Source organism: Leeuwenhoekiella sp. H156 (assembly GCF_052218455.1).
Classification (GTDB): Bacteria; Bacteroidota; Bacteroidia; order Flavobacteriales; family Flavobacteriaceae; genus Leeuwenhoekiella; species Leeuwenhoekiella parthenopeia.
In genome coordinates this window covers 1,599,216-1,714,558 of sequence record NZ_CP197499.1, presented here as the reverse complement: position 1 = coordinate 1,714,558, position 115,343 = coordinate 1,599,216, and the positions used below count along the sequence as shown (strand labels likewise).

General features: G+C 43.4%; 111 protein-coding genes and 1 tRNA gene (2 of these 112 cut by a window edge). 54 read left to right on the top strand and 58 right to left on the bottom strand.

Going from position 1 to position 115,343, the window contains the following annotated elements:
• The 3 genes in view from mscL to ACSSS3_RS07340 are tightly spaced (at most 54 nt apart) and all read right to left on the bottom strand, a layout consistent with a single transcriptional unit that may run on beyond the window.
• A protein-coding gene (mscL, locus tag ACSSS3_RS07350; protein ID WP_228229328.1) for a large conductance mechanosensitive channel protein MscL crosses the window boundary here: on the bottom strand, nt 1-59 show its 5' portion. 361 nt of this gene lie to the left of the window's left edge; 59 of the gene's 420 nt are visible here — the first part of the coding sequence; its start codon is at nt 57-59; its stop codon lies off the left edge, out of view.
• A gap of 54 nt (nt 60-113) precedes the next feature.
• Complete coding sequence (gene alr / locus ACSSS3_RS07345; protein WP_442847028.1) at nt 114-1,229, bottom strand: alanine racemase; 1,116 nt, start codon at nt 1,227-1,229, stop codon at nt 114-116.
• Nucleotides 1,230-1,235: 6 nt separating this feature from the next.
• Entirely contained in the window at nt 1,236-1,877 is a 642-nt protein-coding gene (locus tag ACSSS3_RS07340; protein ID WP_442847027.1) for a thymidine kinase, read from the bottom strand.
• Between the two features lie 101 nt (nt 1,878-1,978).
• Here ACSSS3_RS07340 and ACSSS3_RS07335 point away from each other — a divergent pair, with 101 nt between their 5' ends.
• The 4 genes from ACSSS3_RS07335 (at nt 1,979) to recJ (ending at nt 6,888) form a co-directional block, all read left to right on the top strand.
• A complete protein-coding gene (locus ACSSS3_RS07335) occupies nt 1,979-2,836 on the top strand; it encodes a hypothetical protein (protein ID WP_442847026.1) in 858 nt (285 codons plus the stop codon).
• A gap of 5 nt (nt 2,837-2,841) precedes the next feature.
• Nucleotides 2,842-3,519, top strand: coding sequence for a 16S rRNA (cytidine(1402)-2'-O)-methyltransferase (gene rsmI / locus ACSSS3_RS07330; RefSeq protein ID WP_442847025.1), 678 nt, complete (start codon nt 2,842-2,844; stop codon nt 3,517-3,519).
• A gap of 113 nt (nt 3,520-3,632) precedes the next feature.
• Nucleotides 3,633-5,192 carry a hypothetical protein gene (locus ACSSS3_RS07325; protein ID WP_442847024.1) on the top strand — a complete coding sequence of 520 codons (1,560 nt, stop codon included), beginning with the start codon at nt 3,633-3,635 and terminating at the stop codon, nt 5,190-5,192.
• Nucleotide 5,193: 1 nt separating this feature from the next.
• Nucleotides 5,194-6,888: a single-stranded-DNA-specific exonuclease RecJ gene (gene recJ / locus ACSSS3_RS07320; protein ID WP_442847023.1), complete on the top strand. Its 1,695-nt coding sequence runs from the start codon at nt 5,194-5,196 to the stop codon at nt 6,886-6,888.
• 2 nt (nt 6,889-6,890) lie between these two features.
• Here the strand turns inward: recJ and ACSSS3_RS07315 are convergent, their stop codons facing one another.
• Both ACSSS3_RS07315 and ACSSS3_RS07310 read right to left on the bottom strand, forming a co-directional pair.
• Nucleotides 6,891-7,193 carry a type II toxin-antitoxin system RelE/ParE family toxin gene (locus ACSSS3_RS07315; RefSeq protein ID WP_442847022.1) on the bottom strand — a complete coding sequence of 101 codons (303 nt, stop codon included), beginning with the start codon at nt 7,191-7,193 and terminating at the stop codon, nt 6,891-6,893.
• A complete protein-coding gene (locus ACSSS3_RS07310) occupies nt 7,190-7,501 on the bottom strand; it encodes a hypothetical protein (RefSeq protein WP_442847021.1) in 312 nt (103 codons plus the stop codon). Before ACSSS3_RS07310 ends, ACSSS3_RS07315 begins: the two co-directional genes overlap by 4 nt.
• Before the next feature lie 135 nt (nt 7,502-7,636).
• Between ACSSS3_RS07310 and ACSSS3_RS07305 the strand changes: the two genes are divergently transcribed.
• A complete protein-coding gene (locus ACSSS3_RS07305; RefSeq protein WP_228229335.1) occupies nt 7,637-7,984 on the top strand; it encodes a hypothetical protein in 348 nt (115 codons plus the stop codon).
• Here ACSSS3_RS07305 and ACSSS3_RS07300 read toward each other — a convergent pair.
• From ACSSS3_RS07300 to ACSSS3_RS07290, 3 genes are read right to left on the bottom strand one after another with little or no spacing between them, the layout of a single operon-like run.
• On the bottom strand, nt 7,981-8,760 hold the full coding sequence (locus ACSSS3_RS07300; RefSeq protein WP_228229336.1) for a UDP-2,3-diacylglucosamine diphosphatase: 780 nt from the start codon (nt 8,758-8,760) through the stop codon (nt 7,981-7,983). The two genes, ACSSS3_RS07305 and ACSSS3_RS07300, sit on opposite strands and share 4 nt — an antisense overlap.
• 9 nt (nt 8,761-8,769) lie before the next feature.
• Nucleotides 8,770-9,234 carry a 6-pyruvoyl trahydropterin synthase family protein gene (locus tag ACSSS3_RS07295; RefSeq protein ID WP_228229351.1) on the bottom strand — a complete coding sequence of 155 codons (465 nt, stop codon included), beginning with the start codon at nt 9,232-9,234 and terminating at the stop codon, nt 8,770-8,772.
• A 2-nt stretch (nt 9,235-9,236) separates the two neighbouring features.
• Nucleotides 9,237-9,398, bottom strand: a complete 162-nt coding sequence (locus ACSSS3_RS07290; RefSeq protein WP_442847020.1) for a hypothetical protein — start codon at nt 9,396-9,398, stop codon at nt 9,237-9,239.
• Between the two features lie 204 nt (nt 9,399-9,602).
• On the opposite strand from ACSSS3_RS07290, the gene ACSSS3_RS07285 reads away from it, so the two are divergent.
• A complete protein-coding gene (locus ACSSS3_RS07285; protein WP_442847019.1) occupies nt 9,603-10,250 on the top strand; it encodes a 2OG-Fe(II) oxygenase in 648 nt (215 codons plus the stop codon).
• A gap of 47 nt (nt 10,251-10,297) precedes the next feature.
• Here the strand turns inward: ACSSS3_RS07285 and ACSSS3_RS07280 are convergent, their stop codons facing one another.
• Nucleotides 10,298-11,638, bottom strand: a complete 1,341-nt coding sequence (locus tag ACSSS3_RS07280) for an MATE family efflux transporter (protein WP_442847018.1) — start codon at nt 11,636-11,638, stop codon at nt 10,298-10,300.
• Between the two features lie 45 nt (nt 11,639-11,683).
• Nucleotides 11,684-12,187 carry a GNAT family N-acetyltransferase gene (locus ACSSS3_RS07275; protein WP_442847017.1) on the bottom strand — a complete coding sequence of 168 codons (504 nt, stop codon included), beginning with the start codon at nt 12,185-12,187 and terminating at the stop codon, nt 11,684-11,686.
• Nucleotides 12,188-12,402: 215 nt separating this feature from the next.
• Between ACSSS3_RS07275 and ACSSS3_RS07270 the strand changes: the two genes are divergently transcribed.
• Nucleotides 12,403-12,476: transfer RNA gene (locus tag ACSSS3_RS07270), tRNA-Ala, on the top strand.
• A 57-nt stretch (nt 12,477-12,533) separates the two neighbouring features.
• Here ACSSS3_RS07270 and ACSSS3_RS07265 read toward each other — a convergent pair.
• The 7 genes from ACSSS3_RS07265 to ACSSS3_RS07235 form a co-directional block, all read right to left on the bottom strand.
• The gene (locus tag ACSSS3_RS07265; RefSeq protein ID WP_442847016.1) at nt 12,534-13,199 is read right to left on the bottom strand and encodes a response regulator; all 666 of its coding nucleotides are present in this window, start codon (nt 13,197-13,199) and stop codon (nt 12,534-12,536) included.
• Nucleotide 13,200: 1 nt separating this feature from the next.
• Nucleotides 13,201-14,859: a tetratricopeptide repeat-containing sensor histidine kinase gene (locus ACSSS3_RS07260; RefSeq protein WP_442847015.1), complete on the bottom strand. Its 1,659-nt coding sequence runs from the start codon at nt 14,857-14,859 to the stop codon at nt 13,201-13,203.
• Between the two features lie 294 nt (nt 14,860-15,153).
• A complete protein-coding gene (locus ACSSS3_RS07255) occupies nt 15,154-15,552 on the bottom strand; it encodes a hypothetical protein (RefSeq protein ID WP_442847014.1) in 399 nt (132 codons plus the stop codon).
• Nucleotides 15,553-15,635: 83 nt separating this feature from the next.
• Nucleotides 15,636-18,335 carry a PD-(D/E)XK nuclease family protein gene (locus ACSSS3_RS07250; RefSeq protein WP_442847013.1) on the bottom strand — a complete coding sequence of 900 codons (2,700 nt, stop codon included), beginning with the start codon at nt 18,333-18,335 and terminating at the stop codon, nt 15,636-15,638.
• Nucleotides 18,336-18,414: 79 nt separating this feature from the next.
• Nucleotides 18,415-19,791, bottom strand: coding sequence for an OmpA family protein (locus ACSSS3_RS07245; RefSeq protein WP_442847012.1), 1,377 nt, complete (start codon nt 19,789-19,791; stop codon nt 18,415-18,417).
• A 146-nt stretch (nt 19,792-19,937) separates the two neighbouring features.
• Nucleotides 19,938-21,314 carry an OmpA family protein gene (locus tag ACSSS3_RS07240; RefSeq protein ID WP_442847011.1) on the bottom strand — a complete coding sequence of 459 codons (1,377 nt, stop codon included), beginning with the start codon at nt 21,312-21,314 and terminating at the stop codon, nt 19,938-19,940.
• A 242-nt stretch (nt 21,315-21,556) separates the two neighbouring features.
• A complete protein-coding gene (locus tag ACSSS3_RS07235; protein WP_442847010.1) occupies nt 21,557-24,697 on the bottom strand; it encodes a UvrD-helicase domain-containing protein in 3,141 nt (1,046 codons plus the stop codon).
• A 161-nt stretch (nt 24,698-24,858) separates the two neighbouring features.
• Between ACSSS3_RS07235 and ACSSS3_RS07230 the strand changes: the two genes are divergently transcribed.
• Nucleotides 24,859-25,467, top strand: coding sequence for a superoxide dismutase (locus tag ACSSS3_RS07230; protein WP_442847009.1), 609 nt, complete (start codon nt 24,859-24,861; stop codon nt 25,465-25,467).
• A 907-nt stretch (nt 25,468-26,374) separates the two neighbouring features.
• Here the strand turns inward: ACSSS3_RS07230 and ACSSS3_RS07225 are convergent.
• The 5 genes from ACSSS3_RS07225 to purN all read right to left on the bottom strand — a co-directional run bounded on the left by ACSSS3_RS07225 (nt 26,375) and on the right by purN (nt 30,800).
• Nucleotides 26,375-28,273, bottom strand: coding sequence for an amidophosphoribosyltransferase (locus ACSSS3_RS07225; protein WP_228228973.1), 1,899 nt, complete (start codon nt 28,271-28,273; stop codon nt 26,375-26,377).
• Nucleotides 28,274-28,324: 51 nt separating this feature from the next.
• Entirely contained in the window at nt 28,325-29,248 is a 924-nt protein-coding gene (locus ACSSS3_RS07220; protein ID WP_228228972.1) for a PfkB family carbohydrate kinase, read from the bottom strand.
• 160 nt (nt 29,249-29,408) lie between these two features.
• A complete protein-coding gene (locus ACSSS3_RS07215) occupies nt 29,409-30,044 on the bottom strand; it encodes a ribonuclease H1 domain-containing protein (protein ID WP_442847008.1) in 636 nt (211 codons plus the stop codon).
• Between the two features lie 40 nt (nt 30,045-30,084).
• Nucleotides 30,085-30,219, bottom strand: a complete 135-nt coding sequence (locus tag ACSSS3_RS07210; protein ID WP_442847007.1) for a hypothetical protein — start codon at nt 30,217-30,219, stop codon at nt 30,085-30,087.
• Between the two features lie 11 nt (nt 30,220-30,230).
• A complete protein-coding gene (gene purN / locus ACSSS3_RS07205; RefSeq protein ID WP_228228970.1) occupies nt 30,231-30,800 on the bottom strand; it encodes a phosphoribosylglycinamide formyltransferase in 570 nt (189 codons plus the stop codon).
• A gap of 178 nt (nt 30,801-30,978) precedes the next feature.
• Between purN and ACSSS3_RS07200 the strand changes: the two genes are divergently transcribed.
• The 5 genes from ACSSS3_RS07200 (at nt 30,979) to pyk (ending at nt 35,241) form a co-directional block, all read left to right on the top strand.
• A complete protein-coding gene (locus tag ACSSS3_RS07200; RefSeq protein WP_009778413.1) occupies nt 30,979-31,212 on the top strand; it encodes an acyl carrier protein in 234 nt (77 codons plus the stop codon).
• A gap of 19 nt (nt 31,213-31,231) precedes the next feature.
• The gene (gene fabF / locus ACSSS3_RS07195; RefSeq protein WP_442847006.1) at nt 31,232-32,485 is read left to right on the top strand and encodes a beta-ketoacyl-ACP synthase II; all 1,254 of its coding nucleotides are present in this window, start codon (nt 31,232-31,234) and stop codon (nt 32,483-32,485) included.
• A gap of 7 nt (nt 32,486-32,492) precedes the next feature.
• A complete protein-coding gene (gene rnc, locus ACSSS3_RS07190; protein ID WP_442847005.1) occupies nt 32,493-33,239 on the top strand; it encodes a ribonuclease III in 747 nt (248 codons plus the stop codon).
• Nucleotides 33,240-33,322: 83 nt separating this feature from the next.
• Nucleotides 33,323-33,805 carry an IPExxxVDY family protein gene (locus tag ACSSS3_RS07185; RefSeq protein ID WP_442847004.1) on the top strand — a complete coding sequence of 161 codons (483 nt, stop codon included), beginning with the start codon at nt 33,323-33,325 and terminating at the stop codon, nt 33,803-33,805.
• Entirely contained in the window at nt 33,805-35,241 is a 1,437-nt protein-coding gene (gene pyk, locus ACSSS3_RS07180; protein WP_442847003.1) for a pyruvate kinase, read from the top strand. Before ACSSS3_RS07185 ends, pyk begins: the two co-directional genes overlap by 1 nt.
• 57 nt (nt 35,242-35,298) lie before the next feature.
• On the opposite strand, the gene dinB is transcribed toward pyk, so the two are convergent.
• Nucleotides 35,299-36,402, bottom strand: coding sequence for a DNA polymerase IV (gene dinB, locus ACSSS3_RS07175; protein WP_442847002.1), 1,104 nt, complete (start codon nt 36,400-36,402; stop codon nt 35,299-35,301).
• A gap of 68 nt (nt 36,403-36,470) precedes the next feature.
• Between dinB and ACSSS3_RS07170 the strand changes: the two genes are divergently transcribed.
• Nucleotides 36,471-37,136 carry an NAD(P)H-binding protein gene (locus ACSSS3_RS07170; protein WP_442847001.1) on the top strand — a complete coding sequence of 222 codons (666 nt, stop codon included), beginning with the start codon at nt 36,471-36,473 and terminating at the stop codon, nt 37,134-37,136.
• Nucleotides 37,129-37,596 carry a CYTH domain-containing protein gene (locus ACSSS3_RS07165; RefSeq protein WP_442847411.1) on the top strand — a complete coding sequence of 156 codons (468 nt, stop codon included), beginning with the start codon at nt 37,129-37,131 and terminating at the stop codon, nt 37,594-37,596. Before ACSSS3_RS07170 ends, ACSSS3_RS07165 begins: the two co-directional genes overlap by 8 nt.
• Before the next feature lie 123 nt (nt 37,597-37,719).
• On the opposite strand, the gene ACSSS3_RS07160 is transcribed toward ACSSS3_RS07165, so the two are convergent.
• The 6 genes from ACSSS3_RS07160 to ACSSS3_RS07135 form a co-directional block, all read right to left on the bottom strand.
• A complete protein-coding gene (locus tag ACSSS3_RS07160) occupies nt 37,720-39,117 on the bottom strand; it encodes an efflux transporter outer membrane subunit (RefSeq protein WP_442847000.1) in 1,398 nt (465 codons plus the stop codon).
• 2 nt (nt 39,118-39,119) lie between these two features.
• Complete coding sequence (locus ACSSS3_RS07155; protein WP_228228962.1) at nt 39,120-42,260, bottom strand: efflux RND transporter permease subunit; 3,141 nt, start codon at nt 42,258-42,260, stop codon at nt 39,120-39,122.
• Between the two features lie 12 nt (nt 42,261-42,272).
• Nucleotides 42,273-43,409, bottom strand: a complete 1,137-nt coding sequence (locus ACSSS3_RS07150; RefSeq protein ID WP_228228961.1) for an efflux RND transporter periplasmic adaptor subunit — start codon at nt 43,407-43,409, stop codon at nt 42,273-42,275.
• Between the two features lie 6 nt (nt 43,410-43,415).
• On the bottom strand, nt 43,416-43,919 hold the full coding sequence (locus ACSSS3_RS07145) for a GbsR/MarR family transcriptional regulator (protein ID WP_442846999.1): 504 nt from the start codon (nt 43,917-43,919) through the stop codon (nt 43,416-43,418).
• A gap of 98 nt (nt 43,920-44,017) precedes the next feature.
• A complete protein-coding gene (pbpC, locus tag ACSSS3_RS07140) occupies nt 44,018-46,363 on the bottom strand; it encodes a penicillin-binding protein 1C (RefSeq protein ID WP_442846998.1) in 2,346 nt (781 codons plus the stop codon).
• A gap of 27 nt (nt 46,364-46,390) precedes the next feature.
• Nucleotides 46,391-51,964, bottom strand: a complete 5,574-nt coding sequence (locus ACSSS3_RS07135; RefSeq protein WP_442846997.1) for an alpha-2-macroglobulin family protein — start codon at nt 51,962-51,964, stop codon at nt 46,391-46,393.
• A 457-nt stretch (nt 51,965-52,421) separates the two neighbouring features.
• Between ACSSS3_RS07135 and ACSSS3_RS07130 the strand changes: the two genes are divergently transcribed.
• Nucleotides 52,422-52,919, top strand: coding sequence for a CAP domain-containing protein (locus ACSSS3_RS07130; protein ID WP_442846996.1), 498 nt, complete (start codon nt 52,422-52,424; stop codon nt 52,917-52,919).
• 255 nt (nt 52,920-53,174) lie between these two features.
• On the opposite strand, the gene ACSSS3_RS07125 is transcribed toward ACSSS3_RS07130, so the two are convergent.
• The 3 genes from ACSSS3_RS07125 to ACSSS3_RS07115 all read right to left on the bottom strand — a co-directional run bounded on the left by ACSSS3_RS07125 (nt 53,175) and on the right by ACSSS3_RS07115 (nt 55,125).
• Entirely contained in the window at nt 53,175-53,492 is a 318-nt protein-coding gene (locus tag ACSSS3_RS07125; protein WP_442846995.1) for an antibiotic biosynthesis monooxygenase family protein, read from the bottom strand.
• A 45-nt stretch (nt 53,493-53,537) separates the two neighbouring features.
• Nucleotides 53,538-53,810 carry a hypothetical protein gene (locus ACSSS3_RS07120; RefSeq protein ID WP_442846994.1) on the bottom strand — a complete coding sequence of 91 codons (273 nt, stop codon included), beginning with the start codon at nt 53,808-53,810 and terminating at the stop codon, nt 53,538-53,540.
• A gap of 262 nt (nt 53,811-54,072) precedes the next feature.
• Nucleotides 54,073-55,125 carry an isoaspartyl peptidase/L-asparaginase family protein gene (locus tag ACSSS3_RS07115; protein ID WP_442846993.1) on the bottom strand — a complete coding sequence of 351 codons (1,053 nt, stop codon included), beginning with the start codon at nt 55,123-55,125 and terminating at the stop codon, nt 54,073-54,075.
• A gap of 401 nt (nt 55,126-55,526) precedes the next feature.
• Between ACSSS3_RS07115 and ACSSS3_RS07110 the strand changes: the two genes are divergently transcribed.
• From ACSSS3_RS07110 to amaB, 3 genes are all read left to right on the top strand, one after another.
• Entirely contained in the window at nt 55,527-56,024 is a 498-nt protein-coding gene (locus ACSSS3_RS07110) for a CAP domain-containing protein (RefSeq protein ID WP_442846992.1), read from the top strand.
• Between the two features lie 322 nt (nt 56,025-56,346).
• The gene (locus ACSSS3_RS07105) at nt 56,347-56,883 is read left to right on the top strand and encodes a 3-hydroxyanthranilate 3,4-dioxygenase (protein WP_228228952.1); all 537 of its coding nucleotides are present in this window, start codon (nt 56,347-56,349) and stop codon (nt 56,881-56,883) included.
• A 141-nt stretch (nt 56,884-57,024) separates the two neighbouring features.
• A complete protein-coding gene (amaB, locus tag ACSSS3_RS07100) occupies nt 57,025-58,578 on the top strand; it encodes an L-piperidine-6-carboxylate dehydrogenase (protein WP_442847410.1) in 1,554 nt (517 codons plus the stop codon).
• Between the two features lie 54 nt (nt 58,579-58,632).
• Here amaB and ACSSS3_RS07095 read toward each other — a convergent pair whose 3' ends face one another.
• From ACSSS3_RS07095 to ACSSS3_RS07085, 3 genes are read right to left on the bottom strand one after another with little or no spacing between them, the layout of a single operon-like run.
• Complete coding sequence (locus ACSSS3_RS07095; protein WP_442846991.1) at nt 58,633-59,724, bottom strand: DNA helicase PriA; 1,092 nt, start codon at nt 59,722-59,724, stop codon at nt 58,633-58,635.
• An 18-nt stretch (nt 59,725-59,742) separates the two neighbouring features.
• Nucleotides 59,743-60,867, bottom strand: coding sequence for an SPFH domain-containing protein (locus tag ACSSS3_RS07090; RefSeq protein WP_442846990.1), 1,125 nt, complete (start codon nt 60,865-60,867; stop codon nt 59,743-59,745).
• A gap of 25 nt (nt 60,868-60,892) precedes the next feature.
• Nucleotides 60,893-61,342 (bottom strand): DUF2059 domain-containing protein, encoded by a 450-nt coding sequence (locus ACSSS3_RS07085; protein ID WP_442846989.1) that lies wholly within the window; start codon nt 61,340-61,342, stop codon nt 60,893-60,895.
• Nucleotides 61,343-61,646: 304 nt separating this feature from the next.
• On the opposite strand from ACSSS3_RS07085, the gene ACSSS3_RS07080 reads away from it, so the two are divergent.
• Nucleotides 61,647-62,249 carry a hypothetical protein gene (locus tag ACSSS3_RS07080; RefSeq protein WP_442846988.1) on the top strand — a complete coding sequence of 201 codons (603 nt, stop codon included), beginning with the start codon at nt 61,647-61,649 and terminating at the stop codon, nt 62,247-62,249.
• Nucleotides 62,250-62,290: 41 nt separating this feature from the next.
• Here ACSSS3_RS07080 and ACSSS3_RS07075 read toward each other — a convergent pair whose 3' ends face one another.
• The 3 genes from ACSSS3_RS07075 to ACSSS3_RS07065 are packed head-to-tail and all read right to left on the bottom strand — an operon-like array spanning nt 62,291 to nt 64,432.
• Nucleotides 62,291-63,022, bottom strand: coding sequence for a metallophosphoesterase family protein (locus ACSSS3_RS07075; protein WP_442846987.1), 732 nt, complete (start codon nt 63,020-63,022; stop codon nt 62,291-62,293).
• Nucleotides 63,022-64,158, bottom strand: a complete 1,137-nt coding sequence (locus ACSSS3_RS07070) for an ATP-binding protein (protein WP_228228945.1) — start codon at nt 64,156-64,158, stop codon at nt 63,022-63,024. The genes ACSSS3_RS07075 and ACSSS3_RS07070 overlap by 1 nt, the downstream gene beginning before the upstream one ends.
• A 37-nt stretch (nt 64,159-64,195) precedes the next feature.
• On the bottom strand, nt 64,196-64,432 hold the full coding sequence (locus ACSSS3_RS07065) for a four helix bundle protein (RefSeq protein ID WP_442846986.1): 237 nt from the start codon (nt 64,430-64,432) through the stop codon (nt 64,196-64,198).
• Between the two features lie 47 nt (nt 64,433-64,479).
• On the opposite strand from ACSSS3_RS07065, the gene tnpA reads away from it, so the two are divergent.
• Nucleotides 64,480-64,914 (top strand): IS200/IS605 family transposase, encoded by a 435-nt coding sequence (gene tnpA, locus ACSSS3_RS07060; RefSeq protein WP_442846985.1) that lies wholly within the window; start codon nt 64,480-64,482, stop codon nt 64,912-64,914.
• Between the two features lie 12 nt (nt 64,915-64,926).
• On the opposite strand, the gene ACSSS3_RS07055 is transcribed toward tnpA, so the two are convergent.
• Complete coding sequence (locus ACSSS3_RS07055; RefSeq protein WP_442846984.1) at nt 64,927-65,160, bottom strand: four helix bundle protein; 234 nt, start codon at nt 65,158-65,160, stop codon at nt 64,927-64,929.
• A gap of 33 nt (nt 65,161-65,193) precedes the next feature.
• Nucleotides 65,194-65,949, bottom strand: coding sequence for an SDR family NAD(P)-dependent oxidoreductase (locus ACSSS3_RS07050; RefSeq protein WP_442846983.1), 756 nt, complete (start codon nt 65,947-65,949; stop codon nt 65,194-65,196).
• A 149-nt stretch (nt 65,950-66,098) separates the two neighbouring features.
• Between ACSSS3_RS07050 and ACSSS3_RS07045 the strand changes: the two genes are divergently transcribed.
• The 12 genes from ACSSS3_RS07045 (at nt 66,099) to ACSSS3_RS06990 (ending at nt 79,201) form a co-directional block, all read left to right on the top strand.
• Entirely contained in the window at nt 66,099-66,938 is an 840-nt protein-coding gene (locus tag ACSSS3_RS07045) for a DUF4382 domain-containing protein (protein ID WP_442846982.1), read from the top strand.
• Between the two features lie 208 nt (nt 66,939-67,146).
• Nucleotides 67,147-68,151 carry an AAA family ATPase gene (locus tag ACSSS3_RS07040; protein WP_228228942.1) on the top strand — a complete coding sequence of 335 codons (1,005 nt, stop codon included), beginning with the start codon at nt 67,147-67,149 and terminating at the stop codon, nt 68,149-68,151.
• An 82-nt stretch (nt 68,152-68,233) separates the two neighbouring features.
• Nucleotides 68,234-69,100, top strand: coding sequence for a DUF58 domain-containing protein (locus ACSSS3_RS07035; RefSeq protein ID WP_099645494.1), 867 nt, complete (start codon nt 68,234-68,236; stop codon nt 69,098-69,100).
• 7 nt (nt 69,101-69,107) lie between these two features.
• Nucleotides 69,108-70,793, top strand: coding sequence for a hypothetical protein (locus ACSSS3_RS07030; protein ID WP_442846981.1), 1,686 nt, complete (start codon nt 69,108-69,110; stop codon nt 70,791-70,793).
• Nucleotides 70,783-71,787, top strand: coding sequence for a vWA domain-containing protein (locus tag ACSSS3_RS07025; protein WP_442846980.1), 1,005 nt, complete (start codon nt 70,783-70,785; stop codon nt 71,785-71,787). Before ACSSS3_RS07030 ends, ACSSS3_RS07025 begins: the two co-directional genes overlap by 11 nt.
• Before the next feature lie 110 nt (nt 71,788-71,897).
• A complete protein-coding gene (locus tag ACSSS3_RS07020) occupies nt 71,898-72,947 on the top strand; it encodes a vWA domain-containing protein (protein WP_442846979.1) in 1,050 nt (349 codons plus the stop codon).
• Between the two features lie 10 nt (nt 72,948-72,957).
• Nucleotides 72,958-73,803, top strand: coding sequence for a tetratricopeptide repeat protein (locus ACSSS3_RS07015; protein WP_442846978.1), 846 nt, complete (start codon nt 72,958-72,960; stop codon nt 73,801-73,803).
• 28 nt (nt 73,804-73,831) lie between these two features.
• Nucleotides 73,832-75,574, top strand: coding sequence for a BatD family protein (locus ACSSS3_RS07010; RefSeq protein ID WP_442847409.1), 1,743 nt, complete (start codon nt 73,832-73,834; stop codon nt 75,572-75,574).
• Nucleotides 75,575-75,673: 99 nt separating this feature from the next.
• Nucleotides 75,674-76,405: a tetratricopeptide repeat protein gene (locus tag ACSSS3_RS07005; protein ID WP_442846977.1), complete on the top strand. Its 732-nt coding sequence runs from the start codon at nt 75,674-75,676 to the stop codon at nt 76,403-76,405.
• A gap of 71 nt (nt 76,406-76,476) precedes the next feature.
• Nucleotides 76,477-76,767, top strand: a complete 291-nt coding sequence (locus ACSSS3_RS07000) for a hypothetical protein (RefSeq protein ID WP_442846976.1) — start codon at nt 76,477-76,479, stop codon at nt 76,765-76,767.
• A gap of 98 nt (nt 76,768-76,865) precedes the next feature.
• A complete protein-coding gene (locus tag ACSSS3_RS06995) occupies nt 76,866-77,498 on the top strand; it encodes a carbonic anhydrase (RefSeq protein WP_442846975.1) in 633 nt (210 codons plus the stop codon).
• A gap of 104 nt (nt 77,499-77,602) precedes the next feature.
• On the top strand, nt 77,603-79,201 hold the full coding sequence (locus tag ACSSS3_RS06990) for a SulP family inorganic anion transporter (protein WP_442846974.1): 1,599 nt from the start codon (nt 77,603-77,605) through the stop codon (nt 79,199-79,201).
• A 58-nt stretch (nt 79,202-79,259) separates the two neighbouring features.
• Here ACSSS3_RS06990 and ACSSS3_RS06985 read toward each other — a convergent pair whose 3' ends face one another.
• Nucleotides 79,260-79,805, bottom strand: a complete 546-nt coding sequence (locus ACSSS3_RS06985) for a CvpA family protein (protein ID WP_442846973.1) — start codon at nt 79,803-79,805, stop codon at nt 79,260-79,262.
• Between the two features lie 107 nt (nt 79,806-79,912).
• Here ACSSS3_RS06985 and ACSSS3_RS06980 point away from each other — a divergent pair, with 107 nt between their 5' ends.
• The 6 genes from ACSSS3_RS06980 (at nt 79,913) to ACSSS3_RS06955 (ending at nt 83,395) form a co-directional block, all read left to right on the top strand.
• Nucleotides 79,913-80,269, top strand: a complete 357-nt coding sequence (locus ACSSS3_RS06980) for a hypothetical protein (protein WP_228228989.1) — start codon at nt 79,913-79,915, stop codon at nt 80,267-80,269.
• Nucleotides 80,270-80,280: 11 nt separating this feature from the next.
• Nucleotides 80,281-80,979, top strand: coding sequence for a hypothetical protein (locus ACSSS3_RS06975; protein WP_228228932.1), 699 nt, complete (start codon nt 80,281-80,283; stop codon nt 80,977-80,979).
• 101 nt (nt 80,980-81,080) lie between these two features.
• A complete protein-coding gene (gene pheS, locus ACSSS3_RS06970; protein WP_442846972.1) occupies nt 81,081-82,097 on the top strand; it encodes a phenylalanine--tRNA ligase subunit alpha in 1,017 nt (338 codons plus the stop codon).
• Between the two features lie 46 nt (nt 82,098-82,143).
• Nucleotides 82,144-82,311, top strand: coding sequence for a hypothetical protein (locus ACSSS3_RS06965; RefSeq protein ID WP_189319400.1), 168 nt, complete (start codon nt 82,144-82,146; stop codon nt 82,309-82,311).
• Nucleotides 82,312-82,313: 2 nt separating this feature from the next.
• A complete protein-coding gene (locus tag ACSSS3_RS06960; protein WP_442846971.1) occupies nt 82,314-82,709 on the top strand; it encodes a hypothetical protein in 396 nt (131 codons plus the stop codon).
• Between the two features lie 206 nt (nt 82,710-82,915).
• Nucleotides 82,916-83,395 (top strand): DUF6036 family nucleotidyltransferase, encoded by a 480-nt coding sequence (locus ACSSS3_RS06955; RefSeq protein ID WP_442846970.1) that lies wholly within the window; start codon nt 82,916-82,918, stop codon nt 83,393-83,395.
• 2 nt (nt 83,396-83,397) lie between these two features.
• On the opposite strand, the gene ACSSS3_RS06950 is transcribed toward ACSSS3_RS06955, so the two are convergent.
• Nucleotides 83,398-84,387: an NAD(P)H-dependent glycerol-3-phosphate dehydrogenase gene (locus ACSSS3_RS06950; protein WP_442846969.1), complete on the bottom strand. Its 990-nt coding sequence runs from the start codon at nt 84,385-84,387 to the stop codon at nt 83,398-83,400.
• 287 nt (nt 84,388-84,674) lie between these two features.
• Here ACSSS3_RS06950 and ACSSS3_RS06945 point away from each other — a divergent pair, with 287 nt between their 5' ends.
• The 3 genes from ACSSS3_RS06945 to ACSSS3_RS06935 all read left to right on the top strand — a co-directional run bounded on the left by ACSSS3_RS06945 (nt 84,675) and on the right by ACSSS3_RS06935 (nt 87,083).
• Nucleotides 84,675-85,604 (top strand): nicotinic acid mononucleotide adenyltransferase, encoded by a 930-nt coding sequence (locus tag ACSSS3_RS06945; RefSeq protein WP_442846968.1) that lies wholly within the window; start codon nt 84,675-84,677, stop codon nt 85,602-85,604.
• 222 nt (nt 85,605-85,826) lie between these two features.
• Nucleotides 85,827-86,321: a peptidoglycan-binding protein LysM gene (lysM, locus tag ACSSS3_RS06940; RefSeq protein WP_442846967.1), complete on the top strand. Its 495-nt coding sequence runs from the start codon at nt 85,827-85,829 to the stop codon at nt 86,319-86,321.
• Nucleotides 86,322-86,486: 165 nt separating this feature from the next.
• Nucleotides 86,487-87,083 carry a hypothetical protein gene (locus tag ACSSS3_RS06935; protein ID WP_442846966.1) on the top strand — a complete coding sequence of 199 codons (597 nt, stop codon included), beginning with the start codon at nt 86,487-86,489 and terminating at the stop codon, nt 87,081-87,083.
• Here ACSSS3_RS06935 and nadD read toward each other — a convergent pair.
• The 3 genes from nadD to ACSSS3_RS06920 are packed head-to-tail and all read right to left on the bottom strand — an operon-like array spanning nt 87,080 to nt 89,105.
• A complete protein-coding gene (gene nadD / locus ACSSS3_RS06930; protein WP_228228923.1) occupies nt 87,080-87,667 on the bottom strand; it encodes a nicotinate (nicotinamide) nucleotide adenylyltransferase in 588 nt (195 codons plus the stop codon). The genes ACSSS3_RS06935 and nadD overlap by 4 nt on opposite strands.
• A gap of 2 nt (nt 87,668-87,669) precedes the next feature.
• Entirely contained in the window at nt 87,670-88,245 is a 576-nt protein-coding gene (gmk, locus tag ACSSS3_RS06925; protein WP_228228922.1) for a guanylate kinase, read from the bottom strand.
• Complete coding sequence (locus ACSSS3_RS06920) at nt 88,245-89,105, bottom strand: YicC/YloC family endoribonuclease (RefSeq protein WP_442846965.1); 861 nt, start codon at nt 89,103-89,105, stop codon at nt 88,245-88,247. The genes gmk and ACSSS3_RS06920 overlap by 1 nt, the downstream gene beginning before the upstream one ends.
• Nucleotides 89,106-89,281: 176 nt before the next feature.
• On the opposite strand from ACSSS3_RS06920, the gene ACSSS3_RS06915 reads away from it, so the two are divergent.
• Together ACSSS3_RS06915 and ACSSS3_RS06910 are read left to right on the top strand one after the other, a co-directional pair.
• On the top strand, nt 89,282-90,373 hold the full coding sequence (locus ACSSS3_RS06915) for a zinc metalloprotease (RefSeq protein WP_442846964.1): 1,092 nt from the start codon (nt 89,282-89,284) through the stop codon (nt 90,371-90,373).
• Nucleotides 90,374-90,450: 77 nt separating this feature from the next.
• On the top strand, nt 90,451-90,867 hold the full coding sequence (locus tag ACSSS3_RS06910; protein WP_442846963.1) for a hypothetical protein: 417 nt from the start codon (nt 90,451-90,453) through the stop codon (nt 90,865-90,867).
• 71 nt (nt 90,868-90,938) lie between these two features.
• Here ACSSS3_RS06910 and ACSSS3_RS06905 read toward each other — a convergent pair whose 3' ends face one another.
• The 6 genes from ACSSS3_RS06905 to ACSSS3_RS06880 all read right to left on the bottom strand — a co-directional run bounded on the left by ACSSS3_RS06905 (nt 90,939) and on the right by ACSSS3_RS06880 (nt 97,011).
• Nucleotides 90,939-91,742: a 3-keto-disaccharide hydrolase gene (locus ACSSS3_RS06905; protein WP_228228918.1), complete on the bottom strand. Its 804-nt coding sequence runs from the start codon at nt 91,740-91,742 to the stop codon at nt 90,939-90,941.
• Nucleotides 91,743-91,744: 2 nt separating this feature from the next.
• A complete protein-coding gene (locus tag ACSSS3_RS06900) occupies nt 91,745-92,485 on the bottom strand; it encodes a 3-keto-disaccharide hydrolase (RefSeq protein WP_442846962.1) in 741 nt (246 codons plus the stop codon).
• 7 nt (nt 92,486-92,492) lie between these two features.
• Nucleotides 92,493-93,548: a sugar phosphate isomerase/epimerase family protein gene (locus tag ACSSS3_RS06895; RefSeq protein ID WP_099645520.1), complete on the bottom strand. Its 1,056-nt coding sequence runs from the start codon at nt 93,546-93,548 to the stop codon at nt 92,493-92,495.
• Nucleotides 93,549-93,573: 25 nt separating this feature from the next.
• Entirely contained in the window at nt 93,574-94,728 is a 1,155-nt protein-coding gene (locus tag ACSSS3_RS06890) for a Gfo/Idh/MocA family protein (RefSeq protein WP_442846961.1), read from the bottom strand.
• Nucleotides 94,729-94,796: 68 nt separating this feature from the next.
• Complete coding sequence (locus ACSSS3_RS06885; protein ID WP_442846960.1) at nt 94,797-96,026, bottom strand: nucleoside permease; 1,230 nt, start codon at nt 96,024-96,026, stop codon at nt 94,797-94,799.
• A gap of 7 nt (nt 96,027-96,033) precedes the next feature.
• Nucleotides 96,034-97,011 carry a sugar phosphate isomerase/epimerase family protein gene (locus tag ACSSS3_RS06880; RefSeq protein WP_442846959.1) on the bottom strand — a complete coding sequence of 326 codons (978 nt, stop codon included), beginning with the start codon at nt 97,009-97,011 and terminating at the stop codon, nt 96,034-96,036.
• A gap of 191 nt (nt 97,012-97,202) precedes the next feature.
• On the opposite strand from ACSSS3_RS06880, the gene ACSSS3_RS06875 reads away from it, so the two are divergent.
• The 3 genes from ACSSS3_RS06875 to ACSSS3_RS06865 are packed head-to-tail and all read left to right on the top strand — an operon-like array spanning nt 97,203 to nt 100,458.
• Complete coding sequence (locus tag ACSSS3_RS06875) at nt 97,203-98,888, top strand: GMC oxidoreductase (RefSeq protein ID WP_442847408.1); 1,686 nt, start codon at nt 97,203-97,205, stop codon at nt 98,886-98,888.
• 2 nt (nt 98,889-98,890) lie between these two features.
• Complete coding sequence (locus ACSSS3_RS06870) at nt 98,891-99,529, top strand: gluconate 2-dehydrogenase subunit 3 family protein (RefSeq protein WP_442846958.1); 639 nt, start codon at nt 98,891-98,893, stop codon at nt 99,527-99,529.
• Nucleotides 99,529-100,458: a hydroxypyruvate isomerase family protein gene (locus ACSSS3_RS06865; protein WP_442846957.1), complete on the top strand. Its 930-nt coding sequence runs from the start codon at nt 99,529-99,531 to the stop codon at nt 100,456-100,458. Before ACSSS3_RS06870 ends, ACSSS3_RS06865 begins: the two co-directional genes overlap by 1 nt.
• A 146-nt stretch (nt 100,459-100,604) precedes the next feature.
• Here the strand turns inward: ACSSS3_RS06865 and treF are convergent, their stop codons facing one another.
• The 3 genes from treF to ACSSS3_RS06850 all read right to left on the bottom strand — a co-directional run bounded on the left by treF (nt 100,605) and on the right by ACSSS3_RS06850 (nt 103,844).
• A complete protein-coding gene (gene treF / locus ACSSS3_RS06860) occupies nt 100,605-102,218 on the bottom strand; it encodes an alpha,alpha-trehalase TreF (RefSeq protein ID WP_442846956.1) in 1,614 nt (537 codons plus the stop codon).
• A gap of 89 nt (nt 102,219-102,307) precedes the next feature.
• The gene (locus ACSSS3_RS06855) at nt 102,308-102,820 is read right to left on the bottom strand and encodes a plastocyanin/azurin family copper-binding protein (protein WP_228228910.1); all 513 of its coding nucleotides are present in this window, start codon (nt 102,818-102,820) and stop codon (nt 102,308-102,310) included.
• A 55-nt stretch (nt 102,821-102,875) separates the two neighbouring features.
• Entirely contained in the window at nt 102,876-103,844 is a 969-nt protein-coding gene (locus ACSSS3_RS06850; protein ID WP_442846955.1) for a YheT family hydrolase, read from the bottom strand.
• 151 nt (nt 103,845-103,995) lie between these two features.
• On the opposite strand from ACSSS3_RS06850, the gene ACSSS3_RS06845 reads away from it, so the two are divergent.
• A complete protein-coding gene (locus ACSSS3_RS06845; RefSeq protein ID WP_442846954.1) occupies nt 103,996-104,472 on the top strand; it encodes an acyl-CoA thioesterase in 477 nt (158 codons plus the stop codon).
• On the opposite strand, the gene ACSSS3_RS06840 is transcribed toward ACSSS3_RS06845, so the two are convergent.
• Both ACSSS3_RS06840 and ACSSS3_RS06835 read right to left on the bottom strand, forming a co-directional pair.
• Nucleotides 104,465-105,364, bottom strand: a complete 900-nt coding sequence (locus ACSSS3_RS06840) for a DMT family transporter (protein WP_442846953.1) — start codon at nt 105,362-105,364, stop codon at nt 104,465-104,467. The two genes, ACSSS3_RS06845 and ACSSS3_RS06840, sit on opposite strands and share 8 nt — an antisense overlap.
• Nucleotides 105,365-105,373: 9 nt before the next feature.
• Complete coding sequence (locus ACSSS3_RS06835) at nt 105,374-105,727, bottom strand: arsenate reductase family protein (protein WP_442846952.1); 354 nt, start codon at nt 105,725-105,727, stop codon at nt 105,374-105,376.
• 174 nt (nt 105,728-105,901) lie between these two features.
• Between ACSSS3_RS06835 and ACSSS3_RS06830 the strand changes: the two genes are divergently transcribed.
• Complete coding sequence (locus tag ACSSS3_RS06830) at nt 105,902-106,378, top strand: DinB family protein (RefSeq protein WP_442846951.1); 477 nt, start codon at nt 105,902-105,904, stop codon at nt 106,376-106,378.
• On the opposite strand, the gene ACSSS3_RS06825 is transcribed toward ACSSS3_RS06830, so the two are convergent.
• Nucleotides 106,362-107,120 (bottom strand): DUF3298 domain-containing protein, encoded by a 759-nt coding sequence (locus tag ACSSS3_RS06825; RefSeq protein WP_442846950.1) that lies wholly within the window; start codon nt 107,118-107,120, stop codon nt 106,362-106,364. The genes ACSSS3_RS06830 and ACSSS3_RS06825 overlap by 17 nt on opposite strands.
• A gap of 105 nt (nt 107,121-107,225) precedes the next feature.
• On the opposite strand from ACSSS3_RS06825, the gene ACSSS3_RS06820 reads away from it, so the two are divergent.
• Complete coding sequence (locus ACSSS3_RS06820) at nt 107,226-108,368, top strand: cystathionine gamma-synthase (protein WP_442846949.1); 1,143 nt, start codon at nt 107,226-107,228, stop codon at nt 108,366-108,368.
• Between the two features lie 10 nt (nt 108,369-108,378).
• Here the strand turns inward: ACSSS3_RS06820 and ACSSS3_RS06815 are convergent, their stop codons facing one another.
• On the bottom strand, nt 108,379-109,185 hold the full coding sequence (locus ACSSS3_RS06815; protein WP_442846948.1) for a THC0290_0291 family protein: 807 nt from the start codon (nt 109,183-109,185) through the stop codon (nt 108,379-108,381).
• Between the two features lie 210 nt (nt 109,186-109,395).
• On the opposite strand from ACSSS3_RS06815, the gene gdhA reads away from it, so the two are divergent.
• The 4 genes from gdhA to ACSSS3_RS06795 form a co-directional block, all read left to right on the top strand.
• Nucleotides 109,396-110,739 carry an NADP-specific glutamate dehydrogenase gene (gene gdhA, locus ACSSS3_RS06810; RefSeq protein ID WP_442846947.1) on the top strand — a complete coding sequence of 448 codons (1,344 nt, stop codon included), beginning with the start codon at nt 109,396-109,398 and terminating at the stop codon, nt 110,737-110,739.
• Between the two features lie 95 nt (nt 110,740-110,834).
• Nucleotides 110,835-113,102, top strand: a complete 2,268-nt coding sequence (gene porZ, locus ACSSS3_RS06805; protein ID WP_442846946.1) for a type IX secretion system anionic LPS delivery protein PorZ — start codon at nt 110,835-110,837, stop codon at nt 113,100-113,102.
• Nucleotides 113,102-113,818 (top strand): DNA repair protein RecO, encoded by a 717-nt coding sequence (recO, locus tag ACSSS3_RS06800; protein ID WP_442846945.1) that lies wholly within the window; start codon nt 113,102-113,104, stop codon nt 113,816-113,818. Before porZ ends, recO begins: the two co-directional genes overlap by 1 nt.
• A gap of 9 nt (nt 113,819-113,827) precedes the next feature.
• Nucleotides 113,828-115,343, top strand: the 5' portion of a protein-coding gene (locus ACSSS3_RS06795; RefSeq protein WP_442846944.1) for a TonB-dependent receptor. It continues 890 nt past the right edge of the window; the window shows 1,516 of its 2,406 coding nt (coding positions 1-1,516); its start codon is at nt 113,828-113,830; the stop codon falls past the right edge of the window.

Below are 115,343 nucleotides of genomic sequence, written 5' to 3'. Positions count from 1 at the left end.
GCCAATGCAACGATGTCACCTTTCATTAAAAAGGCTTTAAAATCTTTTAAAAATCCCATGATTTAGTTGGTTTAAGGTTAATGTGGTCTAATATAATTAAATTCCCAAAAAAGTTAAGATTCTTTTGCGGTATCATCAATAATTTTTCGGGCAACCCGTTGCGATACCGCAGTGATCAATTCGTACGGGATACTTTTGATACGTGCAGAAAGCGCAACAGCGGAAGCATCCTTCCCAAAAACAATCACCTCATCACCTTCCTTGCAATCAATTTTGGTCACGTTAACCATGATCATGTCCATACATACATTTCCTATAATAGGAGCTTGTTTTCCGTTGATCATCACATAGCCGCGACCTTTACCGTAAGCACGTGAAATACCGTCAGCGTGTCCCAAAGGCAGAGTCGCCGTGCGCTCTTTGCGGGCAGCGGTATGTGCACGGTTATAACCCACGGTTTCACCCACCGCGATATTATGAATTTGGGAAATGATGGTCTTTAGGGTGGCAACCGGTTTTAATTGAAGATCTTCTTCAGGGGTGTTGCCGTAACCGTACAGACCAATCCCGCTGCGCACCATATCAAATTGGGCTTCAGGATAGTTGATAATTGCCGAAGTATTGCTTTGGTGTAACCAGGGTTTGTAGCCTAAACCTTCGGTCATATGAGCTGCATTGGCTTTAAAGGCTTCAATTTGTTGCAGCGTAAAACGCTTTTCGTTTAAATCTTCGCTGGCCACCAGATGCGAAAAGAGTGATTTTACTTTTATCGCTTCGGTTTCTTTTAAATACTGAAGGATTTCAGACTCATTAACATCTTTAAAGCCCAAACGGTTTAAGCCGGTATTGAATTTAATGTGAACCGGATAATCCTTGAGGTTTTGAGCTTCAGCAAGCTCGATAAAAGCCTTCAGTACCCGGAAGCTATACATACTGGGTTCCAGGCAGTGTTCAATGATTGAAGCAAAACTTTCAATTTGGGGATGTAAAACCAGAATCGGGGTTTCTATACCGGCTTCCCGCAGCGTTATTCCTTCAGAAGCATAAGCGACGGCGAAATAATCAACACCCAGCTTGTCCAGCTTTTTTGCTATGGCGACCGACTCACTTCCGTAGGCATAAGCCTTAACAACGGCCAGCATTTTTACCCCAGGTCTTAATTTAGACCTCAGGTAGTTGTAGTTGTGTGCAAGCGCGTTAAGGTCTATTTCAAGAACGGTATGTGACATCTATTTTTATTCTTTTTTCTTAGGGGTTTTAACTTCTTCAGGGTCCTGAACATTCAGGGTTTTAAGGCGTTCGCGAAGCATCGCTTTATAATAGGCTCCGCGGCTTAGAGGTTCGTATTCCTCCGTCTCACCCAGCAAAACCAGATTATCGCTTGCTGCTTTGCGGTAGCTGAATTGCGCCAGATTTCCGGTACGGGTGCAGACCGCGTGTACTTTGGTTACGTATTCGGCTGTGGCCATCAAAGCAGGCATAGGGCCAAAAGGATTTCCTTTAAAATCCATATCAAGACCGGCAACAATGACGCGAACACCGCGGTTGGCCAGATCGTTACAGACTTTCACGATTTCATTATCAAAAAACTGAGCTTCGTCGATACCTACCACATCACAACCGTCAGCCAGAATGGGAATATTAGCCGCGGCAGGAACCGGTGTAGACCGGATCTCATTTGCGTCGTGAGAGATTACCAGTTCGTCATCATACCGCGTGTCTATAGCCGGTTTAAAGATTTCAACCTTTTGTTTGGCAAACTTGGCACGCTTTAAACGGCGGATGAGTTCTTCGGTTTTTCCTGAGAACATAGAACCGCAGATCACTTCGATCCATCCAAATTGCTCTTTATGATTTACGGTATTTTCGAGAAACATTTTGTACTTTTCAACCTCTTAAAGGGCAAAGCCGCGCTATTTTGAGGGCTGAGCAAATTTATTAAAAACGCCCGGCAATAAACAGAGCAAACTAAAAACTTATGAAGAAGAAATTAAAATCTGACCTGGAGCATCTTGCAAACCAGATTTTAAACCTTGATTCCGATAGCGATTACACGGCATTAAAATTAAAAGCTCAGAAAATTTATGAAGCTCTTGCGGTGATGGCGTATGTTGAGGCGAGCTATGAATCTTCAGAAGAACCGGAGATCGTAAAACCTGAAGAACCAAAAGCTGAGGTTGCTCCTAAACCTAATGGGTCTGTAGCAGAAACACCCGAAATTCAACCCACGCTTCAGCCAAAATCCGAAGAAAGCGATCTGGAGCGTATTGCACGTATTGCTGCACAAAATCAGGAACTCTTTGAACGCCTGCGCAAATCTGAAGAGGCGCCTGCTTCTTTTAAAACAGAATCTAAATCTGCAGAGCCCGAAGAAAAAATCAATCAGGCTTCTTTACACGAGCCGGTGATGGAAAAAATAAAAGACATCGTCGCGCAGATGCCTCCCGAAGCTGATGCTATTGAACATATGTTTCAGCAGATAACCGCACAATCGCAACCTATAAAAAACGATAAGGATGATATTGGCGAGTATGGCCGTCTGGCTGAGTTTGAGGAACAGGAAAAGCCTGCTGCAGACAAGCCCAAAACCCTAAATGACCGCGGCACACGCGGACTTTCATTTGGCTTAAACGATCGCATCGCCTTTATCAAGCATTTATTTAACGGCAGTACGGCAGATTACAATCGCGTGTTATCTCAGCTCAACACGGCAAACGCTCAGGAAGAAGCTTTTAATCTTATCGACCAGATGGTAAAACCCGATTATAACTATTGGGAAGGTAAAGAAGTCTACGAAGCCCGCTTTAAAGAGCTGGTTGCCCGCAAATTTGACTAATCATTATGGGTAAACTCTATCTCGTACCCACGCCCATTGGCAATCTGGACGATATGACCTTTAGAGCGATTAAGGTGTTGCAGGAAGCAGACCTTATTCTCGCCGAAGATACCCGTACCAGCGGTAAATTGCTCAAGCATTTTGAAATCACGACCCAGATGCATTCGCATCATATGCACAACGAGCATAAGACGGTTGAAGGCCTGGTAGATCGCATTAAAAACGGACAAACCATTGCTTTAATCAGTGATGCCGGGACTCCGGCGATCTCAGACCCCGGTTTTTTATTGACCCGGGCCTGTGTAGAAGCCGGTCTTGAGGTAGATTGCCTGCCTGGAGCTACGGCTTTTGTTCCGGCCCTGGTAAACAGCGGTTTGCCCAATGATAAGTTTGTTTTTGAAGGTTTTTTGCCGGTCAAGAAAGGCAGGCAAACACGTTTTCAAATCCTCGCAGAAGAAGACCGAACCATGATTTTTTACGAAAGCCCGCACAAGTTGTTGAAGACGCTCAATAATATGGTGGAGTTTTTTGGCGCAGAGCGAAAAGTTTCCGTTTCGCGGGAAATTTCAAAACTTCATGAGGAGACCGTACGCGGTACCGCAGCTGAGGTTTTAAAGCATTACGAAAACAAACCTCCCAAGGGTGAAATTGTCATTGTAGTCGCCGGAAAGTCTAAAGATTAATACATTTTCGATAGAAAACACTTTCTTTTTAAAGTGTTACCAGCTTTAGAAATTGCATCTTATTTGTAACTTCGGTTTATTCCTATTTTTACCCAAACCTTAATCTTTTTGGTATGCGCAAGATGTTTCTTTTTTTAGTTTTTTTAGGAGCCTCAGGGACTGTGTTTAGTCAGGGCGGCGTTTCATTTCAAAAAGTAAAAGAGTTCTACATCAACGGGGATACCCGGGTGATAGGTAATTCAATCCTGAGCGATCATCCCACACGGGTAAACAATAAACCCAAATCGCTCAACGACCGCACCGAAATGCAATACGTTGATATAGATGGCGATTCAGATACCTTCAGCTCAAGCAGTGCGAATCTGGATCTACCCGCTGATGCAAAAATTGTATATGCCGGTCTTTACTGGGCTGCGACTTATCCCGGAGCCGAAGGAAAACAGAAAGTGCGTAACGACCGAATGGTTTATGACATTAAAAAGAAGAGAGATCGTGCTTTTGATCTCGTACGACTCAAATTGCCCGGCAGTGCGGCTTATACCGAGGTGCAGGGCGAGCTGGTTTACGACGGGGTTCTCGATCCCAATACCGACCTGAAAAATGCAGCTCCCTACGTCTGCTACAGCGATATTACCGATTTACTCACCTCCAAAAAAGCAGGTTCAGGGACTTATACTCTGGCAAACGTTACGGCTCTCGAGGGCATTATGTTTGGCGGGAGTTCTGCAGGCTGGATGCTGTATCTGGTTTATGAACAGCCCGAAGCCCCGTTGCAGTATATGGCCAACTATCAGGGATTTAGATACATCAGTCTTAATGAACCCGAGGAACTTCGCTTCTCAAATTTTAGAGTGCCCGAAACCGGAGAAGTAAAGGCCTCGCTCACTCTGGCAGCTTTAGAGGGCGATCTGATGCTGGCTAAAGATGCGGTATTTGTTTACGGCGAAAAAAATAAGGAGTACGTTCCGCTTAAAACGCAGGTGCGTTATGCAAACAATTTCTTCAACAGTAGCATCACTTTTGATGACCGAAAATACCTTGCCCGCAATCCCGCAAGCAATAATACATTGGGGTTTGACTTGGCGAAGCTTCAAATACCTAATGCAAACAACAGCCTTATCGACAATGATGCGACCGGGGTAACCTTGCGGTTTAAGACCGAAGAAGACCGACTGTTTGTGTTTTTTACTGCTTTTCAAACCGAAATCAGTTCAGACTTTTACCAGCGCGTGGTGTTAGAAGGGAAGGAAGATCGGCTTCCTGCGCAAGATGAGTTAGAACCTACGCCCGAAACTCCCGAGCTAGTCGCTTACGAAAAAGACGGCACTAGTGAAGATGAAGTAGCAACAGATACCCAGCCTAAAAAAACCGAAAACCGGGACCCTGCTCTTCAGGATATGCTCAGTGCTGCTTCTATTAAGGTAGAAGGGCAACCGGAAGGCTATTATGTGGTTAATCACGTATTTTCAAACGCTAAAAATGCTTCTAAATGGGCACGTAAGATGGAAAATTTGGGCTTTGCGCCCAAGAATTTTGTAAATCAGGCAAATGGTTATCATTACATCTATATCGATTTTAGTCAGGATCCTGATGCGCTTTACGGCCGCCTTCAGGGTTATCGTAAAATGGAAGATTTAGAAAAAGCCTGGATTCTTAAAGTTAATTTAGACTAACATGCGCTGGACGCTAAAGCCTACTCCCGAAGTAGAACACATAAAAGATTTTGCCAATCAGCTTAAAGTACCCGAAAAAGTTGCCCTATTACTCCTGCAACGGGGTATAGATACCTATGAGAAGGCAAAGACCTTTTTCAGGCCTTCGCTAGATGATTTGCACGATCCCTTTCTGATGAAAGATATGGATCGTGCAGTGGCACGCGTGAATCTGGCGATGCAGCAGGGCGAAAACATTCTGGTTTACGGAGATTATGATGTAGACGGAACCACCAGTGTGGCCCTTATGAGCAGTTATTTGCTCAGTCATTATCCTCAGGTGGCTACGTATATCCCCGATCGCTATACTGAAGGTTACGGGGTTTCGTATGCAGGTATTGATTATGCCCACGATAATGACATTACGCTCATCATCGCGCTCGATTGCGGGGTGAAGGCAGTAGAAAAGGTCGCTTACGCCAAAAAGCTGGGTATCGATTTTATCATCTGTGATCACCACCGGCCGGGCCCTGAACTTCCCGACGCAGCGGCCGTGCTAGACCCTAAGCGTGAAGATTGCACTTATCCCTATGACGAACTCTGCGGCTGTGGTGTGGGCTTTAAACTCATACAGGCGCTGGAGCAGCAAAAAGGATTGCCCGTTAAAACCCTGGTGCCTTATCTGGATCTTGTTGCTACTGCGATTGGGGCAGATATTGTGCCTATTACGGGCGAAAACCGGGTGCTGGCTTTTTTTGGTCTCGATGTCATCAATACCCTGCCGCGCACCGGTATTCAGGCGCTGATTGAAAATGTAAAAAAAGAGATTCTTACCATCACCGATGTGGTGTTTATCATTGCGCCGCGTATCAATGCCGCCGGGCGCATTAAGCACGGTTTACACGCGGTAGAATTGCTTACCGAGCAAAATAAAGAACAGGCTCAACAGATGGCTGCCGCTATTGAAGCGTTTAACGCAGAGCGGAAAGATCTCGATAAAACCATCACCGAGGAAGCCCTGGAGCAAATACAGCAAAACCGGGAAGAACACCGCAAAACGACCGTTGTCTATCAGGAAAACTGGCACAAGGGCGTTATTGGCATTGTGGCTTCACGCCTTACCGAAACCTATTACCGGCCAACCCTGGTCTTTACCAAAAGCGGAGAAAAACTGGCTGCCAGTGCGCGCTCTGTAAAAGGCTTTGACGTATATGAAGCGCTTGAAGCCTGTAGCGAGCATATAGAACAATTTGGGGGACATAAGTATGCCGCGGGACTAACGCTTGGCGAACACCAGTACGACGATTTTAAGTCGAAATTTGAAGAGGTGGTAAGCAACAGCATTGATGAGCGCCTGCTTATTCCCGAAATTTCGATTGATGCCGAATTGAATCTGGAAGATATTACGCCAAAATTCTACCGTATTTTACGTCAGTTTGCACCCTTTGGACCGGGTAATATGACCCCGGTTTTTATGAGCAAAAACCTCATAGATACCGGTTACGGCAAATGCGTTGGGGCAGATGAATTGCATTTAAAATGTACCGTCACCCAGCCCGGAACAAAGGTTCAAATAGGTGCCATAGGTTTTAATTTGGGCGAAAAATGCGATTTGATCACTCACAAGAAACGCTTTAAAGCCGCCTATTCCCTTGATCTGAATGAATGGAACGGCAACGTGAGTATTCAGTTAAAACTGCGGGATATTCAGGAGTGACGTCAGGGTTTTAATTTGACCGATAGTTTTTCGGGGTTTTGAAAACTATTCCAGAAATAAGCAATTACGAGTACGTCTTTCTGCTGTCGATAAAATAAACTTGTTTGTTTTGTTATTACCACTTTGCGGTATTCAGGCTGTGATTCGTAAACCGGAAACTGAACGGGATTCTTTTCAATCTGCTTTACAATGCGATCATTAAGTTCAATAAAATGTTGAGCCTCCTTTGTAGTCCATACAAATAGTAGATAATCTAATATAGCATTGAAGGAATTTACGGCTTCCCGCGTCCAGACCGTTTTCATTGCCTGAGTTTTCGGTAAGCATCACGCATGACCGTTGTGTGATCCTGTACATTTCCGGCCTCAAAATCAGCTTCACTGCGTTGTAAAGCTGTTTTGATTTCAAGAGCCTGTGCTTCTTCGGGAGCGAGTAATTTTCCCAGTTGAATAAGCTCTGTAGTGCTGAAAGATTTGTTCCTGATCTTATTGTAAAATGTAGCTTTTGAAATACCTAAAACCTCGATTAAATAGGCTTTCTTGAATTTACTTTTGTTGATGCGCTCTTCAAGACTGTCTATAATTTTTTGATATTGATAAATTTCGTACAACATATTAAGACGTATAAGTATGGGATATTAATACTAAATATAAGCCTTTTGTATACATCATAAAATTCAAGGCCAAAAAAGCATTTTCTATTTAGATTTATTCTAAACAAGGTTTTATATTTGTGTAAAATCGGGTTTATGAAGCACATCAGCATAATTTATCGAAACGACACGGGCATTTCGTTTTACTGGAAATCGGCCTATCAGGAAGAATTAAAAGCGCAGTTGGTATTTAGGGATACAGGTTTTTATTTTACGCTAGATCAACTGAAGCGTTTTGCCTATCAGGCTCAGGATACCCGCAATCAAATAACCTGTAAAGACTGCCCTGCGCCGGCCTCGTGCAGGTCGCTGCTTTTAAAAACTCCGGCAGAAACGGTAGATCTAGCAGTAAGTCGGGAAGAATTAGAAGGGCTTCAGGATTTACTGGATCAGACCATCTTAAAGATGGAAACGCAACAGTTTATGCAAACTGCCTTAAACTAGGTATGGAATTCTTTCAGTTCAAAATTGCTTCCGTCAAATACACCGTAGGTATAATGTACAATCCAGTCTCCCAGATTAAAATAGCTTGATTGCTCGCCTACCTCAATGCGCATAGGTAAGTGGCGGTGGCCAAAAACAAAGTAATCGTAATGATTGCTTTCCAGTTTCCGCTTTGCGTAAGTAGCCAGCCATTCATTTTCCTCACCCAAAAAAGTATGATCGTCATCTCCTGAAATCAGTTTGTTTTTAACTGACAAATACTGAGCGATTCGCACCCCAATGTCCGGATGTACCCAGCGAAACAGCCACTGGAAAACCGAAGATTTAAACACCTTTTTCATGCGTTTATAGCCTTTGTCTCCGGGGCCAAGACCATCACCATGGCCAATAAACAGACGCTTATCATTGAGCTGAAAAAGCTGAGGTTTGTGAAAAGTAGGGATGTTGAGTTCGGTTTCAAAGTAGTCCTGCATCCAGAGATCGTGATTGCCTACAAAAAAATAGATGGGAATCCCGCTGTCGCGCAACTGAGCCAGCTTGCCCAAAACCCGAACAAAACCTTTGGGGACAACGGTTTTATATTCAAACCAAAAGTCAAAGAGATCGCCCAGCAAAAAGATTGCCGCGGCATCGCGCTCAATAGTGTTAAGCCAGGCAAGAAACTTAAGCTCCCTGGGCTTACTCGCTTCAGCGGTAGGCGCACCCAGGTGATTATCACTCGAGAAATAGGCTTTCTTCCCCGGTGGAATCGTAAGCTGCTCAACAGGTTGCTTCATGATTTAAATTTAGAATAAATCGGCTTCATTATCAGAAGCATACCATTCTGCAAAACTGGTATCGGTTTCCTGAAGTTTAAGCGAAAATAGCTTTATATTTTGGGGCAGGTGTTTTTGAATTTTCCGTGCAAAGTCAATGACCATCATTTCGCTGGTAGGCTGGTAATCTACCAGCAGCACATTGTGACCCCGGTCTGAAAGTTCTTTGGCCAGCTCTACGTGCGGCGTGTTTTTGTTGAAAACGGTAGCATGGTCAAAAACATCTACAATTTCGTTTTTGACAATTTTTTTGAGGTCTCCAAAGTCGATCACCATTCCAAACTTCACGTTTTCGCTTTGCGAAATAGGCGTACCTATAACCGTTACCGAAAGCTTATAACTGTGCCCATGTACATTGCGACACTTGCCGTCATAACCGTATAACGCGTGACCGGTTTCAAATGAAAATTGCTTGGTAATACGTATGTTACTCATCATTATTTGGTTTTTCGAAGTGCTTTTATACCAAAAATAAAAGCGACGATTACAAGAAGAATGACCGGTAAAATATAGAAGATATTACTGCCTATAAAGTATCCCAGCTCATAAGCCTTGCCGTGTTGTTGTTCAGAAATCAGGAGTATAGATAGGAACGTCATTTTTTAAATTTTCGGTACAGAACCACAACAATGAGAGCGATTGCAAAGATTACGTAAATGCCGGTACCGCTCAAAAATTCCAGAAATTCCATAGGTTGATTAATTAATGCAACAAAAGTATAAAAAGTATGCCCGTGAAGCCTATGAATACCTGAATAGAATATTTATGAATTTATTATTTGTTTTTTCGTTTATTTTGCCCGTATGGAAACACAGCTTTTTGAGCAACTGGATTTTATAGAAAACCCTGTCTATGAACGGGTTATTTCTGATTTGCTTGATCAAAATTACAGCATCATAGACGATTTTTTTGATGCAGACGAAATCGCAGAATTGCGCGACTCCCTCAAAACGGTTTATGAAGCCGACTGCTTTAAAAAGGCCGCGATAGGGAACAAACTCAATGAAGAAATCGATAAAAAAATACGCGGTGACTATATTTACTGGATCAATGAGGCTGAAGGGCGTGCGGTAGAACGCCGGTTTTTTGCCAAAATCAATGATCTGGTAGCCTATCTCAACCGGACCTGTTTTTTGGGGATCCTCCAGAAGGAATTTCATTATGCGGTATACCCCACCGGAACTTTTTACAAGCGCCATCTGGATACCTTTCAAAATGATGACCGCCGTAAACTGTCTATGGTCTGCTATCTCAATGACGAAACCTGGGTAGCCAGTAACGGGGGAGAACTCACCATTTATTTGCCAACTGAAACCGGAGAAGAGGCTTTAGACATCATCCCCAGACCGGGTCGTGTGGTGATTTTTGAAAGTCAGGTGCTGGAGCACGAAGTAAAGCCTGTACTGGCTTCAGAACGCCTGAGTATTACAGGTTGGCTGAAGACGCGGTAATCAGGTTACAGTTGGCAGTCCCAGTTAGCAGTAACTAATTGTACAGCTTAACTGCCTGTGACTTTGGGCCTGAAGCGTTTTCTAAAGTTGAGAATCAGGGCACCGCTGCGTATGAGCATCCAGACGGAAAAGGCGATCCATACTGCGTAAAGCTTCAGCCCGAAATAATCGCCTATAAAAATTGCAGGTACAAAACCCAGAAAGGTCGCGATCATCAGCACGTTACGCAGGTATTTCATCTCGCCCATTCCTTTATAAATTCCATCAAAAATGAAAGCCAGCGCATTAAGCGGCTGCATCAGGATCACCACAAAAAACAGAGCCGTGAAACGCACAATGACCTCGGGTTCTTTACTGAAAATAAGTCCCAGCGGTTCATAAAACAGGGCGGCAATCAGCATAAGACCTCCGGCGATGATGAGGCTGTAGGCGCTTAATTTTTTACTGAGCTGCCACAGACTGTCATAATCTTTGGCTCCCAGAAAACGACCGGCGAGAATATTTCCCGCAGCTGCATACCCATCAATAAAAAATGCCGAAAACAGCCAGATGTTGATCAAAATGGTTTGAGCGGCGATATACGAGGCGCCGTAATCTGTCGCAAAGGAGTTGGCCAAATAAAGCGCAACATTAAGCGCAATGGTGCGTACAAAAAGATTGAGTGCCATCCCCACGAGTCTCCACAATTCCGGATGAATGGGGAATTTGAGTCTCAGGCTTACATTGGTTTTGATCAGGACTAAAATTAAAGAAAGCACCGCCATAAGACCCTGAGCAAGAAGACTTGCATAGGCTGCACCTTCAAGCTGCAAAGCCGGGATATAGCCTTCTATACCGTAAACCAGCGCAAAGTCTAACACTATATTAACCGCAGCACCTATAAGGGCGACTACCATTGGCCAAAACGTGTTTTGCAATCCTCTGAAAATACCGAAAACGGCAAAGGTGAATAAGGTAAGCGGAAAGCCCCAAACCCTGATGGAATAATATTGCACACAATAATCCAGAATGAGACCTGATGCATTATAAAGCGAAAAAATACCTTCAATAAACGGAAGCGTACCGGCAAGAATCACAATACTCAAAAAAATGTTGAAGTAAATGGCCTGCGCAGGAAGTGTGCTGATTTCGTCAATTTTATCAGCACCGTAATATTGTGCGATGATCGCCTGAAGGGCACTTCGGGTCTGACCTAAGACCCAGATAAGGGCAGATAAAAACGAACCCACGATACCTACTGCGGCCAGAACTTCGGTTGCATTTACCGGAACATTACCCACCACTGCGGCATCGGTTGCAGACAGTATGGGTTCTGCAATGCCGGCGAGCAAAGCCGGTACTGCAAGGCGGTTGATGTTTTTAAACGAAAGCGGGTTTGTTTTTGACATAAGCTCAGGCTTAATGCGAAAATAGCTTTTCTAAATGTCAAAAGCCTATAAAACGATTTCGTAGCAGTAAAAGGGATATTTGCTTTGCTTCGGAAAAAAGATTTCCTCAAGCTTCTTATAACCGCGTTTTTGGTAGAAGCGGTTGTTGCGTGGGTTTTGGCTAAAGGTGTCCAGACGTACCGAAACATACCCGTTTTTACGGGCATAATCTTCAGCAAAATCCATGAGTTGCTTTGCGATGCCCTGACCCTGCACATCAGGATGCACGGCCAGCCGGTGAATGTAAATACTTTTTGCATCAGCCGGGGTTAGCCAGGTTACGGGTTTGTACACTTCGTCTTTTAGATCTGAGATCACGATAGTACCCAGGATTTTTCCGCTCTGCGTACTTACATAAAGTTCGTCGCGATCTATATCTTGCTGAAAAGCAGTTTGGGAAGGATAGTGCTCGTTCCACTGGAATATACCTGCTTTAATCATTTTTGCGACACAGGCACGTGTGAGCGCAAGTATTTCCTCAAGTTGAGTTGAATTTGCGGGTTCTATCATACTGGGCTTTATTTTTTAGACGAATAAAAAGCTTACAGGCAAAGATACTAAGGCTTTGACCGTATCGCCTAATGCTAAGGGGTCTTGTTGTGCAAAGTAAGGCAAGCATTCAGGTCTTGCGATAAGAAACGATTTAGAAGATTTTAGGCTAAAGTTTTAAAACAAAAAACAATAAGTGATTTTAGGGAACTTTAATTATATTTGCGCCACTAAACGGGGATGTAGCTCAGTTGGCTAGAGCGTTTGACTGGCAGTCAAAAGGTCGTCGGTTCGAGCCCGATCTTCTCCACTTAGTTTAAACCCGATACATAAATTGTGTCGGGTTTTTTACGTTTAGGACTTAATCTTAAATAAGACCTAAATCTTTAACCACTGCGATAAGGTGGGTGGCATTTGTAGCCTTAAAATCGGTACGTAGTTTACTCAATCGCTTTTCGATAGAGCTGATGCCGTTAGGTTTGATAGTACGTGCCTTAAAGCGCTCGCTTATTTCGCGATTAGATAATCCCTTTGCGATAGCTTCAAGCAGCAGAATATCATACTCTTCAATATCGAGATTTTCCCGGCTTCCTAAAGCGGCAGCTACCTGTGGCGAGATATAGCGTTGACCAAGATGTACTGCATTTAAAGCTTCAGCCATGTCTTCAAGACTTCTGCGGCTTTTAAAAACATACGCGTTAATTTTTTGATCATCAAATAAAAGCCTGATACGCTGCAGGCGCTCTTCCATAGAGAAAACAATGACTTTTAGGGGCTCTTCGAGCTTGCGTATGGCGGCTATAAGTTCGTCACCGCTATACAGATTTTGCTGGCGGTGATCCTGCTTAAAAGAAAGGTCTGCGATAAGCAGATCAAAGGGTTTTTCATCTTTTAAAGCCTTTATATACCGCAGGTATGCATCATCACAATATTCTGTAATCACGATCTCTTCAACTCCTGCTTCAAGAAGTTGTTGCTCAAAGCGTTGGGTGTTCCAAACCAGGTCTTCGGCGATCAAAACTTTTTTAAACATATTACACCAGTATTTGAACCTTGAGTCCCTTACCGGGCTCGGGTTCAAAGCTAATGGTTCCATTTAATGAAAAAATACGGAATTCCATATTTTGGATACCATTTCCCTTTTTTATTTCATTTCCAAGGCCATTATCCTTAAATGTAATCTGTAATTTTTTGCCTTTTTCTTCAAAGCTTATCAGAGCCAAACTGGCCTTGCTGTGTTTTTTGGTATTGGTCATCAACTCACCCAGAACCATATAGATGGCATCCTTTTTATTTTTGCTGAATTTTTCCCAGTCGATTCCATTGAGATTACGGGTAATTACGTTGAAGTTTTCAGACTTATAGGAACTGAGCCTGCTCACCAACTGATCTTTGAAGTTGTTACCATCAATAAGCGGACTGTGATTTTTTGAAATATCGCGGGTTTCCAGATAAATTTTGTCCAGTTTTGCTAAAATATGGTCGGGTATGTTTTCGAGATTCTGCAGTTCAGAAATTACCTGAAAGGTGTCGTTTGCCAGACCGTCGTGCACTTTTTTTGAAATACTTGCCTCTGTTTTACGAATTGCATCAAGTTGTTTTTGCTTCTGTTTGAAATGAGAAAGGACACTAAAGCCCAAAATTACAACGACCCCGAGCACCAGTGTGAGCACATAAATGGTTTTTAACCGTTTTTCGCGATCACGCTCCAACAGGGCCAGTTGGGTTTGCCTTTGTTCTCTGGCCACATCATATTTTAGAGCTGCATACTTGTTTTGCCTTGTAAGTGCAGACTCTTTAAGGCTATCACTTAGGTATTTAAAACGCTCTATGTACTCAAGCGTATCCAGGTCTGCTATGAGACCTAAAGCTTCCAGTTCGTAAGCAGGATCTGGAATATACTTAGAGAGGGAATAGGCCTTTCTGGCATAATCAATAGCCGTAAGCGTATCGGGAACCTGTTTGTAGTAGCTACTGAGGTTTCTGTAATTAGAAAATATACCCAGGGTATCGTGGAGCTGCAGTCTTATGGCTAAAGATTGTTTAAGATGCATCAGGCTTTCTTCTTCTTGAGCCAGCAACTCGGTATAGCCCAGATTGTCTAATAAATCGCCCGCCAACCTGGTATACCGGGGTGTATTTGCACGATTCAGCGCATAGTTAAGCGTATCTATTGCGGTCTCGTAGTTTTTTTCGGCACGCAAAACTGCACTCATATTGATTAGCACATAAAGACTGTCTGAGGTGGTTTTGGCCAATTGGAGACTTCTGCCGTAGTAGGTTTTACTTTTTTCGTAATTCTCAAGGTTTGCATACAAAAGGCCCAACAGATTATAAATACGTGTTTTAATCACCTGAGTGTCGGCATCATTTTCTAGATCAAGAAGTTTTAAGGCTTCTACCGAAAGACTTTCGCTGGAATTGTAGTCGCCAATTTTATATTCGGTGTTAGCGAGGACCTCAAGATTTAGTGCGGCCGCTACGGGTTTAGATTCCGAAAGATTTTTCTCATAATTCCTTTCAAAAAAATGGATAGCCCTATTAAAATCGTTCCCACCCTGAAGATCCATCAGCAGATCACTATAATAAGCCGAACTATCAACGGTCTTTGCTTCGGGCTGCTGCGCATAAGAGCCGATAAAAAGCAGGGGACTAAGAAAAGCTAATAGAGATGAAAAAAACACGCACTTCATTCCTCTAAAATAGCTTTTATTTTAGTTCAAAAATTATTGAACCTTAGCCTTTAGCGGTGTTGAAGGTAGATGTGGAATGGGAATTTCCATTCCGTAACAGGTCTTTGGAGCAGCTGTTTCGTCGTTTGATTTTTACGGATTTCAGTAGAAAGTGCTGAAAATGAGCAAGAGGCAAAGTGCCGGAGTTTTTTCTTACGAGCACGGCCCTAAACAATGGAGTTTAAAAATCATTCTAAATAAAAAACCCCCTTAGGTTAAAAAAAGGGGTTTTTCCTTTGATTTTTAAGACTTAATCTATGCCGGGTTTTTGTTAAATAAAGGTTTTACGTGTGGCTTATTGATCTCAATAAGGGTAAATATTCCCAAAAGTATCCCTAAAATACCGGTGAAGCAGTTGAGTATTGAAACTACTGTGATAAACGTATGCTTACGCGTTTCGCCCAAATATTTTGCGGCCATAAAGGTAAGAATAGCAAATACAAGCATCACAACAAAGCCTATTCCCGAGAAGACACCCAGAAAAGTACCTACATCAAATGGAGCGTTTTCAAGCTCACCCTGATTGATGTTAGTAAATATCATACTCACAAAAAAACCGTAGCCTGCAAATAATAATGCCGCCAGAAGATTAAAGACTCCTTTAATTACCATGAGAATTTTAAAGGTGTTCAGGTTGTTAGGTTGTGTTTCCATTTTTCAGATTCTATAAGATTTATACCTATAAGTGATACTTTGGTACAAATTGTTACATGAAGAATTTTGATTAAGTGCTTGCTTTAAACCTCTTTCTCAATAAACGGAGTGTTTATGTCCAGAATTTCATCGATGAGCTTGTTTAAATAGACTTCAAAGGTCTCCAGCAGTTCAGGGGTTATGGAGGTCTCTTTAGACTCACTGAGTTTGAGAAATCCTCTTCCAAGATTTTTAAAGGAAATAATGCCCGCCTCAGCCTGCTCAGGAAGGCTTTTCTCTTTAGAAAGCATAAGCGCGTAGCAAAGCACCTGAAAAGCCTTGGATTGTTTCTTATAATCGGTAATAAGGGTTTCCCAGTCTTTGATGACCAGTTCACCGGCTTCAACCCTTCCTGTTTTATAGTCCAGAATACGCAATGTACCGTCTACACGGTCCATTCGGTCTACGGTACCTTTTAGTTTTAAGTCGGGTCTTATTTGGGTTTCAAACTTAAGTTCAAGACCGGTGATCAAAATTTCTGAGCCGGCCTCGAGCTGCACGAGTTCGGCCTGTAAGAAATTGCGAACAAATTGCTTGGCAACATTAAAAATGATGAGGTTTTTACCCGTTTTGATATTCCCTATATTATAACAGAGCTCAAATTGACGGGATACTTCTGCATCGCATTGCTTCAGGAGATTTTGGAGAATGGCAGGTGAAAGCACCTCATTTAAATAGGGCTTGTACAGTTGCTCCAGACTTTCGTGAACAACGGTACCCAAGGTATTGTGAGCAATCGTATCTTCTACTTCTTCCAGCTCTTCAATACCCAGTACATATTTATAATAAAAATCAATGGGATTCCTGATGTACGTGGTAAGTGCCGATGGCGAAAACCCCGATCGCGCGTGTTTTTTGAGGCTTTCAATCAATTCCGGAGTTTTTGAGACTGCTTTGAGTTTGGGTGGTTCGATTTTTACAGAAGCCGAAGCGGTACTTTCAGAATAGTGATATAGTGCTTCAGAATCTGTTGCTAGTTGTAGTAAAAACCGACTCTTTTCGCCCGAATTAAGTCCGGAAGCTTCATTGTTGAAGAGCAAATGTGCTGTTTCGGCGCGTTGCAGCAATCTAAAAAAGTGATAGGCGTAGATAGCATCTTTCTCCCGGTATGTAGGCAGATTGTATTCAATCTTAAGATCGAAAGGAATGAAACTGTTCTGACTTTTCCCTGAAGGCAGCGTGCCTTCGTTAAGAGAAGTGATGATGACGTGCTTAAAATCGATCACACGCGATTCAAGAACACCCATAATTTGTAATCCCTGATAAGGGTCTCCTTTAAAGTCAAGTGTTTCTTTTTGAAGTAAATCGCGGTAAAACTGTCTTAAGGTCTTTACCGTATTGAAATAGGGGTAAGAGGCGTTTAGATCGCCAAGTTGATTGAAAAGGCGCTCAAAGGCAGCTAAAAACTCGAGTTCGATCCATTTTTGTTCAGCCTGCATAATCGCCTTAAGCTGGTCTATTAGGTTTAAACTTGCAGTAATTGCTGCTTGTGACGCATCTTTCCAGTCTTCAAAAAGCAGGTTTACAGCCTGGTTATGTGCTACCAGTTCCTGAGGTTTTAAATAAATGAGATTTTCGGAGGTGATTTTCGCTTTAAGTAGGTTTCTGGAGCCGCCTAGTAACGCAATGGCATAAGGTTGATCTAAAAGAGCAAGAACATCTTTATAATAATATTCTGAATCCCTTTTGTTGATCTGAAGCTGAAACCAGGTTTCAAAGAAGGCAGCCTGTGAAATCTGATCTAAAGAAAGCCCCATCGTAACATTTACCGTTTTCACCCCGGGCGGAAGGGAATTGAGCAGTGGCAGAAGAAGGCCCTCGTCTCCCAGCACTACTGCGGTATCATTAATATCATCGGGAGAAAAGCTTTCTAAAATTTGACCCACGTATTTGATCTGCCCTATATTTTGGGCAATACCGATAGATTTAATGGTTTTTGGAGTGTTGAAGTTGCTTTGCGCTTGAGGTAAAAGCGTACTGTTTGCTTTTAATTCAGACCATTCCTCAAGATATTTACTTATAAAGGTATGGGCTATGCGGTTTTGCCCGGTTCTGAAATAAGGATCTAAATCCCAGTAAATATGGGTTCCTTCGCGTTGTAGAAATGTTCTAATTAATTGCTGCTCAGCCCTGTTTAAAGCGTTGAAACCACAAAAGATATAATTATTTTGATCGTTATTTAAATAGCTTTCGATCCGGGAGACCGATTCTCTATAAAGCATGCCCTGATAGGCGATACCTTTTTCTATTAGATGTTTTGTAAATGCAGAATAATAGGTTTTTACCGACCTCCAGAATTTCAGATAATTTGAAATCAATTCAGTGGGTTGTTCTGTAGACCATTGGTTAAGCTCCTTTACGGCGCTTAAATAATCGAAAAAGGATTCCTGGGGTATGAGATGCCGGTCAATTTCATTAAAATCTCCTATGAGGGTCTGTGCCCAACCCAGAAAGCTTAGAAAATTCTCGGGTTCGTCTTCGGGGCATTCCCGTAGATAAACCTGATATAATTCTACCTGAAGCTGCGTAGATGATGCTGCTGTAAGCCCTGAGATATCCTCTATTAGCTCTTCAATACTTAAGGTTTTCGGAAGAAATGTAAATTGCCCTTCAAGATGTAGACGTAGCTTTTTTGTGAAGAATGCGCCTGCTCGCTTAGAAGGTAAGATTACAACTGTGTTTACAAGATTTTGAGAATGTCTGCTCAAAAAATCTGAAATAACCTCGTCTATAAATGTTGTCATAGGTCTAAAATAAAAAACGCCCTGATTAATCAGGGCGTTTTCTGTATTTAATAATTCAGATTTTACATCTGCTTATTTCTTACTTTAAAGTAAGTTTTACACGTCTGTTAAGTTGCATACCAGCAGCTGTAGTGTTAGGAGCGATAGGCTGCTCTTCACCGTAAGCTTTAATAGATAACTGGCTTCCGTTTACACCTTCTTTAGAAGTAAGGTAATCTACAACAGATTGAGCTCTTCTTTCAGAAAGATCCATGTTGTAAGCATTACTTGCACGGCTATCAGCGTGACCTTCTACTTCAAATTGAGCGTTAGGATATTGTTTAACGATCTCAGCGATACGATCTAGAGTCTCGTAAGAAGAAGTTCTGATGGTAGCTTTATCTGTATCGAAAAGAATACGACCAGCTTCACCGTTAAGTGTTTCAAGAACGCTAGCATCTACACCAGGACATCCGTCGTTAGCAGCAGTACCGGCAACATCTGGACACTTATCATCTTTGTCAAGAACACCATCACCATCTCTGTCAGCATAAGGACAACCGTTGTTAGCCGCAGGACCAGCTTCATTAGGACACTCATCTTCTGAGTCATTTACACCGTCACCGTCAGCATCAGGACAACCGTTAGTTGCAGCAGGACCAGCTACTTCAGGACAAGCATCTTCGTTATCAGCGATACCATCACCGTCAGTATCAGGACATCCGTTAAATTCTGGAAGACCAGCTACTTCAGGACAAGCATCTTCAGAGTCTTTGATTCCGTCACCGTCAGTATCAGGACATCCGTTAAACTCAGCTACACCTGGAGTTTCAGGACACTCATCGTCTTTGTCGTAGATACCATCACCGTCAGTATCAGTTCCGCCAAATACGAAACCTACACCAACTACGTGCTGCATGTGCTTAGTATAGTAATCTTCGAAAGCGTGCTTGTAAGTTGAAGAGAAATCAAGGTTGATGTTATCACTTAACCAAAATTTGATACCTAAGGTTCCGTTAGCAGTACCGTGGCTAGGCATATCACCTACAAACACGTAACCACCACCTGCACCGAGGTAAGGATCAAACCAGCCACCTTCACCGTTGATAAGGTCACGAAGGCTGTAGCTGAACATACCATCAATTGCATAGTAAGCTAAATCGTCAGCAGGAGCATCTCCAAATTTGTCAATTTTATTGATAGAACCTTGCACACCAAGAGCAAAACCACTACCAATGTAACGACCTACATATAAGGTAGAAACAGAAGGAAGAATATTCCAGTGATCTCTTTGGTTGAAAAATTCGTTGATAAAACCACCGGTAAATGGTCTGTTATCAGGATTTACAGGATACGTATCAACTGCGTTAACCCCAATACGAACACCCCACGGGTTGTTTTTGTCTTGAGCATTTGCTGTACTTAGACTCGCAAGAGCAAAAGCTGCAAATAAAAATAGTTTAGTAAGAGTTTTCATGTTAAGTAAGTAAAATTAAGTGTTAATCGAAAGCAAATGTAATTTGTTAAAATTAAGCAGCAAAGCCAAAATTAATAAAATTCAGTTAAGAGTGTTAAATTAGTTTTAGTGTGTTTTGACACTGCTGCTCAATAAGTTCTATGTTTTTAGTCAATTAAGGATATTTCTACCCTTCTGTTTTTCTGTCTTCCGGCTGCTGTTGCATTGGTTGCAACAGGTCTGGTTTCCCCAAAACCTTCTGATGAAAGTCTGCTTGCAGGTAAGCCCTGGCCTACTAAATAATCTTTTACAGAAGCTGCGCGCTCTTTAGAAAGATTCATGTTATAACTATCAGAACCCTGACTGTCGGTATGACCTTCAATAAGGAATTGGGTATTTGGATATTCTTTCATTGTTACTGCAACCGCATTTAAGGTTTCGTAAGATTCTTTACGTATTGTTGCTTTATCCAGATCAAAAAGTACTGTTCTTACCTGTACATTAATCTCTTCCAATACAGCTACAGTCACTTCAGGACATCCGTTATTTGCAACGGTACCTGGCACAGTAGGACACTCATCGTCTTTATCCAGTACACCATCATTATCCTGATCTTTATAAGGACATCCGTCATTTTCGGCAGGTCCTGACTCATTCGGACAATTATCTTCTGAGTCTTTTACTCCGTCGCCATCAGCGTCAGGGCATCCATTAAGAGCAGCTAATCCTGCTGTCTCAGGACACTCATCATTAGGATCGGCTATACCGTCACCGTCAGAATCTGGACATCCGTTAAATTCAGGTAACCCGGCAACTTCAGGACACGCATCTTCACTATCTTTAATTCCATCACCGTCAGTATCTGGACATCCATTAAATTCGGCAAGTCCCGGAGTATCAGGGCATTCATCATCTTTATCGAAGATGCCATCACCGTCACTATCAGTTCCGCCAAAGGCAAAACCAATACCTGCAGTGTGTTGCATATGCTTAACATATCTATCTTCAAATGCATGTTTGTAAGTAGAAGAGAGATTTAGATTTATAGACTCTCCTAACCAGATTTTTAAACCTACAGTACCATTAGCGGTACCAAAACTGGGTTGATCACCCACAAAGGTGTAACCACCACCAAGCCCTAAATAGGGATCAAACCATCCTCCTTCACCAAATAAAGCATCGCGGAAACTGTAAGTAAATATTCCGTCAATAGCATAGTAGGCCAAATCATCTGCAGGAGCATCGCCCAATTTGTCAATTTTATTTAAAGAACCTCTCACTCCCAAACTAAATCCACTACCTATATAGCGTCCTACGTATAAAGTAGACAAAGATGGAAGTATATTCCAGTGATCTTCAGCGTTGTACATTTCGTTAGGAAAGCCCCCGGTGAAAGGTCTGTTGTCTTCACCTACCGGATAGGTATCTACAGCGTTTACACCAATACTAATATACCAGGGATTGTTTTTGTCCTGAGCAAATGATTGATCTGAAATAAGGATAGTAGTACACAGTGCAATGAAAAGGAAAATTCTATTGATCATAATGGTGTAGTTGATTCGGGGTAAAAGTAGTTTGTTAAAAAAACACGGCAAAGCTGCTTTTGATAAAGTTTTATTAAACATTTACGGCAGCTTTCAGGCAATTTACACGGTTTTTAGGATAAAATAGAATCAATCAGATTATCGGGAATTCCACTTAAAATATTGATAACCAAATTTTTAAATAGAAATTTATTGATTTCAATTGCTGAAGATTATATCATTAAATACCCATTAACAGTCTGTTAAATTACTAATAGTTTGGCATCGTCATTGAGATAGTACAGGGCTTTTTCTACCACCTCATAACCCAGTTTTTCAAGACTTTTGGCATAAAAAGCGAGTTGTTGATGGTGTGTTTCTTCCGGTTTTCCTGTTTTATAGTCCAGCAAATAGATCTTATTATCCGATGTTACTTCAATACGATCGGGTCTGATGAGCTCCCTATTCAGCTGAATCGCTCTTTCGTTTAAAATGAGATGTTGGGTATTAAAGTAGCCTTTGGCTTGCAGGGTACTGATAAGCGTATCAAGCTGGTCTTTTAGTTCAGGTACAACCTCTGCGGGTAAAATTCCCTTAACCTGAGCCTTTTTTAAGGCGAGAGACACATCTTTCGGAAAATCAATTTGAGAAAGTAAATTATGAATGATATTACCGTAATCAATAGCTGCAGCACGCGGAGACTCCCTGATATCTAAATCCTGAATCACCATGGCTATACTGTGATCTTCCTTTGCCGAAGAAATCAACTTTAGTTCCTGAGCCCGACTTTTCTGCTCAATTCCATTTGAAATTCGTGCGGGACTGCCCAATGCCAGATGGTTCTTTTCAGAATCAAACGCAGTCTGAGCAGCTGCATAAGTATACAAAAGGTCTGCAAAGGTATTTGCCTGGCCCGGGTTTTTAGGCTGAGTACTTAGTATGTGTAATTGCTCGATACTTCGCGTAAGTGCAACGTATAATATATTTAAACTGTCTAACTGCTGTTCACTGCGCCTGCTTTCGTACAAACGGGCGGTTTGCTCATTAAAATCCTTTAGTTTGCTGTTTTGATTAATCAGCAACGCATCAAAGCCGTCAAATTCGTCTTTATGGGGCAGGTACCAGTTGTAATTATCGGAGTTATTGGGATACAGTTCTGTATCTGCAAAAGGGTAGATGACCACCGGAAATTCAAGTCCTTTTGATTTATGTATGGTCATAATCTGTACCGCTTCAGATTTTGAAGGGGTGCTGATGCTCAACCGTTCTTTTCTAAGTTCCCACCAGTGCAGAAATTCGGGAAGGCCACCTAAATGTTTTTGAGAAAAATCGAAAATAGCATCTAAAAAGAACTGAATGTAAGCTCCGCCGCGATTATTAAGGCCAAAGGACCTCACTATATATTCGGCTGATTCGTATAAGGGTAATGAACTGCAAAAGTTTAAATCAAAGCCCGAATCTTTGGGAAGAACAGCATCAAAAAGACCCTGACCACTAAATTCCAAATACTTGGAAAAGAAGCCGTGCGTATCGGTAAGATCATAATTATGCGCTGCTATATATTCTAAAAGTTTAATCGCAATGGCTTTAGACTGTGGCTCTACGACATAATGCAGCAAATCTGCCATAAAAACCACTTCGGGAGCCTGAGCAAGCAGCAGGCTTTCGCTTGAAATCACCGCGATGTTTTCTTCCTGAAGTTTTTGAGCAATTTCAATTCCCTCACTATTCCGTCTAACCAGAATACACAAATCCCGAAGTTTAAATCCATTTTCGGTACAGGAGCGGATGGTTTTTACTACCTCTTCCAGATAACGTGGAGTGGTGTCGGCTTTTACACCAATCTCTACAAATGTAAGAGTAACATATCCTCCTGAGCTTGAATTGAGCTCCTGGGCGTTTCCGGTTTTGTAGATCGCATTGTAATCCGGGTTTTCAAAAACACCGGCGATCTCTGTGAAAAATGCATTATTGAATGTGATGATTTCAGAATAACTCCTGTAATTACGCGGTAGATTGTACACGTTTTTGTTTTCATTCTGAAAAGGATTCGCTCCGCCGGCCAGTGCAATAAACTGGTCGGCGTCACCACCACGCCAGCGGTAAATGGCTTGTTTGGGATCGCCTACAAGCATCAGACTGTTCAAATTTTCTTCCTGAGTATAGGTACTTATAGCATTGTCAATAAGCGGAATTAAATTTTGCCATTGCAGGCGAGAGGTGTCCTGAAACTCGTCAATAAAATAATTCTCGTAACGCTCGCCCAAACGTTCATAGATAAAAGGAGTAGGCTGATTGATGATCTGGCTGTTTATAAGTTGATTGAAATCTGAAATCAGCACGAGATTATTTTCTTCCTTTATTTGCTGAACTTCTTTGTTTATAGCCTGCAGAACCGAAAGTTGGGTGATTTTCTTATAAATTTCGGTATTTAGGCCATACTCCAGAATGTAGGATTTGATGGTGTTAAAACGCGAAGCGATTTCACTGCTTATTCCATCTAAAATAGCTTTGATGGGTTCTTTCTGAGTTTTAGTATACAAAGGTTCATTCCCTAAATTCTGCACCCAATTGGTATTTAGATTTATGGATAGATCCCCTGAAGCCAGTTTGTGTAAAGCATTAGGCAGGGATTTTCGGGTAAAATGTGCATCTTCCAGACCTTCCCCTGAGAAAAAATCAAGCATTGCCTGCGCAGAGCTGCTTATTTTTTCTTCCAGGCCTTTTAGTTTTTTGTGAATGCTTTTCTTTAATGCCGTAAAATCTTCCAGACTTTTAGACTCCAACAGTTTTAGATAATTGAGGTCGTTTTCACGAAGCAGTAATTTGCTGATTTCATAGAAGTCCCGGGTGATGTCCCAGCTTTTATCATCATCGGTTTTTTCAAGAGCATAATCGATAAGGATAGCAGTGATCTGGGCGTCACTACCCGTTTTATCGATAAGCCGGTCTACAGCCTGCTCAAGCACCTCTTGTGTATTGAGTTCGACTTCAAAGTTTTGAGGAATTTTTAAATCGTAAGCAAAGGTTCTGATGATGCGATGGGTAAAGGTATCTATGGTTACCACGTCAAAAGAGGCAAAATCCTGAATGATATTTTTTAGCAGGCGTTTGGCTTTCTGTTGAATAACCTGACGCTCCAGGCCGGTTTCTTCTTCGACAGCCAGCAAAAGTGGAGTAGGACTTTCAAGAATCGAATCTTCACTAAATTCCTGAAGGCTTTCTACTATACGGGTCTTCATTTCGGCCACCGCCTTATTTGTAAACGTAATGGCCAAAATACGCCGGTACTTAAACTCATTAGAGCTTTTAAACAGAATCACCAGATAATTCTTAACGAGTGTAAATGTTTTTCCGGCACCTGCCGAAGCATTGTAGATTAAAAAGGCTGCTTCATTTTCCATAGGATGAAGATACTAATTCTGGCAGGCAAAGCAACTCAAATAAACGTTATAGCCTATAATCGTCTAAACCTTAAGAGTATTATAACATCGTGAACTTTCGATACCCTGCTGTTATTGTTATCTTTGATGAAGAACTTTATATTAACGAAAAAATCACAGATATGTCATTTCAACTTCCGAAATTAAAATATGCCAAAGATGCATTAGAGCCTCATATTGATGCTCAAACCATGGAAATTCACCACGATAAACACCACGCCGGGTATACCAGCAAACTTAATGCTGCTATTGAAGGTACAGATCTAGAGGGCAAAACCATTGAGAACATCCTGATCAATCTGGATATGTCTAACAGCGCAGTACGTAACAATGGTGGTGGTTTTTACAATCACAGCCTATTTTGGGAAGTAATGTCTCCTGATGGAGGAGGAGAGCCAAGTGGCGAACTTGCAGAGGCGATTAATTCGGCTTTTGGTTCATTTGAATCTTTCAAGGACAAATTCGCAAATGCAGCCGGTGGACAATTCGGCTCAGGATGGGCATGGTTGTGTGTTCATGAAGGAGGAAAAGTAGAAGTATGTTCTACCCCAAACCAGGATAACCCACTTATGCCGGGTGTAGGTTGTGGAGGAACTCCAATTCTTGGACTTGATGTCTGGGAACACGCATACTATTTAAAATACCAAAACAAGCGTCCGGAATATATCGATGCGTTTTTTAATGTAATCAACTGGAAAGAAGTTTCTAGTCGTTATGCACAAAATAAATAATCAGAACTAACTGATTTTAAAACCCGGTTTAATGACCGGGTTTTTTTATGTCAAATTTTAAGGGTAGTTTATTCTAAATGGGGCGTGCCCTTTCAGGTCGGGCCTGCCTGCCGGTAAAGGCAGGCTATGCGCTGCAATTCCTCGCCCCTCAAAAGGGCTGCGGGATTTCCGCTACTATCCCTCACGCATTTTTAAAATCGGGAATCAACCTCTAAAAGTTGAAAGAAATCAGCAATTAGGAAACAGCTCGCTTTTATAATGAGTAGCCGTTTTGATTCGTATTTGGATAGAGATTAAGGAAGCTTATTAAAATTTCGTTTTGCTCGCCACCCCGATTTGGTGCAACTAAAAAAGTTGGAAAATTACAGGATTGGGAAACGGCTCGCTGCCTTGTGTTGGTGCTTTTGGTTTTCAGGAGCTTTCTTAGGGGCATTTCGATCCTAAATACAGTCGTGGTAAGCTCGCCACCCCGATTTGGTACAACTAAAAAAGGTGGAAAATTACAGGAGTGGGAAACGGCTCGCTGCCTTGTGTTGGTGCTTTTAGTTTTCAGGAGGTTTCTTAGGGGCATTTCAATCCTAAATACAATCGTGGTAAGCTCGCCACCCCGATTTGGTGCAACTAATAAATTTGGAAGAATACAAGAGTGGGAAACGGCTCGCTTTTATAATGAGTAGCCGTTTTGATTCTTATTTGGATAGAGATTAAAGGGGCTTATTAAAATTTCGTTTTGCTCGCCACCCCGATTTGGTGCAAATAAAAAAGGTGGAATGAATCCACCTTTTTTGCCCCAAATCTACCATGAACTTAACCTACTTATGTTATGGCAGATACTAAAGTATTACAATGATGGTCTAGCTACCAAAACTTTTAGACCAAATGCGTTATTATCAGTTGAAGAGTGTTTTTAATACGCTCTTTTTAAATTTCCTTCTACATAATTGATAAAAGCACGGTTTACCACACGATTACCACCAACGGTAGGGTAATTACCTGTGAAGTACCAGTCTCCCAGATTTTTAGGACACGCCTTGTGTAAATTGTCAACTTTTTGATAAATAACACTTACCTCTGGTTTTATAGTTTCGTCTTTCAGTAACTGAGCAATCTTTTCAGAGATTTGTTCGTCTGTAAAGGGCTCATACACTTCTTTTACATAATTGATTACTTCTTTATCTTCAAAGTCAACCTGACTCAGGCATTTTTGATAAACATCATCAATAATGTGTTCCTTACCATGTTCTTTAAGTAAGTCTACAGCTGCTCTAAAGGCAATAAAGTCCTGTAGTTTGGCCATATCGATTCCGTAGCAATCCGGGTAACGTATTTGCGGAGCAGAAGAGACCACCACAATCTTCTTGGGATTGAGTCGTGAAAGCATTTTGATAATGCTCTTCTTTAAGGTCGTTCCGCGTACAATACTGTCGTCTATGATAACCAGATTATCAGTTTCTTTAACCACACCATAAGTCACGTCATACACGTGGGCAACCAGATCGTCCCGGCTGCTGTCTTCGGTAATAAAGGTGCGCAGTTTTACATCTTTAATCGCAATTTTCTCGGTGCGTAATTTTTTAGACAGAATTTCTTCGAGTCCGGCTTTGTCGAGTTCGTTTCTGCGCGCCAAAATCTCGTCTGCCTTTTGTTTATCGAGCTCTGCCTGTGCAGCCTCAACCATACCGTAAAACGAAGTTTCGGCGGTGTTAGGAATATAACTGAATACGGTGTTTTGCGTATCGTGATCAATGTGCTTCAGCACTTCGGGCATGAGTAAACGTCCCAGTTCCTTTCGTTCCTGATAAATCTCAGCATCGCTTCCTCTCGAAAAATAGATGCGCTCAAAAGAGCAGGCTTTGCGTTCGTGGGGTTCCTGAATTTTTTCGATAGATGTAGAACCACTTTTTTTAATGATCATCGCGTGACCGGGGTCAAGCTCGTGCACGTCTTCAAATTTAGCATTGAAAACCGTTTGAATAACGGGTCGCTCACTCGCGATCACCACCACTTCGTCATCCTTATAATAATATGCGGGGCGTATCCCTGAAGGATCGCGCAATACAAATGAATCACCGTGTCCCAGAAGACCGGCCATAGCGTAACCCCCATCCCAGTCTCTTGATGCTTTTTTCAGAATTTTGGCCACATTAAGACGCTCTGCGATTTGTGGTGAGGCTTCAAATTTGGAATAACCTTCCTTTTTGAGCTTTTTGTAAACTTTTGCAACCGCATCATCCAGAAAGTGACCTATTTTTTCCATCACGGTGATGGTATCTGCCTTTTCTTTAGGATGCTGACCCAGCTCGACCAGCTTATTAAAAAGCTGAAAAACATTGGTCATATTAAAGTTACCGGCAACGATAAGGTTGCGGTGCATCCAGTTGTTTTGTCTTAAAAACGGGTGAACACTCTCAACACTGTTTTTACCGAAAGTACCATAGCGTACGTGACCCAATAGCAACTCGCCAATGTAGGGTACGTGTTTTTTCTGCAGCGCTACATCGTCTGCATATTCGGGATTTTCGCGCATTACCTCATTGATACGGGTGTTTATCTGAGCGAAAATATCCTGTATGGGCTGCTGGGCGACAGAACGTTGTCTGCTTATGTATCGCTCACCCGGAGCCATATTGAGCTTTATGCTGGCAAAGCCCGCACCGTCCTGACCGCGGTTGTGCTGCTTTTCCATCATCAGGTACATTTTATTTACTCCATAAAATGCGGTCCCGTATTTTTCCTTGTAATATTCGAGGGGTTTTAGGAGGCGTATTAATGAAATTCCGCATTCGTGCTTAATGGCATCACTCATAGCTTGTTGTAATGTTTGCGCCCCCTTCAGTTAAGAAGAGGGCGCGGGTTTTTATAGGTCTAAATTAAATTGCGTTAAGGCTTTAAATTTTTGCAGGCGTGTCTCGATTTCTTCGGGCCTAAGCTGCTGCATACGTTCTGTGCCAAACTTCTCTACACAGAACGAAGCCAGATTGGAGCCGTGAATGATCGCACGCTTCATATTTTCAAAAGAATAATCCCCGGTACTGGCTAAATAGCCTGCAAAGCCACCTGCAAAGGTGTCGCCTGCTCCGGTAGGGTCAAAAACTTCCTCCAGGGGAAGAGCGGGTGCAAAGAAGATTTTTTCGCCTTCAAATAACAAAGCGCCGTGCTCTCCTTTTTTAATCACCACATAGCGCGGGCCCATTGCCGAAATCTTTTGCGCAGCAACAACCAGAGAATATTCCCCGCTCAATTGACGGGCTTCTTCATCATTTATGGTAATCACATCTACGCGTGCAATTACTTTTTTAAGATCTTCCAGAGCACTATCCATCCAGAAATTCATGGTGTCCAGAATGGCAAGCCTGGGCTTTTGGTTCATTTGTTCTAAAACCGAAAGCTGAACCAGCGGGTGCAAATTACCCAATACCACCACTTCAGCATCGCGGTAGGCTTCGGGCACCACGGGATTAAAATCTGCAAGCGTATTAAGTTCGGTAATTAAGGTATCTCGTGAATTGAGGTCATTGTGATAGCGGCCTTTCCAGAAAAAGGTCTTTCCGTCTTTAACCACTTCAAGCCCTTCCATATTGATGCCTCTGTTTTTTAAGAGGTCGATATATTCCTGCGGAAAATCAGAACCAACAACAGACACAATAGCCTGGTCGACTTCAAAATTTGAGGCAGCCAGACCAATAAAGGTACCCGCACCACCCAGAATTTTTCCGGTTTTTCCAAAAGGGGATTCGATCTCATCAAAGGCACAGGTGCCTACAATTACCATTTTTTGCATTAAAAAATTTTTTGCAAATATACAGTTTTGCTTGCGCTTTCGTAAACAATGGTCGGTAGATAGACGTTAAACTTACCTCAAGGCCTGTTCAATAACTTGATACGTTGTAAAACAACAGGTTTGCCGGGTTTTGAAGGCTCAAAAAGATCCTGTGAGCAGGTTATTTACGACCAAAGTCTGCCGGAATTTCACCCCAGGCTTTAGTTTCCCATTTTACAATTACCGTTTTATAGGTGTTGTTCTGAAGCCAGAGCTCTGCACGGCGTACCAAATCGTAAACGTCTTTGTTTTTAGAATTTTCGGTGAGCTTGGTATTGCACTTCTTCTTTTTTACCCAGCCTATAGCAATGCGGGAATCAGAATAAATAATACGGTCACTGTTTTTTTTCTTGAGATAGGCAAGCCCGTGTACCAGTGCCAAAAACTCACCTATATTATTAGTGCCCTGCATAAATGGCCCCTGATGAAAAAGCTGTTTTCCCGTTTGCGTATCAACCCCTCGGTATTCCATTTTGCCGGGATTGCCCGAGCTGGCCGCGTCTACAGCGATAGAATACAAATTAGGTTCTCCATATTTTTCCTTTTCGGCAGCGGAAAGTACTTTCTTGGATTTCGAACTTCCTTTTACGTCATTATAATCTTTGTTATAGGCTGCTTTGGCCTCCGGAAAACTGGGAAATGATTTGTACTGAGCTCCGGCATACCCGTCTATCATAGCCTTGCAATCTTTCCATGTGGTATAAATGCCGGGCTTTTTGCCCTGCCAAACAACGTAAAACTTTTCTTTCTTACTCATTAAAAAGCTCCTTTTTCATTTCCGCGAAGGCGGAAATCTTTTAATTTAATCTCAGCTGTTTTTTGAACTTTTCTTCCGCCCACTTCGATTCCTCAGCACAGGCTTCGGTGGAAATACCATCACTTAAATCTGCTTTTTTGATGCTTTCTACTTTCCCGCAAAGCGAAAAGCTCAAAATGTGCTGCTTTACTTTTTATTCAAAAACGTTTCGATCACCTGCGGAAAATGCTCGTATTCCAATTCATGAATCTTCGCAGCAAGGCTTTCGGGGGTTTCGTTTGGTGTAAGTTGTGTTTTAGCCTGAAACAGGATGCTGCCTTTGTCGTATTCTTCGGTGACCTCGTGTATGGTGATGCCAGATTCTTTTTCGCCTGCGGCAACAACGGCCTCGTGAACGTGTGAGCCATACATGCCTTTACCACCATACGCCGGAAGCAGCGCAGGATGAATATTTAGAATTTTCCCGGAGAATGTTGCGATGATTTTTTTGGGCATCAGCCATAAAAAGCCCGCTAAAACGATAAGATCGGGTCTGTTTTGTTCAAGCAAGTTTAAAACCTGGTCACTTTCGTAGAAAGCCGTGCGATTAAAACTAAAGGCACTTACCTTGAGTTTGCCGGCACGTTGAAGCACCTGCGCTGTGGGTTTATTACTAAGCACCAAAACGACCTGCGCATCGTCGCGATCATTAAAGTATTCTATGATACGCTGGGCATTGGTCCCGCTTCCTGAGGCAAAAATTACTATATGTTTCATTAAAAATAGAATGTTGTAAGGCTGCAAAACAACGCATTATTATTTGTTTAAATAAGCGCTTTAAGCCTGTTCTTAAAAACTAAATACTTAAATTAACGTCACATTTTAGACTGGTAATGTGGTAAAACCGTAAAGTTTGCTATTTTTGCCTCCTAATTAAAATTTAAAATTAAATATTATGTCAGACATTGCATCAAGAGTAAAAGCTATCATCGTAGATAAATTAGGCGTTGATGAGAACGAGGTTGTAGCTGAAGCAAGCTTCACTAATGACCTGGGAGCAGACTCATTAGATACAGTTGAGCTAATTATGGAGTTTGAAAAAGAATTTGACATTCAGATTCCAGACGACCAGGCAGAAAATATAGCTACTGTAGGTCAAGCTATTTCCTATATAGAAGAAGCAAAGTAAGAAGAAAGCAAATTACCTTATGGAGTTAAAGCGAGTCGTTGTAACAGGTCTTGGTGCGCTTACCCCGATCGGAAACAATATTGAAGAATATTGGGAAGGATTGAGTACGGGTAAGAGTGGCTGTGCCCCTATCACGTATTTTGATACAGAGAAGTTTAAAACAAAATTCGCTTGTGAGCTCAAAAATTTCAACGCGTTAGATTTTTTTGACCGAAAAGAAGCCCGAAAATTAGATCGTTTTGCACAGTATGCACTGGTATCTTCTGATCAGGCCATTCTTGACGCCGGAATTAATCTGGAAGAGGTTGATAAATTTAGGGTAGGTGTAATCTGGGGAGCAGGAATAGGTGGCCTGGAAACCTTTCAGGATGAAGTGATCAACTTCGCTGAAGGTGACGGCACTCCGCGTTTCAATCCGTTTTTTATACCTAAAATGATTGCAGATATCGCCCCGGGTAATATCTCAATCAAGCACGGTTTTATGGGGCCCAACTATACCACGGTTTCAGCATGTGCTTCTTCAGCCAATGCAATGATTGATGCGTTTAACTACATTCGTTTGGGGCATTGCGATATCATTGTTACCGGTGGTAGCGAAGCGGCAGTAACCAAAGCGGGTATGGGTGGTTTTAATGCGATGCACGCCCTTTCCACCCGCAACGATAGTCCGGAAACTGCTTCAAGACCTTTTGATGCAACCCGCGACGGATTTGTTTTGGGCGAAGGTGCGGGAGCCCTTATTCTTGAAGAATACGAGCATGCAAAAGCACGAGGCGCAAAAATCTATGCAGAAGTTGTAGGTGGCGGAATGTCTAGCGACGCGTATCATATGACTGCACCACATCCTGATGGTATAGGTGTAGAACGCGTGATGCTTAACTGTCTGCGCGATGCCAACATAAAACCGGAAGAAGTAGACGCGATCAATACGCACGGTACTTCAACTCCCTTAGGAGACGTTGCAGAACTAAAAGCGATTACCAAAGTTTTTGGTGATCATGCAAAAGATATCAATATCAATTCAACCAAGTCAATGACCGGTCATTTACTGGGAGCTGCAGGAGCCATTGAAGCTATCGCCTCTATTCTGGCGATGCAACACAGTCTGGTTCCTCCAACAATAAATCATACTACGGTTGATGAGAATATTGATAGTTCGCTCAATTTAACCCTTAACAAAGCGCAAAAGCGTGAAGTTAATGTAGCGATGAGCAACACTTTTGGTTTTGGAGGTCATAATGCTTGTATCTTATTTAAAAAGTTAAGCGATTAATCCACCTATGGGTGTTATTCGCAACATATTTACTTCCCGTTCTGAAAAGGACGGGAATTTTTTTGGGGTAATCCAAAAGATCACGGGTTTTAAGCCTAAAAACTTAAAATGCTACGAGGAAGCCTTTACCCATCGCTCACTGGGGTTGCAAAATAAAAAGGGACATCCCTTTAATTATGAGCGCCTGGAGTTTCTGGGGGATGCGATGCTGGGTGCCGTTATTGCCGCTTATCTTTTTGACGAGGTAGGCCGTGGTGATGAGGGCTATTTAACTAAAATGCGTTCTAAGGTGGTTAGTCGTGAGCATCTTAATGAACTGGGGCGTGACCTGGGTTTACTCAATCTCATTCGGGCGGCTATACCTAAAGAGAATTTTGGAGTCAATATACACGGCAATCTGTTTGAAGCACTGGTGGGTGCCATTTATATGGATCGCGGCTATAAATATGCCCGAAAATTTATAAATAAGCGCGTCATTGACCCTTACGTGGATATTGAGAAACTTGAAGGACGCGTTATAAGCTATAAAAGCCTGTTGATTGAATGGTGCCAGAAAGAAAAGAAAACTTTCAATTTCAATACCTATGAAGACTCCGGGCAGGATGTGATTCGTCACTTTTCGGTGAAATTGAGTATCGACGGCAAGCAGGTGGCCAAGGCACGGGCAACTTCAAAGAAAAAAGCAGAAGAGAAGGCCGCAAAAAGGGCGTATTACGTGTTTCAGAGCAAAATAGATTTGCAACAGTTTAATTAAATTCCTTTATTAAGAAGGTTTACAGTTTCATAAAGCAAAAGTGCGCTAATTAAAAAACAGTTGACTTATCTTTAACCTCAGATATGGGATCTTATAAACTCTTGCTGGACGAGGCTTTTGATTTTGACTTTAATCTGATCGCCATACATTGTTCTTTAGAACAGTACAGATTGGCCTTTTTAATCAATAAATACGCAGGATTGCGCCTGTCAAGTTCAGAGGATGTACATTTTTATGCAAAGCAACTGAAGTACAGTTTTGGCACGATGCGGTATGAAGATTCTAAAAATTATCTTAATTATACCTTGATCTCAAATCATTTTAAATTAAGATATTCGCAGGTGCTTACAGCTAACGCACTTTTTGCAGAATCAGAACACTTCAAGACCTTTAATTTGGTTCCTGAAGTAAAAAATGCCGATTACCTGCTTAAAGTTGAGAGCGATGAAGATAACGCTCCCTGTACCAAACTTTTGGGGCAATTAAACCGAATTCCCCATATAATATCCGCTTACCAGATAGACGTAAGCGCTTTAAAATCGAAACAGAATTTAATTTTTGAATAATGTCAGACACAAAAAAGACTAAAATTGTTGCCACATTGGGCCCTGCCACGAGTAAACGGGAAGTTTTACACGATATGATAAAAGCAGGGGTAGATGTTTTTCGTATCAACTTTTCTCACGCAGATTACGATGCTGTAAAAGAGCGTATCCAGATGATCAGAAGCCTGAGTGAAGAGTTTGGCTACAACACGGCAATTCTTGCAGACTTACAGGGGCCAAAACTTCGGGTTGGTGTGATGAAAGACGAAGTGGTAGTGGAGCCCGGTGATAAGATAGTTTTCTCTACAAAAGAAGAATTTGAAGGCACCAAAGAGCGTGTCTATATGAACTACGAGCACTTTCCAAGAGATGTAAATAAAGGTGAGCGCATCCTGCTTGATGACGGAAAACTTATTTTTGAGGTATTAAATACCGATAAGGAAAGCGAGGTAGAAACCGTAGTTATTCAGGGAGGACCGCTTAAATCGAGAAAAGGGGTAAACCTGCCTAATACCAATATTTCGCTTCCGGCATTGACCGAAAAAGATATTGAAGACGCAATCTTCGCCATCAGCCAAAAAGTAGATTGGATCGCGTTATCTTTTGTAAGACACGAGGGTGATTTGATTCAGCTTCAGGATCTGATCAAAGAACATTCAGAACACAAAATCCCTATTATTTCTAAAATCGAAAAGCCCGAAGCCGTTAGAAATATCGAGAAAATCGTTGCCTATAGTGATGGTTTGATGGTTGCTCGTGGTGATTTAGGAGTTGAAATTCCTGCAGAAGAAGTACCTCTTATTCAAAAAGAATTGGTGCTTTCGGCTAAAAAAGCCCGAATCCCGGTTATCATCGCCACACAGATGATGGAAACAATGATAGACAGTCTTACCCCAACCCGTGCAGAGGTAAACGACGTTGCCAACTCGGTAATGGATGGTGCTGATGCTGTGATGTTGAGCGGGGAGACTTCGGTAGGTAAATACCCGGTACAGGTAATAGAGCGTATGGCTTCTATCTGTAGAAAGGTTGAAGATTCTAAGCTTATCAAAGTACCACATACACCACCACACATTCGCACGCGTCGCTATATTACCAAAGCGATTTGCTATCACGCGGCTCTTATGGCCAACGAGATTGACGCTAAGGCGATCACAACGCTTACCAATTCAGGTTATACCGCATTTCAGATTTCGGCCTGGAGACCCAATTCACACATTCTGGTATTTACATCAAACCGGGTTATCCTAAGTCAGTTGAATTTATTGTGGGGTGTTAAGGCATTTTTCTACGATAAATTTGTTTCAACAGATGAGACGGTGCGAGACATTAACCGGATTGCCCGGGACAGTGGTTTCCTAAATATCGGCGATATGGTAATAAGCCTGGCGGCTATGCCTATCAGCGAAAAAGGTATGGTAAACACCCTTCGCGTACGTGAAATACAGGGTAGTTAAGCTATAACTTCTAGAATAGAAAGAAGGGTCATTCATGTAACTGAATGACCTTTTTTATTAAAAGGCAAATTTAAGTTGTACCGCGATTTCGCGTTCTTTCGGCTCCTCCTGTTTTCGATCTTCGGTATTGAGGTTAGCCAGCGTAATCCCCAGCAGGCGTACGCTGTTTTCCATTTTTTCCTGAAAGAGAAGCTCTTTGGCAGTTTCTAATATCACATCTTTTGAGCGTACAAAATAGGGCAGGGTTTTGCTTCGGGTTTTAAGGGTAAAATCGCTGTATTTGATTTTTAAGGTGATCGTCTTACCCGCCACGTCAGATTTCTTCAGCCTGCGTTCTATCTCTTCTGCAATGCTGTTGAGCCTTTCGAGCATAAATATTTCTGACGAAATATTCTCGCTGAAGGTACGCTCGGCACCCAGCGATTTACGTATACGATCTGGCTTAACCTGGCTATGGTGAATACCGCGTACCACATTGTAGTAATGGTTTCCGCTCTTACCAAAGTGTTCCGTAAGATAATCGGGCGATTTTTGCTTGAGATCAGCTCCGGTAAAAATGCCCAGCTGGTACATCTTCTCTGCGGTGACCTTGCCTACCCCGTAAAATTTTCGAATATCAAGAGCTTCCAGAAATGAAATCACCTCTTCCGGCGGAATGGTTTTTTGTCCGTTGGGTTTATTGATATCGCTGGCCACTTTAGCGATAAACTTATTGATTGAGATACCTGCCGAGGCATTTAAGCCTGTTTTCTCCTTGATTTTAGCCCTGATTTCGCGGGCGATCTTCGTCGCGCTGGGGTTTCCCTTCTTGTTTTCGGTAACATCCAGATAGGCCTCATCTAAAGAGAGGGGTTCAACCAGATCTGTGTATTCATAAAAAATCTCCCGTATTTGCGCGCTTATTTCGCGATAGCGGTCAAAACGGGTTTTTACAAAAATGAGGTCAGGACATAATCTGCGCGCGAGACCTCCCGCCATAGCGCTGCGTACGCCAAACTTTCGCGCTTCATAACTGGCTGCGCTTACCACGCCACGCTCTGAACCACCACCTACAGCCACAGGCTTGCCGCGCAACTCGGGGTTGTCCAGCTGCTCTACAGAGGCGTAAAACGCGTCCATATCAACGTGTATGATTTTTCGGTCTGTGGGGAATTCTTCCATCGCGCTACAAAAATACGCACAAGTTGAGGTTTAAGATGCTTGTTGTATTTTAGACTAAAATATACAAGGTGGGAAAAACAGCAATCATTCTCGGAATTACGGGCATAACCGGAAAGCTTTTGGCACAATCCATTCTAGCCGATGCCACATACGACAAACTCATCAGTTTTCACCGGCGCAAGTCGGGTCTTGAGCATCCTAAACTCGAGGAGCAGGTTGTAGATCTGTTTGAACTTAAAAAGCAAAAGGACGCTTTTAAAGCCGATGTGGTTTTTTGCTGCATTGGCACTACCCAATCTAAAACGGAAGATAAAGAGCAGTATAAGGCTATAGATTATGGTATTCCTCTAGCTGCGGCCAGGCTGTGTAAGGAAAACGGAATCCCAAAGTTTATCGTGATCTCGGCTTTGGGTGCAGATCCTGATAGCCGGGTGTTTTACAATAAGGTTAAGGGCGAAATGGAACGCGATATTTTGGCACTCAATCTTCCTGAGGCCTATTTTCTGGAACCGGCATTGCTTGCTGCAGACCGGGACGAAAAGCGCACCGCAGAGCAACTGGCCATAAAAGCCTTTAAGGTTTTTAACGGGTTTCTGGTAGGACCGCTAAAGAAATACCAAAGCATCAAGCCGGAAGCATTGGTTATCGCAATGAAAAAACTTGCTGTTAGCAGGTATCCCGATGCCCGAATAGAATCTGATAAAATAAAAGAACTTGCCTATGGCGATGCTTGAAATCGAACGTAAATTTTTGGTCAAAAATACCGGCTTTAAGACGGAAGCTTTTTCGCAAAGCGAAATTAAGCAGGGCTATCTCAGCAGCAATCCGGCTCGTGCAGTACGCGTGCGTATCACGGGCGACCAGGCTTTTTTGACCATAAAAGGAGCTTCAGATGCCGGCGGGACTACCCGTTTTGAATGGGAAAAGGAGATTGCACCTGAAGAGGCTCAGGAGCTTTTTAAACTCTGCGAACCCGGAAGCATACATAAAACGCGATATTATGTAAAGGCCGGTAAGCACACCTATGAAGTTGATGAGTTTTATGGCGACAATGAGGGGCTCGTGCTGGCTGAAATAGAACTCGAAACCGCAGATCAGCATTTTGATAAGCCAGACTGGCTGGGAGAGGAAGTTACCGGCGACAACCGGTATTACAATTCGCAGCTCAGTAAAAACCCGTATACATCCTGGTAAATTAAAGTGAAGTGGCTTTTCAAATGAGGGATGTGAGGGTTTATAAATTATAGGAAAAGCCTGTAACACTTGGCTACAGGCTTTAGAGGCATTGCTTTTAGGGGAAAAAGGCGCCTTGATTTATCACCAGCCTCCGCCCAGCGCGGTATACAGTTCTACGATAGCCTGTAATTGACTGTAGCGGGTATTGATGAGGTCCAAACTAGAGTTCAGTGCATTTTCACGAGCTGTTAAAACTTCGAGATAGTTAGCCAGACCATTATCTAATAATTCTTCGGAATAACCGGTAGCAAGTTCATAGGCGTCAAACTCGTTTTGCTTTACTTCCAGTTTTTCGGTAGCGATCTCATAACTGTACAACGCATCTGATACTTCACGGGTTGCATTTAGAAGAGCCTGTCTAAACTGGAGTTTAGCCTGTTCCTGCTGTGCCTGTGCGACTTCGTATTGCGTGCGTATTTGCCTTCCATTAAAAATAGGCTGGGTAAGGCCACCCACAATGGTTGCAAACAGCGAGGTTGTATCAAAAAGTTTAGAGAAATCAAGACTTTGAAAACCTCCCGTCGCATTAAGCGTCAGGGAAGGGTAAAAATTACTTCGGGCGACATTTGTGAGCTCAAATGCATTGATAAGCCCAAACTCCGCCGCGCGCACATCGGGACGGTTGCTCAGGAGTTCTGCCGGCACGCCGGTTTTAAGCGGGGTATTTATGGTTTGTGCTGCCAGTTCACTTCGGTTGATGGGACCGGGTTCGCGGCCTAACAAGATCGAAAGACTGTTTTCTTGCAGGCGTATTTGTTTTAGAATATCCAGATTAAGCGCCTGAGCGGTATAAAGCTGAGCTTCGGTTTGTTTTACACCTACTTCGGTAACATTACCGGCTTCCTTAAGCGCTTTGGTCGTCTCGAGACTGCTGCTTCGCGTTTCGATGGTGGCCTGAGTTACGCGCAACTGCTCATCTAATGCCAAAAGCTGAAAGTATGCCGATGCGATGGAAGCGATCAACTGCGTTTTTACCGCACGATGTGCTTCGACCGATTGTAAGTAGGATGCTGCAAACGCGCGTTTATTACTGCGTATTTTCCCCCAGATGTCTGCTTCCCACGAGAGTCCGCCGCTTACCTGATACACATCAAGCGTCGAAAACTGACCCCCAAACTGGCTGTTTGAAGACAATTCCTGTCTTGTGTACTGGGCGGTTCCATTTAATGTTGGAAAATACGCCAGCTTACCTTGTTTGAAGTAGGCTTCGGCAGCGTTGATATTCTCAAGGGCTACCCGGATATCGATATTTTCCTCCAGCCCCTCTGCAATGAGGTTCTTCAGCATAGGATCTGCGAAGAGTTCGTCCCAACTGATCAAGGCCACATTTGAGCTGTCAACGGGCAGATTATCGGTGCGGTAGTTGAGGTCTTCGACTACGGTTTCGGGCCGCTCGTATTCTTTTGCAGCAAAGCAGGATGCCAGCAATAGGGGTACTGCGATGAGTGCTACAATTCTATAGATGGTGTGTCTTTTCATAATTAGTGCGTTTCTTCAGTTTTAGCTTTTGGAGCTCCGGAAATTTTTTCCTGCAGCCATTGGAAAAGCATGAATAAAACCGGGATTACAAAAACCCCAATGAGTGTTCCTATGAGCAATCCACCCACAGCTCCGGTACCAATTGATCGGTTACCGGCTGCACCTACCCCACTGGCAAAAACCAGAGGGAGTAAGCCCATAATAAATGCAAACGAGGTCATCAAAATGGGTCGTAAACGGGATTCTGCACCATCAACTGCAGCATCCAGCAGTGATTCTCCGGCGCGTCTGCGTTGTAAGGCAAATTCCACAATCAGGATGGCGTTTTTAGCCAGCAGCCCCAGGAGCATAATGAGTGCAATCTGAAAGTAAATGTTGTTTTCAAGACCAAATAACTGGGTGGTGAAATAAGCTCCAAATACCCCAAACGGCAGGGAGAAAATGATACTCAGCGGCAACAAATAGCTTTCATACTGTGCTGCAAGCAGGAAGTACACAAACACCAGAGAGAGTATAAAAATAACGGTGGTCTGATCACCGGCATTTACCTCTTCGCGGGTTAGACCCGAGTAAGCCGTAGTGTAATTAGCCGGAAGGCTTTTAGCCACTTCTTCAACAGCGGCAATAGCGTCACCCGAAGAATATCCGGGATTGGTAGCGGCTGTAATTTTGGTTGAGTTAAACAGGTTAAATCGGGTAACCGACTGTGGCCCGTAAACGCGATCCAGGCTTACAAACTGGGTTATAGGTGTCATCTCTCCGGAACCGGTACGCACGTAGAGTTCGCTCAGGTTTTCTTTATTTGCGCGGTCTCTGGGCAAGGCCTGAATATATACCCGGTATTGTTTTCCGAAACGGGAAAAGTCTGCTGCAAAAATCCCACCGATATAACCCTGAAGGGTGCTGAAAATACTGGAAATAGGCACGCCCATTTCTTTAGCCAGCGGCACATTTACGTCGAGTTTATACTGCGGATAATTGGTGTTAAACGAAGACTGGGCGTATTGAATTTCGGGTCGCTGCGAAAGCTTTCCAATAAATTCCTGATTCACTTTGTCAAGATCAATAAAACTTCCTCCCGAACGGTCAAGCAGGTTAACCTCTACACCAGCCGAACTTCCAAAACCGGGAATACTGGGCGGTGAGAAAAATACGATCTGCGCACCCGGAAACTGAGCTGCAACGCCAAACATCTTAGCCGTAATCGCTTCGATAGAAAGTGAGTCGGCATCGCGATCTTCCCAATCATCCAGACGTATAAATCCTAAACTGTTGTTGCTACCGGCGCCTCCTAAGAAGCTTCGGCCACTCACTACAGATCCTTCTTTAATGCCGGGAATCTGTTTGATTTTATCATAAACTTCGCGGTTGATTTCTTCGGTACGGTCTAGTGAAGATCCCGGAGGCAATTGAATGTTCAAAAACACAATTCCACGGTCTTCATCAGGTACAAAACCGGTTTTCACCTGGGAAGATGACCACCAGATTCCGGCTGCCGCAACAACCAGTAAGGCAACGGTAACCCATTTATTTCGATATAAAAAGCCAATAGATTTACCGTATTTATTTACCGTAGCCGAAAAGCCGCGGTTAAAGGCAGCAAAAAAGCGTTGCAGATAGCTGCCTTTTTTGGTTCCTTCTTTTTCGTCGTGGCTTTTAAGAAAAAGCGCACACAGTGCAGGGCTCAGGGTTAATGCGTTTACTGCCGAAATGATAATCGCAACAATAAGCGTTACCCCAAACTGCTCGTAAAATACACCTGTAGGTCCGGTCACAAAAGTCACGGGAATAAACACTGCGGCCATTACCAGGGTAATAGAAACAATCGCGCCCGAAATTTCGCTCATCGCATTAACAGTAGCATTGCGCACGTTGTTTTCACCTTCATCAATCTTGGCATGCACGGCTTCAACCACTACAATCGCGTCATCAACCACGATACCAATGGCCAGCACCAGTGCAAAAAGCGTCAATAAGTTTACCGAATACCCAAAAAGATTCAGGAAGAAAAACGTACCTATAATAGATACCGGCACTGCAATTGCCGGAATAAGTGTTGATCTAAAATCCTGAAGGAAGATAAACACGACGATAAATACCAGAATAAAGGCTTCAATAAGGGTATGCACTACTTTTTCAATAGATGCATTCAGGAAGCTGTTGGTGTTGTAAGGAATAAAGATCTCGATTCCATCGGGCAGGTCACCCCGCACCTCGTCAAGACGGGTTTCGATCTCGTTAATGATGTCGCGGGCGTTAGAACCTTTAGTCTGAAAGATCCCCAGGTTTACTGCGGGTTTTCCGGCAGTAATAGAGCTTCCGGCGTAGGACTGAGCCCCAAGTTCAATATCGGCGACATCGCTAAGTCTCAGGTACTGGCCGTCTCCCAAAGCTTTGATCACGATGTCACTGTATTGCTCTTCAGTTTTAAAACGCCCGCCGTATTTAATCACATAACTAAATGCCTCACCGTCGTTTTCACCTAAAGAACCTGCTGCCGCCTCGAGACTTTGCTCATTAAGTGCCGCCGCCACGTCAGAAGGAATCAGGTTGTAGGCCGCAAGCTTATCGGGATTTAACCAGATGCGCATGGCGTAATCCTTTCCGCCAAAAACATTAACCGCACCTACACCATCTACCCGTTGCAGGGAAGGAATGACGTTGATCTTAAGGTAGTTTTGAATGAAGGTATCGTCATAATCGGGGTTTTCACTGTAAAATGACATATACATCAACGCACTGGTTTGTTGCTTTTGAGTCGTTACCCCGGTTTGAATAACTGCCTGAGGTAATAGTGAATTGGCCCGGGCAACCCGGTTTTGCACGTTTACAGCAGCGATATCAGGATCAACTTCCTGATTAAAAAATACAGTGATCTCAGCTGTACCGTTGTTGTTTGCGGTTGAGGTGATGTAGGTCATCCCTTCAACCCCGTTGATTTGTTCTTCAATAGGTATGATCACACTCTCCAGAATGGTCTCGGCATTGGCACCGGGATAGGTGGCCGTAACACTAATGGTAGGTGGCGCGATGTCGGGGTATTGTGTAATGGGCAGCTGAGTAAGGCCCAAAACCCCCAGGATTACAATAATGACCGAAACCACGGTAGAAAGTACCGGTCTGTCTATAAATGTCTTAAGCATAATGGCTTTTCTTTATCTGAATGATTTCTTGATGGGTGCAGCTATACTGTCAAAAGGTGTTTCCTGCGGTTGTATGGTGGTGGTTCCGCGCAGATTCTGAATGCCTTTAGCTACAATGCGATCACCTTTAGAAATGCCATCTGAAACGATATACAGATTGTTAATCTCATCTTTGACGGTGATTTCGGTAGCCGTGGCTTTATTGTCTGCATCCAGTTGATAAACATAGGTGCTTCCCTGACGTTCGAGGGTCGATTCTATAGGTACAACAACCACATCGGTATAGGTTTTTGGAACACGTAAAGTCGCACTGTTTCCGTTAGTAAGCAGTCGCTGCGGATTGTCGAAAACAGCTCTGAAGTTTACACTTCCGGTGTTTTCATTGACCTGCGAATTTACCGTCTCAATGGTACCCTGTTGCGGATATTCTTCCCCATTAGCCAAAATAAGCGTCACCTGAGGCAGGTTTTCAATTTTTTCGTCACGTACGCCGCCATCTGCAGCCATAATGAAATTGAGATATTCTTTCTCGTTCATCGCAAAATAGGCGTAGACTTTATCTATCTCAGAAACTGTAGTAAGCGGGGTCTGGCTCGACGGACTCACCAGTGAACCGGCACGCAGATTAATCGCACCCACATAACCGTCTACCGGACTCTTTATAGTACCGTAGCCTATGTTTGCAGCAATACTGTTATAGGCGCTTTCTGCCTGTTTCAATTTGGCTTTCGCGGTTTCAAGCTGTACCTCACTGATGATGTTTTTCTCCACCAAAGGTTTCAGCTTATCTACTTCAACCTGCGCAGCATTTACGTTGGCTTTTGCCGCCGCAGCATCCTGGTTGAGCGACTGGGTTTCCAGACGAAAAAGTACCTGTCCTTTACGTACTTTTTGACCTTCATCAACGGCCACATCGGTGATGTAACCCGAAATTTTAGCATATACCTCTGCATTAATCACCCCTTCAATACGCGCGGGATAAGATTGATATCCGGTCAGGGTTTTAACGGGTAAGCTTATAACCGGTAAAGAAGGTGTTTGTGAGGCCGCAGCCTGCTGGTCTGCCTTACCTTCTCCGCAAGAACTGAAGCCTGCAAGCACAACCGTAAGGAGCGTAGCAGTTACTAGATGATAGAAATTCTTTTTCATAATGATTTATTCGTGTTTAAGCTTCTCTGCGACTTTCTCGCGTATTTTTTTTACAGAATTCTGGGCCTGGTCGATATAATTGATAAAATCTTTGTGAAACTCAAGCTCAAAGAAGACTTCTCCCTCTTCAGAATTGAGTGCGTTGTATTTTTCCTTATAATTCATAACCTCCAGATGCAGCTGCTTTTCCTGTTCCCAGCTTTTTAGCATTTCATCCAGACTGATTAATAAACTCTTGGGGTTTGTTATGAAATATTTCTTACGATCGCCGCAAATGGTAAAATAGGTGATGCGCTCAGACTGTTGTAAGGAGTTTAGGTGGGTAGAAATGGTGCTTTTACTGGCTTTTAGTCCAGTCACCAAATCATCAAAAGTGCAGCCTCTTTTACCACTCAATACCAGGCTGGCGATGATGCGTGCAGCAAGCGGCGGTATTTGATCTTTCTTCTCGATGAAAATACCCAGCCGTTCAATTAATACTTCTTTTTGTTTCTCAATATCTTCAGGCATAATTCGATTCTTGAACTGCAAATTTACAGTTAGTTCGGTAATTTCCGAACTAAAGAAACTTAATGCTTTGTTAAATCAACGCTATCGTTGTAGTTTGGTCAATCTTCTGAAGCGTATCGAATATGCAGCTTGCGCGAAATGCTATTGCCGGCACGGTCTGTGGCCGAGAGAAGGTAGTCACCGGGTTTAAGAACCAGACTGAGCTCGTGAAAAGTCGTTGTTGAACCCAGATACAACGCATCAAGATACCAGTAAATTGTAGTGTCTGTATCGCGATGGGCGAGTTTAAAAACGGTCTCTTGTTTCTCGCCTTCAAAATCTTTGGGTATCAGGATGGCTTCACCGGCTTTGGGATAAATAAACTCCATCGTCTTTTCGCTTTCGCGGAAACATCCCGGTAAGTAGTCAGGCAGGGATTGATATTCGGGATGCAGGGGAGCATAATAATATTCCCACAGCGGTGGAAGGCTAAACCACGATTGAGATACTATTTGGCCCAAAGGATAACATTCGGCATTAACCTGATGGGTTCTTTCGGCATTGAGGAAAATCTGCCGGTGAAAGCTGCATGCTTCGGTACGTGTTCCTTTTTTGGGAATCCATTGCAATTGGGTTTCGGGACAATACAGGCCGCCCAGTTTTCCGCTTTGCGGGCACATTTCAGCTTCGACCAGCTCATCAAAAGGCATTTTAAACCAGCCCGAAGCCGGCAAAAGATCAAGCACCTCAAACAAAATGGGTGCCGCCGCCTGAATACCTGTAATTCCGGGTCGCCCCTCACCATCTGCATTGCCCACCCAGACGCCAATGGCATACTGCGGGGTAACCCCAACCGCCCAGGCATCTTTAAAGCCATAACTCGTGCCGGTTTTCCAGGCCAGTGGCTGCGCATCGCTAAAAAACTCCCAGTTTTCTGAACCTTCGGGCCGGTTGACTTCCCGCAAGGTTTGCAGAGTCTGGTAAATGGCTCCGGCATCATAAAGTTCAGGTAGTGGTTGCTTTTCGCCCAAATCATAAGCAGTATTCTTTAAATAAACCGGCTCATCAAATGCGTGAGCGGGATATTCACTGGAGGAATCGTTAAAAAAGTTGAGAGTAGCGGCCATTCCCGCATAGGCATTGGTGAGATCCCAAAGGTTGCTTTCGGCGCCACCCAGAATAAGCGAAAGCCCATAATGATCTGCCGGGCGGTTTATGTCTTTAAACCCCAATTTTCGCAGATTGTTGTAAAAACGCTTTAGGCCGTGGCTGCGCAGTAAATTGACTGCGGGCACATTGAGCGACTGCGCCAGAGCTTGCGAGGCCGGCACCGCGCCGTTATGGGTTTTGTCAAAATTCTGCGGATTGTAACCGTTGATCGTCGTGGGCACATCTGCGACGAGTTCGTGAGGTAAAAGTTCGCCCGAACCCAGCATAGCGCTGTATAAAAAGGGTTTGAGCGTACTGCCGGTGCTGCGTCTGGCGCTAACCAGATCTACATAACTGGCATGCTCGCGGGTCGTAGGCGCGTTGCCCATATAGCCCAAAACCTTACGGGTTTTAACATCAAGTACCAGAATAGACAGATTGTGAATTTGATTTTGACTCAGGCGGTAATAGGCTTCGACTGCGATGTCGTTAAGGCGGTTTTGCAAGTTTAAATCCAGACTGCTTTTTACGTTTTCGCCCGGATGTTCCTGTACCATACGTTCGGTAAAATGCGGCGCCAGATCGGGGAGTTCCTGTGGTGCGCCGGGTAAAACTTCGGCGAGCGCCAGGTTGTAGGTGGTCTCGTCGATGATGTTTTCCGTTTTTAGTTTTAGCAGTAAACGATCGCGTTTTGCTTTAAAAACACCTTCATTTCTTCCGGGAAAAACCAGCGCCGGGGCATTGGGCAATACGGCCAGAGCGGCTGCCTGTCCCCAACTCAGCTGAGATGCCGGAATCCCAAAATACCGCCAGGAAGCACTTTCCAACCCTACCACGTTTCCACCAAAAGGTGCGTGTGAGGCATACAGGCTTAAGATTTCGTCTTTAGAATATCCCGCTTCGAGCCGGGTCGCCATAAGGGTTTCCAGGAGTTTTTCGAGATAGGTGCGCTTCGGATTTTCACGCGAAAGCCGAATGACCTGTTGGGTAAGCGTGCTGCCACCGCGACGGTTTTCTGAGGTCAGGTTAGACCACAAAGCTTTGGTCATCGAAACCGGATTAAAGCCGGGATGCCGGTAAAACCAGGCATCTTCAAACTGCAGGATTGCCGTCTTAAACCGAAAGGGAACCGAGTCACCGGCAGGAAACCGCCATTGCCCGTCATCGGCAATACGCGCGCCCAGCAAATGGCCTTCTTTGCTGGTAACTACCGTGGCTGTCGGATTTTTAAAAAGCGGTTTAGGCAGGCTGAAATACCAAAGCAGCAAAACGATAGCAATGCCTGTAACTACAAGGTGTTTGCGTTTTAGCTGCATAAAGTTTTGATTTAGATGCGATTTTAATTACTGAAAAACCGTAATCCAACTCCCTTTGTTTCGGGCGAAATAGTCATTATCATACATCGCTTCGGCCTGTGTACCCGGTAAATAGTATTTCCCTAAAAAAGAGGCGTTGAGGTCAATCTCAAAGGTTCGGGATTCTTTTGAATTCAGGTCGAAGTAAAAATACACCCGGTCATCCCGTATGTCGGTATACCTTGCCTTGCCACTCGCACCGCCGCCCAGAGCGGTAAAACTGGTGTTTACAATCTCCCAGCCGCTGGGAATATACTGGGCAAGTGCAATATGATTTACCGCATTTAACGAGGTGTTTGTTACCGTAACCCGAGCCTTAAACCCGGTGCCCTGGCGTAAACGCTCAGTGGTCAGCAGTTTACCGGCTTTATCCATAAAAACGGTTTTGACGCTGAGGTTGCGCTGCTCGGCCAGCTCTTCACCCAAAGGCAATTTGCCTTGCTGTACCAGACTTACATAAACCCGGTTTTGCTTAAGGTTTTTAAGATTGAGTTTTTGCTCCTGTTCCGAAACAGGCAGATCTGTGGTTACAAAGCCTTTTTCGGTAGTGAGTTTTTGCGGCCCTAGCTGTACCGTAATGCTTTTACCACCGTTTGCGATGAGCAATTTACTAAGGCTAAGCAGCGAGAAAGCTGTGGTCTGCGTGCTGTACCAACTGCCGGAAGAAAGATCTTTGGCAATCGACTCGGCAAGTTCCTGCCGGCGTTTATCATCAAGCAAAATCATAGTTTCTAAAGCCATGGCTTTATTGCGCAATACCGAACCGTAGGAATACTGCAACTCCCGACGCTCTTTAAATTCGAGTCCGGCTTTTGCCACCAGCTGATTGGCCACCTGTTTTTTACCGGCCAGTGCGTAGGCGGCTGCCAGCCTCCAGCGTGAGGCATTGGTGAGTTCGCCGGATTCGCGCAGGCGGTTCATCGCCGCCAGTTCGGGTTGCCCGGCAAGCGCCAGAGTGTACAGGCGGTAGGCCTGTGTAAGGCTGCTGTTGTACGAGGTAGCCCCGTTACGCCATTGACGGGCCGCGTTTTTCTGATAATTGAGCCAGTTGGTCAAAAAGGTCACCGGCAAGGAATAACCCTGTTTTTGAGCTTCAAGCATAAAATGCCCCGCGTAGGAGGTTGCCCAGGCATCAGCCTCGCGTTCACCCGGCCAGTAACTCACGCCACCTTCCGGTCTTTGCAGCATGCCCAGGCGATCTATGGTCGCCCTGATGTTCTTTTGGGTTTCTTTTTCCTGCGTGTTGTTAAGCTCAAAAACCGAGCTGAGGTACAGCTGCGGAAAGCCGCTGGAAGTGGTTTGCTCTGCACAACCATAGGGGTAGCCAATGAGGTATTGCAGGCGTTTGGTAAAATCAATTTGCGGAAGGGTTGAAAATTCTAACACCGCGGTATTGGTGCCCTTAACCCCAAAGCTGGCGTAGCTTAGGTCCAGCGTTTCGTTAGGCTCAAGGGTATAATGTTTGCTGCGCTGCGAAATGGGATTTGGGTTTTCCACATCAATTTCTACCGAATACGCAGCCCGCTCGCCACCACCCGTAGCGGTAATCTCAAACTTCTGAATGGCATCGGTACGCTTCACGTCAAAGTCAAAATTCACCAGTTGCTCTCCGGTTGTTGCAAAGCGAATAGTTTTTGTGCTTCCGTTTTTGGGCGAAAGGGCTTCCGAAGTTTTTACAGTAACTGTGACTTCCTTCACTTTTTTGTCCATCGCAAACACAGTTACCGGAAGCGTGAGTTGCTCACCCGGCGCCAGTTTTCGCGGAAGCGAAGCCAGTACCATTAGCGGTTTGCGTACGGGTGTGGTAGCTTCTGCACTTCCGTAGGCACCGGTTTTGGTGTTTCCGGCAACTACCATGGTACGTACCGAACCCACATAATTAGGCATCCTGATTTGGTGATTTGCTGTTTTTCCGGCTTCTAAATAAAAGGGGCCTAAAAATTTAACCACCGGTTTAAACCGGTCGGCCTTTCGGTTTTTTGCTCCCGCAGCCATATCACCACCTCCAATGGCAAAAATATTATCAACACTGCCCGAGAAAGCGCCAATCACATCATCATACATATCAAAGGTTTTAACCCCCAGCGCCTGGCGTGCGTAAAAAGCATTATGAATTTTCGGGGTTTCGTAGCGGGTGAGATCAAGCAAACCTTCATCAACCACCGCAAGCGTGTAGGCCATCGCTTTGCCGCCGGCTTCGCTAACCTTCACGCTAAAGGATTCTTCGGGTTTAAGCTCTGAAGACATCCGGATTTTGGGCTCAAGCCGCGTTGCGGGATCTTCTACCATTAACGGGATGATACCATAGAGTCTTATGGGCCGGTCGTTAAGGGTCTGGGCGTGCGGCTGAAGCAAACTGATGTGGACATAGACATTCGGGGCCATTTTCCGGGTAATGGGTATGCGCACTACGGTTTCCTGAGCTTCGGTTTCCACCCATTTTTTAGAAAGCACCTGTGTGCCGTTTTCAATACTGAGCAGGGCTTTGCCACCTTGCTGGGACGGAAATTTCACCACGGCCTCCTGGCCTACCTGATAGGTTTCTTTATCGGAAGAGAATACCAGCATTTTGGCGCTGTCGCCTTCGCCTGCCGGAAGGTTATCCCAGTTGCGGAAGAAGTAGGTGGTAAGACCGGTTGCGTGACCCGAATTTTTGTCGATTACCCGTAACAAGTACCTGCCGCTTTCCTGTTCGGGAACCGTGATTTTTGCAATTACTTTACCGCTGGCGTTTGTAGTAACATCGAAGTTTTGCACGGGTTTATAAACCGAAGTATTCTCGTAACGCGAAAGATTGTCTGAAGAACGGCTAAACCACCAGCGCCATTCGATTTTAAAAAGCTGTACCTGCAATACCCGGCCCGGAGCAGCTTTACCGGTTTCGGTGACACTGGCAAGATCAAATTTGACTTCCTGATCGGTGTAATAGGAATCGTACTCGCGGGTTTCGGGTGCGTGGATACCTGCAAAATGGGTGTACGGAGCCAGTTTTTTTGAAAACACATCTACCGAAAAATCGCCACCACCTTCATAGACTTTGGTTAAGAACGTGGCTTGCAGCATTCCGGGGGCTTTGCCGCTTAACTCCAGTTTTTTAGTAAAGTCGAGCTTGCCTTCCCCATTGAGTTCCTGCTGTTCCAGAACAGGAATTTCGACTTCATTAAAACTGCGTACAGGATCTGTGAAAGTGTAGTTCTTAAAAGCAGGGAAATCTGCCGCTGTACTGCTTAGCGTTGCCGTAATATCGGCCTTCAGATTGCGTGCGGGAGCTCCGTGCAACCACAACGCACTGATGCTGCCGTTAACCGGTTGAGAGGTAGTTAAATAAGTCTCATCAAAGTCGAGTTTGATCTTGAGGCGGTTTGGTTTTACTGTTGCAACCCGTAATCTTTTGGTAAACTTAACCCCGCCTACGCTTATGGTAGCTGTCCAGTTTCCGGTGGGATCTGTGTCGTGGGTTGCGATGGGAAAATAATAAAAGCCATGATTGCGATCGCCGGGCATGCCTTTATCAGACAGCGACGAACTAATCACATTGCGCAATACGAGTTTGCCGCGGGCATCGGTTACTTCAAGCTTTACCGGATGTTCTGCCGGCAAGGGATTGGCCAGATCGTTAAGCGCAAAAGTGAGGTGTATGCTGTCTCCGGGGCGATGTACTCCGCGTTCGGTATAGATATAGCCCTGAAGGCCTTTTTCTAATTTAGTACCACTGATGTCAAAATTACTGAGCGAAAGCGCATTACCATCTTTGAGATCTGCGTACGCGTAATTGTTGCGCTGCCGGGCTACCGCAAAGGCGACCTGCTTATCGCTGGTAAAGGACGCCAGGCCTTCAAGATCGGTTTTCAGGCTTTTGATTAGCTGTTGCTGGTAATTGTAGAGCCGTATTTCGACACCCATTTCGGGCTGAGCGGTGATGAGGTTTGAGGTGGCAAAGTCGTAGCTTCCGTTTTCACTTTCTTTGACAATTAAGCCCAGATCAGAACCCAGAACATTGGTTTTTACAAAGCGGTCTTCATTATAATAGGCCGGGTGACAGGGATTGTCTTCTTCCTCCCAGTTGTAAATGCGGTTTCGCCAGTAGTAGCGCTCATTATCCCAATACGCTTCTTCGCGCAGATTTTCTTCATCGTTTGCTTCGGTATTGTAGTAGTCTTCATAGGCTTCTTCGAGATAGGCTTCTTTTTTGGTCTGGCCGTCAACCTGCGCGTCTTCTGCACAGGGATAGAGGCTATAGGCGGGCTCAAAACTGAACTCTACCCGGTATAAAGCACCGGGATCTGCCTTGAAAAATTCAGATAAATCAAGCGCATAGGCACGCCAGAGTCCGTTTTGGGCAATGTTGTTGTCTATAAGCGGAATGGTCTTTTTTGCAATACGCCTACCCACGCGATTGAGCTCGTAGCTGTCTGTGCTGTTTAAGGAAGCCGATTGTAAATACTGAAGCATATTGTTTTGGTACACCTTAATCACCCGTACATCTACAGCCGAAAGATTAACGGCTTCAAAATAGATGGGAGTTTTAGCAGATGCGGGTAAAATGCTTCCGCTGGAAACCAAACGCACCTGAGGTTTGAGCTGCTCAAAGGAAATTTGCTGAACGGCATCCTGAGGTAAGGCCATACCGTAGGCATTTCGTATTCCTTTATTTAAAATAAGCTGAAGCGTGCCGGTCAAAGGCTGCCTGGGATAAACGGTAAGTACGTTGCCCTGTACCTCAAACCGCATATTCTGGAGGCTGTCTAACTGTACGAGTCCGTCAAAATTTTGCTCCATTTCCAACGGGTCTGAAAAGTTCACACTCACCGAAGTTTCCGGGGCTAGAGCGGTGGTCACATCAACGACAGTAAAGCGCGATTGAGCCGGGATGTTGAGTGTGCTTTGACCCTGCGTTTTGCTTTTTATGGGTTTACCATCCCAAACAATGCGTATTTGAGAGTTTTCTTTTTTACGCTTTATACTATCTATGGTGAAATTGAAAAACGAACCGCTGGCAGAGTCTGCCGGCCAGTCTATTTTTAAAGCGCTGTCTTCCTGATTGGCCTCGATGATTTCTCGAACCGCGCTGAGGGTGGTTTCATCTGCCGTTTCTATAGACCCGGTAAGATACTGCCATTCTCTGCTGTAGGATTGCAGATTACCCAGGTTGATTTTAAAATTGGGCGTAATGGTTTTAAAGCTGAAGGTGTAACTGCTAAACTCCGGAGCGATATCTTCAAAAAAGCGGCTGAGTTTAAGGGTTAAGGTGTACTCGGTGTCGGGCAGAAGGTCTTCTTTAGGATCAAAAACCAGTGTGGTACCGTTTTTAATGTGCAGCACGCCCTCGGTTTTTGGGTAAACAACCAGGTATTCTGAAGGAATAATCTGATTGGCATCAAACCGCGAAGTGGGCTGAGCGAGTTCAATTTTAAGGGGAGCTTTTACCGAAACACGGCCAAAAGTATTAAACGCGATATACTCTTTGAATTTAAAGATGTTGTCATCTTCTCGTTGAGTATGATGACAGCTGCCCAAAACAAGGACTAAAAGCAACAGAACAATACGGGTAAATCGGTTCATATACTGCAGTTGTGAAGGTAAAATGATCTGTAGTTGATCTTAGTGATCAGGTAAAGTTAACATACGTTTTCTAGAATGAACAATGCTATTTTAAAGCCGGGAATAAAAAAATGATCTGCAATTAAAGACCTGATGACTTCTACAGTACTTAAAACCAGTGCCTAAGCTGCATTATGCGATTTATTATTTCTTACATATTACAAAAAATACCGATAAACGACGATTTATAGCATATTATGATCGACAAAATACACAATTATTCAATTAAACGATTTAGCGCTATATAGTCAACTAACGACAAAGTGCATTTTAAACAGCTGAAAAGTGTTAAAGTTTGGGTAAATTCTGTTAAATTTTACACGATAATCGATGAAATACACAAAATGACAGATGAAAGGTTGTAGGAACAAAAAATCCTACTTATGTTTGTATCAACATAACTCATAAACCCCAAATCATGAGAACTTTTACTACAAGCCTTTTGGCTCTTGCATTTACTGTATTATTTTCCAGCTGTTCACAAGACGAAGAGTTGATGCCAACCGAAGAAGCAACTTTAGAAGTTGCTGCAAACCTTACTGTTGAAGAAGCTTTCGCTCAGGAAGTTCTTGCAGAAGTTAACGCACACCGTCAAAGCCTTGGTTTAACTGCACTTCAGACCAATACCGATTCTAAAGCTCAGGCTTCAGATCATTCTAAGTATATGGCTACCAAAGGTCAGATAAGCCACGATAACTTTTTTAAGCGTTCAGACTATCTTAAATCACGTGGTGCCGGTCGTGTAAGCGAGAATGTAGCCTTTGGTTACCGCACAGCGCAGGAGGTAGTTGCAGCCTGGATTAAGAGCGACAGTCATCGCGAAGCACTTGAAGGAAATTTCACACACAGCGGAATATCAGTAGTAAAAAATGATAAAGGAACTGCTTTTTTCACGCAGATCTTCATCACCAAATAAACCCCAAATCACGATCACCCCAGTCAATTACAACAAACCCCAAATCATTTTTAAAACCCCGTAACCCCGAAGTACAAAATCAATTACAACATTCACAACATTTACAAAATTCAGGATTTTAAGTTGGTTTTGTTATGTTAGATGCAGCAGGTGGGGACCTGCTGTCTCGTTTAAAGTCCGGCAACGGACTTGCCAAAAGAAATCCCTTCGCAGCTCATGTGTGAAGGGATTTTCTTTTTTTACCTTTTCAATTCTTCAATCTTCATGGCGTTTAAAATGGTATTCGCGCTCTACTTTACAGATGCGTATGCTGTAAGAGTTATACCAGGTTTTTTTGCCTAAATGTTGAGCTTTAAGATGCTCAAGATTGTTTTTCCAGTTGAGGATATCGGCTTCCGTCTTCCAGTAGGAGATTGTGATCCCTATAGCGCTTCGGGCGTGGTCCATGCCTAAATAACCCGCTTGCTGCTGAGCAAGATGTTCCATTTGTGTAGCCATTTCACTGTAACCTAAAGTATTTTCGCTTTGCGTGGAAATAAAAATAACGGCGTAGTAGGGTTGAGGTGATATCATGTTGTTGACCTGATGATTGAATAGGTGAAGCGGAATGATCTGCTTTTAAATAGTATGGTCACTTTTGGTTTCTAAAACACGTCTGGCAGCAATTTTAGCTTCTTCGACATAACCGCTGTCTTTTTCCAGAATACGTTCTAAGTCAATAGGGGATTTAGTTTGATACTGCGTGATAAATTTTTGAATTTTTTGTTGTTCTCTCTTTTTCTCGATCTGAATTTCTTCTTCCAAAGAAGATTTTTGAGGAAAAACGGTATTAAGTAAGTCTTTATTGGTTGCTAAAAAGGCGATGGTAAGCGCCATGAATGTGATGTTCAAACTTAAAAATACCAGACCGAAAGTTAACTTTATAAGAAAGGGGTCATAGAGGTTTAGGATGCCCCCTGTAAGGGTTAATGTAAATAAAATAACGTAGTATTTTTTGTTTCTGAAGTATAAGAATAGTGAACCGCTGAACAAGAAAAACCCTATATAATAATCAAGCGTTAGTTGGTTGCCGGTTACGATTATAAGAGTAATTGATATTATTAAAAGAATTATAGCTATGAGCAACGCAGTGAGCTCAACGTAGTTAATTTCTTCAGTCTTCATTCTCCCCATAAATCCCAAGAATGAGTTCGCCCTGATCGTTCATATACGCACTGTACATGCCTTCGGTATTAAATTCCATCGACGGATTGCCGTAGTGATCAAGCGCGACGATACCTCCGGTACCGCCCATTTTGGTGAGTTTTTCCTGAATTACATTGTTCGTAGCCTCGGTGAGGCTTTTGCCGGCATATTCCATCTGCGCGCTGATGTCGTAAGCGACCTGCCCGCGGATGAAGTACTCGCCCCAGCCTGTTGAAGAAACCCCACAGGTCGCATTGTTGGCATAGGTGCCGCTGCCTATAATGGGGGAGTCACCAATGCGGTTATATTTTTTATTGGTCATTCCGCCGGTAGAAGTTCCGGCGGCCAGATTTCCGTTTTTGTCCAGAGCCACACAACCTACGGTTCCAAACTTTTCGTCTTTAATAAATGGATCAATAAAAGCCGAAGAAGCACTTACCGAATCTTGTTTCTCACGCTCCAGAATGCGCTGAAGGGCGTCGTAGCGGTTTTGGGTGAAGAAATACGAAGGATCTACGAGTTCAACCCCGCGTTCTTTTGCAAAGGTCTCTGCTCCCTGCCCGCTTAAAAACACGTGATCTGAATTGACCATCACCTCATAGGCCAGATTGATGGGGTTTTTAACGGTAGTGACGCCAGCAATCGCACCCGCGTTAAGCGTGGCGCCATCCATTATGGAAGCGTCGAGTTCGTTTTTACCTTCGTGCGTAAACACAGCGCCTTTAGCCGAATTGAACAAGGGCGAGTTTTCCATCACATTAATAGTATGTTGCACGGCCTCAAGACTACTGCCTCCATCCTGAAGAATTTTATATCCGGTTTGTATGGCTTCGGTAAGTGCTGCTTTGTAAGCCCGCTCCAGAGAGTCGGTCATATTCTTTTTCAGGATTGTTCCCGCACCGCCATGTATGATAATGGCAAATTCCTGTTGTTTGGGAATTTCGGGAGTTGTTTCCTCTTTGGGTTTGGTATTGCACGCAATTACTAGAAGACTCAGGAGTAAGACAGATAAGGTTTTCATGGCTTAAGACAGATTTATGCTTAAAAATACAATGTTTCAGTCTTAAAACGAATTTCTAATGGTCAATCGGAGCTTTTAAATAGCCATCTCTCTTAAAACCAGTGCCTAAGGTGCGCGAGGCGATTTGTTATTTCTTACATATTGCAAAAAATACCGATAAACGACGATTTATAGCATATTTTGATCGACAAAATGCACAATTATTCAATTAAACGATTTAGCGCTACATAGTCAACTAACGATAAAGTGCACTTTAAACAGCTGAAAAGTGTTAAAGTTTGGGTAAATTCTGTTAAATTTTACACGATAATCGATGAAATACACAAAATGACAGATGAAAGGTTGTAGGAACAAAAAATCCTACTTATGTTTGTATCAACATAACTCATAAACCCCAAATCATGAGAACTTTTACTACAAGCCTTTTGGCTCTTGCATTTACTGTATTATTTTCCAGCTGTTCACAAGACGAAGAGTTGATGCCAACCGAAGAAGCAACTTTAGAAGTTGCTGCAAACCTTACTGTTGAAGAAGCTTTCGCTCAGGAAGTTCTTGCAGAAGTTAACGCACACCGTCAAAGCCTTGGTTTAACTGCACTTCAGGCCAATACTGATTCTAAAGTTCAGGCTTCAGATCATTCTAAGTATATGGCTACTAAAGGTCAGATAAGCCACGACAACTTTTTTAAGCGTTCAGACTTTCTTAAATCACGTGGTGCCGGTCGTGTAAGTGAGAATGTAGCTTTTGGTTACCGCACGGCTCAGGAGGTAGTTGCAGCCTGGATTAAGAGCGACAGTCATCGCGAAGCACTTGAAGGAAATTTCACACACAGTGGAATATCAGTAGTAAAAAATGATAAAGGAACTGCTTTTTTTACGCAGATCTTCATCACTAAATAAACCCCAAATCACGATCACCCCAGATCATAATTAAACAAGTCAATTACAACAAACCCCAAATCATTTTTAAAACCCCGTAACCCCGAAGTACAAAATCAATTACAACATTCACAACATTTACAAAATTCAGGACTTTAAGTTGGTTTTGTTATGTTAGATGCAGCAGGTGGGGACCTGCTGTCTCGTTTAATGTCCGGCAACGGACTTACCAAAAGAAATCCCTTCGCAGCTCATGTGTGAAGGGATTTTCTTTTTACTTCCCGCTTTTACTGCGAAAGCATCTGCCGGAAAATCGTATTTTTAAACTTAAAAGAATTCGATTATGCCAATTGCAAAACCCTTTAATCTAACCCGGTGGGTAGAAGAAAACCGCGAATTACTCAAGCCGCCGGTAGGAAATAAAAACCTGTACAAAGACGCCGATGATTATATCGTGATGGCTGTTGCTGGCCCTAACGCCCGTAAAGACTACCATTATAATGAGACCGAAGAATTGTTTTACCAGCTCGAAGGTGAGATTGAAGTTCATATACAGGAAGATGGTGAGAAGCGTACGATGAAACTGGGCCCGGGCGATATGTATCTGCATCCGGCAAAAGTGCCGCATTCTCCTGTGCGTAAGCCGGGTTCTATAGGTCTGGTGGTAGAGCGCAAACGCGCTGACCTTGACGGTAAAGATGGTTTGCTGTGGTTTTGCGACAATTGCAACAACAAACTGTATGAGGTTTATTTTCCGCTAAATGATATCGAAAAAGATTTTTTAAAACACTTTAAAGAATTCTACGGAAGCAAAGAACTGCGCACCTGCAACAACTGCGGTACGGTGATGGAAGCAGACCCGCGCTTTGTTCAGGACTAAAGTCCATTTTAACGAACAATCAATGCACCTTGTAGAGGTGCATTTTTCATTTACGAATCTGTTAGTAAATTCTTTAATTAGCTTTTTTGATTTATTAACTTCGTAGAATTGAAACTTAATTTATACGAAAATCATAAAATAATGACCGAAAGTCACGCAAATACAGCAATCTCTGAAGCATTAAAAGCCTTAGGAATTGAAGCTCAAAACCCGGGTACTTCTACCGGTTCAAAATCTATGAATGGCGGTTCGCTTTTAGACTCGGTTTCTCCCGTTGATGGTTCGCACATTGCCAGTGTGACCCAGACAACACCGCAAGAATACGAGCAGGTGGTGCAAACTGCTCAGGAAGCTTTTAAAGTTTGGCGGCTGATGCCGGCTCCCCAGCGTGGTGAAGTTGTGCGCCAGTTTAATGAGGAGTTGCGTCGCCTTAAAGAACCTTTAGGGAAACTCGTTTCCTATGAGATGGGAAAGAGCTATCAGGAAGGTCTGGGCGAAGTGCAGGAGATGATTGATATCTGCGACTTTGCGGTAGGGCTTTCGCGTCAGCTTCATGGTTTGACGATGCACAGCGAGCGCCCCGGGCATCGTATGTACGAGCAATACCATCCGCTGGGGATTGTAGGTATTATTTCGGCATTTAACTTTCCGGTGGCTGTGTGGTCCTGGAATACGGCTTTGGCCTGGGTTTGTGGCGATGTGTGTATTTGGAAACCTTCCGAAAAAACCCCGCTCACCGGAATCGCCTGTCAAAAAATAGCCGCTCGTGTTTTCGCTAAAAACAAGCTGCCTGAAGGTATTTCGTGCTTAATAAATGGGGGTTATAAAGTGGGCGAACTGATGACTCAGGACGAGCGCGTACCTTTGATCTCCGCAACAGGGTCTACCCGAATGGGAAAACAGGTCGCGCAAACCGTGGGTGCCCGTCTGGGTAAATCCCTGTTGGAGTTGGGCGGAAACAACGCGATAATTGTTACTCCGGATTCTGATTTAAAGATGACGGTAATCGGGGCGGTATTTGGAGCGGTAGGAACTGCCGGGCAGCGCTGTACCTCTACCCGCAGGTTGATCATTCACGAAAGCATTTACGATAAAGTAAAAAATGCACTTGTTGATGCCTATGGTCAGTTGCGTATTGGGAATCCGCTGGACGAAAAAAACCACGTAGGACCTTTAATTGATACCGATGCGGTTAAGAATTACCAAAAAGCCTTAGAAAAAGTTGTTGAAGAAGGCGGAAAACTAATCGTGGAAGGCGGAGTACTTGAAGGCGAAGGTTACGAAAGCGGTTGCTATGTGAAGCCTGCTATCGCCGAAGCAGAAAACCATTTTGAGATTGTGCAGCACGAGACTTTCGCACCTGTTTTATACCTGATGAAATACAGCGGGGATGTGGATAATGCCATCGCACTGCAAAACGGCGTGCGCCAGGGACTGTCTTCAGCTATTATGACTAACAATCTTCGTGAAGCGGAGCGTTTCCTGAGTGTGGCCGGTAGTGATTGCGGTATCGCCAATGTAAATATAGGTACCAGCGGAGCCGAAATTGGCGGTGCTTTTGGTGGTGAAAAAGAAACCGGAGGTGGCCGTGAAAGCGGCAGCGATGCCTGGAAGGTCTATATGCGCCGACAAACCAATACCATTAATTATACGACTGAGCTTCCGCTTGCGCAGGGGATTAAGTTTGATTTGTAATTGCAATTGAGGTGCTACATATACAACTAAAAGCCGCAGATTATGCGGCTTTTATTATTTGCTAAAGAGATAGATCAGTCCAAAAAGCAGCAGACCCGCAAGCACTGCAAAAAAGATTTTCCAAAACGAATACGGGCGTTTACCTGAAATGCTTCCGTTTTCGCCATTTACAAAAAAGCTGTATTCCTTGTTTTTATAACGATAGGCGCTTATGTACACCGGAAGCAGAATGTGTTTAAAGGTTTCCTCCTCAAGCTGAATATTGAGCTGATTAACGCGCTGCTCATCGCCACCAATATCACGTCTTGCCCAGACCGTGGCTATATTTCGCATTTCGTCCTGAGCTTCCAGATGCCCCTGATTTAAGGGGATGGTGTATTTTTCGGTAACAAAACCGGCCAGGAAACCGCTCTCAAAAGGCTGCAGTTTTTTTAAGTCCCAACGGCTAACGCCACGAGGCACTTTTCCGGTGTGTTGTTTTGAGGCATTAATCAGGGTGTCGTCTACAAAACCCTGTATGTTTCCGGAGACCGGAGACCAGCGGGTCTTGCGTACACGACGGGTTTGGTTTCGGCCTTTAGAATCGCGGTAACTTTCAGTTTCATAATAATAATCACCTCTTGAACCGGTGTACCGGCCGTAAAGCTGTGCGTCAAAAGTCCAGTAGGGCAAATACAAACCTTTTGTAAACTGCGGATCGAGGCTGGCCTTTTGCAAATCATTAGGCGCCCACCACAGGCCTTTCACCCATTTTTTAAAGCGCAGGAGTGCTTCCTGTTGCGTGAGCTGGAAAGGCAATACTCCTCCCGGAAGAATCCATTGCTCGGTCACCGCATCTTCGCGAATAAGCGGAGTGCCGCAATACACGCAATGCAGGGATTTGTAATTTTCTTCTACATGCTGGTTTGCACCACAGTTTTTGCAATGCAGCAGGCTTATTTCTACCGAATTGGCCTGAGATCCCATTTCGCGCAGATACTCGCGCAAGGGTAATTCTTTAACGGTATCCAGACTCAGGTCCAGTTCTTCTTTGTGACCGCAATAGTCACAGGTGATCTGGGTGGTGCCGGGCTTGTAGGTAAGCTCGGCACCACAGTTTTTACAGGCTTTTTTAAGTTCCGATTTTTGAATGACAGGATCGCTCACCGTGTGGTTGTTGTCAAATTATTGAGCCGGTAATGGAGGTGGTGTGTTTCCACCTAAAAAGGGTTTCAATTCGTCTAGCTCCTGCAGGGCTTTCCATTCGCTCATACCCTGTTTCCAGATCAGCGAATCTCGATTTATGGTACGTGACGCAAATAAAGACTGCAGTTGCTCAAAGCTTACGGGCCCCTGCTGCTGGTTGTTGATGGCGTAGTAATACTGCGTAGCTACCGGCATAGGTGGTGGCGTTGCGGCCTGAGGTGCGGGTTGATGCGCCTGAGGGTTTGCCATTGCTGTACCCATTTGCTGGGCGAGGGCAAAGCCCATTCCCATTCCCATTCCGGCGCCGGCCGTGCCTCCTTCATTATTTGCCGCTGCCTCGATAGCTTTTGCGGTTTTAAACTTGGTAAGCTTATCCAGATCCAGTTTGTCAATACGACTGTACTCAAAGATTTCCTTTTTGAGTTCTTCGGGCATCGAGACATTTTCGATAAAGAATTTTTCGAGCGAAATCCCCACGCTGCTAAACTCGGGCTGCATAACCTCTTTACAGGTCTCTGAAAGCTCGGTTGTGTTTGCCGCATACAATTCAATAGGTAATTTGGCTTCGCCCACGGTATCGGTAAAGCGAGTGGCAATGAGACTTTTTAGGTGCTCGTTGATTTCAAAATTGGTAAAGTTGGCATCGGTACCCACGATATCTTTAATGAATTTTCCGGCATCGATAATGCGGAAGGCATAAGTACCAAACGCGCGTATTTCTACTAAACCAAAGCGCTCGTCGCTCAGCGTAATGGGATTTTTAGTTCCCCACTTTTCATCGGTAAACAAATGGGTGTTTACAAAATACACTTCGGCCTTAAACGGACTGTCAAAACCGTATTTCCAGCCTTTAAGCGTCGTTAAAATCGGAAGGTTTTGCGTGTTAAGCGTATAGGTACCGGGCCCAAACACATCTGCAAGCTGCCCTTCATTTATAAAAACAGCAGTCTGACCCTCACGTACGATGAGTTTTGCGTTGTTTTTAATTTCGTTTTGATACCGTTCAAACCGGTGGGCAATGGTGTCTTCCGTATAATCGAGCCACTCGATGATGTCTATAAATTCGTGGCTGAGTTTTTCTTTGATTTTGTCAAAAAGTCCCATAGATGTTGATTTTAAAGCTTGTTTGTTAGTATCCGTTTTCTTGTAATTTTGAAACCATTTCCTTGCCTATGCGCATACCCCATTCCCGGCCTATCTGCATAGATTCCTGCATAATTCCGGGTGTTTCTTCGGCAAATTTTTTACCAACGGGAGTGTTGTAGAATGCGATAATAGCCCTTAAATCTTCTATACTCATCCTTTTTTTATATACCGGAGTAAGCATCTCCGTGAGGTCATTAATAGAGGTGCTATCAAATTCGGCTTTCATCGTATCCCAAAATTTATCTGGTACAGCTGTCTTTTCTTGTTTATACATAGTAAAGATCTGGTCTATAGCCGCGTGAAAAGATTCTAAAGACCCTGAAACTTTCATCATTTCAAGTAGCGTTTCGGTATAGGCGTCAGGTTGTGCCTGAGCGTTTAACGTGCTTACACCTGTAAAAAACAGGAGAACAATTACCAGTAATTTTTTCATTATAAATGTGTTTAATAATAGGTAGTAATTTAATCTGATTTGTTTCAAACCACACACAATTTTTTAATAAAAGGGAATTTGGCTTTAAGAACAAGGTCTTTCATTTTTAAAATTTGAAAACAGCCATTAAGCCATTATACCGCTTGAAATACGAATCCCGTAAGCCCACAAAACAATTTTTATTTATCTTAAAATTAACTGATTATCAATGACTTGATTTGGGTTTTGTTTAACCCGACGTACTGAAATTTTAAGAGATCATCCTGTTAGCTTTACATCAATTAACTAAACAAACATTATAATTATGGAAATAAATTGGATGATTGCAGGCCCGGTATTAGCCGGAATTTTAGGGATCGTGATTGGGTATCTTATGGGATATGCTACCAAAAAATCACCTGATTCTAAAAAGGAACTTGAAGCCTGGGAAAATAAATACGAGGCTAAAAATCGCGAACTCAACACTTCTCTTGAGAAGCGTAAAGAACTGGAGAATACCATATCAAATCTACAAACCCGTTTGAGTAATGTAGAATCTGAATTGGCCAGTTCAAAATCTAAGCTGAATGCGGTTCAAAATATCGCCAGCGGAACTACCGAAACCGTAAATTCCTTCAGGTCTGAAGAAGCGCGAAGAGCTTATGGTAAAGATGTTATTCAGGATGACTTAACTATTGTTGAAGGAATCACTATTGAAATTGCGTCTTTATTGAAGCAAAACGGAATAAATACCTGGAAAGAGCTTTCAACTACTTCGGCCGAAAGATGCCGGGAAATCCTCACGAGCAGTGGTCGCGCCACCGATACGCATCAACCCGCTACATGGCCAGATCAGGCACGTTTAGCCTATGAAGGAAAATGGGAGGAATTGCGCGAGTGGCAAAACAAGCATAAGGTGATGGTCTAATAACCTAAATATTAAAGCCGAAGTTTAAAGCTTCGGTTTTTTTATGCGTTTCGGCCATCCTCATCGGGATACAGTTTGTAAAGCGGATCACTTTGCCAGAATTCTTTAGTATCCACATCCAGAATGGAAAGTTTTCCGTAGAAAGCTGCACCGGTATCCACATTCCACACGTTAGCCATCTGCGTGGGTTCGTCTCGGTTGATTCGCGTAACGGGAGTGTGACCTATGAAAATCTCTTTGTGATGCGTAAGGCGTTTGGGATACTCAAGATCATCTGGCTTTAAGCTTTTATCAAGACCTACCGCCATTTCCCAAAAAGTGCGATCCCAGTAAAAAGCGGTGCTGTGATGCTCATACTCGGGGCCATTGTGATTTTGAAAACCGGCATGCACATACATACGATTGGCTGCATCTATGTGATAATTCTCAAGAGCTTCATAAAACTCCAGATGTTCCTTACGTTGCGCTTCAGAATAGGATTGATAGGATCTAATACTGCTAATCCCGCCATGATTGAGCCAGGTTTCATTGGTTTTATGGGTTTTAAGCCAATCTGAGACGAGCTCGTCGTGATTCCCTTTGATAAAAATGCAGTTTTGCCTGGTTTTGAGGTCGATCAAAAAATCTATGGTTTGTGCGCTATCGCTCCACCCGTCAACGTAGTCGCCTAAAAAGACGAGCAAATCATCGGGTTGTACTGCTGCCCGTTCTAAAATTTGTTTTAAGCCTTTGAGTCCGCCGTGGATGTCGCCAATAGCCAGTGTACGTGCCATTAATTGTATTTTACTTTACGCAAAATGCGTATGTTTTCTTTATAGGATTGATATAATTTACTGTCAAACTTACGCAGAAAAGGCCGCATGCTTTCCAGTTTTTCGAGAGCCGGTTCAAAACCATTCAGATAACACAGCAAATAGGTCGCGGGCAGGTTATACAAATCTGCAGTTTCGCCTTTATTTAGTTCAATTCCCGCCAAAACCTTATTGAGTATGGTATTGTTGTTATTGTAGATGTGGTGCAACAATTTTTTGTCGTACTTCGGGGGTTCAAAAACCAGATCGCTGTCTATGTAATACGAACCGTTTTCATTGAAGTACAGCGTGAGTTCTTCCAGCGGATAGTATTTGTAATTTCCCTGAAGCCCCAGCAACACGTATTCTAATATGGTAAATGAATCGTTTGTCATTGTAATGGAAACCTCGTCAAGCGCCGAATAAAAAATACGCACCTGCTCATTGATGAGTTCAATATCAACCCGGCTGAAGTAGGTCTCCCCCTTTACTTCCTTTTTATTCCCGGCCCAGCAGACTACAAACTGTTCTTTAAAAACCTTGTATTGGGTGTGCAGATCGGCGTGGCGCACGTTTATAAAGTCTATAACCCCATCAAGGGTATGCTCAATGCTGTTGTGCGAATGTTTTTCAATAGTAGCGACGATTTCGCTGTTAACATCTAAAATTTCGCTTTTGAAAGACTTCGGCATAGAAATACTTCCGTCCCGGTAGAAAACTGTTCCTCCCCAATATTTCCAGATATTCTTTTTGAGCGCGGTAAGCTTGTTTAAGGGTCTTATGGTCACCAAACCCACAACCAGATCTGCCGGAAGGTGTGGAAACGGAATGTTTTCGTAAGAAACAATGGGCGGATTATCGAGATACGCGTTAATCAAATTCTGAATCTTGCTGTCATCAAAAAACGGAACCCCAACAATCTCATTGCTTTCGTCCTCAACCCCAATGACGATATAGCTGTTGTTTTTAGGATTGGAGTTTGAAAGCGCGCAGATGTGCTTTAAGAATTTTGCCTTGCCTTCTTTGTTGCCAATATCCACTTTGCGCTTCTTGTCATAAAAACTGTTCTCGTCATTATGCGCGAGCAGGTTTTTAATAAGAAGGCGTTTGTTGATCATTTTTAACGTTGCAGGTTGCTTGATACAAGTTACAGGTTTAGTCGTATTTGGAACCTCGTCTATCCGAAGATTTTATATATTTCATTAAAGCATTTATCTGCCTGCTCAGGTTTGTGCACTGGTTTTTCAATTCATTAAATTGATCCTGATCAATGTACTCCCGGTCATAGCATCGATATAGTTGAGAACGCACTTCACCACAGGAACCCTTGGCAATACTCAGAAATTGCGCAAATTCTTTATTGGTCTCAGGTAAGGGTTTAAAACCCTGCAATTTATTGCAGAACTTTAGTATTGCGAAAAAATCTATAATTTGGCACTATGAGCAATACTTTAAGAAGAGGCTCTCATACTGTGAGCAGGTTGACCTGTCATATTGTTTGGGTTACCAAGTACCGATATAAAGTTTTACGTGGAGATATTCAGATTCGTTGTCGAGAGCTTTTGATACAAATTTGTGAAGCAGAGGGGATAGAGATAATGAAAGGAGTAGTTAGTTCCGATCACGTCCATATGCATATAGAATATGCCCCTAAGACCAATGTTAACTATATTGTAAAGCAACTAAAGGGGAGGTCTTCTCGCAAGTTGCAACAAGAGTTTCTAAAGCTTAAGGAGCGTTACTGGGGTCAACATTTTTGGGCGAGTGGTTATGGAGTATGGAGCACAGGCAATGTGACCGACAAGATGGTCAATGACTATTTAGAACATCATCGTCGCGATAGTACTGATAATTCCAATTTTATATTGGAATAAGAAAGGGGACTTTCAGTCCCCAGTAAAATAAACCTCTGCACTTTTAGTGCAGAGTGGTTTAGTTCCGTCCCTTTCAAAGCCTTCAGCAATATTATCCATTATTGAGCCTGCAGCACCATTTATCTGTTCACGCAGTTTAAAATCCTTCTGTAGCTGGGTATCAGAAATAAGCCTAAAGAGATTTTGATTTAATATTCTTGCTTTTTGCCAGATCTCCAAATCTTCAAAACGTTGAATGTTCCCCATAAAATAATTCTTTAACCTGTAACGTGCAATTTTTTAAGCTTTGTTGACAACGGTACTCGAAGCCTGGTCAACACTCATAACCACAAGATCTGCGATGTTTACATGATAGGGTCTGGTCACGACAAAATGGATGATGTCTGCAACGTCTTTGGCCTGTAATGGTTTGAAGCCCTGGTAGACCTTGCCTGCTTTATCAGCGTCTCCTTTAAAGCGTACCTCGCTAAATTCGGTTTCTACCATCCCGGGGTTCACGGCACCCACGCGTATGTTGTAGCCATTCAGGTCGAGTCGCATCCCCTGGTTGATGGCATCTACGGCATGCTTACTGGCGCAATACACATTGCCTTTTGGGTAAACCTCTTTCCCGGCGGTAGAACCAATGTTGATGATATGACCGCTGTTTGCCCTGATCATTTTGGGGATTATGGCATCGCTTACATAAAGCAAACCTTTTACGTTGATGTCGAGCATAGCATCCCAATCGTCTGTACTTCCATCCTGAATGGGATCAAGGCCGTGAGCATTACCCGCGTTATTGATGAGAATATCTATCTGCTGAAAATCTTCGGGTAAACCGGCTATGGCTTGCTGTACCGCTTTCTTGTCGCGTACATCAAAATTTAAGGTGTGTACCTGTACATGTTTACTCAAAGCTGCCTGAAGCGCATCAAGACGATCCTGCCTTCTTCCGCAAAGAATGAGGTTGATGCCGTTTGCTGCAAAATGCGTGGCCGTTGCCTTGCCAATCCCGCTGGTGGCGCCGGTTATGAACGCTGTTTTTCCTTTCATAATTTAATTTTTTTGGTCGTATGAAAATAAGGTTTTACCTACGCTACATTCCTTAAAGCAATACTAAACTTCGTTAATTGCCGTTAAAGGATTTGATAATGAGCCCGAAGGACATCATCTTTGGGAAATCTAATCTTAATAATTAAACAATGAAAACAATATTTAAATTAAGTATGCTCTTTGTAGCATTTATAGCGTTCACTTCATGTAGCGATGATTCTAACTCTTCAGACCGCGGTACTGCCGGTATGTCTGTGCGACTGGTAGACGGTCCGGGTGATTACGACCACGTTTTTATAGATGTTGAAGCCGTAGTTGTAAAATACAACGAAGATCTTGACGATCTGGATGATGCTACAGACGACGATGATTTTGAAAGCGATGAGTACGAACTATTAGTAGATCCGGAAATTTATGACCTTCTTGAGCTAACCGGAGGTACTTATGCGTTGCTTGCTGATGAAGATATCCCTGCAGGAGCGATCAATCAAATCAGACTTATATTAGGTGATGACAACACGGTTGTTGTTGATGGTGAGACCTATCCGCTCGCTACCCCAAGTGCGCAACAATCAGGTTTAAAAGTACAATTCAATCAAACTCTTGAGGCTGGTGTATTTTACACAGTAGTTCTTGATTTTGATGTTGACAAATCAATCGTAACTCAGGGTAACGGTGGTTACAGTCTTAAACCGGTTATTCGTGCCACTGCCATTGAGGCAACAGGAGCGATTTCAGGTAGTGTATTTACAACAGGAGATGTTGTGATTCCTGCAACTGTGAGTACTTTAGTAGGAACCACTGAAGTAACCACTTCTACCAATATTGACGGAGACTTTGAATTGGTAGGTCTTCCTGAGGGAACTTATGATTTAACCGTAAGAGCCGAGATTACAGAAGGTGTTATTACCACCTTTATTGTGGAAGACGTTGTTGTTGAAAATGGACAAACAACCAGTGTTGGTGAGGTTGTTGTAGTTGAAGAATAAGCCTTAAATACTGTATATTTGAAAAGCAATCTGAGAAGATTGCTTTTTTTTTTGCAACAATTTACTCTAAAATCAGTCATTAGAGGCACTGCAGCCAAGTGGTTTCTAATGTGAACACTGGCTGGGGTTTTAACGATAGCTTAACGCAATCGTTCTGAAGAAAAGTTAACCTTTAGAATGTAAAATATACATTAATAGCATATAAATTATGGAAAATACCGGCGCATCTGTTGATATTGGAGCCATCAATGAAAAGATTGAAAGAGAAAGTGCTTTTGTGAAAATCCTAACGATGGAGATGAATAAGGTCATCGTAGGTCAAAAGCATATGGTCGAAAGACTTTTGATAGGCCTTTTGGGTCGGGGTCACATTTTACTCGAAGGGGTTCCGGGTCTGGCCAAAACGCTGGCGATCAACACGCTTTCACAGGCTGTTCACGGGAGTTTTAGCCGTATTCAGTTTACGCCCGATTTGCTTCCGGCAGACGTGGTGGGTACACTCATCTACAATATGAAGCTGAATGACTTCAGCATTAAAAAAGGACCCATCTTTGCCAACTTTGTACTGGCAGATGAAATCAACCGTGCTCCGGCAAAAGTTCAGAGTGCGTTGCTCGAAGCGATGCAGGAAAAGCAGGTAACCATTGGTGACGAGACCTTTAAACTGGATGCACCCTTTCTGGTAATGGCAACTCAAAACCCGGTGGAGCAGGAAGGTACCTATCCATTGCCTGAAGCTCAGGTTGACCGTTTTATGCTGAAAACCGTTATTGATTATCCAAAACACGCCGAAGAACAACTCATCATCCGCCAAAATCTAAAAGGATCTTACGAGAAGGTAAACCCCGTAGTTTCTGTAGAGCAGATTTTACGTGCTCAGGAAGCGGTGCGTGAGGTGTATATGGACGAAAAGATCGAAAAATACATTTTGGATATCATTTTTGCGACCCGTTATCCTGAAAACTACAAACTGGCCGATCTAAAACCGCTTATCAGTTTTGGTTCGTCTCCACGGGGTAGTATCAATCTGGCCACGGCAGCAAAATGTTATGCGTTTATCAAAGGGCGCGGCTATGTAATTCCCGAAGATGTGCGCGCCATCGTACACGACGTGTTGCGCCACCGTATCGGAATCACCTACGAGGCAGAAGCCGAAAACGTCACCACCGAAGAAATCATCAACAAGATCGTAAACGAGATCGAAGTACCTTAAACCAGACCGCAGTCTCAGTTTTCAGTTTATACAGCCTATCGCGATAAACTGCCTGCTGCTACTGCCTGCTGATTGCTGAATTATGGATACTAAAGAACTTTTAAAAAAAGTACGCAAGATAGAGATCAAGACCAGGCGACTGTCTGATCATATTTTTGGAGGGGAATACCATTCTACCTTTAAGGGGCGTGGTATGACCTTTAGTGAAGTGCGGCAGTATCAGTTTGGCGATGATGTGCGTAATATAGACTGGAATGTCACCGCCCGCTACAGCGAGCCTTTTGTAAAGGTTTTTGAAGAGGAGCGCGAACTCACCATGATGCTGATTGCAGATGTGAGTGGCTCCGAATTTTTCGGTACAGACCAGCAGTTTAAATCGGAAATTGTAACCGAAATCGCAGCGACCCTTGCTTTTTCGGCGCTTCAAAACAACGATAAAATCGGTTTGATTTTGTTCTCAGATGGCATAGAGCTTTACATTCCGCCTAAAAAAGGAAAGTCGCACGTACTGCGCATCATTCGCGAACTGCTTGAATTTAAACCTAAAAGTAAGCGCACCGATGTGGCACAGGCGCTTAAGTTTTTATCGAGCGTGATGAAAAAGAAAGCCATTGTTTTTGTGCTTTCAGACTTTATCGCAGATGATTATAACGATACGATGAAAATTGCCGCCAAGCGTCACGACATTACCGGTATTCGCATTTACGACCGCAGGGAAGAAGAAATCCCCAGTTTGGGTGTGGTACAGATGGAAGATGAAGAAACCGGCGAATTGCTTTTAGTCAATACCACTTCGCGAAAAGTGCGCGACAACTACGCCAAATATTACCGCGACCGCGTAGGCTATTTTAAAGAAAGCTTTACCCGCAGCGGGGCAGGCGTCATCGATGTGCGTACCGATGAAAGTTATGTAAAAAAATTACTAGGTTATTTTAAAAGAAGAGGATAGATATACGATGAACGATAAGCCTAAAACAACCCTAATTTTTGGCAACCTGAAGACCAAATTTTCCTATTTGGGACTTTTTATACTGCTTGTTTTAAGCGGAAGTGATTTGCAGGCGCAGCAGGTAAAAGCTGCGGTTGACAGCACAAACATTCTCATTGGCGAGCAAATTACCTATACTGTAAATGTCGAGGCAGACTCTACAGATCTTGTTATGTTTCCCGAAGGTCAAAGCTTTGTACCGCTTGAGTTAATCGAAACCTACAAAACAGACACCTCATATGCGGGAGCTAAAATGAACCTGATCAAACGCTACGGACTTACCCAGTTTGACAGCGGGAGTTACACCATTCCGCGGCAGGTGATCAGCATCAATCAGCAGCCTTTTTATACCGATTCGATTCGGATTGAGGTTAATAATGTTGTAGTAGATACTACCAAGCAGGGTCTTTACGATATCAAGGAAATCGTGGAGGTTGAACGTGCTACCAGTAAAATTTGGGAGTATTTGTTGTACTTTTTAATACTTGCGATTGTAATTGGTGTTTTCCTGTTTTTTATCATTAGACGCAATCGCAAAAAGGCGGAAGCTGAGCGCAAGCTGCCTCCTTTTGAGCAGGCGATGTTTTCGCTTAAAGCGCTTGATGAGGAATTCAAAACCCCGGGTCGCGGACTTTCTGACCAGGAAGTTTCAAAAGCCTATTATTCTAAGCTTACCGATATTGTACGACATTATCTGGACGAGGAAGTTTATGACCGTTCTATGGAAAGTACTTCGGGTGAACTTATTGAACGCCTCCTTGAAGAGAAGCAGAAGGGTAGAATTGACCTGAGCAAAGAAACCATTCTAAAGCTTGACCAGATATTAAAACGTGCCGATCTTACCAAGTTCGCACGCATTGCACCTGGTGAAGGCCAGGCGCAGGCAGACCGTCTTGTGGCTGAAGAAATTGTAAAGGAAACAAAAGAATCAATTCCCGAGCCTACCGAAGAAGAACTGATGCGCGATGCCGCCTATCGCGAGGCTTTGGCTAAACGACGCAAGCGTAAATTGATTCTTACCGGCGTGCTGGGAGTCTTTGCCATACTGCTAATCTCAGCCGGTATTTTAATCGCAACCAAAGGCTTTGATTTTGTAAAGGATAACTTCATAGGTCACCCGTCTAAAGATTTGCTGGAAGGCGATTGGGTTCGTAGTGAATACGGCTATCCGCCTGTTATTGTAAGTACGCCCCGCGTGCTGGAGCGCACCGTAGTGCCTCTGCCTGATTCCATTGCGATGCAGGTTAATATGAATTCATTTGCCTACGGAAGTCTTATTGACCAGTTTTATGTAGTAGTAAACAATGCGCGTTTTAACAGCAAGGAAGAAGCTAATTTGGATGGCGCGGTTCAGGGAATGATTAGCACTCTTGAAGCCAGCGGCGCTAAAAATCTGGTTGTTAAAACCGAAAAATACACGACCCCTGAAGGGACGGAAGGTTTACGTGTTTTTGGCTCGGGTGAGTTCCCGCAGACCTTGAATAAGAAAAACTTTGATGCCGGTGAATATGAAATCCTGCTTTTCACAACTCCGGGAGTGCTTCAGCAGGTGCTGGTAGCCTGGCGTGAAGACGATCAGTATGCCGCTCAGATGGCGCAACGCATCATCAATTCAGTAGAACTTCAAAAAACAGTACCTACTAATGTTAAGTAATTTTGAATTTCAAAATCCTGAATTTTTCTGGCTGCTTTTGGCTTTGCCAATTGCTGCGCTCTGGTATTTCCTGAAACGAAATAAGCTCACGGCACAGGTAAAACTTTCGAGCCTCAAAGGTTTTAAAACAGGAAGTGGTTTGCTGGCAAAGCTGCGGCCCGTGCTCTTTATCTTAAGGTTACTCGCTTTGGCCTGTCTCATAACCGCTTTGGCGCGTCCACGTAATGTTGATGTGTCAACGCGCTCTAAAACCACACGAGGTATAGATATCGTGATTGCGATTGATGTTTCGGCGAGTATGCTTGCGCGTGATTTACGCCCTAACAGGCTTGATGCGTTAAAGGATGTGGCTGCAGAATTTATCCGCCAGCGTCCCAACGATCGTATTGGTCTGGTGGAATATGCGGGTGAAAGCTATACGCGTACACCCATCACCAGCGATAAAGCCATTGTGTTGAGTTCGCTCGAAGATGTACAGTACAACAGCATCATTGAAGGCGGTACAGCTATCGGGATGGGTCTGGCAACGTCGGTTAACCGTTTAAAAGATAGTAAGGCCATCAGCAAGGTGATCATCTTGATGACCGATGGGGTGAATAACGCCGGTTTTATTGAGCCTGCTATAGCCAGTGAGCTTGCTCAGGAATACGGCATTAAAGTGTATACTATAGGTCTGGGGACAAACGGGACGGCGCTGTCGCCTACAAACATAAGATCTGACGGAAGTTTTATTTACGGAAGAATCCCGGTTGAAATTGACGAGGAATTGCTCAAAACGATTGCAGACGAGACCGGCGGATTGTATTTCCGGGCGACGGATAACGAAAAACTGGAGCAGATTTATGCCGAAATCAATAAGCTTGAAAAGACCGATGTTGAAGAGTTTAAGTACACCAATTATGAAGAAAAGTATCGTCCGCTGGTGATTTTGGCAGGGCTGTTGCTTTTGTTTGAATTGCTGTTGCGCTTCACGGTTTTCAGGAGTTTTGTGTAGAAGATTTTATAACGGCTGCTGAGTGAAATTCAAATGATGCAACAAGTTGAATTTGGCATCGAAGCAGATTCGAAAAAATAAATAATAACAATAATAATAGATAAGTTTCTATGTATTTATTGGAAGAAAAAATATGGTTTTGGGCTCTGCTTGCCATTCCGGTAGTGGTAGTGCTGTTTCTGGCAGTAAGCCTCTGGAAACGCAATGCGCAAAAACGCTTTGTGGCCAACCGCGAGTTACTGGGTGCCCTTACCCCACAGCGATCGGTTTTTAAGCCGGTTTTAAAACTGGTTTTAATTTGCCTGGCTATTGCGCTTATGGCGGTTGCATTGGTAAACCCCAAGATTGGCACCAAGCTCGAGACGGTAAAACGTGAGGGGGTTGATGTGGTTTTTGCCGTTGACGTGTCTAAAAGTATGGATGCCGAAGATATCGCGCCCAGCCGTATGGAAAAAGCCAAGCAGCTGGTAACCCAAATCATCAACAACCTGGGAAGCGACCGCGTGGGAATTATCGCCTATGCCGGTAGCGCGTATCCGCAATTGCCCATCACGACCGATTACAGCAGTGCCAAAATGTTCCTCAACGCGATGAATACCGATATGCTTTCGAGTCAGGGAACGGCAATCAAAGACGCTATTGAGTTGGCCAAAACCTATTATGATGATGCCGAACAGGCCAACAGGGTTTTGGTAATCATTTCAGACGGCGAAGATCACGCAGGTAATGCCGCAGCGATTGCAGAGTCTGCACAGGAAGAGGGCATTCGTATTTTTACCATAGGCGTAGGTACCGAAGCCGGAGAGCGCATTCCCATAAAACGTAATGGTGTGGTGCAGTCGTACAAAAAAGATCAGGAAGGCGAGACGGTGATCACAAAGCTCAATCCTGAAACCTTGCAGGAAATCGCCAATGAGGCTAATGGAGAATACATCGATGGCAACAGCACTCAGCAAGTGGTTGACAAGATGAGCACCGCTTTTGGCCAGATGGATAAAAAAGAGTTTGAGGCCAAGCAATTTGCCGACTTTAAAGACCAGTTTCAGTGGTTTGTAGGCGCGGCATTATTCTTGTTATTTTTGGATGTGTTTCTGCTTGAGCGTAAAACCGCCTGGGTACGTAAACTCAACTTATTTAACGAAAACAAAAAAGAAAAATAGGATTTTGAAGATGAAGAGAGCGATTAAACTAGTAACAATTTTTACAGTATTGATGAGTGGGAGTCTTTTCGCGCAAAGCGAAAAACCCAATCCTGCCATTCTCGAGGCACAGGATTTTGTTGCTGAGGGCAATGAAGAGTTTGTGTCTAAAGAATTTTCTGCTGCCGAAACCTCCTATCGAAGAGCGATTGCTAAAGATCCGGCAAATGTGGCGGCAAAATACAATATGGGCAACAACTACTACCGAAATAAAAAGTACGATGAGGGTATGACGCGCTACCTTCAGGCAGCTGAAGTAGCCACTACCAAAGCAGAGAAGCATAAAGCCTATCACAACCTGGGCAATGCATTCTATCAGCAAAAAGATTATAAGAAAGCTGTAGAGGCCTATAAAAATGCCTTGCGCAACGATCCTACAGATGACGAGACCCGTTACAATTTAGCTCTTGCTAAAAAAGAAGAAGAGAAAAACGGTGGCGGTGGCGACGATAATAAAGACGATGAAAATCAGGACCAAAACCAGGATCAGAAAGATCAGAATGGAGAAGGCGATGACAAGGAAAGCGATGATGGTAAGCCTAAAGAGGGTGACGGAGACAAAGAGAGCGACAAAGGCGAGGATAAGGAAGAAGATAAAGGCAAGCCTAAAGATGGGGAAGGCGATCAGAAAGATCAGGGAGAAAACGGTGACAAACCTAAAGAACAGCCTAAGCCACAGCCCGGTCAGGGACAGCTTTCACCCCAGCAGGTAAAAAGCTTGCTTGAGGCCATGAAGAATGAAGAAAATAAGGTACAGGAAAAAATAAATGCCGAGAAAGTTAAAGGTGCCAAAGTAAAAACAGATAAAGACTGGTAATTAGTTTAAGTTAAAAGCAGCAATGATGATGAAGATGCAGTTAAAACTTTTACTGATCCTGATTTTTTCAGGATTTACGGCCTGGTCTCAGGTAGAATTTGATGCCCGGGTGAGTAAGGAGACGCTTGGAGTCAATGAGCGTCTGCGTGTAGATTTTGAGATGAATCAGGATGGTGACAATTTTAGACCACCCAGTTTTCAGGGGTTTACCGTTGTGGGGGGTCCTAACCAAAGCATCAGCAAACAATGGGTAAACGGGAGGGCCAGTTTTTCGAAGACCTTCTCCTACTTTTTACAGCCTAATGCCACCGGAAAATTAAAAATAGGTCAGGCTGAGATTGATATCGACGGTACTACCTATAAAACCCTTCCGGTAGAGATTACTGTGACAGGAGCCGTTGATGTACCCAAAGACCCTAATGATCCTGCGGTTGCAGCGGCAGAAAATGTGCATTTGGTTGCTGAGGTTTCAAAATCTGATCCTTATCTCAATGAAGCATTTACGGTCGTGTACAAATTGTACGTTTCCAGAGAAACATCTGTGACCGGCTGGAATGAGGTTGAAGCTCCAAAATTTTCGGACTTCTGGAATCAAAGTATTGATGAAAAGCAGTTTAAAATTTACGATGGCAGCTATAATGGTAAGCCCTATCGCTATGTAATCTTAAGACGTACGCTGTTGTATCCTCAAAAAACCGGCGAACTTACCATAGAGCCCCTTGCGCTTAATATCAATGTGGAAGCGCCTACCAATCGCCGTGATATATTTGGGATGCGCATTCTGCGTCCTGCGCAGATTAAGGTGAGTGCGCCTACGCGAAAAGTAAAGGTGAAGCCGCTTCCTGAAGCCGGAAAACCTGAAAGCTTTACCGGAGCCGTAGGAACTTTTGATTTTGACGTTACAGCTAGTAAAACCAAATTAGATGCGCAGGAAGCTCTAGATCTTACCATAAGTGCTAAAGGTAATGGTAACCTGAAACTGTTTAATCTGCCCAAGCCTAAATTGCCCAGTTCTCTGGAAGTTTACGAGCCCGAAAACGAGCAGGATATACGGGTTTCTGTTAATGGGATGAGTGGTAAAAATGCACAGCGTTATACCATCGTGCCTCAGCAAAAGGGGAATTATCCTATTCCGCCTATAAATTTCTCCTACTTTGACCCGGCGACAGAGCAATACAAAACCCTGAGCAGCGATGAGATTATCATTGATGTGGAGAATGGCCCTGCTACTCTGGCACAAAACAATAATAAAGTGCCGGTTGAGGCTCAGAAGCAGTTTAGCTACATCAAATCGGAGGCAAACCTCATCTCAAAAAATCAGGAATCTTTTTTTGGCAGCACAATCTTCTGGACTATGCTGGGAACACCGGTTCTATTGATTCCGCTGGTGATATTTTTTGGTCGTAAGAGACGTGAATATCAAAATGATATTAAGGGCAACAGATTGCGCAAGGCAGATAAACTGGCGCGCAAATACCTGGGCGATGCCAAAAAGAATTTGGGCGATCAGACCGCGTTTTATCTGGCTTTAGAGAAATGTTTGCACAATTACCTTAAGGCAAGGCTCAATATCCAAACCAGTGAGATGAGTAAAGAGCGTATCAGCCAGTTATTACAGGAACGCGGAGTAGCGGTAGAAACTACGGCAAGCTTCCTCAAACTGTTGGAAAGTTGTGAATTTGCCCGTTATACCCCGGCAAGCAGTGTTGCGATGCAGCACGATTACAATCAGGCGTCACAGGTTATTTCAGATATAGATAAGCAATTGTAAGGTTTTAAAATCGCTATAAAAATGATTAAGAATATAGAATTTTTTAGACCGAAAAGCTCAGGATTCAGATGCAATGCAGTCCAACTGATTTTTGCGTGTATGGTGCTGTTTGTATCATTTGGGTCACACGCACAAACCCCGGAACAGTTATTTGAAACCGGAAATTCTCAATATGCCCAGAACAATTATGAAGAGGCCATTAAGAACTACGAAAAAGTTTTGGATGCCGGTTATGAGTCTGCAGCCGTTTATTACAATCTGGCAAACGCGAACTATAAGCTTAACCGCATAGCTCCCAGTATTTATAATTATGAAAAAGCACTTCAGTTAAAACCCAACGATCAGGAAATAAAAAACAATCTGGAGTTTGCCCAGAATATGACGGTAGATGCTATTACGCCCTTGCCTCAAAATACCTTCAAAAAAGGGTATCGCGCAGTGTTGGGCTTATTCAGTGTAGATGGCTGGGCGGTATTAACCGTAGCGCTTTTGGGCTTATTTACTCTTAGTTTCCTGTTTTACTACTTTATTGCTTCCACTTCCCTCAAGCGCACCCTTTTTACGGTTTCCTTTCTGGCTTTAGGACTGGGTTTATTGAGTCTTACTTTGGCTTTTCAATCCCAATCGGAAAAACGAAACCGCATTTTTGCTGTGGTTTTTTCGCCGGAGGCTGAAATAAAAAACGCCCCAAATCTTGCGGGTGAAAGCAGCTTTGTCCTGCACGAAGGTACAAAGGTGCGGGTGCTGGAGCAGGATGTAAACTGGGCGATGATTCAATTGGCAGACGGTAAGGAGGGTTGGATTCCTGTGTCTGATATAAAGCTTTTGTAGATAATAAGTTATATTGATAGTAATTCAATATAACTTTTATAAATTTACTAGGCTTAGCCAAAACCAAATCCTTGACAACCAAATCCTTTTTACTGCTTAGTATTTTTGTGATTTTTCTAATCACTCCGGTTTTGGTGCGCGCTTTTGAGCATCAGGATAAATGGTGTATGCTAGACGGTATTGATGACGAGCGAGGTTTGGGGAGTGTATTTGACTCAGAAGATGAGTTCAGTAAAAATTCAGACTCAGCCTACACCATATTCAACATCGTTGAAGTAATTGCTCCCGAACCGCTGCACTTTTCAGTGGTTCCTGATTCGGTCTACCTTGACTTGATTTCTCCACCTCCAAAAAATAATTAATTTTAATATTTACATGCATAGTAGCCAAACTCCCCGTGGGGTTGAGGCTGATGTATGTATTACCACTATTTTTAAACAACCGCAACCAATTTTATATTATGGATATTCAAAAAATTTTTGAAAACAACAAAGAGTGGGTAAAGCAACGCCTGAGTACAGAACCTAATTACTTTAAAAAACTATCTGAAGGTCAGTCGCCCAAAATACTGTACATAGGCTGCAGTGACAGCCGGGTATCTTCTGAAGAGCTTATGGGCGTGGGCCCCGGGGATGTTTTTGTACACCGCAATATTGCGAATATGGTTCCCAATACCGACCTTAATTCGATGTCTGTGATCAACTATGCCGTAGAACATCTTAAGGTAGAGCATGTTGTGGTTTGCGGGCATTATTACTGCGGGGGCGTAAAGGCCGCAATGCAATCTGCAGACCTGGGACTGCTCAATCCCTGGCTTAGAAACATACGTGACGTATACCGTATACATAAAGACGAACTCAATGAGATCAAAGATGAGGAAGAGCGTTACAAAAAATTTGTGGAGCTAAACGTTCAGGAACAGTGTGTGAACGTGATTAAAACGGCCGACGTTCAGAAAGCAATACGCACCCGTAAGTTATCGGTTCACGGCTGGGTGTTTGACATTCATTCCGGGAAGTTGATAGACCTGAATATTGATTTTGAGAATATACTTCGCAACATTATGGAAATATACAGACTGGATGCCCTTTAAAACGATAAGCCCGTCCTGATCTGCAATAATAATCAACCTTTATCAGACCTGCCGGCTTTTAGAAAAGCGGCAGCATAGTTAGAATAACCTAAAACCAAAACATCATGTTTAAACATTTAAAAAATGATTTCCCTTCAGCAGTAGTGGTCTTCTTTGTGGCCTTACCGCTCTGTCTGGGAATCGCGCTGGCGAGCGGCGCCCCATTATTTTCGGGGCTTATAGCAGGTATCGTAGGCGGTATCGTGGTGGGAGCCATAAGTGGCTCAAGCCTGGGAGTTAGTGGTCCGGCAGCCGGACTTACCGCAATTGTTCTTGCGGCAATAACAACCCTTGGAGGGTATGAAAATCTGTTAGTAGCTATCGTGCTGGGAGGTGTAATTCAGTTGCTTTTTGGCGTCCTCAGAGCAGGTATAATTGGGTATTATTTTCCATCTTCGGTTATTAAAGGAATGCTTACCGGTATTGGGATCATCATCATTCTTAAGCAAATTCCACATTTCTTTGGCTATGATGCAGACCCGGAAGGCGACTGGAGTTTCTTTCAGGTAGATGGCGAAAATACCTTTTCAGAACTGGGAAATATTATAGGTAATATAAGTCCCGGAGCTACGCTTATAGCGGCTATTGGCCTGGGAATACTTATACTATGGGATGTCGTGCTCAGTAAAAAAGGAAAGTTTTTCAAACTTATTCAAGGGCCTTTGGTTGCAGTAGGTTTAGGTATTGTGTATTATTTAGTCACTCAGAATTCTGGAGAATGGGGTATAGCGCAGGAGCATTTGGTTTCTGTACCGGTACCAGAAAATTTCGGGGATTTTATCGCGCAGTTTACGTTTCCCAATTTCTCAATCATCGGTGAGCCTGCGGTGTGGATTACAGCCTTTACGATTGCGCTGGTTGCCAGTTTAGAAACGCTTTTATGCGTAGAGGCGACAGACAAATTAGACCCTAAAAAGCGCACCACACCTACCAACCGTGAGCTTTTTGCTCAGGGAGCCGGGAATATCGTCTCTGGAATGATAGGTGGTCTGCCTGTGACCCAGGTTATCGTGCGTAGTTCGGCAAACATTCAGTCAGGAGGTCAGACTAAAATGTCTGCTATTCTGCATGGATTTCTGTTGTTGATTTCAGTGATTTTAGTGCCAAACATTTTGAATCTTATTCCGCTTTCGGTACTTGCGGCCATTCTGTTTTTAGTAGGTTTTAAACTGGCAAAACCGTCTACCCTTAAGCGTATGTTTTCTTTAGGATGGAAACAATGGGTGCCCTATATGATTACGGTTTTGGGAATTGTATTTACCGATTTGCTCATTGGTATCAGCATGGGCCTTGCAGTAGGTATCGTGGTGATTTTAATCAAGAACTACCAGAATTCGCACTTTTTGCACATTCGCGATGAGAAGGAAACCGGAATAAAAGTGGTAAAAATGACTCTTGCCGAAGAGGTCACGTTCATCAATAAGGGAGCGATTTTAAAAGAACTGGACAAGTTGGAGCCCAATTCGTATCTGGAAATTGATGTGTGTAAAACCCGTTATCTGGATCATGATATTATCGAAATCCTCGATGACTTCCGTTTTAGGGCCAATGACAAAAACATCAACGTTAAGATTATCTCTGAACGGGGTACTATTGAAAATCCCGAGAGTTACGAGGCCTTTTTCAAAGAAGTAAAAATTGAAGAATACCGTACACCGGCATAAATGGTGCCTGCTCATTAAAATTAAAAACCCCGGATGTATTGCACTCGGGGTTTTTTAATTAAATGGTTTCGGTCTGCATAGGGGGTTCTTGCTGCTCAGGTTCTTCATTACGTAAGATTTCGATCTCTTGGAGAAGACTAGGAAGCACCAGCGGCGCAATTGGCTCAACAAACGGATAAAGCACAGAGGTTTCTTTGGTTTCCTCCTGAATAAGATTAAATCGTGCGGTAATTGAGTTAATAAACATCAACAAAACACTCAGTATAAATGCAGATTTCAGAAGCCCAAACACGGCCCCCAGAATCTTGTTTAGGATGCCCAGCATGATGAGTTTGGCGAGTTTGGTGAGTAGTTTTCCCGTTAGGGTAATAACCAGTACAATGACAATAAAGGTCACCGCAAAAGCGATGAGATTAAGCGTCGCAGGTTCCCATTCTACGCGGTCCTTGAGATAATCTGCAGCGTAAAATGAAAAATGAATGGCGCCATAAACCCCAAGAATAAGTGCAAGCAGGGAGGCCAGCTCCAGGAGCAACCCGTTTTTTATGCCTTTGTATAAACCCAGAAGTAAAAAGACTCCGAGTATAATGTCTAAATAATTCATAGGCTAAATATACATTTTTTCTAAAGTCAGGGCCCACTCAAAAAGGCCTGAAGCGTTTCATGCAGACATTAGCTTTAAGACTAGTGCTTCTTGACTATATTTGCGGAATGGCAAGAGATGAACAACTTAAGGAGCGCTGGGAACAGGTAGTCACCAAGCTTGCGGCGCGTTTTGCAGACGGCGAGCGACTTGACCTGGACGCAATTATCTATTTGATAGGGGTGCAGGAGTTGGGCAAACCCGGAATGCGCTTTAAAAAAGATGATAAAATCAATTTAATGCATATCGCCATTTGTCGTTTACTGGAGCCTTTTGGGTTTTACCGGTTTGATTATCAGGATGAAGAGGGCTGGCCCCATTATGAAATGCTGGAGCCACTACCTCCCCTCAAAGCCGGTGAACAATCCCTGCTGATGAAAGAAGCCATTGTAAATTACTTTTTAGAAAAAGAATTGATTCATTAATCTGCCAGGCATTGCTGTTCTTAAATCTGTTACAACGTACGTTTCCTAACGATTCCGGGCCTATCTATAAAGAGACGGTCGCCGGCAGATTCCCTGTAGAGCCATTTAATACCTACAGTAATTTCATTTTTCTGTTTATCGTCCTGTACTTCTTTTTGAAGATCTATAACAAACCCAGGCAGCATTGGTTTTTAATGATCACAATCCCGCTCATTTTTGTAGGGTATGTGGGCGGCACGCTTTATCATGGTCTGCGCAGTGCAGAGCTTTGGCTGTTACTAGACTGGGTGCCCATACGAGGACTGAGTTTTCTGGCCGTTCTCTATTTCATTTTTAAGTGGAAAGACACCTGGCCTCAGCGCATATTGTTTATCGTCGCTATTGGAGCCGCTTTTATAGGATTGCGCTATTTGCCCGTGCCTGAAAATATTGAACATAATCTGGGTTATCTCATCAACGCGCTTTCTATTTTAATACCGGTTGTTGGCTATCTAAGTAAAACCCACTGGAGGCACGCGGGATGGGCATTTTCGGGATTTATCATATTTGCCTGTGCGATTGGTTTCCGGTTTATAGATCAGCGTCTTGAGTTTGATATTTTCTGGATGGGAACCCACTGGCTGTGGCATCTTCTGGGTGGAATGGCTGTGTTTTGCATTCTCAACTATATTTTCATGGACAATAAAGCACAAGCCGAAGGGATTTCCTAAATTTGTGCCTTCAAAAGTCCGTAAGGGCATTTTATAAATAAGTCACTATCCACTTCAGTCCAAATGCTGAAGAAAGGGCCATCAGATTGAACTCTTAAACTATGTTAGATAAAATAAAAGAGCGTATTGCCGAAGCAAAAAGCTTTACCACAAGCTCCTTAGATGAGGTGGAAGCTTTCCGCATTAAGTATTTAGGGAAAAAGGGTCTGTTTAATGAGTTTTTTGCAGAATTTAAAAATGTACCAAACGAGCAGAAAAAAGAGTTTGGCCAGACCATAAATAAACTCAAAGCTGTTGTTCAGGAACGTATAGATGCTCTAAAGTCTGACCTGGAAACCGTTGAAGAAAAAGGAGTTTACGGTGATCTTACGCGTCCCGGTGATCTTGTTTCTTTGGGTTCAAGACACCCTATTTCTATCGTTAAGAATGAGATCATAGATATTTTTGCCCGAATCGGGTTTAATGTTTCGGAAGGGCCTGAGATTGAAGACGACTGGCACAACTTTACCGCGCTTAATCTGCCCGAATACCATCCCGCACGTGATATGCAGGATACCTTTTTTATTCAGACAGATCCCGATATTTTATTGCGCACACATACGTCATCTGTGCAGGTACGCTATATGGAAGCCAATAAGCCGCCTATACGCACCATTTCTCCGGGTCGTGTGTATCGCAATGAGGCGATCTCGGCGCGTTCGCATTGCTTCTTCCATCAGGTGGAAGGTTTGTACATAGATAAAGATGTTTCGTTTGCAGATTTAAAGCAGACTTTGCAGCATTTTACTACCGAAATGTTCGGGAAAAGTAAGATACGCCTGCGTCCTTCATACTTTCCGTTTACAGAGCCCAGTGCCGAAGTAGATGTGTACTGGGGGCTTGAGACCGAAACCGATTACCGCATGACCAAAGGAACCGGATGGCTGGAGATTATGGGCTGTGGAATGGTTGATCCTAATGTATTAACCAATTGCGGTATAGACCCTAAAGAATACAGCGGTTTTGCCTTTGGTATGGGCATAGATCGTATTGCGCTTTTGCTGCATCAGATATCAGATATTCGCTTACTGAGTGAAAATGATCTGAGGTTTTTGGAACAATTTAAGAGTGCCCTATAGCTTTTAAAGCGACTTTTGTACCGGATGTATTCTTAAAATTCCGGTTATGAAAAAGTATGGTATAATAGGTTTCCTCATTTTTGTCGCAGTGGTAATTGCCGTGCTGACTTTTGCAATTGGCGTTATTAAAATTATGATCGGGAGTGTTTTCCTGGTAATAATGGCAATAGCCATACTGGCATTGTGGATTATGTGGAAGGTTAAAACAGACTAATTATGCGGAAGGATATAGATATCCCTAAAAGCGATGGCGTTTATGTGGCTGCTGTAAAGGAGTTTAATGAAACCCACCGCACCAATGACTGGAACGCCTATATCATTAACGATCTCAACGAACCGCTGGAACTGGTGCTTATTGTTTCTAACGGTTACAACGATCAAAAAGTGACCAGCCAGATGCGGCATAAATTGCAACTACTTCCGGCTAAGGGCTATGCTAAAATCGAATTTATAGAAGATAGTGTGCTCGAGCTGAATAACGAGTTTGCAGTAACCTATTTTCTGGGCGGAACCCTTTTTGAAAAGAAATTTGTTTTTCAGGCTTCATCCATTTCTGATGAAACAGCAGGGCCAATTCCCGTAATGCCCAAAGAAGGGGTGCTCGCATCCTAGTTTATTTCTTAACTTTAGTGATATGAATATCACATTCACTACAAAATCCGAAAGTAAAGCCTTACAGGAACAAGCATTTCTTAAGTTGAGTCCTTCACAACGTTTTTATGCTTTTTTAAAACTTTGCAGCGATGTAAACCAATTTCCTGTGTCGCGGCGACGACAGCCAAATCCGTCTAATTTTATTTTAGAAAAGAAATCTAAAAATGAATAATTTATGGGATTATGAAATACATGATTTCTTAAGGCTATGCATGAGTAAAGGAGTCAGGCTAATAATGGTGGGAGGCGGAGCGGTAAATTTCCACGGCTACCAAAGGCATTCGGCCTATGTCGATTTTTGGATAGAAACTTCTGAGACTAATTTTAAAAACTTAGTTCAGGTTTTTAATGAACTGGGATACGATTTGGAAGATTTTCCGGAGGCTGTAAAAAAGCAACAGCAAAATATTTCGGTAAATTTTTCTCCAGACTCTTTAAATCTTGAGCTAATCACTAATTTTTCAGTCAATAAATCTTTTGATGAGGCTTATGAAGATTCGATAGTTGCTACTTCTGAAAATAATTTTGAGCTCAACTGGAGGGTATTGGCATATGAGGATTTAATTACCAGCAAAGTGAAATCCGGAAGACCTAAAGATTTGTTAGACATACAGGAACTCCAAAGAATCAAGGATAAAGATTGATTTTAATCCAATTTCTCCGTTAACTTTTTAAAAGTCTTTTTAGGATCTTTTCCTTTGTATAAAACCTCGTAAACGGCATCTATTATAGGTGTTTTGGCTCCGGTTTTCTCCTTGATTTTATAGGCACTTTCGGCTGCATAATAACCTTCGGCCACCATACTCATTTCCATCTGTGCGCTTTTTACGGTGTAGCCTTTACCTATCATATTCCCAAACATACGGTTGCGGCTAAATACCGAATACCCGGTCACCAGCAAATCTCCCAAATAGGCTGAGTCGTTGATGTTGCGCTTCATCTTATGCACTTTTTTGATGAATTTTTTCATCTCGCGTATGGCGTTACTCATCAGCACACTTTGAAAATTATCACCATAACCCAGACCGTGGGCAATACCCGCTGCAATGGCGTAAATGTTTTTAAGCATCGCGGCATATTCGGTGCCTATAGTATCGTCAGTGATTGTAGTGTTGATGTAGTCGCTGCCCAGATGTTTGGCCATAATTTTTGCGTGCTCCTCATCTGCACATGCGATGGTTAAATAAGAAAGCCGCTCGAGGGCAACTTCTTCGGCATGACAGGGTCCGGTGATGACTCCAATATTTTCATACGGAATATCGTAAGCATCGTGAAAGTGTACGCCAACGATTTTACCGGTTTCGGGTACGATACCCTTGATTGCCGAAAAAACAATTTTGTTTTTAAAATTGCTGCTCACCTTTTCAAGTTCTTTACCCACAAATGCAGAGGGAATTGCAAAAATCAGGTAGTCTGCATAATCAATTATGTCGTTGATATCATTACTCAGCTTGAGCCTCGTGGTATCAAACTCTACGGCACTCAGGTAATTGGGATTGTGTTGTTCCTTTTTAAGATGCTCCATGGCATAAACGCTGCGCATATACCAGCCTACTTCATCCAGATTTTCGGAAAGCATTTTTACAATGGCGGTAGCCCAGCTACCTCCCCCAATAACACCAAATTTTAAGGCCATAATAACTTAAGATTTACCTCAAATGAGGTTAGGATTAAAAACGAAGCAGCTTCCTAAAAATCAATTTTATAACGGTGATTTTTTAAGAATTTCTTCTCCCTAAATGTACAGATTTTAAAGCGGACCTAAAATCTTGAAAAACATCGGTTTAATTTTTTGGCACAGGCTTTGAATACCTGTTAGTACAATTCAAGCAAGACGTCAAGGCTAAGAATTAGTTAAGCTGAAGGACTTTGGTGCATAGCGCAAAGAAGATTTCAGAAGTGATAACTTAAAGAAGAACAATTATGAAAGCAATACAATTACTTGGAGGCCTGGCTCTGTTTCTTGGCGTATTTACTTCGTGTGTGAGCGATGTTTATATTGAAGATGAAATAATAGAACCGGCAGTACCTTTATCTGTAGTACTAAGTGACTACGAGCTCTGGTACGTAGACATCAATCAGACACAAGGTAACGGCAATATTCCGTTTATGGAGAAGGCCTTTACGCTTTCATTTTTAAGTGGAGATGTCTGGGCAAATAACAATCTCGCCGGTATAGGTAATCAGGGTGCGGGATATGGTATCGAAGTAGGGTATTATGATATTTTTGATTACGATCTGGATATTAGTCACGACATAGATGGTTTTTATTCGTTTGAAGTGATCCCGGTCAATAGAAATACAATTGAACTCTATCACAGACCTACGCAGACTTCCTTTTTCTTAAAAGGCTATCAGCGTTCTAACTTTGATTACGACCGTATTTTTTACGACAACATCCATTTCTTTTTGCAGGAATATGCAGCCTGGGAAAAGATTTATACTTCGGCAAGTGGGGTTTCAAATGAGTTTGATGCAGAAAACTTTTTAAGCTTTTATCCGGCTAATGGGGGTGGAAACTTTCAGAGCTCGCAAGACGTGAGAGGTACTTCAGTGAATAATCTGTATTGGGATTATACCGGTATTTATGATGTGCAAAATGTTGCCGGAAACGCGCTCTTGAAGACGCTTACGCTAGATTATGATTATTTTGAAAATGAGTTTTTTGAATTATCAATCCTTGATGATAGCACAATATCCCTGTATCACCCCACATCGGGAAGTGAATACCGCTTTAGAGGAAAAGGCTATATAACCTATAAAACACCCGAAGAAGGTAAGAGCAGGTTGAAGCAGGCTGTAATTGAACAAAGTATTAAGCAGTTGCAAACGGCAAAAAGCAAAAGTAAATAGTTAGATTTTTTGGTTGGTTAGTTAGTTGAAATCGTCCTGTTGTGTAAATTACAGGGCGATTTTGTGTTTTAAGTAGCGCTAAACCCGGTAAATGAAGCTGTGTGGGCTTAAATATTCACATAGATTTACCGAAGTCTTGACGCAGTCTTAAGTGTTGATTTTGTAATTTTCATTTCAATTAAGACTAACTAATCCCGGGAAACCGGAAAGAATCAAAAAATTATGGGATTATTTTCATTTATTAAAAACGCCGGAGCCAAAATAGGCATAGGTAAAAGTACAGCTGAAGAAGCTGCCGAAAAGAAAGCGGAAGCAGCAGCTGCCGCAGAAGCAGCAAATCGCAAGGCAGAAGCTTCTTTAAAAGAAACCATTCAGGATTTAGGTCTTGAGGTCGAAAACCTTCAGCTTGATATTAAAGGCGAAATGGTAATCGTTGCAGGTAAAGCTAAAGACCAGACGACTAAAGAAAAAGTGGTTTTGGTAGTGGGTAACGTTGAAGGTATCGCTCAGGTAGACGACCGTATGGATGTGGAGCACAAAGAACCTGAAGCGCAATTCCACACCGTTGAATCTGGAGATACCTTGAGTAAAATCGCTAAAAAATTCTATGGGAATGCCATGAAATATCCGGTGATTTTTGAGGCCAATAAGCCTATGCTAAAAGATCCGGACAAAATTTATCCGGGGCAGATGTTACGCATCCCAAGGCTGGATTAATACGCATAAAATCATACTGAAAAACTCTGAGGTCAATTCCTCGGAGTTTTTTTATGTTAAACTTTCAGCACAAGGCATTCGCATTCAGAAGGCTATAAAACACCATGCCTGTAAAGAAATCCGGCAGAGGCTTCAGTTCGTAAATAGTATTAAAACCAATATACTATGAAATTTAAAAACCCATTTACGAAAGCAGGAGCTCTTATTCTGACTTCAATTTTATTTATAAACTGTTCAGACGATACCGAAACCCTCAATGAGTCTGACGATACTGTCGTTGCTGCTTATACCGTTGCCGACTTTAAAGCCTCCCTTTCAAATGCTGAAGAAGAACAGGATGAAGCCTGTTTTTCAAGAAATCTGATTGCGGGTCAAAATGAGGTAGTGGGCCAGGTAACTATAGATGTAAATCAGGATGGTAGCTGGACGCTTACTTATCATACCCTTGAAGGCTGGTCTTTGCAGGAAACGCATTTAAGTTTAAGTCCTGATTGTGAAAATCCAACGTTTCCGGTCACCAAAACCGGAAATCCCAAGGTAGGAAAGTTTGAGTATGCTGCTTCGCACGAGAACGGCATTGATACGGTAGAATATACAATCTATCAGGATTCATTCAGCTGGGAGTTTTGTTTTGCAGCTCACGCAGTGGTCGAAGGGCCAAAAGGAGAGGAAACTGCCTGGGCCGAGGGGGAATCTTTTGACGGTAAGAACTGGGCGATGTATGTGCACGCCTTCTTATTGGGTTGCTTGCAACAAACCTAAGATCGGTAAAAATTCATCTCATCAATATAGCGCCATACCGGTTGCGGTAATAAGGGTCGGCAGTTTTTGCCGGCCTTTATTGCTTTACGAATAAAGGTTGCCGAGATTTCTACCACGGGAGCATCTACGATATGTATGTTAGGATGCTCTAAAAGTTTAGGGCGGTCTGCGTCTGCTTGTTCGGCAACGCGGGGATATACATAGATTGCATGATTTTCCAGGAGTGTCTCGTAGTTTTTCCACTTGTGCAGCGTACGCAGGTTATCTTCACCCATAATCAGGCTAAACTCATAATCAGGATACTTTTCCTGCAAATAAGCTAAAGTGTTTGAAGTATAATTGGGTTGAGGTAAATTAAACTCGATGGTACTCGCTTCAATTTTAGGATAGTCTTCTACGGCTTCAAGCACCAGTTGATAACGATGATGATTGTCTAAAAGCGTTTTTTTCTTCTTGAATGGATTGTGGGGGGTAATCACCATCCAGATTTTATCGAGGTCGCTGTATTCGGCAAAGTGGTTTGCGATGATGAGGTGTCCTATATGCACGGGATTGAAGGTGCCGAAGTACAAACCTATTTTCATAGCTATTCCTTTACAAAATTGCGTACCAGTGCATAAGCTTCTTCGAGCGCGGTGTCCAGATCGTTGTTTTCGATGATGTGGTCAAACTGCGGAGCGGTTGCCAGCTCAATACTCGCTTTGGCAACGCGCATATTGATGCGGTCTTCACTTTCGGTCTTGCGCTTTTTAAGCCTGATTTTTAACTCTTCAATACTGGGAGGTTTTACAAAAACCGCCAGTGTACGCTCGGGATAGAGCTTTTTAATATCCAGACCACCTACCACGTCAATGTCAAAAATCACGTGTTTACCCTGTTTCCAGATGCGTTCTACTTCACTCTTAAGTGTGCCGTAAAAGTTATCGCGGTATACTTCTTCCCATTCGAGAAATTCTTCGGCTTTAATGCGTCTTTTAAACTCTTTAAGCGATAAAAAATAATAATCAACGCCATCCTGTTCATTAGGTCTTGGCTCCCGTGAAGCCGCCGAAATGCTAAATTCCAGATTGAGTTCCTCCTTGGCGAGTAACCAGCGCACAATGGTTGTTTTACCGCTTCCGCTAGGTGCCGAAAAAACAATGAGTTTGCCTGAACCTTCCATTAGAGTACGTTTAAAAGTTGTTCTTTTATTTTTTCGAGTTCGTCCTTCATGCGCACCACAACCTGTTGCATAGGTGCGTAATTTGACTTAGAGCCAATGGTATTGATCTCACGGCCCATTTCCTGACTTATAAAGGCCAGTTTTTTTCCGTTAGACTGTGGGGAGGTTAAGGTTTTTGAAAAATACTCCAGGTGATTGCGCAGGCGCACTTTTTCTTCGGTAATGTCATACTTCTCGAGATAGTAGGTGAGTTCCTGCTCAAAACGATTTTCATCAACCGTGGTTTTAAGGTCTGCAACGGCCTTGTTGAGGCGCTCACGCACACCTTCCATACGCTCGGGATCTATTTTTTTTACTTCGTCCAGATAATTTGAAATGTTGCTGACGCGCAGTTCAAAATCTTCTTTTAAAACCTGGCCTTCATCAGCTCTGTACTTGTCTATGCTTTCCAGGGCCTCTTCAACACCTTTTAAAATAGCCTGATACTCGTCTTCGTCTATCTCATCTTTTTCGGTCTTAAGTGCGTCTGGAAGCCTTATCGCCATTTTAAGCAGCTCTACATCATCGGCATGCGGAGTAACTGCCTTGAGTTGTTTGATATATTGACGTACCACATCGGCATTGATAGCAGTTGAGGTTTCCTCACCGTTAAGTTCAACATAAAGGCTGAAGTCAATTTTGCCGCGTTGTAATTTTTGAGCTACGAGATTACGCAGTTCTAATTCTTTTTCCCGATAGAAGGAAGGGATTCGCGCATTGAGATCCTGACTTTTACTGTTGAGCGATTTTATCTCGATCGTAATTTTTTTGGAAGGCAATTGGGTTACAGATTTCCCAAAACCGGTCATTGATTTAATCATGAGGCTACATTAGACGGCAAATATAGCAAATCAACGCGGGCTTAGAAACATCGAAATTACTCCGGCTACAGTGTTAAAATTTTAAGGATGATATTAAAATATCTTGAATAATATGTTTAATTATTGTTAAGTATTTATAAATTCACCTTAACATTAACCCTAATAACAGATTTTTTATGAAAAAAGCAGCACTAGCTTTAGGAGTAGCATTTGTAACCATGCTCTCCTGTACAGACAACGTTGAAGAGAATAACGATGTACAAAAAAGTGTGGATCAGGAAGTTGCCGTAGATATGAGCGACTTTTATTTGTATACCGATGATTTTACAAACGGTAAATCAAGTGTAGGAAAAGATCCAAAAGTTTGTTTTACAATGGTAAACTTAAACAGACAGCTTAATGAAGATGATAAATTGTACGATAAAATGTTCAGCATAGAGAAAAATGCCAGAGCCTTTATCGCGGCTAAATCTACTAATGGTAAAGGAAAACCCGGTTCCGGAGGTGGAGACGGTGGAGGTAGCACTCCCCCGGTTGATGATGGTCTTGGTGTGATCAACATTCCTGTGGTTGTACACGTTCTTTACAGCAATGCTAATGAGAACATCTCTGACGCTCAGATCGCATCTCAAATCGCAGTACTTAATGCAGATTTTAATGCGACCAACTCTGATGTAAGTCAGGTTCCTTCTGAGTTTGCAGGTGTGGTTGCAGATTCTGATATCAATTTTACCTTAGCTCAAACCATCCGTAAATCAACTACCCGTACATCCTGGGGTACTCGTGACGAAATGAAGTTTTCTTCAAATGGCGGTTCTGATGTGGTAAGTCCTGCTACGCACCTTAACATCTGGGTGTGTAATATAGGTGGTGGAATATTGGGCTACGCGCAGTTCCCCGGAGGTTCTGCTTCTACAGATGGTGTTGTAGTTGGTCCTCAGTATTTTGGTAGTACCGGTTATGTAGCTGCTCCTTTTAACGAAGGTCGTACTGCAACTCATGAAGTGGGTCACTACTTAAACCTGCGTCATATTTGGGGTGATGGTAGCTGCAGACAGGATGATTTTGTAGCTGATACACCATCTTCAAACGGTCCTAATTACGGTTGCCCATCGTACCCAACTGTAAATTGCCGCTCTAACGATATGACGATGAACTATATGGATTATGTAAATGATGCGTGTATGTATATGTTCTCAGAAGGTCAAAAGGTACGTATGCGTGCTCTTTTTGCAAGTGGAGGACCTCGCGCAGCGTTTTTGAACTAGATAAAAACATCTTAAATCGATCTGAAAAGGTGCTCGTGAAGAGCACCTTTTTGTATTTTACTGCTAAAATTAAACTTATGAATTATATACTCGGTTTTTTTATGGTTCTCTTTGCTGCGAAAGGTTGCGAAGAGCAATTTAACTATACCAGCATTGACTATGAGGCTGCTTCCCGCGGGGTGTATCATCATGTGCGTGTCGAAGGAAATACCCTCATCTCGGAGCATTCCCGTGACGGAAGCGATAGAATTACCAAAGAGCTTACAGCGTCACAGGTAAGCGAACTCAATCGTCTGGCGCAGACTTTTGTTGCCACTACTGCTGATGATATTGAGAATCCTTCTGACGCAGCAGACCGCGACGCAGCGGTGCCGGTTAAAGTTCTTGTTGTAGGTGGTACTTACAGCCGAAGCGCTTCTTTTGACCGCGGAAATCCACCGGCACGGGTGGCGCCCTTAGTAGGCAGATTACTGCTTCTTGCAGAAGCGCCCTAAAATTGAAATACGTTTAAAAAAGAAAACCCCACACGATGAAGTGTGGGGTTTTTGTTTTTATAATTTGCCGGTTACAGCTTACGCACCCAGATATTGCGATAGCTTACGGGGTTTCCGTGATCCTGCAGTTTTAATGGAGCCTCACCGTGAGCCTCATTTTTGGGTTTCCCAATGTATTCGGTTGTACCCAGTATTTCTACGTGATCCTGTACCAAAACGCCATTATGCATTACCGTTACGGTTGCAGATTTGGTTTTGTTCCCATCGGCATCAAATTCCGGCTGATGGTAAATAATGTCATAAGCCTGCCATTCGCTGGGCGCTTTTGTGGCATTTACCAGCGGAATACTTTGCTTATAAATCGCAGTTGCCTGCCCGTTTGAATAGGTGCGGTTATCGTAACTGTCTAAAACCTGTACTTCATAGCGATTCTGAAGAAAAATACCGCTGTTTCCGCGTCCCTGTCCTTCTCCTTCAACAACCTGTGGTGCACGCCATTCTACGTGCAATTGGATGTCGCCAAAGCTTTCTTTGGTCTGGATATCTCCGGTACCGCCTGCAACAGTCATAGACCCGTCGCTGTTCACCAGCCAGGGCGCATTTACGATAGAATCTTTAGTGCTTTCCCAGGCGTTCAGATTTTCACCATTAAACAATACGATCGCGTCAGATGGTACGCCGGCTTCATTAAAAGTGACCACTTCAGGTTCCGGCTCCCAGACTTCGGTTGCTGCAGGGTCTGTAATGGGAGCTTCTTCAACTACTGCTGTGGTATCTGTTGCCGGTGCAGTTTCTTCGGTGCTTTTTTCTGTGGAAGTATTACAGGAAAAAAGTAAACCTGTAGCCAGAAGCGGAAGGATAAATTTGGTGTTCATAATTAAAGTTTTTTGATTTTAATATCCCGGAAGGTAACCACATTGCCGTGATCCTGCAGGGCGATGTGACCGGATTGTGATTTGCCGAAAAGAGGCCAGTCTGCAAACTTGGATTCTGCAACCATAGCATCCCATTCAGGGCCACTCACCGGAAAGCTTACCACTTCGGTGTCGTTTAAAACCACGACACCTTTATTGTTTTCATAATCTATGGTAATGACATAGCTGTTCCACTCACCGGCAGGTTTCACAACGCCTTCAGGAGCAGCGATCATGTCATAAAGAGCGCCTGAGCGGTGCGTGGTGCCTGCTTTAGCATCAGGATGACGCTCGTCGTCCAGAATTTGGATTTCAGGTCCGGTCAGATAGGGTTCGCTTAAGGAATCATTCTCCTGAACAGCCCACATAATCCCGCTGTTTCCACCTTCCGATATTTTCCAGTCAAGGCTTAGTTCAAAACTTTCAAAAGTCTCGTTAGTGACCAGATTTTGACTTCCCTGCTGATTTTCAGCCGGAGTAAAAACCAGATTTTCTCCTTCTATTTTCCACTGTGTGGGAGCTTCGCCATTATAGGCATGCCAGCTGTCGAGATTGCTTCCGTCAAAAAGGGTAATCCATTCGTTTTCGGGTTGTGGAGTTTCCATAGTTGTTTCAGCAACCGGTTCTTCGGTATTCTCTGCTTTTTCCTTGCAGGCAGCAAGCGCCAACAGCGCAAAGGCAGAAAGGTAAATTTGTTTTTTCATGAGTTGTTTAGTTTATTCCAAGTATGCGTTTCAGTTTAGCTTCATCGGTTTTCGCTCCCGCGAAATCATCGAATTTTTTTTGGGTAGCCTCAATAATATGACTGGCGATAAACGGTGCGCCTTCGCGGGCTCCCTGCTCGGGGGATTTGATGCAGCACTCCCATTCCATCACCGCCCAGACATCGCAACCGTACTCGGTTAGTTTAGTAAAAATGGTTTTGAAATCAATCTGGCCGTCACCCGGCGAGCGATAGCGACCTGCGCGGTCAATCCAGTCGCCATAGCCTCCAAAAGCTCCTTTTTTTCCGGTAGGATTAAATTCGGAATCCTTAACGTGGAACATTTTGATAAACTCGTGATAGTTGTCAATGTATTCTATATAATCCAGCTGCTGTAACACAAAGTGACTGGGATCATACAGAATATTGGCTCGCTTGTGATTGCCGGTAGCTTCACGAAAACGCTCAAAAGTCACCCCGTCGTGAATGTCTTCTCCCGGATGCACTTCATAACACACATCAACACCCTGCTCATCAAACGCATTGAGAATTGGCGTCCAGCGGTTAGCGAGTTCTTTAAATCCCAGTTCTACAAGCCCGGGCGGGCGTTGCGGCCAGGGATGCCAGGTGTGCCAAAGCAAAGCTCCGCTAAACGTGCCGTGCACATCTATACCCAGATTTCTGCTGGCTTTTGCTGCACTTAGGAGCTGATCTACTGCCCATTCCTGGCGTTTTTTCGGATTATTTTTATACCCATCGGGAGCAAAGTTGTCAAACATCTCGTCGTATGCGGGATGAACCGCTACAAGCTGGCCTTGCAGGTGCGTACACAATTCGGTAATCTCCAGACCGTAGCTGTTTACTTTGCCTTTGAGTTCGTCGCAATAGGTTTTGCTTTCTGCTGCTTTTTTAAGGTCTATAAGCCGGCTCTCCCAGGTGGGGATTTGTATGCCTTTATACCCTAAATCACTGGCCCATTTGCACAGGCCATCCAGAGAATTGAAAGGTTCTTTATCGTCCATGAACTGAGCCAAAAACACGGCCGGTCCTTTTATGGTTTTCATAGTCGTTTGGTTTTAGATTATGGTTTTAGTCTTCTTTAAGACTTACCCAGGCTGCGTTATTATCATTTGAGGCTACCGAAGCATAAATAAACTGCATGCCTCTTAAACCGTCGTGAATGGTAGGAAAATCGGGTCGCTCTGAAATGGCGTTACCCTCCATTACCGAAAGGACTTCTTTCGCGAAGCTTCTGTAAATAGTGGCAAAACCTTCCAGATAGCCTTCCGGGTGACCGGGAGGAACGCGGGTATATGCGGTAGATTCTTCGTAGGTGCCGTTACCGCCGGGGGTGTAAATCTGTTTGGGCTTATCAAGCCAGTATGCGGTAAGTTCATTCGGATTTTCCTGATACCAGGCAATACTTCCTTTGCTTCCGTATACGCGGATGCCCAGGTTGTTTTCTTCACCGGTTGCGATTTGCGAAATGGTCATACAGCCTTTGGTATTTCCTTCCAGACGAAGCAGGATATTGCCATCGTCATCCAGCACGCGACCTGCACCAAAACTGCTGAGGTCTGCCGCCACTTTCTCAATTTTTTTACCTGTGATGTATTCGGTAAGGTTTTCGGCATGCGTACCAATATCTCCAAGAGCGCCACCAATTCCTGATTTTTTAGGGTCAACCCGCCATGAAGCCTGTTTGTTTTCGGTCTCTTCAACGGCGGTAGATAACCACCCTTGCAAGTATTGAACCACCACTTTACGTATGTCGCCCAGCTCGCCGTTTTGAATCATCAAACGGGCCTGTTTAACCATAGGATAGCCGGTGTAGTTGTGGGTAAGGGCAAACACTTTTCCGCTTTTTTTGACCACTTTTTGCAGGTCAAAAGCCTCATCAAGCGTTAGGGTTACCGGTTTGTCGCAAATCACGTGAAAGCCGTTTTCAAGCGCCAGTTTTGCCGGAGGGAAGTGCATATGGTTTGGTGTTACGATAGAAACAAAATCCATGCGCTCGCCTTCGGGCAATTCTTTTTCTTTGGTAATCATTTCCTCAAAACTCTTGTAAGCCCGCTCAGGAGCCACACCCAGTTCTTCGGCAGACTCGAGACTGCGTTGCGGGTTGCTGCTAAAGGCGCCACATACGAGGTCAATCATTCCGTCTATACGGGAAGCCCTGCGGTGCACATCGCCAATAAACGAGCCTTTACCGCCGCCTACCATTCCCATTTTCAGTTTTTTCATTGTAGTTGTTTTTTGGTCAGAGAAATTGAAAAGGCACCTAATAGTTTAAGTTAAGTGCCTTTAAAGATTTATACTTTTTCTCCTTTATATTCTATTTTTTCATTTTTAAATGCAATCAGGAAGAACAGGAATACCAGCGCGGCAAAACCTGCAGGGTATACCCAAATGGTTCTCCAGTCGTGCAACTCGCCAATAAGATACGTATCTGTAATCTGGCCTGCAACCCAGAACCCGATCAGCATCCCTACGCCATAGGTGGCCAGCGTGATCAGTCCCTGTGCTGCACTCTTGTTATCAGAGCCTGCTTTTGAGTCGGTGTAAATTTGACCCGAAACGAAAAAGAAATCGTAGCAAATACCGTGTAATGCGATACCTATAATTAACATGAACGACAACTCGTCTGCGTTACCAAAGGCGAACAGCAAATACCGAAGCACCCAGGCGATCATTCCGAAAAGCAGGGTTTTTTTAATGCCGAAACGCAACAGGAACACGGGTAGCAACAGCATGAACAATACTTCAGAAATCTGACCTATCGACTGCTTAAGGGTTGGATTTTCCATTTTTAATTCGGTTAAAAACGGATTGGTGTTTTGATAGTAAAAAGCAAGTGGAATACAGATCAGGATCGAAGAAATAAAGAAAATAAGGAAGTTTTTGTTTTTCAGCATCGTGATTGAACTGAGTCCTGTTTTCTCAAGAAGAGATTGCTCTTTATCTGATTTTACCGGTGGGGTTTTAGGCAGCAGGAAGCTGAAAACTCCAAGAATCGCCGAAGCAATCGCGGTCATGGTGAAGGTGTTACTTAATAATCCTTCCTGTATTCCTTCCTGAGAATCCCAGCCTAAAAGGCTTATGGCAAAGCCGGCAACGATCCAGCCTATGGTTCCAAAAACACGGATCCACCCAAAATCTTTAGAAGGGTTTTTCATCTGTCTAAATGCTACCGAGTTTACCAAAGCCAGAGTTGGCATGTAGGCGATCATATAGCCCAGAACGTAGGGATAAAAAGCTGCAAAGTCTGTGGTTTGACTCATTTGGTACATCAAAAATGCACCTGCCAGATGTAAAACACCTAAAATGCGCTCGGCATTAAAAAATTTATCGGCTATGAGACCTATTACAAAAGGAGCGATGATGGCACCCCATGACTGGGTTGAAAAGGCCATCGCACTTTGTGCTCCGGTAGCTTCCAGATTGTTTCCTAAAAAAGTTCCTAACGTCACAAACCAGCCCCCCCAGATAAAAAACTCGAGGAACATCATTAGTGACAGTTGAAATCGAACGTATGGTTTCATAAATAATTTAGTTAAGCTCTTGAGCAGATTTGATTAGTAATTCTTTAGTGCGTTTTATGCCTTCTTCTTCACTGAAGTCCTCTCCTTCATATTCAACACCTATAAAACCGGTGTAGCCGGCATCTTTAACGATTTGGAGAATTTTAGAATAATCCATCGAAGTTTCCTCGCCTTCCTCATTAAAGTCGTAGGATTTGGCACTTACGGCAAGCGCTTTAGGCATCAACTCTTCGATACCCTGATAACGCGGATATTCTTTTACGCAGGGAGCACCCCACATTTCCCCGTTTTCACGCTCCATACAGAAATTCCCAAAATCGGGCAGGGTTCCGCAATTAGGCTTGTTGATGGTATTGATGATTTCCATTAAAAAGGCAGCGTCAGAGGAGTAGCCGCCGTGATTTTCAACAATCACCTCAATGTTTTTGGAGGCACCATAATCGGCCAGTTTGCCCAGACCGTCAACGGCACTTTGTTTAAAGAGTTCTTTGTCTTTAGGGCCTATAAGATTTACACGAATGGCGTGGCAACCCAGATAAGCAGCGGCATCTACCCATTTTTTGTGGCTTTCAACAGCGGTGTTGCGCTCAGTTTCATCTTCTGAAGCCAGATTGCCCTCGCCATCAACCATGATTAAAACATTCTGTACGCCGTATTGCTCACTGCTGGCTTTTAGTTTAGGCAAAATGGAGTCAAGCGCAACTTGTGGGTTCTCATATTTTTCCATTTCGGCATTGTAAAGCTGGCTTACATATTCAATGCCTTCAAAACCCATTTCATTTGCCTTTTTAGCAAAGTCCATAGGGCTTAATTCGCCACTTTGAAAAGCCCTGTGCAGGGACCATTGTGCCAAAGAAATATCAAAAAAAGGTTCGGTTTGGGCAGTTTCGGAAGTTAAATCGGTTGGATTTTCGGCTTTTTTTTCATTTTTACAGCCTGCCAAAATAAAAAGAAAGAGCAGGACTGTATAGAGTTTAGTCGTCATTAGATTAGTCAATTAGGTGTTTGAAAACGGGTTTTAAAAATGCAACAGGCACTTGCAAAACCTATAAGTTCTCTAAATTATACTTTTTTTGGTTTATCAAAAAATAACTTAAAATTTATATATTTGATAGCATAGGCTAGATTATATTATCAAAAACTAAATATAGCGTGAGTAGTATTAAACCAGAAGAAATGTACGACGCCATCGTGGTGGGTACAGGAATTAGTGGTGGCTGGGCTGCCAAAGAATTATGTGAACAGGGTCTTAAAACCCTGGTTCTCGAACGGGGTCGTATGGTAAAACATATTGAAGATTACCCGACTATGAACATGGATCCCTGGGATTTTAAATTTAAGGGGCAACCCACTCAGGAAGAAAAAGCCAAGCAATTTAAACAGGCGCGTACCGGTTATACGGTAGATCGTGCGCACAGCCATTTCTTCGTAAATGATTTAGAACACCCCTATAATGAAACCAAGCGTTTTGACTGGATGCGTGGATACCACGTAGGTGGACGTTCTATTATGTGGGGACGTCAGAGTTATCGCTTAAGTGATATTGATTTTGAAGCCAACAAAAAAGAAGGTGTAGCTGTAGACTGGCCCGTGCGTTATGCAGATATAGCACCCTGGTATGATAAAGTTGAAGAATATATAGGTGTAAGTGGTGAAAACCTGGGTCTGCCTCAGTTACCTGATGGTAAATTTGGTCCGCCGATGGAACTCAACTGTGTTGAAGAGCACCTCAAGAAAAATATGGCTCAAAATTACAAAGACCGTCTGCTCACGATCGGTCGTACTGCTCATATTACTTCTACTGAAAAAACCTATGAGGGCCGTTCTGCCTGCCAGTATCGTAACCGTTGTATGCGAGGTTGTCCTTTTGGGGCTTACTTTAGTAGTAACTCGTCTACCTTACCTGCTGCAGAACGCACCGGAAATATGACCCTGAGACCCTTCAGTATCGTAAGCGAGGTTATTTACGATGATACTACCAAGCTTGCAACCGGAGTGAAAGTTATTGATGCCGAAACCAAAGAAGAAATAACCTTTAATGCTAAAGTGATTTTCTTATGTGCTTCAGCAATTGCTTCGGCCTCTATCCTTATGCAATCTAAATCTGATCGTTTCCCTAATGGATTAGGAAATGATAGCGGTGAATTAGGTCATAATATCATGGACCACCATTTTAGAGTGGGAGCTTCTGCCGTGGTAGAAGGTTTTGAAGATAAATACTACAAAGGACGCCGTGCAAACGGACTCTATATACCTCGATTTAGAAACTTAGGCGGGGAAACCGATCAGCCTAACTTTAAACGCGGATACGGATATCAGGGCGGAGCTAGCAGGGGAGACTGGACTGAGGCGATCTCTGAAATGTCTTATGGAGCAGATCTTAAAAAGGAGATTTCCAAACCCGGTAAGTGGACCATTGGTATTACTGCATTTGGTGAATGTTTGCCTTATCACGAGAATAAAATGACTCTGGATTACGATAAGCTTGATAATTGGGGTCTGCCTACCGTTACTTTCGACGCAGAGTGGAAAGAAAACGAATGGGAGATGCGTAAAGATATGAAGGCACAGGCTGAAGAAATGCTTACCAAGGCCGGTTATAAAAATGTAAGTACTTACGATAGCCCCGGAGCCCCGGGATTGGGAATTCACGAGATGGGTACAGCCCGTATGGGAAGAGATCCTAAAACCTCGGTTCTTAACGGAAACAATCAGGTACACGCGGTTCCTAATGTATATGTCACAGACGGTGCTTTTATGACTTCTGCAAGTTGTGTAAACCCATCGCTTACGTATATGGCATTTACTGCCCGTGCAGCCAAGCATGCTGCAGAACAACTTAAGAACGGAAAATTTGCATAGTTATGAATAGAAGACAAGTCTTAAAAAATATTGGTCTGGGAGCGGGTTATGTAATGGTCGCCCCTGCAGCTTTTAACTTATTACAGAGTTGTAAAAGCGAACCTAAGAATGAATGGCAACCCGTTTTCTTAAATGCGACAAACGGTGCGGCTCTTGTGCATATTCTGGATGTTATTTTCCCAAAAACGGATACTCCGGGAGCTTCAGAATTAAATATCGCGCAGTTTATTGACTCCTATATGGATGAAGTTGCCGACGATCGTCAGAAAAAAGAATTTGAAGCCGGTGCTAACGCTTTTGCCTTAAGCTTTAAAGAGAATGTAGATAAGGAGCTTACTGATGGAGAGCACGAGGATTTTGAAAAAGCAGTCGCTAAATATTTAGGAGCTGATAAAGAAACCCGTGATGCCTACGTAAAACGCATTTCAGCAACTCAGGATCCTGAGGCTCCTGAGGTTGATTTTGACGCGCACGCCGGTTCGTATGCTTATCTTGCCACTGTGCGGGATTTGGGAATCTGGGCCTGGAAAAACAGCGAGGAAGTGGGCGAAAACGTACTTTGGTACGATCCCATCCCCGGAGTTTATCAGGGCTGTTTGCCTCTTGAGGAAGCCGGAGGCGGTAAAACCATGTCTTTATAATGAAACGAAGATCATTTATACAAAAAGGAGCCTTAAGTGGCTCTTTTTTCGCTTTAGGCGGAACGAGCCTGTTTGCTTTAAATACCGGCATTGCAGGAAATCCGGAGCCTTTGCATCAGTTCAATCTCAATTATGCACCTCACCTGGGGATGTTTAAAAGTATGGCGGGAGAGGATCCTATAGATCAGCTAAATTTTATGGCAGATCAGGGTTTTACGGCTTTTGAAGATAACGAGATGCGTAACCGTCCGGTTGAGTTGCAGCAAAAAATGGCCGACACCATGCAAAAGCGCGGCCTGCAAATGGGTGTTTTTGTGGCGCATAAAATCTACTGGACCGAAGGTAACCTGACCAGCGGTAATCCCGATAAACGAACTGAATTTCTAGAGGATATCAAACAATCTGTAGAAGTTGCAAAGCGGGTTAATGCCAAATGGATGACCGTGGTTCCCGGTTATGTAGATCAAAGACTTGATGCTAATTATCAAACTGCAAATGTGATTGAAAGTTTAAAGCAGGCATCGGCAATCCTGGAAAAGGAAAACCTGACCATGGTGCTTGAGCCGCTTAATTTCTTTAATCACCCCGGTTTATTTTTAAAGGAAAGTCCGCAGGCCTATATGATTTGTAAAGCGGTTGACAGCCCGGCCTGTAAAATACTTTTTGATATCTACCATCAGCAAATTCAGGAAGGGAATTTAATCCCCAATATCGACGCATGCTGGGATGAAATCGGGTATTTTCAAATCGGGGACAACCCCGGAAGAAAAGAACCTACAACCGGTGAAATTAATTACCTGAATATCTTCAAACACATTCACGACAGGGGTTTTACAGGAATCATGGGTATGGAGCATGGTAACTCAATGCCCGGTGCAGCAGGAGAACAGGCAGTTATAGACGCTTATGTGGCCTGTGATGATTTTTAGCATACCGCAGGGTAAATTAAAAAAGAGGCTGTCAAACTGAGCTTGTCGAAGTTTTTAAGGTGCGTATGACCCCTGAGTCTTCAACAGGCTCAGACTGACAATCCAATCCACAGGACCTTTTTTCGACAGCCTCTTTATGTAATTTTTTATTCAGAGTCTTTTTTCAGATCGAGATAGACTCCGTTTGTCCAGCCAAAACCGTCCTGATTGGGATATTCTCCACCGCCTGCAACCAGGGTAGTATCAACCACATTATATTTTTCAAGCATTTTACCGGTGCGTTTGTACACGCGTTCATTCAGCTGAATCCAGCGGTCACTAATTTGCCCGGCCAGATCGCCCAGGCCGTAGGTTTGCAAGCCACGAACTGCCATCCATTGATGCGGTGGCCAGCCGTTAGGGCTGTCCCATTGCTGCCCGTTGGTATTAAGTGTGGTTACCAGACCACCGGGTTTCAAAAAGTCACGCTCCAGCACCTGAGCAACCTGTTCAGCCTGAGCCGGTGAAGCTGCTTTAAAATACAGCGGATAGACCATCGCAAGTGAAAGCGTTTCGGTAGGAGTCTGATTTTTGAAATTATAATCGGTATAGGTTTTTTGATTTGCATTCCACAGATAGGCGTCAATCGCGTCTTTACGGGCAGAAGCAGCATCTACCATTTTCTGGGCGCCTTCCGGGTCACCGTTAAAGCGTCGTGCAATCGCAAGAATTTCCTCCATATTATAGAGTAGTGCATTTAAATCTACCGGTATAATTTCGGTGGTTTGAATACTGGCCAAATCATCGGGATTAGAAAACCATCGGCTGCTAAAATCCCACCCGCTTTCGCAGGCAGCGGTGATGTTGAGGTATACCTCTTCCGGAGATTTACCCGTCGCTTCCTGAGCAGTTAGAATATCTTCCCGGTAGCTTTCGGCACGAGGCTCGGCGCGATTGCTGTAAAACCGGTTTAAAACAGAACCATCCTGCATTTTAACCACGCGCGCTGAGGCTTCCCCTTCGGCTAAATTTTCTGCGCCTTTCATCCAAAATGCGTATTCTTTTTCCAAAGGTTCTAAATACTTCAGGTAGATGTCTTTTTCGGTTCCGGTGGAGGCGTACAGGCGTACCATTTCTGCGAAAAACGGCGGTTGTGAACGGTTGAGGTAGTAGGTTCGGTTTCCGTTAGGAATAAAACCAATAGTATTAATCTGATATGCAAAATTGTCCAGGATATTTTCAATGAGTTTAAGCTCTCCGGATTCTTTCAGCCCCAGCATTATAAAAAACGAATCCCAGTAATAAACCTCTCTAAAACGACCGCCGGGTACGATATAGGGATTGGGTAAGGCAATGCGCGACCCGTTTTCCTGAGCGTCTGCATCGCGTTTCAGGTAAGGCCAAAGCGCTTTGATGTGCTCTGCAGTAGTACGCGTGGTATCTGATGTAAAACTGGCAGTAGGAGATTCGGGCAGGTTAAAATGTTGAAGCACAAAAGCCTTTAGATCAAAGTCTGTTTCTTTTGAAGCGCTTTGATATCTGGCCAGAATGGTATCTGCTGGAAACAAAGGCTCGCAATCTACAAAGGTCTTACCATCTTCAAAAACACTTTGCATTTGCACATCAACCAGCAGATCGCCATAGCGGTCAATGGGATTTTCATTTTTCTTTGGGAAATCAAAAGTCTGCTGATCAGCAGATTCAGACTTGTTTTCTTCTTTACACGAGGATAGGGATAAGATCACCAGGGCAGCAAGGATTTGAGAATACAGGGTTTTCATGGGTTTGTTTTTAAAGCCAAAAAAGCCCAAAAATTAATCGGCAAAGATAATTTTTGGGCCTTAATGCGTGTTAGGAGTAGATCGGAAAATTACTCTACTATAAATTTACCTTTCATCACACTGTAATGACCGGGGAAACTACAGATGAAATCGTAGGTTCCGGGAGCAGGTGGGTCAAACTCAATAGTGTCAGACTGGCCGCCGCCAAGCATTTTAGTGTGTACGATTACAGCGTCTGTATCTGCGGGGATGTAACCATTGTCGCGTGCTGCAGAAGCTTTAGCTCCAAAAGCAGGAATTTCGGTTCCCTGAGTTAGCAGTACAAAATTGTGACCCATAACTTCAATAGCTTGCTTACCTACGTGTCTTAGGGTAAGTCTTACTTTTTTACCTGCAGGAACTTTGATTTCGTTCATATTGAATTTCATCATGTCGTCTGCAAGCAATACGATCTCGGTGACATTGTCATCGGTCTTCGTTTCGGTATCAGTGCTTTTTGCACCAATGGTCACGGTTTCTTTTTCTTCTTTCTTTTTGTCGTCACCACAGGCACTAAGTGATACGACGAAAAGAAATGCCAGGGTTATTTTTAATAATTTCATTTTTAAAATTTTAATTGGAGGACTAATATACATAACATTTTAGCGCAGTACAATATTATGCATAATCTTGAATGAATTGCAGGCTGCGTTTTTCGCAGTAGGTGGGTCGTTCAAAAAGCATAAAGCCCACGTGACCACCTGTTTTGGGCATTTCCAGAAAGAGATTGGTATTCTTTTGAGCAGCCTCAACCGGGTAACAGCTCGCGTTGAGAAAGGAGTCGTCTTTGGCATTTAAAATCAAGGTAGGTACTTTAATGTCTTCTAAAAACTGCTTGCTGCTGCTTTTGGTATAGTAGTCCATAGCATCTTTAAAACCATTGGCTGGCGCAGTGTAGAGTTCGTCAAAAAGCCGCAGGGATTTGATGTTTTTGTAATCCTGTTTGCTGAGCTCTTCAGGATAACGCTCCAGCTTTTGCCGGTATTTGTCGCGCAATCCTTTAAGAAAGGACCAGCGATATACCCAGTTTTGTTTTTGTTGTAAAGCTTCCAGCGAATCGTACAAATCTACCGGGGTTGAAACGGCGACTCCCGCCCTGATGCTTTCCGGCCGGCTTCGGTTTTCGCCCAGGTATTTCAGGACCAGATTTCCGCCCAGACTAAAACCACATAAAAAAATTTGATCGTAATCTTTAGCAGCTTCTACAAAAGCTACCACATCAGCTACATCATCTGTAGCACCCGAATGGTACGAACGCAGATGCAAGTTAGTCTCGCCGCTGCAGCCTCTAAGGTTAACAGCAGCACAGTCAAAGCCGTTTGCATTTAAAATTTTTGTAGTACCTGCCATATACGGCCTTTTAGCATGGCCTTCAAGACCGTGAAAAAGCAATACCACCTGTTTTGTTTTGCTTTCGTCCTGCGAAAAACTCCAATCAATGTCCAGAAAGTCCCCGTCTTGCAGGTTAATGCGTTCGCGCTCGTAGCGAAGACCGGATACCGTTCTGATTTTTGCAGCAAAAATGGTGTTGAAATGTGCATTCTTAAAGGGTGAAGGAGCTTTATAGGTAGATTTAACAACAGGCATTTTAGGGTAGATAGAGGCTTTGACTTAATGCCGAAGATACCTTAAATCTGGGACATAGTTCGGTCTGCTGGCTTAAAGCGATTATTAAGGTTTTTGTAAAGTCTTATGCACGCACAAGATATTACGTAATTTTGCAATCTAAATTGAGCTTATGTACACCAAAGAATTTGAAATACGCTGGAGTGATATAGATGCCAACCGCCACCTGGCAAATAGCGCTTACATTAATTTTATGAGTCATACCCGTATGGCTTTTTTGATGGAAAACGGTTTTGGACAGGAGGAAATGGCCAAACACAACATAGGGCCCGTTGTGTTTTACGAGCATATGTATTATTTCAAAGAAGTGTTTGCAGGTAAGCCTGTAAAGGTGTCTTTGCAATTAAAAGGCCTCGCTGAAGACGGCATGTATTTTGAATTTGTACATAATTTTTACGATCAAAAAGGTCGAAATTTTGCAAGCTGCGAAATGATGGGCGCCTGGATTGATCTAAAAGAACGTAAGCTTACCGCACTTCCGGAAGAGCTGTTCAAAAACCTATCTTCCTTAGAGCATACCGAAGATTTTAGAATCCTTACTAAAGAAGACACCCGCAAATACGGCAAAAAGCCACAGGATCTTAGCTAGTTTTGGCTGTCTTTTTTGTGCGTGTTGAAAGGTAAACGCCTGTAAAAATCATCAGGCCGGCGATTAAACGTACCGGAGTGATTCGGTCTGCGCCTGTAAGAACGGCAAAGAGTACGGCAATAAGCGGTTGCAGGTAAATAAAAGCGCCTACTGTAGAAGCTTTAAGCGTTCGCAATGCATACAGATTGAGAAAATAGGTTGAAAACGTAGTTCCTACCACCACAAACACCATAACCCAGATTGCCCAGGCCGGTAGATTTAACCAGTCTACCGCGGCAAAATCGCCATAGGTAAAAGGAAGGTTTAAGAAGACGCCGGTAATAAACAGCCATTTCATCATAGTTACCGTGTTGTACTTTTTGGTTAGGGGTTTGATCAAAACCAGATACACGGCATAGGCCGTACCGTTTATCAAAAACATAATATTCCCCAGCGGAATATTTGGTGCGTTTTGCTGGGTTGAAGCGCCAAAAAGTACCAAAACCAATGCCCCAAGCATACCAATCGCGATACCCAGAATCTTTAAGGCGGAAATTTTTTCTTTAAGAAACAGGGCCGAAAGCACCAGTAAAATTACGGGGCTGAGCGTGATAATCACCGAACTGTTTACCGGTGTCGAAAGCTGTAAACCGGTAAAAAAGGCTAGCATATTGATAAACATGCCAAAAAAGGCACAGCCCAGCAGACGCCAGTAATCGCTGCGGTCAATCTTTTCAGATTTGGTAAACAGGCTTACAATCCAGAACAGGACTGAAGCTCCCAAAACCCGAAGTAAAATAAACCCAAACGGACTTATAAACTGAGGCATAACGCCTTTGGCCAGCGTGTGGTTGATACCGTAGATCGTTCCAGCCAGGGTTGCTGCAACGAGCGCCAGCGTGCGTTTGCTCATAGCCGGGGCTTAATTGTGGATGGATTCTTTGGCCGCTTCAACCGTTTTTTTACTGTTACCTATAAAAATCTGATCGTTGTTTACAATTACCGGTCTTTTGAGAAAGGTATAATGCTCCAGAATCAATTCGGCATATTTTTCTTCATCAAGCGGCTCATTGTTGAGGCCGCGCTCGCGGTAGAGACGGGCGCGTTTGTTAAAAAGCGCCTCGTAGCTTCCGCTAAGGTTGTAGAGCTCGTCAAGTTGTTCTTCGGTAAGCGGGTCTGTTTTAATGTCCTGCTGTATAAAGGCCGAAGGCAATTCGATTTCCTTCATAATACGGGTACAGGTATCACAGGTTGAGAGGTAATATATTTTTTTCAAAACTCAAGTTTTTAGAATTTCTGCCCTGCAAAGTAATCGCATTTTGGGTTAAAACGGTACTTTTATTGGCACAGCCAAAGGTATAATGTCTGAGGCTTGTCTTAAAATTAAAAAATGGTTCCCAACAAAGACCTCCCGGGCTTGCCCCGAGGTGAGTTAATCCAAATTAAACTTATGACTCCAATTCTCGAATTTACGCTTACAAACACCTATAAAACCCGAACGATTCTTAAAAATTACCTGGATAGCATTTCTCTAGAAGATCTCAATAAAATACCCGAAGGTTATAACAACAATATCTTTTGGAATATCGCGCATCTTGTGGCTACGCAGCAGATTTTGGTGTATAAATTTTCAGATGTTCCTGCTTTGGTTTCAGATGAAATCATCAACGCCTACAGAAAAGGCACAAAGCCCGAAGGCGACGTCACTCAGGCCGAAGTTGATGAAATCAGGGAATTACTTTTTAGCACGCTAGATCAAACCAAAAAAGATTACGAATCAGGCATGTTTAAAACCTACAACAGCATCACCACGTCTATGGACAGCACGCTGACCAATGTTGAAGAAGCTATCGCCTACAACAACTTCCACGAAGGTATCCACCTGGGATCGGTACTGGCTTTACGCCGTGCTATGGGTTTGACTTAAGATAGTCTTTAACCTCGGCAAGATCAAAGTTTAAAATGAGCTGCCCGTCTGCGTAAGAGGCAATTTCATAAGGGTTATAGAGCAAAATGAGTTGGTCATTTCTAAAACCAATGTTTTGAGGCAATGTAAACGTATCTTCGGTAAAGAAATAGCCTGTTTCGCTTAAGTCTTCCTCGGGTTGTATTTGGTATTGACTTCTGAAACGTTTTTCGGCTAAGCGCTTAAAACCTTCCAGATCCTTAAAAAGCATTTCAGGCGTAAGAACCTGCTGTAAATCTTTGTCGAAGTTGAGGTAAAAGGTGCTGCCGTAACCGTGCGCACCACCATAATAGGTATAATCATCAAAAGCAATGCACAGGAGTTTGCCGTTGTCAAAACTTATAGAAGATGTGCTGCTAACCTCATATTCAGGGATTGCATCGGGAAAATCGCTTCGGTACACCCGGTAATTTTGAACAAAATTTTGAAGCGCCTCATCCAGGGAATTAACGTTTTTAGCCTCATCGGGATCCATGATAAGCAAATCAATGAGGTGCTTTTCAACAGCTGTGTTGATGGTATCTGCAAAAGCCCCTCCTCCCATAGTTACTTTATCTATAGCGATTTCAGGACATAAACCTTCATCACAAAGGGCCAGACTTTCGGTTTTGATAACCTCAATATCATAGGTTAGCCTGGGATCTTCTTTCTTACAGGCAACCAAAATTATAAACAAACTCAGAATCAGACTTACTTTTTTCAAACCAAATTTATTTCGTGTTAAACATAAAATAAAGGTACATCCAATTTTGGGAATGGAGCTCGGGCTTCCTACATTTACGTTTCAGACACTGAAATTTTTGAAGATATGAAATTCAATACCAAGACCATTCACGGAGGACAACACCATACAGATCCGGCTTACGGAAGTGTGATGCCTCCCATATATCAAACGTCAACCTACAGCCAGACGACTCCGGGCGGGCATAAGGGTTTTGAGTATTCGCGTAGCGGAAACCCTACCCGTAAAGCTCTTGAAGATGCGCTTGCCAGTATTGAAAATGGAGCGTTTGGTCTTGCTTTCGGTTCGGGTCTTGCGGCGATTGATGCGGTGTTGAAGCTGTTTAAGCCGGGAGACGAAATCATTTCAACTAACGACTTATACGGAGGTTCGTATCGGTTGTTTACCAAAATATTTGAAGATTTTGGTCTGAAATTCCATTTTGTAGCTATGCAGGATACTTCAAAAATTGAAGCTGCAATTACCGATAAAACCAAACTCATTTGGGTAGAGACTCCTACCAACCCGATGATGAATATTATAGATATTGAAGCCGTCTCTAAAGTGGCTAAAGCACACAAGCTGTTGCTTGCCGTTGACAATACCTTTGCAACACCCTATTTGCAGCAGCCTTTAGATTTAGGTGCAGATATCGTGATGCACAGTGTGACTAAATACTTGGGCGGTCATAGCGACCTGGTGATGGGAGGTCTGGTTGTTCGGGATAAGGGGCTGGCAGATAAATTGTACTTTATTCAAAATGCAAGCGGTGCCGTTTGTGGCCCACAGGATAGTTTTCTTGCGCTTCGCGGAATTAAAACCTTACACGTGCGCTTGCAAAGACATTGTGAGAATGGTAAAGCCGTTGCACATTTCTTAAAAGATCATCCTAAAGTTGATAAGGTCTACTGGCCCGGTTTTGAAGATCATCCCAATCACGATGTGGCTAAAAAGCAAATGAAAGATTTTGGTGGAATGGTTTCTTTTACAACTAAAAATGATTCGCTTCAGGGAGCGGTTGAGGTTGTTGAAAAATTAAAAGTATTTACCCTTGCTGAAAGCTTAGGTGGGGTTGAAAGTCTTGCAGGGCATCCGGCAAGTATGACACACGCCAGTATTCCTAAAGAAGAACGTCAAAAGACCGGAATTAAAGATTCACTGATACGCTTGAGCGTAGGTATTGAGGACGAAGAAGACCTTTTAGAAGATTTAAAGCAGGCTTTAGGTTAAGAGCAGTTTATCAGAAGTTGAGGTAGTAGATATAGCCTACATTGAGCCATACGATAGAGTCGTCGTATTTATTCGGAGGGTAAAATTGGGGGTCTGGATTGAGACCATCTACCCAGTTTGAAAAATACCGGTGATAGCGCAACTCCAGGTTGATGTCGCTTAAAACATTCAATTTATAACGTATACCTAAGCTGCTGGTTATCGCCCAGGTATTGCCAGGGCTGTCATCTAAACCGCCTAACTCTCCATCTCCCACCAGGAATGGATTAAAATAAATATCCTCGGGTAGTGCGCCGGGAGTATCAAGGCTCGATTCATATTTAGGCTGGTAGCCCACATAATGTGCTCCTAAAGAGATATACGGTGCTATTTTAAAAGCCCCGGCCTGAAAATCCCGTATACTTAAAGGGAAATATTCGAGCTGCATCCCCAATTCAAATACCAAGGAGCTTCCGGTGTGGGAGCGTAATTGTAAGCCGCCAAGAGTTTGCTTTTCAGATTCATAACCCTCGTGGGTGAATTTAGTATAATGCAAATCGGCTTCAGAACGCAGCTTAAAGTGATCGTTAAAATATAAGTCTCTGGAATAGCAATTACAATCGGCTCGGTAGGCGAAGTTCATATAATGTACAATGCCCACACCTATACCCTGATTATTAATGTTGGTGTCGTAATTATTACGCAATCCAAAATCAGACTGAAAAAGTAGAGGGCCTGCGATGATTCCCACCTCATTCGAAAAGCCAAGCTGCGCTTTGCTGGAGAATGGCAGTAAAAGCCAGAGAGTCAATAGCGCAGCTATAATTTTGGTATTCATTGAGTTTAGGGAAATATTCGTGCACAAATATAGTAAAACTGGCAATTTAACCTAAAATTGTGCTGCTTGTCTAGGATTTTATTTGAAATTTAATAAAAACTAATTTTCAATATTAAGAATATCTAAAAATATGAAGGTCATTTTTGATGATATCATATATTTGTGCAGAATTAGAGCCTTAAAAATTATAATTTCTAAAAAAACTTAAAAATGACAGATAGCATAAAAAAGTTTGTCGACTCTGTTGAAAAGGCAAATCCTAATGAACCCGAATTCATTCAGGCGGTTCAGGAGGTCGCAGAGACGGTTATTCCATTTATAGAAAAAAATCCTAAATATCAGGGCAAAAAACTTTTAGAACGCATGGTTGAGCCAGAGCGTGCTATTCTGTTTAGGGTTCCCTGGGTAGATGATAATGGCGAAACACAGGTTAATAAAGGATATCGTATAGAGTTCAACTCGGCTATAGGTCCCTACAAAGGTGGTTTGCGTTTTCACCCTTCGGTAAACCTGAGTATTTTAAAGTTTTTAGGTTTTGAACAGGTTTTTAAAAACAGCCTTACTTCGTTGCCTATGGGCGGAGGTAAAGGAGGTTCAGACTTCAATCCCAGAGGAAAGAGCGATGCAGAAGTAATGCGCTTTTGCCAAAGCTTTATGACGGAATTGTATCGTCACATTGGCCCTAATACCGATGTACCTGCGGGTGATATAGGTGTTGGTGGTCGTGAGATTGGCTATATGTTTGGTCAGTACAAGCGCATTCGCAATGAATTTACCGGCGTTTTAACCGGGAAGGGATTGTCGTATGGCGGTTCTAAAATTCGTCCGGAAGCAACCGGTTACGGTAACGTATATTTCACCAAGTATATGTTGAATAACATCGGTGAAAAGATTTCCGGAAAAACCATCGTGATTTCAGGATCGGGTAATGTGGCGCAATATGCTGCCGAAAAAGCAACCCAGCTTGATGCTAAAGTAGTGACCCTTTCTGATTCAGATGGATTTATCTATGACGAAGCCGGAATTGATAAAGAAAAACTGGCTTTCATCATGGAAATCAAAAACGAGCGCCGCGGTCGTATCAAAGAATATTTAGATAAATATCCGGATGCAGAATATCACGAGGGCAAAGCACCCTGGGGTATTAAATGCGACATCGCACTACCTTGTGCCACTCAAAATGAGTTGGATAAGGAAGATGCAGAACTTCTGGTTAAAAACGGAGTGATGAGCGTTGGAGAAGGGGCAAATATGCCTTGTACTCCCGAAGCTATTGAGGTCTTTCTTAAAGCTAAGATTTTGTTTTCTCCCGGTAAAGCTTCTAATGCAGGTGGAGTGGCAACTTCAGGTCTTGAGATGTCTCAAAACAGCATTCGTTACAACTGGTCTGCTGAGGAAGTTGATAAAAAACTTCACGAGATTATGTACGATATCCACAAATCTTGTGTGGAGTATGGCAAGCAGGAAGACGGCTTTGTTGACTACGTAAAAGGAGCAAATATTGCCGGTTTCGTTAAAGTAGCAGATGCTATGCTGGCACAGGGAATCGTTTAAGCGAACTCTTGATAATAAATCAAATAGCCCCGGGAAAGTCTCCCGGGGTTTTTTTATGTCAGAAATTGTACTTTTAGCCTGCTTCAAAACCGGTTATGAAACCTAAATTGCTCACATTTCTTTGTTTGGTGCTGGTTACTATGACCAGAGCTCAGGATTATTCAGATTCCTGGACCGGCTACTTTTCCTATAGTTCGATCACGGCAGTAACTCAGGGTGGTAACCGGGTTTTTGCCGCTGCTCAAAACTCGGTTTTCAGCTACGACCTTAATGCCGATGAAATCACAACCTATTCCACCATTCAGGGGCTTACGGGCGAGCAGATAAGCGCTTTGCATTATTCGGATGCTCAGGATATTCTCTTTGTGGGTTATGCTTCGGGACTTCTGGATCTGGTTCTCCCTGATGGAAACGTCAAAACGCTGGTCGCCATACGCGATAAACCGGTAATCCTTCCTCAGGAGAAAATCATCAATGGCTTTCAGGAATTTGAAAACACACTCTACATAGCAAGCGGTTTTGGTATTTCCTTATTTGATTTGCAGCGTCTGGAATTTGACGACTCCTATTTTATAGGTCCTAACGGGTCTCGTATTCCCATTGCACAAACCTCCATTTTTGATGGATTTATATATGCCGCCTCGCCTACCGCCGGTTTGCAACGCGCAAATGCGACAAATGCAAACCTGATTGATTTTCGCAATTGGGAGCGTCTCGATGCCGGGGGTTGGCTGGGTATACAGGTGCTGGGCGAAAAGCTGGTGGGGGTAAAAACAGACCGAAGCCTTCAGGAATTTGACGACACCGGTTTTACAACCCTTGAAACGCTTCCGGCACTTCCGGTTGATTTTCAAAGTAACGGCACTCATCTAAGTATTAGCCTTCCTGATGGTATTTTGGTTTACGATCAAAATGGAGTGCGAAGTGCGACCATTCCGCTATTTTCTGAATTTCCGGGGCTTTATACTTCGGGGCTTTTTAGCGACGGACAGGTTTATGCCGGAACTTCGCAAAGCGGAATGTTGCTTGTTCCATCAAGTGCTTCCGCTCCTTTAAAAGTTTTGCCGGACGGTCCTCTGCGCAACGATCCCTTCAGTATTGAAGCAGCACCGGGTCAGCTTTGGGTGGTTTATGGGGATTATTCGGCAAATTATAATCCCTTTCCCTTAAAACAGCGCGGCGCATCGCATTTAACTTTAGAAGATGGCTGGCAAAATATCCCGTATGGCGAACTTTTGGGCGCTAATAATTTGACTAACATCACCTACAATCCGGAAGACTTTTCGCAGGTATTTTTAAGTTCGTACAATCAGGGTTTGCTTGAAGTGGTCGAAGAAGTAGCGGTAAAAATCTATGATGAAACCAATACCGGCCTGAGTGATATTCCGGTAAACCCAACCGATGTGCGTATCAACGGCGCGGCTTTTGACCGGGAAGGAACGCTGTGGATGACCAACAGTCAGGTTGAAAATGCCCTGGCACGAAAAACCGGAGACCAGATTCAGGGTTTCTCTATTGCAGAGCTGATCCCCGATTTCCCAATGGTTGAAGGCTACACCGAACTCGTAATAGGCAGGCAGCAAAATGTGTATTTCGGATCTTCAAACAGCGGTCTCATTGCTTATGATCCTGATGCCAACCGGTTTGCGCATTTGGATGCCGAGCGTTCTAATTTACCCTCAAATGCGGTGCAGGCGCTTGCGGTTGATGCTAACGGAAGTCTTTGGATAGGTACCGCTCAGGGCTTACGGGTGCTGTTTTCACCGGCACAAATCTTTGAAAATCCCGATTTGCAGGCACGACCTATAATCATAGAAGAAAACGGTGTGGCGGTCGAGCTGCTCAACGATCAGGTTATTCGTTCTATTGCGGTTGATGGCAATAACAACAAGTGGGTGGGCACCATTTCCAGCGGTGTGTTTTACTTCAGTGCCAACGGTCAGGAAACCTTACTACAGTTTAATACTTCAAATTCTCCGCTTCCTTCTGATAATATTCAGGACATCACGATAGATGACGAAAGTGGCGAAGTCTATTTTGCAACTCCGCTGGGACTGGTTTCCTATTCCGGTTTTGCAGTGGCGCCTAATGAAACCCTTGAGGAAGCCCGGGTTTTTCCTAATCCCGTAAGGCCGCAATTTACCGGGCAGGTAACTGTAGACGGTTTAACCGAACGCGCCAATGTAAAGATTACCGATCTCAACGGCAATCTGGTGCACGAAGCCGTTTCTGAGGGTGGAAGCATTCAGTGGGATACGACGGTTTTTGGAGGCAACAGAGTAGCTTCAGGAGTGTACTTTATTTTGATAACCGCGGAAGATGCGATGGAGACGAAAGTGGTTAAACTTATGATTATACGCTGATGCTGGTAACGACAAAGGCATTGGTAATTTCGGCTTTAAAATACGGCGAGGCAGATCTCATCGTACGCTGTTTTACCGAAGAGGCCGGTCTTAAAAGCTACCTTTTAAGACGTATTCTAAAATCGAAAAAAGGAAAACTGCGTACTGCGATGTTTCAACCCGGCATGCAACTGGAACTGGTGGCGATGCATAAAGACAAAGGGACTTTAGAAAGCATCCGCGATGCAAAAGTGACTCACGCCTATATCAGTTTGCATACCGATATTTTTAAATCGAGCATTGTGTTGTTTCTCTCCGAAATGCTGCGTAACTCCATTCAGGAAGAAGAAACAAACCGTCCGCTGTACGCATTTTTAGAGCACGCCTTCTTATGGCTCGATCTGCACGGGCATTCGGCTAATTTTCATTTGCTGTTTTTGCTGGAATTGACCAGGTACCTCGGTTTTTACCCCGACACTTCTACCACTGAATACGAATACTTCAATCTCGAGACCGGAATTTTTGAAACTACAGAAAGCCGGTACAGCATTTCCGAAGAAAATTTAGACACCCTCAAAGTCTTATTGGGTACAAATTTTGATGAACTATCTGAGATTAAACTTAACCAAAAACGAAGAACGAGCTTTGTAAATATGCTGCTGGCGTATTATGAATTACATTTGCACGGCTTTAGAAAACCAAAGTCTTTGGCGGTTTTAAGCAGCTTGTTCAACTAAAAATCCAGTATGCGGATTCTTTTTATTCTCCTTTTTTTTATCAATTTCAGCTCCGGCATTTTTGCCCAGCAAATACGCATTTTTGATCTTCAAACCGGCGAACCTATTGAAAATGCCAGCCTTTACAATACCGAAAAAAGCCATTCTGCAGTTTCAGACGCAGCGGGCCTTGTAGATGTTTCGGCATTTACAAATGGGGAAACCATTTTTATTTCGCACGTTTCGCACCTTACGAAAAAAACGACTAAAGCCGCCCTTATTGCAGCCGGAAACGTGGTTTATCTTGCAGATGACGAAAACCTGCTGAACGAGGTGGTGCTTTCGGTATCAAAGTTTGAGCAAAAAGAACGCGAAGTCGCTCAGAAGATCATTTCACTTGATGCCGAAGACGTAGAGCTCAAAAATCCGCAGACTGCAGCCGATTTGTTAGACCAAAGCGGGCAGGTGTTTGTTCAAAAAAGTCAGTTGGGTGGCGGCAGCCCGATGATTCGGGGGTTTTCAACCAATCGCCTGCTGATTACCGTAGACGGTGTGCGAATGAATACAGCGATTTTTCGCAGCGGAAACCTTCAGAATGTTATTAATATAGATCCGTTTACCGTAGATCAAACCGAAGTTATTCTGGGTCCGGGCTCAGTAATTTACGGGAGTGATGCGGTAGGCGGGGTGATGAATTTTTACACTAAAAGACCTGCGTTTTCTTTTGAGGAAACAACCAGTTTCAGCGGGCAGGCATTAACGCGTTATGCCACGGCAAACAACGAAAAAACGGGTCACGCTGAGATCAATATCGGCCGAAAGAAATGGGCTTTTTTAAGCAGCATCAGTTACTCTGATTTCGATGATCTCAGGATGGGTAGGCACGGGCCTGATGATTACCTGAGACCGGAATATGTGGTTACCCGAAACGGTGTTGATGAAGTCGTTGAAAATGAAAATCCTCTGGTGCAGGTGCCCACCGGTTTTGACCTGTTGAACCTGACTCAAAAAGTGCGTTTTATGCCTAATGCGGTTTGGGATTATAATCTGGGACTGCACTACAGCACGACCTCAGACTATGCGCGTTACGACCGCCTTACCCGTAAGCGTGATGGTCAATTGCGGGCAGCCGAGTGGTATTACGGACCACAAACCTGGTTTATGGGGAATTTTCAGATTGACAAAAAGGGAAATGGTGATTTTTACGATGAAGCCAGATTGAATGCTGCCATCCAATATTTTGAAGAAAGCCGAAACGACCGCGATTTCGGAAAAACCGATTTATTTACCACGCAGGAACAAGTTAATGCCTATTCGCTAAGTGCCGATTTTACCAAAAAACTGCGGGAACATCGTTTGTTTTACGGTTTGGAATATGTTTTAAATAGAATCGGTTCTTACGGTAAGCAGACCGATATTATTAGCGGGGCAGAAACGTCAACGGCCAGCAGGTATCCCGATGATTCGAGTTGGCAGTCGCTTGCCGCTTATGTAAGCGGACAATTCGATTTAGCCGAAGCGCTTACACTGCAAACCGGATTGCGCT

Coding starts and splice junctions, on each gene's coding strand:
- ACSSS3_RS06965 (WP_189319400.1), top strand. CDS start 82,144: ATGAAAAAGTATGGTATAATAGGTTTCCTCATTTTTGTCGCAGTGGTA.
- ACSSS3_RS07220 (WP_228228972.1), bottom strand. CDS start 29,248: ATGCAAAAAATGGTAATTGTAGGCACCTGTGCCTTTGATGAGATCGAA.
- ACSSS3_RS07055 (WP_442846984.1), bottom strand. CDS start 65,160: ATGGGGAACATTCAACGTTTTGAAGATTTGGAGATCTGGCAAAAAGCA.
- ACSSS3_RS07080 (WP_442846988.1), top strand. CDS start 61,647: ATGGAAATAAATTGGATGATTGCAGGCCCGGTATTAGCCGGAATTTTA.
- ACSSS3_RS07260 (WP_442847015.1), bottom strand. CDS start 14,859: ATGAAGTGCGTGTTTTTTTCATCTCTATTAGCTTTTCTTAGTCCCCTG.
- ACSSS3_RS06990 (WP_442846974.1), top strand. CDS start 77,603: ATGTTTAAACATTTAAAAAATGATTTCCCTTCAGCAGTAGTGGTCTTC.
- dinB (WP_442847002.1), bottom strand. CDS start 36,402: ATGGAAGAATTCCCCACAGACCGAAAAATCATACACGTTGATATGGAC.
- nadD (WP_228228923.1), bottom strand. CDS start 87,667: ATGAAAATAGGTTTGTACTTCGGCACCTTCAATCCCGTGCATATAGGA.
- ACSSS3_RS06870 (WP_442846958.1), top strand. CDS start 98,891: ATGAATAGAAGACAAGTCTTAAAAAATATTGGTCTGGGAGCGGGTTAT.
- ACSSS3_RS07020 (WP_442846979.1), top strand. CDS start 71,898: ATGTATTTATTGGAAGAAAAAATATGGTTTTGGGCTCTGCTTGCCATT.
- pbpC (WP_442846998.1), bottom strand. CDS start 46,363: ATGCAGCTAAAACGCAAACACCTTGTAGTTACAGGCATTGCTATCGTT.
- ACSSS3_RS06905 (WP_228228918.1), bottom strand. CDS start 91,742: ATGAACACCAAATTTATCCTTCCGCTTCTGGCTACAGGTTTACTTTTT.
- ACSSS3_RS06995 (WP_442846975.1), top strand. CDS start 76,866: ATGGATATTCAAAAAATTTTTGAAAACAACAAAGAGTGGGTAAAGCAA.
- ACSSS3_RS07075 (WP_442846987.1), bottom strand. CDS start 63,022: ATGGCACGTACACTGGCTATTGGCGACATCCACGGCGGACTCAAAGGC.
- rnc (WP_442847005.1), top strand. CDS start 32,493: ATGGGTGTTATTCGCAACATATTTACTTCCCGTTCTGAAAAGGACGGG.
- ACSSS3_RS07125 (WP_442846995.1), bottom strand. CDS start 53,492: ATGATATCACCTCAACCCTACTACGCCGTTATTTTTATTTCCACGCAA.
- ACSSS3_RS06980 (WP_228228989.1), top strand. CDS start 79,913: ATGGCAAGAGATGAACAACTTAAGGAGCGCTGGGAACAGGTAGTCACC.
- alr (WP_442847028.1), bottom strand. CDS start 1,229: ATGTCACATACCGTTCTTGAAATAGACCTTAACGCGCTTGCACACAAC.
- ACSSS3_RS06920 (WP_442846965.1), bottom strand. CDS start 89,105: ATGATTAAATCAATGACCGGTTTTGGGAAATCTGTAACCCAATTGCCT.
- ACSSS3_RS07135 (WP_442846997.1), bottom strand. CDS start 51,964: ATGAACCGATTTACCCGTATTGTTCTGTTGCTTTTAGTCCTTGTTTTG.
- ACSSS3_RS07290 (WP_442847020.1), bottom strand. CDS start 9,398: ATGACGTTCCTATCTATACTCCTGATTTCTGAACAACAACACGGCAAG.
- ACSSS3_RS07030 (WP_442846981.1), top strand. CDS start 69,108: ATGAACGATAAGCCTAAAACAACCCTAATTTTTGGCAACCTGAAGACC.
- ACSSS3_RS06915 (WP_442846964.1), top strand. CDS start 89,282: ATGAAAAAAGCAGCACTAGCTTTAGGAGTAGCATTTGTAACCATGCTC.
- ACSSS3_RS07315 (WP_442847022.1), bottom strand. CDS start 7,193: ATGAAAACGGTCTGGACGCGGGAAGCCGTAAATTCCTTCAATGCTATA.
- ACSSS3_RS06815 (WP_442846948.1), bottom strand. CDS start 109,185: ATGAATACCAAAATTATAGCTGCGCTATTGACTCTCTGGCTTTTACTG.
- ACSSS3_RS07295 (WP_228229351.1), bottom strand. CDS start 9,234: ATGAGTAACATACGTATTACCAAGCAATTTTCATTTGAAACCGGTCAC.
- ACSSS3_RS07050 (WP_442846983.1), bottom strand. CDS start 65,949: ATGAAAGGAAAAACAGCGTTCATAACCGGCGCCACCAGCGGGATTGGC.
- ACSSS3_RS07165 (WP_442847411.1), top strand. CDS start 37,129: ATGCTTGAAATCGAACGTAAATTTTTGGTCAAAAATACCGGCTTTAAG.
- ACSSS3_RS07085 (WP_442846989.1), bottom strand. CDS start 61,342: ATGAAAAAATTACTGGTAATTGTTCTCCTGTTTTTTACAGGTGTAAGC.
- porZ (WP_442846946.1), top strand. CDS start 110,835: ATGAAACCTAAATTGCTCACATTTCTTTGTTTGGTGCTGGTTACTATG.
- ACSSS3_RS07010 (WP_442847409.1), top strand. CDS start 73,832: ATGAAGATGCAGTTAAAACTTTTACTGATCCTGATTTTTTCAGGATTT.
- ACSSS3_RS06890 (WP_442846961.1), bottom strand. CDS start 94,728: ATGAAAAAACTGAAAATGGGAATGGTAGGCGGCGGTAAAGGCTCGTTT.
- ACSSS3_RS06910 (WP_442846963.1), top strand. CDS start 90,451: ATGAATTATATACTCGGTTTTTTTATGGTTCTCTTTGCTGCGAAAGGT.
- ACSSS3_RS06960 (WP_442846971.1), top strand. CDS start 82,314: ATGCGGAAGGATATAGATATCCCTAAAAGCGATGGCGTTTATGTGGCT.
- pheS (WP_442846972.1), top strand. CDS start 81,081: ATGTTAGATAAAATAAAAGAGCGTATTGCCGAAGCAAAAAGCTTTACC.
- ACSSS3_RS07335 (WP_442847026.1), top strand. CDS start 1,979: ATGAAGAAGAAATTAAAATCTGACCTGGAGCATCTTGCAAACCAGATT.
- ACSSS3_RS06830 (WP_442846951.1), top strand. CDS start 105,902: ATGACTCCAATTCTCGAATTTACGCTTACAAACACCTATAAAACCCGA.
- ACSSS3_RS07130 (WP_442846996.1), top strand. CDS start 52,422: ATGAGAACTTTTACTACAAGCCTTTTGGCTCTTGCATTTACTGTATTA.
- ACSSS3_RS07305 (WP_228229335.1), top strand. CDS start 7,637: ATGAAGCACATCAGCATAATTTATCGAAACGACACGGGCATTTCGTTT.
- ACSSS3_RS07250 (WP_442847013.1), bottom strand. CDS start 18,335: ATGACAACATTTATAGACGAGGTTATTTCAGATTTTTTGAGCAGACAT.
- ACSSS3_RS06885 (WP_442846960.1), bottom strand. CDS start 96,026: ATGAAACCATACGTTCGATTTCAACTGTCACTAATGATGTTCCTCGAG.
- ACSSS3_RS07245 (WP_442847012.1), bottom strand. CDS start 19,791: ATGAAAACTCTTACTAAACTATTTTTATTTGCAGCTTTTGCTCTTGCG.
- ACSSS3_RS06880 (WP_442846959.1), bottom strand. CDS start 97,011: ATGACGACTAAACTCTATACAGTCCTGCTCTTTCTTTTTATTTTGGCA.
- pyk (WP_442847003.1), top strand. CDS start 33,805: ATGTCAGACACAAAAAAGACTAAAATTGTTGCCACATTGGGCCCTGCC.
- ACSSS3_RS06850 (WP_442846955.1), bottom strand. CDS start 103,844: ATGCCTGTTGTTAAATCTACCTATAAAGCTCCTTCACCCTTTAAGAAT.
- ACSSS3_RS07005 (WP_442846977.1), top strand. CDS start 75,674: ATGGTGCTGTTTGTATCATTTGGGTCACACGCACAAACCCCGGAACAG.
- ACSSS3_RS07340 (WP_442847027.1), bottom strand. CDS start 1,877: ATGTTTCTCGAAAATACCGTAAATCATAAAGAGCAATTTGGATGGATC.
- ACSSS3_RS07275 (WP_442847017.1), bottom strand. CDS start 12,187: ATGATAGAACCCGCAAATTCAACTCAACTTGAGGAAATACTTGCGCTC.
- ACSSS3_RS07280 (WP_442847018.1), bottom strand. CDS start 11,638: ATGTCAAAAACAAACCCGCTTTCGTTTAAAAACATCAACCGCCTTGCA.
- ACSSS3_RS07160 (WP_442847000.1), bottom strand. CDS start 39,117: ATGAAAAGACACACCATCTATAGAATTGTAGCACTCATCGCAGTACCC.
- lysM (WP_442846967.1), top strand. CDS start 85,827: ATGGGATTATTTTCATTTATTAAAAACGCCGGAGCCAAAATAGGCATA.
- ACSSS3_RS07325 (WP_442847024.1), top strand. CDS start 3,633: ATGCGCAAGATGTTTCTTTTTTTAGTTTTTTTAGGAGCCTCAGGGACT.
- amaB (WP_442847410.1), top strand. CDS start 57,025: ATGACCGAAAGTCACGCAAATACAGCAATCTCTGAAGCATTAAAAGCC.
- ACSSS3_RS07200 (WP_009778413.1), top strand. CDS start 30,979: ATGTCAGACATTGCATCAAGAGTAAAAGCTATCATCGTAGATAAATTA.
- ACSSS3_RS06840 (WP_442846953.1), bottom strand. CDS start 105,364: ATGAGCAAACGCACGCTGGCGCTCGTTGCAGCAACCCTGGCTGGAACG.
- rsmI (WP_442847025.1), top strand. CDS start 2,842: ATGGGTAAACTCTATCTCGTACCCACGCCCATTGGCAATCTGGACGAT.
- ACSSS3_RS07035 (WP_099645494.1), top strand. CDS start 68,234: ATGGATACTAAAGAACTTTTAAAAAAAGTACGCAAGATAGAGATCAAG.
- treF (WP_442846956.1), bottom strand. CDS start 102,218: ATGAAAACCCTGTATTCTCAAATCCTTGCTGCCCTGGTGATCTTATCC.
- recO (WP_442846945.1), top strand. CDS start 113,102: ATGCTGGTAACGACAAAGGCATTGGTAATTTCGGCTTTAAAATACGGC.
- ACSSS3_RS06985 (WP_442846973.1), bottom strand. CDS start 79,805: ATGAATTATTTAGACATTATACTCGGAGTCTTTTTACTTCTGGGTTTA.
- ACSSS3_RS07265 (WP_442847016.1), bottom strand. CDS start 13,199: ATGTTTAAAAAAGTTTTGATCGCCGAAGACCTGGTTTGGAACACCCAA.
- ACSSS3_RS06950 (WP_442846969.1), bottom strand. CDS start 84,387: ATGGCCTTAAAATTTGGTGTTATTGGGGGAGGTAGCTGGGCTACCGCC.
- ACSSS3_RS07110 (WP_442846992.1), top strand. CDS start 55,527: ATGAGAACTTTTACTACAAGCCTTTTGGCTCTTGCATTTACTGTATTA.
- ACSSS3_RS07115 (WP_442846993.1), bottom strand. CDS start 55,125: ATGAAAACCTTATCTGTCTTACTCCTGAGTCTTCTAGTAATTGCGTGC.
- ACSSS3_RS06845 (WP_442846954.1), top strand. CDS start 103,996: ATGTACACCAAAGAATTTGAAATACGCTGGAGTGATATAGATGCCAAC.
- ACSSS3_RS07105 (WP_228228952.1), top strand. CDS start 56,347: ATGCCAATTGCAAAACCCTTTAATCTAACCCGGTGGGTAGAAGAAAAC.
- ACSSS3_RS07230 (WP_442847009.1), top strand. CDS start 24,859: ATGTCATTTCAACTTCCGAAATTAAAATATGCCAAAGATGCATTAGAG.
- ACSSS3_RS06895 (WP_099645520.1), bottom strand. CDS start 93,548: ATGAAAACCATAAAAGGACCGGCCGTGTTTTTGGCTCAGTTCATGGAC.
- ACSSS3_RS07215 (WP_442847008.1), bottom strand. CDS start 30,044: ATGAGTAAGAAAGAAAAGTTTTACGTTGTTTGGCAGGGCAAAAAGCCC.
- ACSSS3_RS07090 (WP_442846990.1), bottom strand. CDS start 60,867: ATGGGACTTTTTGACAAAATCAAAGAAAAACTCAGCCACGAATTTATA.
- ACSSS3_RS07235 (WP_442847010.1), bottom strand. CDS start 24,697: ATGGAAAATGAAGCAGCCTTTTTAATCTACAATGCTTCGGCAGGTGCC.
- ACSSS3_RS07150 (WP_228228961.1), bottom strand. CDS start 43,409: ATGAAAAAGAATTTCTATCATCTAGTAACTGCTACGCTCCTTACGGTT.
- recJ (WP_442847023.1), top strand. CDS start 5,194: ATGCGCTGGACGCTAAAGCCTACTCCCGAAGTAGAACACATAAAAGAT.
- tnpA (WP_442846985.1), top strand. CDS start 64,480: ATGAGCAATACTTTAAGAAGAGGCTCTCATACTGTGAGCAGGTTGACC.
- ACSSS3_RS06955 (WP_442846970.1), top strand. CDS start 82,916: ATGAATAATTTATGGGATTATGAAATACATGATTTCTTAAGGCTATGC.
- ACSSS3_RS07310 (WP_442847021.1), bottom strand. CDS start 7,501: ATGTTGTACGAAATTTATCAATATCAAAAAATTATAGACAGTCTTGAA.
- gdhA (WP_442846947.1), top strand. CDS start 109,396: ATGACAGATAGCATAAAAAAGTTTGTCGACTCTGTTGAAAAGGCAAAT.
- ACSSS3_RS07040 (WP_228228942.1), top strand. CDS start 67,147: ATGGAAAATACCGGCGCATCTGTTGATATTGGAGCCATCAATGAAAAG.
- ACSSS3_RS07045 (WP_442846982.1), top strand. CDS start 66,099: ATGAAAACAATATTTAAATTAAGTATGCTCTTTGTAGCATTTATAGCG.
- ACSSS3_RS06820 (WP_442846949.1), top strand. CDS start 107,226: ATGAAATTCAATACCAAGACCATTCACGGAGGACAACACCATACAGAT.
- ACSSS3_RS07225 (WP_228228973.1), bottom strand. CDS start 28,273: ATGAGTGATGCCATTAAGCACGAATGCGGAATTTCATTAATACGCCTC.
- fabF (WP_442847006.1), top strand. CDS start 31,232: ATGGAGTTAAAGCGAGTCGTTGTAACAGGTCTTGGTGCGCTTACCCCG.
- ACSSS3_RS07240 (WP_442847011.1), bottom strand. CDS start 21,314: ATGATCAATAGAATTTTCCTTTTCATTGCACTGTGTACTACTATCCTT.
- ACSSS3_RS07070 (WP_228228945.1), bottom strand. CDS start 64,158: ATGATCAACAAACGCCTTCTTATTAAAAACCTGCTCGCGCATAATGAC.
- ACSSS3_RS07015 (WP_442846978.1), top strand. CDS start 72,958: ATGAAGAGAGCGATTAAACTAGTAACAATTTTTACAGTATTGATGAGT.
- ACSSS3_RS06935 (WP_442846966.1), top strand. CDS start 86,487: ATGAAATTTAAAAACCCATTTACGAAAGCAGGAGCTCTTATTCTGACT.
- ACSSS3_RS06875 (WP_442847408.1), top strand. CDS start 97,203: ATGTACGACGCCATCGTGGTGGGTACAGGAATTAGTGGTGGCTGGGCT.
- ACSSS3_RS06900 (WP_442846962.1), bottom strand. CDS start 92,485: ATGAAAAAACAAATTTACCTTTCTGCCTTTGCGCTGTTGGCGCTTGCT.
- ACSSS3_RS07145 (WP_442846999.1), bottom strand. CDS start 43,919: ATGCCTGAAGATATTGAGAAACAAAAAGAAGTATTAATTGAACGGCTG.
- ACSSS3_RS06855 (WP_228228910.1), bottom strand. CDS start 102,820: ATGAAATTATTAAAAATAACCCTGGCATTTCTTTTCGTCGTATCACTT.
- ACSSS3_RS06865 (WP_442846957.1), top strand. CDS start 99,529: ATGAAACGAAGATCATTTATACAAAAAGGAGCCTTAAGTGGCTCTTTT.
- ACSSS3_RS07155 (WP_228228962.1), bottom strand. CDS start 42,260: ATGCTTAAGACATTTATAGACAGACCGGTACTTTCTACCGTGGTTTCG.
- ACSSS3_RS07025 (WP_442846980.1), top strand. CDS start 70,783: ATGTTAAGTAATTTTGAATTTCAAAATCCTGAATTTTTCTGGCTGCTT.
- ACSSS3_RS07255 (WP_442847014.1), bottom strand. CDS start 15,552: ATGGAAACACAACCTAACAACCTGAACACCTTTAAAATTCTCATGGTA.
- ACSSS3_RS07300 (WP_228229336.1), bottom strand. CDS start 8,760: ATGAAGCAACCTGTTGAGCAGCTTACGATTCCACCGGGGAAGAAAGCC.
- ACSSS3_RS07285 (WP_442847019.1), top strand. CDS start 9,603: ATGGAAACACAGCTTTTTGAGCAACTGGATTTTATAGAAAACCCTGTC.
- gmk (WP_228228922.1), bottom strand. CDS start 88,245: ATGGAAGGTTCAGGCAAACTCATTGTTTTTTCGGCACCTAGCGGAAGC.
- ACSSS3_RS07185 (WP_442847004.1), top strand. CDS start 33,323: ATGGGATCTTATAAACTCTTGCTGGACGAGGCTTTTGATTTTGACTTT.
- ACSSS3_RS06945 (WP_442846968.1), top strand. CDS start 84,675: ATGAAAGCAATACAATTACTTGGAGGCCTGGCTCTGTTTCTTGGCGTA.
- purN (WP_228228970.1), bottom strand. CDS start 30,800: ATGAAACATATAGTAATTTTTGCCTCAGGAAGCGGGACCAATGCCCAG.